The sequence below is a fragment of the Agromyces sp. 3263 genome, assembly GCF_031456545.1.
Taxonomy (GTDB): Bacteria; Actinomycetota; Actinomycetes; order Actinomycetales; family Microbacteriaceae; genus Agromyces.
Genome location: NZ_JAVDUV010000002.1, coordinates 682,039 through 795,699, shown reverse-complemented (window position 1 = coordinate 795,699; position 113,661 = coordinate 682,039). Strand labels below are relative to the sequence as shown.

Sequence of the window (113,661 nt, the reverse complement as noted above, 5' to 3'; positions counted from 1 at the left end):
GCGCCGGCGTGCGCTTCGGGCCCGCTCCGCCGACGATGACCGGCACCGGCGATTGCACCGGCTTCGGCAGCGCGGGCGCCCCTTCGAGCCGGTAGTGCTCGCCGGCGAACTCGAAGGTCTCGCCGACCGGCGTGGACCAGAGCCCGGTGACGATCTCGAGCTGCTCCTCGAACAGGCCGAAGCGCTTCGCCGGGAACGGGATGCCGTACGCCTCGTGCTCCTCGGCGAACCATCCGGTGCCGAGTCCGAGCTCGACGCGGCCGCCTGACATGGCGTCGACCTGGGCGACCTGGATCGCGAGCAGCGACGGGTGCCGGAACGTCGCCGAGGAGACGAGCGTGCCCAGCCGGATGTGGCGGGTGTCGCGTGCGAGGCCCGCAAGGGTGGTCCAGGCATCCGTCGGACCCGGCAGCGGATCGCCGGCGCCCATGCGGAGGAAGTGGTCGGAGCGGAACCAGCCGTCGAAGCCCAGTCGCTCGGCCGCGCTCGCCTGCGCCAGCTGGTCGTCGTAGCTCGCGCCCTGCTGGGGCTCGGTGAAGATGCAGATCTCCATCGTCAGGCCCCCGCTCCGTCGGCGGGCGAAGCGGGCCAGGCCAGGGCAGCGAGCACGGCCTCGTGCAACCGCCCGTTCGTCGCAAGGGAGCTGCCGTGCCATGGGCCTGGTTCGCCGTCGATCGAGGTGAAGCGGCCGCCGGCCTCCTCGATGATCGGCACCAGCGCGGCGAGGTCGTAGGGCTTCACGTCGAACTCCCCGGTGATGTCGATGAGCCCCTCCGCGAGGAGCATGTACGACCACAGGTCGCCGTACGCGCGGTCACGCCACACCCGCTCCGACAGCGCGAGCAGCCGGTCGAGGTATCCGGCGTCGCGCCACTGGGCGAGGCTCTGGAAGCTGAGCGAGGCATCCGACAGATGCTCGACGCCCGAGACGCGCAGGCGCCGAGCACCGGGCACGCGAGCGGATGACGCATCCGCCGCCCCATCGCTCACGCCGAGTTCAGCGGCCGACCCGCTCGTCCACGCGCCGAGCCCGCGCGCCGCCCACCAGCGCCGGCCCATGGCGGGGGAGGACGCCACCCCGACCACGGGCACGCCGTCGACGGCGAGCGCGATGAGCGTGCCCCACACGGGCACGCCGCGCAGGAAGTTCGCGGTGCCGTCGATGGGGTCGATGATCCACTGCCTCGTCGAATCGCCCTCGGTGCCGAACTCCTCGCCGAGGATGCCGTCGCCCGGCCGCGCATCGGCGAGCCGGTCGCGGATCGCGCGCTCGACCGCCAGGTCAGCCTCGGTGACCGGCGTGCGATCGGGCTTCGTCTGCACGTCGAGGTCGACGGCACGGAAGCGCGCGAGCGACACGGCGTCGGCGAGATCGGCGAGTGCGAGGGCGAGATCGAGGTCTTCGGCGAGGTCTGCGGTCACCCGATCAAGGCTATCGGGCCGCTCAGATGAGTCGTACGAGGATCGTCACCGCGATCGCGACCGCGACACAGGTGAGTTGCGGCATCCGCAGCCACCACGCGATGCCCGCGGCGGCGAGCCCCGGAACCATCGTGGCGTCGGCCGACGACCATCGCTCGCCGAGGAGGTTCACCGCGATCAGCCCGGCCAGCAGCGCTGCGGGCAGCGCGTCGACGACCGACTGGATGCGCGGCGGGAAGGTGCGGTCGCCGAGCACCGCCGGACCGATCCCCTTGTAGACCACGTTGATCACCGCCAGGGCGATCACGGCGAGCACGAGGGCCGTCACGGGTCGACGGCCTTCGTGGTGCGAGCTGCGGCCAGGAGCGCCGCGAGCGCGCACGCGAGCAGCGCGACCCCCGCGGGCACCACCAGCGCGGCCACCGCGCCGATGACGCCCGCGACCAGGGCGATGGGGATCATGCGGGGCCGGTCTCGCAGGGCGTCGAGCAGCAGGACGAGGAAGAAGGCGGGGAAGATGACGTCGAGGCCGAGATCGTGCATGAACTCGGTCGACGGCGCGAAGAGGGCGCCGATCGCGGTGCCGGCGATCCACGCCGGCCACTGCACCAGCGTCGCCCCGAACAGCGTGCCGCGGTCGAGGGTGCCGTCGCCGTTCTGCGCCGCGACCCACGACCCGTCGACGACCGCCTGCCCTTCGAGCGCGCGCTGGACGGGACCGCCGTGCAACGAGCGTGCCGACGCAGCACCCATGGGGATGAACCGCGCGTTGATGAGCGCCGCAGCACCCACACCCGCCGCGAGGCCCCCGCCGGAGGCGGCGGTGACCAGCGCGAACTGCGCGGAACCAGAGAACGTGACGGCCGACATCACGATGGCCAGCCAAGCCGGCCAGCCGTTCGTGACGGCGAAGGCGCCGAAGCTCACGGCGAGCGCGAAGGCCCCGATCGCCAGCCCGATGCCGATGCGCACACCGGCGCGCCAGCCGGTCGGGGGCGTCCTCTCGGCAGTCATGCAGTCGACCCTAGAACCTGCCTCCGACGCGCGGATCGCTCGATTGGCGAAACGGGTCGTTCTCCTGATAACGTGGTCCCTCGGTTCGGGTTGTACGAAATTCCCGGATCACGCACCTCTAGCTCAATCGGCAGAGCAACTGACTCTTAATCAGTGGGTTCAGGGTTCAAGTCCCTGGGGGTGCACGGATCGCCCCGAACCTCTCGCCAGGTTCGGGGCTTTCTTCATGCTCCGGATGCCGCGTCCGCCTGGTCGAACACGTGGAACGCGTTGCCGCCCGGCCCCTCGAGCTCGATGACGTGGCCGTCGGGAATCTCGAACGGCACGCCGCGGCGCGGTACCGACGGGTGGGCCGCGAGGTAGGCCTCGAGATCATCGACCTCGTACATCGGGCCGGCCGAGCCCGGATCGGTGGACACCATGACCTGCACGGGCGAGTCGGGCACGGCGAAGGCAACCGTGTCGTCGCCCTCGCGCCAGGCCTCGGACCACCCGAGTTCGTCGCGGTAGAAGTCGATCGCCGAGGGCAGGTCGACGACGGGCACGTAGAGGAAGCGCAACTGCATCGGACACTCCAGACCGTAATCACGTTATGTCGAAACCGAGGCCGACTATACTCGCGTCGTGCGCAGTTGGGTACCCGTTCCGGGGTCGACGAAGGCGCTCCTCGTGCAGGAGGCCCTCACGGCGTTCGGCGCGCGCGGATACGACGCGGTCGGCGTGACCGAGCTCGCGGCATCCGCCGGCGTCACGATCGGATCGCTCTACCACCACTTCGGCAGCAAAGCCGGGCTCTACGACGTCGTGCGCACCGACGTCGAGCGACGCGTCGTCGATCGTATGGAGGGCGCGGCCGCCGTGCGGGGCACGGCCGGGCCCGCCGGGATCGCAACCGTGCTGCTGGTGGGCTATGACTACCTCGTGGCGTCAGGGTTCGCTCGCCTCCTCGCGGAGGCGAGGCCTCCCGAGGCGGGCGACAGCGACCCGATCGCCGACTTCTTCGCCGACACCGCCGACCTCCGCCCCGTGCCACTCGGGTCGCTGGTGCTGGCGGCATGGCGGAAGGCGCTCGACGAGGCATCCGCTCGCATCGCCGGTGGGGAAGACGCGGCGCCGGTGCGCGCCGCCCTCATCGCCCTGCTGGGCGGCGCGACACCCGCTTGAGCCGCGTCGGGCTGACCCCCGTCAGCCCGACGCGCGCCCGATCGTGAGGAGTTCGTCGATCGACGCGATGGTCACGAGCCGCTCAGCCTGGCGGGCGAGCACCTCGTCGAGCGTGATGAGCGCATCGCCCTGCAGGATCGTCAGCGCGACGTACTCCGCGTCGTAGGTCGAGGCCCAGCCGAGCTCATCGGCGACCTTCCAGGCACGACGCCGCAGCACCGCGTCGCCCAGCAGCCTGATCGGGATCTCGGCGATGCGCGCGAGCCGGGCGTTCGCCTCGGCTTCCTGCAGCTCGCCTCGATGCACCGCCTCGTGCAGGGCGTTCAGCACCTGCGAACGCAGCAGCGTGGGCGCCAGGAGCTCGTGGTCGCCGGGTCCCTCGAACTCGTCGGCGACGAGATGGAGCACCGCACTCGCATCGACGATGAACCGCGCCATGACTGCCTCCTCGTGTCGGAGGTGCCCCAAGCTACTCCGTGCCGAGCGCCTGGAGAACCCGTTGCACCGAGCCGCCCAGGTTCCACTCCTCGCCGAGACGTCGCACTTCGGCAGCCTCGATGGCGTCGAGCGGATGCAGCCGCGCGTCGAACGCCTCGAACTCGAGGTTGCGCACGACCTCGACCACGGTGGGCGCGACGTCGAGGTAGTCGGCGGCACCCGTGATGCGTGTGCGCATCGTCGCCGACAACGGCACGGCTGGGTCGCCCGCGGCGGCCACGATCGAGTCGAGGTCGCCGAACTGCTGCAGCAGGCTCGCCGCGGTCTTCTCGCCGATGCCCGCGACACCCGGGAGGCCATCGGACGCGTCGCCGCGCAGCACCGCGAAGTCGGCGTACTGGCTCGGGAGCACCCCGTACTTGCCGACGACGGTCACGTCGGTCAGGACCTCGAGCTTGCTCATGCCCCGCGCCGTGTAGATCACTCGAACGTCGCGGGCATCGTCGACGAGCTGGAACAGGTCGCGATCGCCGGTGACCACGTCGACGGGCATGTCGGCCTGCGTCGCGAGGCTGCCGATGACGTCGTCGGCCTCGTGCCGCGGGGCGCCGATGACGGTGAGGTCGAGGGCGGCGAGGATCTCGCGGATCATCGGGATCTGCGCCTCGAGGGGGTCGGGCGTCTCTTCCACGTCGGGACCCGCGGGCACGATCTCGGCGACCCGGTGGGCCTTGTAGCTCGGGATGAGCTCCACGCGCCAGTGCGGGCGCCAGTCGTCGTCCCAGCAGGCGACGAGGTGCGTCGGCTCGAACTCGGTCACGAGCCTCGCGATGATGTCGAGCAGGCCGCGCACCGCGTTGACGGGCGTGCCATCGGCGCGCTTCAGCGAGTCGGGAACGCCGTAGAACGCGCGGAAGTACAGCGAAGCGGTGTCGAGGAGCATCAGTCGGTCGGCCACAGGGCGATCCTGTCACGGACCGCCGACGGCGAGCGACTTCTGCGACACCACGAGCACGCATGGCGTGGCGAGCAGGGGCTCGAGCTCGGGATAGAGCTCGCGGAGGGGCCCGCGTCGCACCTCGCGGTACCCGATGCGCGCGTACCAGTCCGCCAGGAACCGCTTCGAGGGATGCTGCCACGACGTCGGCACCAGGAGTTCGAGCTGCAGCACGCCGAATCCCCGTGCCTCCGCCCAGCGCTCGGCGAACGAGACCAGGGCGCGACCGATGCCGATGCCCCGATGCGCAGGGTCGGCGGCCAGCATCCCGAACTCGGCCGTGCCGGCGTCGAGGGCGTGCACCCGCACGACGCCGACCACCTCGCCGGCGATGCGGGCGGTGGCGAGTTCCTGCTGCCCGATGAGCTCCGCGATCTCGCGGGCGTCGGTGCGTCGCGCGCCGTCGACCCAGAGCCCGGCCTCGGCGATGACGTACACGCCGTTGATGAGGTCGGCCAACGCCGTGACGAGGGCGGCGTCGTCGGCGGATGCCGCGGGCTCGACATCGATCTCGATGGCGGCATTCGATGCGGAGGTCATCGCATCATTGTGCCGCTGAGGAACCGATCACTCGCTCAGGAACCGACCGCGACATCGACGCCGACCAGCCGCAGTCCCTCATAGGCGAAGCCGGCGACGCAGTAGAGCGCGAGCACCGTGCCCAGCATGGCCTCGCGCAGGGATCCGGTGTCGCCGAGGAGCGGCAGCGCGACGCGGCCGCTCGGCAGCCACATGCGGTTCAGCACCGGCACGGGCCGGAGCCGCTCGGGCGGCCGCGGCACCCATGGCCAGAGCAGGCCGGGGATGCCGCCGGTGGTGAGGAAGTCGCCGGCGAGGTGCGCGGCGAACCCGATCGTGACCGCGAGGGGGAACCACGCGACCTGCTCGGGGGCGACCACGACGATGAACATGCCGAGCAGGGCGCCGAGCAGCCACGCCGCCGCCCAGCTGCGCACGTAGTCCCTGGCCTTGATGCCGAAGCAGGTGAGCACCGCGGTCCCGATGCCGGCGCCGATCGCGATGGAGTCACGGTCGTCGGTGGCGAAGGTGAGGAGGGTGAGCGCCCAGGCCGCGGCGGCCACGACGAGCACGGCGATGGCGGAATGGGCGCCACGGCGGTGCCCGCCCGAGAGCGTCTCGACCGTGCCGGTCACGAGGCGACCGAGGATCGGCACCGAGTGCGAGATGGTGGCGCTGTGGTGGTCGGCGTCGGGGAGGAGCGCCGCGCCGGCGGCCACGGCGGCGCCGGCGAGCACGCCCACGGGGTCGAGGGGATAGACCCCGAGCCCGATCAGCGGCATCGTTCCGGTGATCGCGACCCATGCCGCGGCGCCGCTCGTGGCGTGCGTGATGCCCATCATGACGTGCTGCGTGCTCCTGGTCGGCCCTTCGATGGCCGATCGGCCGTCGACCATTCTGCACGCTGCCGGCGACATCCAGCGGAGGCGCGTGGTGCCCGAATTGGGGCGCGCGCCCAGCGGAGTCGCGGGTCTAGGCTGGCGCCGTCGCGCTGCATCGGCGCTGGGGCGGAGGATCGAATGCGACGCAGGGGAACGATGGCGTTCGGGGCGCTCGTCGCGACGGCGGCGGTGCTGCTCAGCGGGTGCACCATGGGTGCCGCCGCCCCATCGGCGACGCCGCTCTCGACCGATCGGCCGGGCTACGGAAACCCGCCGGCCGACGCGCTCGCCGAGGTGACCGACGAACGGGTGAAGGCCGCGATCGACGCGATCCCCGGCCGCATCGACGAGCTGTTGGAGACGTCGGGCGTTCCGGGGCTCGCGATCGCGGTCGTGTACGACGGCGAGACGGCCTACGCCGACGGATTCGGCGTGCGCAACCTCGACACGGAGGAGCCCGTCGACACCGACACCGTGTTCCAGATCGCCTCCATGTCGAAGTCGGTGGGTGCCACGGTGGTCGCGCACGAGGTGGCGGAGGGGGTCGTCTCGTGGGACACGCCGGTCGTCGAGCACCTGCCCGAGTTCGCGCTCGCCGATCCATGGGTCACCGAGCACGTCACGATCGGCGACCTCTACGCCCACCGTTCCGGGCTCTACAAGCACGCGGGCGACGAGCTCGAGGACCTCGGGTACGACCGGGCCGAGGTGCTCCAGCGCCTGCGCTACACCCCGTTGTCGCCGTTCCGTTCGACCTACGCCTACGGGAACTACGACATCACCGCCGCGGCCCAGTCCGTCGCGAACGCGGCGGGCGCCGACTGGGCCGACCTCTCCGAGCAGGTGCTCTACGAGCCGCTCGGCATGTCGGCGACGAGCTCGCGGTTCGACGACTTCATGGCGAGCAAGGATCGCGCGGACGGCCACATCCTCGACGGCGACGAGTGGATCGTGACCCCGAGCCAGCGCCAGCCCGACGCGCAGTCGCCCGCGGGCGGCGTGAGCTCGAGCATCTCGGACATGGCGACGTGGCTGTCGATGGTGCTCGCCGCATCGGGTCCGGATGCCGCGGCGAACGAGGTGCTGACGCCCGAGGCGCTCCTGCCGGCCATCACGGCGCAGTCGGTCGCGGGACCGGCGCAACTCGGCTACCAGCGCTCGGGCTTCTACGGGCACGGCTTCAACGTCGGCACGACCGCGGGAGGCCTCGCCTCGGTGAGCCACTCGGGTGCCTTCGCGCTCGGCACGGGCACCACGTTCAGCAGCCTCCCCGAGGCCGGCCTCGGGGTGGTGGTGCTCACGAACGGCTCGGCGAACGGCCTGGCGGAGTCGGTCGCGGCCGACTTCATGGATCTGGCCCAGTTCGGCGAGATCCGCCAGGACTGGTGGCAGCTCTACTCGGGGCAGCTCGGGCCGCTCGGCGACCCGGTGGGCGAGCTCGTCGGCCAGTCGCCGCCGGCGGATGCCGCGCCGGCCCGCCCGCTCGCCGACTACGCCGGCGACTACGCCAACGAGTACTTCGGCACCGCCCGCGTCTCCGTCGTCGGCGACTCGCTCGAGCTGACGGTCGGCCCCGGCACCGTGGTGTGGCCGCTCGAGCACTGGGACGGGGATGTCTTCGTGTTCGAGCCGTTCAGCGAGAACGCGCCGCTCGGCAGCGTGTCGCAGGCGACGTTCGACGGCGGGAACCTCGTGATCGAGCTGCTCGACGAGCACCAGCTGGGCACGTTCACACGCGCCGGGTGAGCACGCGCGCCAGTGGGATGTCGCCGGCGTCAGTCGTCGAAGCCCCGCGCCACGAGCGCCTCGCCGAGGTGCTCGGCGGTGCGCAGCGAGCGCACGATGACGGGCACGGCGAGCGCCAGCACGGAGCCCTCCGCACCGCGCGCCTTGCGGGCGTCGAGCACTTCCCGCACGAGCTCGGCGAGCAGCGGCACGCAGCGGATGGCGAGGGCGAGTGCCAGCCCGACGCGGTCGGCGTCGATCCAGCGCCGGAACGGTCGCAGCAGGGCCTGCATGGCGTCGAGCGTCGCCGTCACGGGTGTCGTGAGCGTGTAGAGAGCAGCGAGCGCCACAGCGAGCACGAGGCGGGTGCCCATCACCGCGGCGGCCTCCCAGCCGTTGAAGACGACCTGCAGCGGCACCGTGAACGCGAGCACCCAGAGGATGGGCACCACCTGTCGCCAGGCGAGCGCGAACGGCACCCGGGCTGCGGCGAAGAGCACCACGACGAGCACGGATGCCGCGCCCAGCCACCACGGCGACGCCGTCAGCGCGATCGCGGTGACCAGCACGGCGAGCACTCCGAGCTTCACGAGGGCGGGGCACCGGTGCACGAACGAGGTGCCCGGATGGAAGACGCCGATCATCGCGTTCCCGTCATCCGATGAGGGCCCGGTAGGCGTCGAGCGCCGCGCGCGGCACATCGTCGGCGACGACCCGCCCGGCCTCCATGACCACGACGCGGTCGAACGACTCGAGCAGCTCGAGCTGGTGGCTCACCACGATGAGCTGCTGGTCGAGCGTCTCGAAGTGCTCGGCGATGCGCCGGGCGTTGCGGGCGTCCAGAAGCGTCGTCGGCTCGTCCGCCACGACGACGGCGGGCTCGGCGACGAGGACCGACGCGATGGCGAGCAGCTGCTTCTGCCCGCCCGAGAGCCGGTGCGCCGGGCGGTCGGCGAGGTCGGTGAGCCCGGCGCGCTCGAGGGCCGCATCGACGCGCGCCGCGGCATCCGCCGGCTCGAGCCGGTGGCGGCGCAGCGTGAACGCGACGTCCTCGCGCACGGTGGGCATCACGATCTGGTTGTCGGCGTTCGTGAACACGAAGCCGACCCGGCGCCGCACCTCGCGGCCCTGCCGGCGCACGTCGAGCCCGTCGACGACGACCCGGCCTTTCGACGGCGTCACGAGCCCGTTGATCATGCGCGCCAGCGTCGACTTGCCCGAGCCGTTGGCCCCGACGATGCCGATCCGGCGCTCGCGCAGCACGAGCGACACGTCGTCGACGACGCGCTCGGCGCCGAAGTCGTGGCTCACCCGCTCGAAGAGGATCTCGCTCATGCGACCCGCTCCACGATCATCGCGATGCCCTGCCCGCCGCCGATCGAGCAGGCGGCGAGGCCGGGACGCGCGTCGTCGGCGGCGGCCATCCGCGCGGCGAGCCGCACGAGCAGTACGGCACCGGATGCCCCCCACGGATGGCCCATGGCGATCGCACCGCCGTCGGCCGAGACGAGCTCCTCGTCGAGGCCGAGGTCGTCACTCACGGCGAGCACCTGGGCGGCGAACGCCTCGGTGATCTCCACGAACCCGAGGTCGCCGATGGTCACGCCCGCGCGCTCGAGGGCGGCCCGTGCTGCGGGCGCCGCGCCGAGCCCGGGAAGAGCGGGGTCGCCTGCGGCGACGGCGGCAGCACGCACGCGGAGCGCGGGGAGGCCGAGCTCGCGTGCGACGCGCTCGGTGGTGACCGCCATGGCGGCCGCGCCGTCGGAGAAGCCGCACGAGTTGCCGGCCGTGACCGTGCCCCGAGCGGATGCGTCGTGGCGCGGCGTCGCGGACGTGGCATCCGTCGCCTCGTGGCCGGCGAACGCCGGCGCGAACCGGGCGAGACGTGCCAGGTCCATCCCCGCGCGCGGACGGTCGTCGCGCGACACCCCGCCGACGGCGACGAGCTCGGCGTCGAACACGCCGGCGAGCTGTGCGGCGGCGGCGCGGGCGTGCGAGCGGGCGGCCCAGGCGTCCTGCCGCGCCCTCGAGATGCCGAGCACGGCGGCGAGCCGGTCGGCGGCCGGCCCCATGTCGGGGTCGGGGAATCCGGCGGGTGCGAAGGGCGCCCGGCTGTAGCGTTCGCCCGTCCCGGGCCATGCCCGGTGCGGGGCGGTGGACGCCGACTCCGCCCCGCCCGCGAGCAGGAGCCGCGCGTCCCCGGCTCGCACCCGGGAGGCCGCCTGCATCACGGCGTCGAGGCCCGACCCGCACTGCCGGTCGACCGTGACGCCGGGCACGCGATCGCCGAGGCCGGCTCGCAGCGCCGCGACCCGGGCGACGTCGCCGCCCGGACCCATGCAGTTGCCGAGCACCACGTCGTCGATCTCGATCCCGGCGGGCGCCAGGGCAGCGGCCACCTCGGCGAGCACTGGAGCGGCGAGCGCATCCACGCTGTGGCCGGCGAACCCGCGGCCGGCCGTGGCGATCGGCGTCCGCCGGGCGGCGACGAGTACCGGCGCCGCGGTCATGAGCTGCTCCCGGTCGATGGCGCGGGGATCGTGGACGAGGCTGCCACGAGCTCGCCCGACGCGAGCTCGTCGCGCAGGGCGCCGCGCGCGACCTTGCCCGAGGCGGTGCGCGGCACGTCGCGCACGACCCACCGGCGTGGCAGCTCCACGGGGGAGAGCGTCCGGCGCGCCCCGGCGACCACGTCGTCGAGGCGGACGCCGACCTCGAGCTCCACGACGGCGACGAGTCGCTGGCCGAGGAGCTCGTGCGGCTCGCCGAGCACGGCCGCCCCGGCCACGCCCGGCAGCGCCTCGAGTCGCGCCTCGACGTCCTCGGCGAGCACCGTGGCGCCCGCGGTCGTGATCGCCGCGTCGCCGCGTCCGAGCACGCGCAGCGCGCCCGAGCCGGCGCGTTCGGCCAGGTCGCCCACCGTCGCGAAACCGCGCTCATCGCGTCGCAGCATCCCGCCGCCGATGACGCCGAGCGCGAGGTACGCCGATCTGGCCCACACCTCGTCGCCCGCCGCGGCCGGCCGCAGCTCCACCTCGACCCCGGGGAACGCGTCGAGGCCCGCAGGGCCGGCGCCAGCGCGGTGCACACGGGCGAGCACGAACGACAGCTCGGCCGCGCCGTAGTACTCGTTGAGCCGGATGCCGCGAGCCGCCGCCCTGGCGCGGAGCGCGTCGCTCATGGCCGCCCCGGCGACGATCGCCGCGGGGGGAACGGCGACGTCGTCGAGCAGCCGGGCGAGCCGGGTCGGGGTCGCGTGCACCACGGTCGCACCGACGAGGTCGTCGGTGGCCGACGCGCCGAGCCAGAGCGCGTGCAGCACGGCGTAGAGGTGCATCGACACGTGGAGGGGACCGGTCACCGCGACGCGATCCCCGGCGCCGAGGCCGGCGAGCTCGGCGAGCGGGCCGGCCGAGGCGAGCCACGACGCGTTCGTGCGGGCGACGACCCGCGGCATCCCGGCCGCGCGCGACGACCCCGAGGTGAGCAGCGAGAGCTCGGTGCCGGCCGGCAGCTCGCCCGTGATCCGATCGGCGTCGCGCTGCGAGCCGCCGACGAGCACCGGCCGGCCCCGGTCGAGGGCGGCGAGCACGGTGCTGACCACGTCGACGGGCGGGGTGCCGACGGGGCATCCGACCGCACCAGGGCCGGGTGGAAGCCGCACCCCGTCGACGAGTGCGGCGAGCTCGCCGTACCGCACGAGGTCACGGCCGAAGGCGAGCGCCACGTCGCCGGGCGCCCCGCGGAGCCAGCCGGTCATGCGCCGGTGGCGACCGCCGCGGTGCGCTGCCACGGCCACGGCTGCGGCGCGATGAGGCCGGGCCAGGCGCGGTGCACGCCCTTCGCGACGAGCACCGTCACGACGACCTTCACCAGGTCGCCGGGGAGGAACACCAGGGAGCCGAGGAACGCGACGTCGATCGGGGTGCCCGTGATCGCCGCGAACACCGGCACGCCCACGAGGTAGACGGCCACGATGCCGCCGAGCGCCGTCGCGGCCAGCGCGGGCAGCACGCGATACCGGGGGAGGAGGCGCGCCGTGCACCAGCCGATGACGACGACGCCCAGGAGCCAACCGATGAGGTAGCCCACCGAGGGGCCGACGAACACGCCGAGTCCGCCGCGGCCGCCCGAGAGCAGGGGCAGGCCCGCCGCGACGAGCGCCAGCAGGAGCAGCACCGACAGGAACCCCTTGCGCGCGCCGAGGATCGCGCCCGCGAGCATGACGCCGAGCGTCTGGAACGTGATGGGCACCGCCGTGCCGCCCACGTACAGCGCGCCCGGCAGCCCGAGGGCGGCGATGAGCGCGGCGAAGACGGCGATCTGAGCCAGGTCGGTCGCGGTGGTGCGACGGCGACGATCGGGGGCGACGGATGCCGCGGGGTCGGCGGCTGCGTCGTGCGAGGTGTGCTGGGCGGCGCTCATCGGGTCTCCCTCTCGTGGCGGATGCGGGCATCGTGCCCGGATCTCACGCTACGAAAACGGGGGAGCGCCCCGTCGCCCTGGGCGTACAAGAATCGCCGTGCGTTTTTGGAACGCCGGCGTCGTCCCGCCCGACGGAGCACGTCGGTGGCGGAGACGCCTCAGGCGGCGCGGGCCTCGATCGTGGCGGCGGCGCCGATGGTCGGGAGCGATACGGCATCCGACTCGGACTCGGCGACGACCACGGGCTCGGCCCAGACGACGAGGGGAGCGGGCTCCCAGCTCAGGGCGAGCGGCTCGTCCTCGGCCGGCACGACGACGGCGACCGACTCGCGCTCGTCGAGCAGGGTGCGAGTGAGTTCGGCGGCGATCTGGTGGGTCAGCATGGCGTGGAAGATGCGGTCGGTGTCGGCGTCGGTGCGACGCACGAGCGACCAGGCCCCGTTGGGACCGATGAACTCCGAAAGCCGGGCGTTCAACAGTTCGAAGAGGTGCTCGCCCCGAAGGTCGGCCGCGGTCGCGCGCGGCTTGGGGGCGGCGGCGTGGGCGGCGGCCTGTGCGGCAAGCCTCGCTCTGCGCCAGCGGCGGAACATCGGTGGCCCCTCTCGGTGGGAACGGTCCGCACGGTTCAGGCCGGGCGGCGGGTCGTGATTTCAGTCTCTGCCCGTGCGCCGCGGATCGCGGTTGACACGCCGCAGTCGCCGGTTTGCGAGACCGGTCGAGAGGGGGATCGGGTGAGCTCCGTCGACGATGCTACTCGGTCAGCTCGGCGCGCTTCGACTCGTCGGCGACGGTGCCGATCGCGATGGCGAGGCTGGCCGCCCAGGAGATCCACATGAGGAGGAGGCGCCAGTCCCGCGGGCCCGACGCGGTGGCCTTCACCACGCCGATCGCGCCGAAGATCGAGCTGATCACTGCTCCGCTGAAGAGGTACTTGCGCATGCCGCAACGCTATCGGATCGGCATCCGCCCGCCGAGGGGTTGCGCGTGACACGTCCACCCCCTTCGCGCGACGGAGCGACTGTTAGCCTGAACGGATCGCGAGGGAGGGACACCCGCCACATGCACGCCCCTGAATCGGAGCGCGACGAGCTCTACGTCGACCACGTCTACGACATGATCGTGGTCTCGAACCGGCTTCCCGTCGACTACCGCGAGGGCCCCGACGGAACCACCCAGTGGAACAGCTCGCCGGGCGGCCTGGTGACCGCCCTCGAGCCGGTGATGCGCGCCGCCGACGGCGCCTGGATCGGCTGGGCGGGCGTCGCCGACCGTGAGTTCCCTCCGTTCGAGCACGACGGCATCTCGATCATCCCGGTGCCGCTCTCGGCCGACGAGCTCGAGGACTACTACGAGGGCTTCTCCAACGACACACTGTGGCCGCTGTACCACGACGTCATCGCGCCGCCGTCCTTCCACCGCGAGTGGTGGGAGGCGTACGTGCGCGTCAACCGGCGCTTCGCCGAGGCCGCCGCCCGTGCGGCATCCGACGGCGCCGTCGTCTGGGTGCAGGACTACCAGCTGCAACTGGTGCCGCGGATGCTGCGCGAGAGCCGCCCCGACCTCGTGATCGGGTTCTTCAACCACATCCCGTTCCCCGCCTACGGGATCTACTCGCAGCTGCCGTGGCGGCGGCAGGTGATCGACGGACTGCTCGGGGCCGACGTGATCGGCTTCCAGCGCGCCGCCGACGCCGGCAACTTCTCGCGTGCGGTGCGCCGCCTGTTCGGCTACTCCACGCACGGCACGATCATCGACGTGCCCGACGACGGGGGCGATCCGCGGCGAGTGGTGGCGCGGCACTTCCCCATCTCGATCGACACCGCGGGGTTCGAGGAGCTTGCCCGTCGCGCCGACGTCCAGGAGCGCGCGCAGGAGATCCGCGAGAGCCTCGGCAACCCCGAGACGATCATGCTCGGCGTCGACCGGCTCGACTACACCAAGGGCATCCGGCACCGCATCAAGGCCTTCGGCGAACTGCTGCGCGATGGACGGCTCAAGGTCGAGGACGTCACGCTCGTGCAGGTGGCGAGCCCGTCGCGAGAGCGCGTCGAGACGTACCGACAGCTCCGCGACGAGATCGAGCTCGCGGTGGGCCGGCTCAACGGCGACTACTCCACCCTCGAGCACCAGGCCATCGCCTACCTCCACCACGGCTACCCGCGCGAGGAGATGGTGGCGCTCTACCTGGCGGCCGACGTCATGCTGGTCACCGCGCTGCGCGACGGCATGAACCTCGTGGCCAAGGAGTACGTGGCCTGCCGGTTCGACGACGACGGGGTCCTGCTGCTCAGCGAGTTCACCGGGGCTTCCGATGAGCTCCGGCAGGCGGTGCTGGTGAACCCGCATGACATCGAGGGCCTGAAGGACGCGATCGTCGAGGCGACCCGGATGCCGAAGCGGGAGCGCTCCCGTCGCATGCGGGCACTGCGCAAGCGGGTGCGCGACAACGACGTGGCCCACTGGTCGGCGAGCTTCCTCGAGACGCTGACCGGCGCGGGCATCATCAAGCCCGGGGTGTCCGATCCGCTGCAGGCGGCCATCAACCGGATGGCGGGCACGGAGCGGCTGCTCGTCGCCCTCGACTTCGACGGCACCCTCGCGCCGCTCGTCGACCGGCCCGAGGACGCGCGAGCGACCGACCGGGCGCGGGCGGCGATCGAACGACTCGGCGCCGCCGACGACACCCGGGTGGCCATCGTCTCCGGACGGGCCCTCGAGAGCCTCGGCCAGGTCGCCAGTCCGCCGGAGGGCACGCTCCTCAGCGGATCGCACGGGGTGGAGCTGCAGCTCGACCCCGCCGGCGTCACGATCGACCTTCGCGAGTCCGAGACGGCGAAGCTCGAACGGCTGTCGTCGATCGTCGAGGAGATCGCGTCGGGCGCCGACGGCGCGTGGATCGAGCACAAGCCGGCCGGGCTCGCCCTGCACACGCGCCGACTCACCGGCAACGCCGGCACCGCACTGCAGCACGCGGCGCGGAACCGGGTCGAGGCCGAACTGCTCGGCATCACCGTGCGCACCGGCAAGTCGGTGCTGGAGTTCGCGGTGCGCTCGAGCGACAAGGGGGAGTCCCTGACCCGCCTGCGGCAGCACGTGGGCGCGACGGCGGTGATGTACGTGGGCGACGACGTCACCGACGAGGACGCGTTCGCGACCCTCGACGCCGAGGACGTCGGCGTGAAGGTGGGTCAGGGCAAGTCGATCGCGACGTACCGGGTGCGCAGTCCCGAGGACGTCGCCGACCTCCTCGAGCGCCTCGCCGATGCCCGTGACGCGGCGCGCGAGGCCCCTTCGCGCTGGCCATAGACTCGAAGGCATGTCGGAGTTCGATCCCAAGCCCCGTAGTCGCACCGTCACCGACGGCATCGAAGCCATGACCAGCCGCGGGATGCTCCGCGCCGTCGGCATGGGCGATGCGGACTGGGACAAGCCGCAGATCGGCATCGCGAGCTCGTGGAACGAGATCACGCCCTGCAACCTCTCCCTGGCGCGGCTCGCGCAGGCGGCGAAGGAGGGCGTGCACGGCGGTGGCGGATACCCGCTGCAGTTCGGCACCGTCTCCGTCTCCGACGGCATCTCGATGGGCCACGAGGGCATGCACTTCTCGCTCGTCTCCCGAGAGGTCATCGCCGACTCCGTCGAGGTCGTCATGCAGGCCGAGCGCCTCGACGGCTCCGTGCTGCTCGCCGGCTGCGACAAGTCGATCCCCGGCATGCTGATGGCCGCCGCGCGACTCGACCTCGCGTCCGTGTTCCTCTACGCCGGCTCGATCGCGCCCGGCTGGGTGCGCCTCTCCGACGGCACCGAGAAGGACATCACGATCATCGACTCGTTCGAGGCGGTCGGCGCCGTGCGTGCCGGCACCATGAGCGAGGCCGACGCGAAGCGCATCGAGTGCGCGTTCGCGCCCGGCGAGGGCGCGTGCGGCGGCATGTACACGGCCAACACCATGGCCTCGGTCGCCGAGGCCCTCGGGTTGTCGCTGCCGGGCTCGGCGTCACCGGCATCCGCCGATCGCCGTCGCGACTACTACGCGCACCGCTCGGGTGAGGCCGTCGTCAACCTGCTGAAGCACGGCATCACGGCCCGCCAGATCCTCACCAAGCAGGCCTTCGAGAACGCCATCGCCGTCGGCATGGCCCTCGGCGGCTCCACCAACATCGTGCTGCACCTGCTCGCCATCGCCCGCGAGGCCGAGGTCGAGCTGACCCTCGACGACTTCAACCGCATCGGCTCGAAGGTGCCGCACATCGGCGACCTCAAGCCGTTCGGCAAGTACGTGATGAACGACGTCGACCGCCGTGGTGGCCTGCCGGTGCTCATGAAGGCGCTCCTCGACGCCGGGCTCATGCACGGCGACGCGCTCACCGTCACCGGCAAGACCCTCGCCGAGAACCTCGCCGAGATGGACATCCCCGACCTCGACGGCGAGGTGCTGCGCACCCTCGACAACCCGATCCACGAGACCGGCGGCCTCACCATCCTGCACGGCTCGCTCGCCCCCGAGGGCGCCGTCGTCAAGACGGCCGGATTCGACGCCGCCACGTTCGAGGGCCCTGCGCGGGTGTTCGAGCGGGAGCGCGCCGCGATGGACGCCCTCACCGCCGGCGAGATCAAGCACGGCGACGTGGTCGTCATCCGCTACGAGGGCCCCAAGGGCGGTCCGGGAATGCGGGAGATGCTCGCGATCACCGCGGCCATCAAGGGCGCTGGGCTCGGAAAAGATGTACTACTCTTGACGGACGGTCGATTCTCAGGCGGCACAACCGGCCTCTGCATCGGCCATCTGGCACCCGAAGCGGTGGACGCAGGTCCTATCGCCTTCGTGCGCGATGGTGATCTGATACGGGTCGATATCGCAGCTCGTTCCATCGACCTACTGGTCGACGATGCCGAGCTGGCTGCCCGCCGTGAAGGCTGGGCTCCGCTTCCTCCGCGCTATACCCGTGGCGTCCTCGCGAAGTACTCCAAGCTCGTGCGTTCCGCCGCAGAAGGCGCCACGACGGGGTGAGTGCTGCGCTCCCCGCACACACCGTCCATCAGAACAGGAACCGAATGACCACGGAATCGACGCCCGTGCCTTCGCCCGCCCCAGTGCCGTCCGGCGCTCCCGTCGAGATGACGGGTGCCGAGGCGGTCGTCCGCTCGCTCGAGATGCTCGGCATCACCGACGTCTTCGGCCTGCCCGGCGGCGCGATCCTCCCCGTCTACGACCCGCTGCTCGACAGCCGCAAGCTGCGGCACATCCTCGTGCGCCACGAGCAGGGTGCCGGCCACGCGGCCGAGGGCTACGCCTCGTCGTCCGGCAAGCTCGGCGTCGCCATCGCGACGTCGGGTCCGGGCGCGACGAACCTCGTCACGGCCATCGCCGACGCCCACATGGACTCGGTGCCGATCCTCGCGATCACCGGCCAGGTGTTCTCGAACCTCATGGGCACGGATGCCTTCCAGGAGGCCGACATCGTCGGCATCACCATGCCCATCACGAAGCACTCCTTCCTCGTGAAGGACCCTGCCGACATCCCGGGCACGATCGCGGCGGCGTACCACATCGCCACGACGGGGCGTCCGGGCCCCGTGCTCGTCGACATCACCAAGGACGCGCAGCAGGCGAAGTTCACCTTCCGCTGGCCGCCGAAGGTCGACCTGCCGGGCTATCGGCCCATCACGAAGGCGCACGGCAAGCAGGTCGCCGCCGCCGCACAGCTGCTCGCCGAGGCGAAGCGCCCGGTGCTCTACGTGGGCGGGGGCATCATCCGCTCGCACGCCTCCGAGGAGCTGCTCGCGCTCGCGGAGGCGACGAACGCACCGGTCGTGACCACGCTCATGGCTCGCGGCGCGTTCCCCGACTCGCACCAGCAGCACCTTGGCATGCCGGGCATGCATGGCACGGTCCCGGCCGTGATCGCGCTGCAGGAGGCCGACCTCCTGCTGGCGCTCGGCTCCCGGTTCGACGACCGCGTGACCGGCAAGGCCGCGCTGTTCGCGCCGAATGCCAAGGTCGTGCACGTCGACATCGACCCCGCCGAGATCTCGAAGATCCGCACGGCCGACGTGCCGATCGTCGGCGACCTGAAGGACGTGCTCGTCGACCTGCTCGCCGCCTACGGTGACGCCACGACGGGCGGCCGGCCCGACATCGACGAGTGGTGGGCCACGCTCGACGGACTCCGCTCCGAGTTCCCGCTCGGCTTCTCGAAGCCCTCCGACGGGTTGCTCGCACCGCAGCACGTCATCCAGCGCATCGGCGAGCTCACGGGGCCCGAGGGCGTCTACGCCGCGGGCGTGGGCCAGCACCAGATGTGGGCCGCGCAGTTCATCAAGTACGAGCGACCCAACTCTTGGCTGAACTCGGGCGGCGCCGGCACCATGGGCTACGCGGTGCCCGCGGCGATGGGCGCCAAGGTCGCACAGCCCGACCGCGTGGTCTGGGCGATCGACGGCGACGGCTGCTTCCAGATGACCAACCAGGAGCTCGCCACCTGCACCCTGAACGACATCCCGATCAAGGTCGCGATCATCAACAACTCCTCGCTCGGCATGGTGCGCCAGTGGCAGACGCTGTTCTACGACGGCCGCTACTCGAACACCGACCTGAACACCGGGCACGACACCGTGCGGGTGCCCGACTTCGTGGCGCTCGCCGAGGCCTACGGAGCGCTCGGCATCCGGGTCACCAAGGAGGAAGAGGTCGACGCCGCCATCAAGCTGGCGCTCGAGACCAATGACCGCCCGGTGGTGATCGACTTCGTCGTCTCGGCCGACGCGATGGTCTGGCCGATGGTGCCGCAGGGCGTGTCGAACAGTTACATCCAGTACGCCCGCGATCACTCGCCGGCCTTCAGCGAGGAGGACTGACCATGTCGACCCACGTGCTCTCCCTCCTCGTCGAGGACAAGCCCGGCCTGCTGACCCGCGTCGCCGGACTCTTCGCGCGACGCGGCTTCAACATCGAGTCGCTCGCGGTGGGCCACTCCGAGATCGAGGGGCTCTCGCGCATCACGGTCGTGGTCGACGTCGAGGAGCTTCCCCTCGAGCAGGTGACGAAGCAGCTCAACAAGCTCATCAACGTCATCAAGATCGTCGAGCTCGACCCCAACCAGTCGGTGCAGCGCGAGCACCTGCTCATCAAGGTGCGCGTCGACAACGCGACCCGCTCGCAGGTGCTCGAGGCGGTCAACCTCTTCCGCGCCCGCGTCGTCGACGTGTCGACCGACGCCCTCGTGATCGAGGTCACCGGCGACTCCGGCAAGACCACCGCGTTCCTCCGGGTGCTCGAGCCCTACGGCATCAAGGAGATCGCCCAGTCGGGCCTCCTCGCGATCGGCCGTGGCGGCAAGTCCATCACCGAGCGCGTCTTCAAGAACTGATCACGGATGCCGCGGCGCGCCGTCGCGGCATCCGTCACCTGAACCGAAACCAAGGAGAAAGACAGCACATGGCTGAGATCTACTACGACAAGGACGCCGACCTCGCGCTCATCCAGGGCAAGAAGGTCGCGGTCATCGGCTACGGCTCGCAGGGACACGCGCATGCGCAGAACCTCCGCGACTCGGGCGTCGAGGTCGTCATCGGCCTCAAGGAGGGCTCCAAGTCGAAGTCCAAGGCCGAGGAGGCGGGCTTCGAGGTCAAGAGCGTCGCCGACGCCGCGGCCGGTGCCGACGTCATCGTCATCCTCGCGCCCGACCAGTACCAGCGCCACATCTACGCCGAGTCCATCAAGGACAACCTCGCCGAGGGCAAGACCCTCGTGTTCGGCCACGGCTTCAACATCCGCTTCGGCTACATCGAGGCGCCCGAGGGCGTCGACGTCGTCATGGTCGCCCCGAAGGGCCCCGGTCACACCGTGCGGCGCGAGTACGAGGCGGGTCGCGGCGTGCCCGTGATCGTCGCCGTCGAGAAGGACGCGTCGGGCAACGCCTGGCCGCTCGTGCTCTCGTACGCGAAGGCGATCGGCGGCCTGCGCGCCGGCGGCATCAAGACGACCTTCACGGAAGAGACCGAGACCGACCTGTTCGGCGAGCAGGCCGTGCTCTGCGGCGGAGTCTCGCAGCTGGTGCAGTACGGCTTCGAGACCCTGACCGAAGCGGGCTACCAGCCGCAGGTCGCCTACTTCGAGGTGCTCCACGAGCTGAAGCTCATCGTCGACCTCATGTGGGAGGGCGGCATCGCCAAGCAGCGCTGGTCGGTCTCCGACACGGCCGAGTACGGCGACTACGTCTCGGGCCCCCGCGTCATCGACCCGCACGTCAAGGAGAACATGCAGGCCGTGCTCGCCGACATCCAGTCGGGCGCGTTCGCCGAGCGCTTCATCGCCGACCAGGATGCCGGTGCCCCCGAGTTCCTCGAGCTCCGCAAGAAGGGCGAGGCGCACCCCATCGAGGCGACCGGCCGTGAGCTGCGCAAGCTCTTCGCCTGGAACGCGTCGAACGACGACGACTATGTGGATGGCGAGGTCGCTCGCTGACGCGAGCTTCGCTCGTCGACGGCGCGTCATCGCGTCGTGAGGCCCGCTCCGGATGCTCCGGGGCGGGCCTTTCCGTCGGTCCCGGAGCCCGGCCAGTCGTCCCGTGCCATGCTCGTATGAGCGAGTTGCCCGGAAGCACTTGTCCAAGCGGTCGCCGGTGTGGTCGCATGCCTTCCATGACCGAACTCCCACACCACCACTCCGACCCGACCCCGCGCTGGTGCTCGTGCGCCGTGCCCGACGACGACGCAGCGCCCACGGGCTCCGGACTCACCCGACGGAACATGCTCGTGGGGATCTCGGCCGCCGGCGCGCTTGCCGCGGTCGGATGGCCGGGCGCCGCCCAGGCCGTCCCGAATGACAAGTCGGTGACCATCACGATCATGGGCACCTCCGACCTGCACGCCAACGTCATCAACTGGGACTACTACAAGGACGCCGCCTACAGCGACGCCCAGGGCAACGTGGTCGGGTTGGCGCGCGTCTCCAGCGTCGTCAACGAGATCCGCGCCCAGCGGGGCCGTGAGCACACGCTGCTCTTCGACGCTGGCGATACGATCCAGGGCACTCCGCTGGGGTTCTACTACGCGACCGTCGAGCCGGTCACCGAGACGGGCGCGATCCATCCCATGGCCGCGCAGATGAACGCGATCGGCTACGACGCCGTCGCGCTCGGCAATCACGAGTTCAACTACGGCCTCGAGTTCCTCGACAACTGGATCTCGCAGATGGACGCCGACGTGCTCGCGGCGAACGCCGTGCACGCCGGCACGAAGGTGCCCGCGTACCTCCCGTACACGATCAAGACGATGAAGGTGAAGGGCCGTCCGCCGATCCGCGTCGGCGTGCTGGGGCTCACGAACCCCGGGGTGGTGATCTGGGACAAGGGCAACGTCAGCGGCAAGCTGGAGGTGCAGGGCCTCGTCGAGGCGGCGGCGCGCTGGGTGCCGGTGATGCGCGCGGCGGGCGCCGACATCGTCGTGGTGAGCGCGCACTCGGGCGACAGCGGCACCTCCTCGTACGCCGGCGACCTGCCGGTCGAGAACGCGGCCGCGCTCGTGGCCGAGCAGGTGCCCGGCATCGACGCGATCCTCTTCGGGCACGCGCACCGCGAGGTGCCGCAGCGGTTCGTCACGAACCTCGAGACGGGTCGCCAGGTCGTGATGAGCGAGCCGAAGAACTGGGGCCAGCGACTCAGCGTCTTCGATCTCACGCTCGAGTTCGCCAAGGGCAAGTGGACGGTCGCCTCGAGCTCGGCGACCACGCTGAACACCAACACCGTGATCGACGACCCCGCGCTCGTGGCCGTGGTGCAGGCGCAGCACGATGCCGTCGTCGACTACGTCAACACGACGGTCGCGACCTCGACCGAGGCGATGTCGGCCGCCGAGGCGTGCTGGAAGGACACGGCGATCCTCGACTACGTGAACGTGGTCCAGGAGGCCACGGTCGCCGCGGCCGTGGCCGGCACGCCCGAGGCATCCCTCCCGATCGTCTCGATCGCCGCGCCGTTCAACCGGGCGGCGAGCTTCCCGGCGGGTCCGGTCTCGATCAAGGACGTCGCCGGGCTCTACATCTACGACAACACCCTCCTCGCCTCGATCCTGACCGGCGCCCAGATCAAGGACTACCTCGAGTACTCGGCGGAGTACTTCAAGCCGGTGGCGCCCGATGCACCGGTCGATCCGGCATCCTGGACGAACGCGAACAACCGGCCCGACTACAACTACGACCAGTTCTCGGGTGTCGACTACGGCGTCGACGTGTCGCAGCCCGTCGGTTCGCGCATCGTCGGGCTGTCGTACCAGGGCGCTCCGGTCGCAGTCGGCCAGCAGTTCCTCGTCGCGGTGAACAACTACCGACAGTCGGGCGGCGGCGGATTCCCGCACATCGCGACGGCTCCGGTGGTCTACAACGCGCAGGTCGCGATCCGCGAGGCGATCGTGTCGTACGCCTCGGAGTCCGGCACGATCGACCCGGCCACGTTCCACGTCGAGAACTGGCGACTCGTGCGCAACGGCGTGCCGGTGTTCTGACCCATCGAACACGATGGCGGCCCGTCCCGATCCGGGGCGGGCCGCCCTCGTGTCCGGTCCGACCACAGCGGTGTGCCGCGTATGGGTAGTGTGACGGGGTGCCACGATTCCTCCCCGTCGAGATCGCCGTCCAGGATGCCGCGGGCGCGCGCATCGCGCTCGAGTCGGGCGCGACCCGGGTGGAGCTCTGCCAGGCCTTGGGCCTCGGCGGGCTGACCCCGTCGGCGGGACTCATCGAGGCGACCGTCGACGTCGCTGCCGCGACATCCGTCACGTCGTTCGTGCACGTGCTCATCCGCCCGCGCGGTGGCGGGTTCGTCTACGACGCCGACGAGCTCGACCTGATCGGGCGCGACATCCGCCTCGCGCGGTCGCTCGGCGCAGACGGCATCGTCGTCGGTGCGCTGACGGATGCCGGTGCGCTCGACCTCGACGCCATCGCGGCGTTCCTCGACGCCGCCGAGGGGCTCGATGTCACCGTGCACCGGGCGGTCGATGCCGCTGCGGATCCGTTGGCCGCGGTCGCTGCGCTGGCCGGCACGGGGGTGCGCCGCGTGCTCACCTCGGGTGGCGCGCCCGACTGCCGTGCCGGGCGCGCGGTGATCGCCCGCATGGTGACCGAAGTCGGGGGCGCGCTCGAGGTCATGGCCGGCGGCGGCGTGCGCGTCGACGACATCGCCGCGCTCGCCGGTGCTGGCGTCGACGCGGTGCACCTCTCCGCGCGTCAGGGCGTCGCACGTGGCGGCGCGAGCGGTCCCGGTGGCGGCGAGGTCGGCTTCGACACGACGGATGCCGCGATCGTGCGCGCCGCGGTCGCAGCCGCGCGTGCACCCGTCGCTCGCTAGTCTGGTCGCATGAGCCCCGATCCCGACGACGACGCACTGCGCTGGGAGGGCGACGACGATCCCACGCTCGCGCCCGGCTGGAAGCGGGTGGGCGAGCCGGCGCGGATCGAGACGACGACGGATGTCCCGGATGCCGTGCCATCCTCCGGGAGCGTCGCGACTGACGAGACGGATGCCCGGCGGCAGGCCGGCTCCGTCGAGCTGGTGGTGCTCGGGCTGCTCGGCGGGGTCTACCTGCTGTACGCGATCGGGTGGCTGATCTGGGCCTCGACGCCGGCGGTGGAGCTCGGCGATCCCGTCGCGCAGTTCATGTACGGACTCGGCCGATGGTTCGCTGTGCTCGCGCCGGTGCTCTGGTTCGCCGCCGTGCTGTGGCTCGCCGCCGAACACCGCCGCGCCCGCCTGCTCTGGCTCGTCGCCGGCGCGGTGCTGCTCGTGCCCGTCCCGTTCCTGCTGCGAGGCTGAGATGACCGACGCATCCCTTCCCACCGATGGGCCCGTTCCACCGGATGCCGCCGCGGAGCTCCGGGAGACCGAGACGGTCCGTCGGTCGACCCCGCGCTGGCTCGCGATGACCATCGCCGTCGTCTTCGGCGTGCTCTACGCCTACGACGTCTGGGAGGCGGTCGGCAATCTCGTCGGACTGAACCTCCAGGCGGGTGCCCTCGGCGTGCCGCTCAGCGCGCTGGGGCTCACGCTCCTCATCGCCGCCCTCATCGTGCCGTTCCTCGTGTTCGGGGTCGCGTTCTGGCTGGGCCGGCGTCGTGCCCCGCTCGCACAGGTGCTGCTCTTCCTGGCCGGGTACGCCCTCGTGCAGGCGCTCGCGTTCGACGCGGCCGTGTTCTTCGGCCTGGGCGGCTTCGACCTGTCCTGACGACGGGGCCGCCACGCGCACCAGGCGAGGGTGTGACGGCGACGACGTCACAGAACGAGTGCGGCATGCCCGCTCCAGTAGAGTGGCCGGGTAGCGCCCCCACGGCGTGTGGCGCATCCCACCGCACATCAGAGCGCCGTGCGCGCGCTTCGCACCCGAAGGAATCGTTCGTGTCAAAGCCGGTCGTGCTGATCGCAGAAGAACTCTCGCCCGCCACCGTCGAGGCCCTCGGGCCCGACTTCGAGATCCGCAACGTCGACGGCACCGACCGTTCCGCGCTGCTGGCCGCGCTGCCCGAGGCGAACGCCATCCTGGTGCGCTCGGCGACGAAGGTCGACGCCGAGGCCATCGCCGCCGCGCCCAGGCTGCAGGTGATCGCACGGGCGGGCGTCGGCCTCGACAACGTCGACATCAAGGCGGCGACCGCGGCCGGCGTGATGGTCGTGAACGCGCCGACGTCGAACATCATCTCGGCGGCCGAGCTCACCGTCGGCCACATCCTGAGCCTCGCCCGGCACATCCCGGCCGCGCACTCGGCGCTTGCACAGGGGGAGTGGAAGCGGTCGCAGTACACGGGCACCGAGCTCTACGAGAAGACGATCGGCATCATCGGCCTCGGCCGCATCGGTGCCCTCATCGCGGCTCGACTGCAGGCGTTCGGCACCGAGGTCATCGCGTACGACCCCTACATCACCGCCGCCCGCGCGCAGCAGCTCGGCGTGCAGACCGTGACGCTCGACGAACTCCTCGAGCGCAGCGACTTCATCACCATCCACATGCCGAAGACGCCCGAGACCACGGGCATGATCTCCACCGAGCAGCTCGCGAAGATGAAGCCGACGGCGTTCGTCGTGAACGTCGCGCGCGGCGGCCTCATCGACGAGGACGCGCTCTACGAGGCGCTGGCCGCCCGGCAGATCGCCGGTGCCGGCCTCGACGTGTTCGTCACCGAGCCGCCGCGCGAGTCGCCGCTGCTGTCGCTGCCGAACGTCATCGTCACGCCGCACCTCGGCGCGTCGACCGACGAGGCGCAGGAGAAGGCGGGCGTCTCGGTCGCCAAGTCGGTGCGGCTCGCGCTCGCGGGCGAGCTGGTGCCCGACGCGGTGAACGTCGCGGGCGGCGTCATCGACCCGTACGTGCGACCCGGCATCCCGCTCGTCGACAAGCTCGGCCAGCTCTTCGCGGGCCTCGCCGACGCCGCGATCACGAGCCTCGACGTCGAGGTGCACGGCGAGCTCGTCGACTACGACGTCAGCGTCCTGAAGCTCGCGGCCCTCAAGGGCGTGTTCACGAACGTCGTCAGCGAGACGGTGTCGTACGTGAACGCGCCGCTGCTCGCCGAGCAGCGCGGCATCGACGTGCGCCTCATCACCGACGCCGACTCGCCCGAGTACCGCAACGTGATCACGCTCGCGGGCGCGCTCGCCGACGGCCGCCAGCTCTCGGTCTCGGGCACGCTGACCGGCACCAAGCAGATCGAGAAGCTCGTGGGCATCAACGGCTACGAGATCGAGGTGCCGATCGCGACGACGCACATCGTGATGGAGTACACCGACCGGCCCGGCATCGTCGCGGTCTACGGCCGCGAGTTCGGCGATGCGGGCATCAACATCGCGGGCATGCAGATCGCACGTCGCGAGGCCGGGGGCCAGGCGCTCAGCGTCCTGACGGTCGACTCGCCGGTGCCCACCGACGTGCTCGACCGCGTGCGCGAGGCGATCGACGCCGACGTGCTCGTCGAGATCGACATCACCGAGGAGTAGGGGCGCCCGCTCAGGTGCGAGGCGGGCCGTCGGCGAGCCGTTCGAGCAGGGCGACCAGGTCGTCCATCTCATGCTCGGGGGGCGCGTCGACGCCCGTCTCCGCGTCGTCGCCGTGCAGCGCGGAGTCGTAGTACAGGCCGTCGCCGATGAGCGTGATGGCGAGTGCGACCGTGGGGTCGGCCACGTGCGTGCGCACCGCGCCGAGCCACCGTTGGCGCACCGAGCGGATCATGCGAACGGCCGACGGATGCCCCGCCTGCGCGAGTCGCGCGGCGGCGACGCCTGCTCGCTCGAAGGCCGTATCGCTCGCGACCGACGTGCGCACGAAGTAGGCGACGGGACCCTCGGGTGCTGAGGCCATGACCTCGAGGTCCGCATCGACGAGCGCGGAGAAGCGCGCCAGGACGGCGTCGATCAGGGCCTCGCGCGTCGGGAAGTGGTAGAGCAGCCCGCCCTTCGAGACCCCCGCCCCGCGCGCGGCGGCATCGAGCGTCGCGGCACGGTCGCCGCCCTCCACGAGGAGGCGCTCGAAGGCGTCGAGCACGGCGTCGCGCGCGGCTGGGGGACGGCTCATGTGCTCGATCGTAGCGAGCGGCATCCGATCGTGACCTGATACTATACCGGCTGGACGGTAAAGTAATGGAAGCCGAGATGACGAACACCACCCAGCCCGAGACCCAGCCGAACGAGCTCGCGTCGCGCAGCACGGCGCCGATCGATCCCGGCCGGGCGTCGGCGGTGCCGGAACGCCGCGGCCCGCGCGCGCCGCGCCGCGCCTGGGTGGCGCTCGCCGTGCTCATGCTGCCCGTGCTCCTCGTCTCCATCGACAACACCGTCCTGAGCTTCGCGCTGCCCGCCATCTCGCGCGACCTCGCACCGACGGCCGCCCAGCAGCTCTGGATCATCGACGCGTACCCGCTCGTGCTCGCCGGCCTCCTCGTGGGCATGGGCAGCGCCGGCGACCGCTTCGGCCGCCGCCGCATGCTCCTGATCGGTTCGACCGGCTTCGCCGTGGTCTCGGTCGTCGCCGCGTTCGCGCCGACGGCGGAGGCGCTCATCGGCGCCCGCGCGGCCCTCGGCTTCTTCGGCGCGATGCTCATGCCGTCGACCCTGTCGCTCCTGCGCGCGGTCTTCACCGATCGCGAGCAGCGACGACTCGCGATCGCCATCTGGGCGTCGGGCTTCGCGGCCGGCAGCGCCCTCGGGCCCCTCGTCGGCGGGCTCCTCCTCGAGCAGTTCGCGTGGGGGTCCGTCTTCCTCCTCGCGGTGCCGGTGCTCGTGCCCCTGCTCGTGCTCGTGCCGCTGCTCATCCCCGAGAGCCGCGACCCCGCGCCCGGGCGCATCGACGTCGTGAGCACGGTGCTGTCGCTGGCGGCGATGGGCCCGATCGTGTACGGCATCAAGTCGCTCGCCACCGAGGGCGTCGACGGCTTCGGCCTGCAGGCGATCGCGTTCGGCGCGTTCTGCGCGGTGTGGTTCGTGCGGCGGCAGTTGCGCAGCGAGTCGCCCATGCTCGACGTGCGCCTGTTCCGGCAGGGCTCGTTCGGCGGTGCGGTGCTCGTCAACCTCTTCAGCGTGATCGCGCTGGTGGGATTCCTCTACTTCGTGTCGCAGCACCTGCAGCTCATCGCGGGGCTCACGCCGGTCGCTGCGGGCCTCGCCCTGCTGCCCGGCCTCGTCGCGATGATCATCGCCGGACTCGTCGTGGTGCCGATCGCCCGTCGCGTGCGCCCTCGCCTGCTCGTGCCGGTGGCGCTCGGCCTCTCCGCCGGGGGATACCTCCTCATCGCGCTCACCACGAGTGCGGAGTCGATCGCCCCCATCGTGCTCGCATTCGTGCTGCTCGGCGTGGGCATCGGCTCGGCCGAGACGGTCTCGAACGAGCTCATCCTCTCGAGCGCGCCGCCAGCGAAGGCCGGTGCGGCGTCGGCCGTGTCCGAGACCGCCTACGAGCTGGGCGCCGTCCTCGGCACTGCGGTGCTCGGCAGCATCCTCGCGGCGCAGTTCCGGTCGGGCATCGTGCTGCCGTCGCTCCTCACCGACGGGCAGGCGGATGCCGCGCGCGAGACGCTGGCCGGGGCCGTCACGGTGTCCGAGCAGCTGCCCGGCCCGATCGGCGCCGAGCTCGCGGCATCCGCAGCTCACGCGTTCGACGGCGGGGTCGTGGTGACCTCGCTCATCGGCGTGGGACTCATGCTGGCGGCCGCCGTGGTCGCGGCGATCGCGCTGCGGAACCCGGCGCCGGCTCCGACCGAATGAGCACGTCGGGCAAGCCGGTCGCCCGGCCCAGCCGGCCCGCATGACGAACGGCCGCCGCCCTCGTCGGGGCAGCGGCCGTTCGGCGCATCGCACTCAGAGGACGGTCGGGTCCTCGGGGGTCGAGTGCTCGTTGCGCACGACCCGGTCGCCGGTGGCGGGGTCGACGCTCGTGTGCGAGGTCGTCACCGAACGGCGACGACGCGCGAGGAGCACGATGCCGATGATGATGATGATCGCTCCGGCGATCATGAGGATGTAGCCGACCAGCTGGAGGTTGATCCAGTCGACGGTGAGGTTCAGCGCGAAGGCGAGAATGGCGCCGATCACGAAGAGCACGATTCCGAGACCGAGACTCATGGGGTCCTGCTTTCTCTCCGGCGGCTCCAGGTGCCGCGGTTCGATGAGGCGGATACCTCGTCCTGAGGCCGAGTGTATCGAGCGGCTCCCTGCCCGGACACTACGCTGGGAGGGCTGGCGCACGAAGGAGAATCCATGGTAGGCACGGTCAGGCTCGCGGTCATCCGGGGCGACGGAATCGGCCCAGAGGTCGTCGATGAGGCGCTCAAGGCGCTCGACGCAGCCGTCGCGGGCACCGAGGCCGCCTTCGAGCAGACACCCTTCTCACTGGGCGCGGGGCGATTCCTCGAGACGGGCGACGTGCTGACCGACGAGGACCTCGCGGCCATCAAGGGCCATGACGCGATCCTGCTGGGAGCGGTCGGGGGCGTGCCCGGCGATCCACGGCTCGCGGGCGCCAACATCGAGCGCGGGCTGCTGCTCAAGCTGCGTTTCGAGCTCGACCACTACGTGAACCTCCGGCCGTCGATCCTGCACGCGGGGGTGACGAGCCCGCTGGCGAACCCCGGCGACGTCGACTTCGTCGTCGTCCGCGAGGGCACCGAGGGGCCCTACGTCGGCAACGGCGGTGCGATCCGTGTCGGCACGCCCGCCGAGGTCGCCAACGAGGTCTCGGTGAACACCGCCTACGGGGTCGAGCGCGTCGTGCGCTATGCCTTCGCCGCGGCATCCGCGCGCCCGCGCAAAAAGCTCACCCTCGTGCACAAGACGAACGTGCTCGTCTTCGCGGGGTCACTCTGGAAGCGCACGGTCGACGCGGTCGCCGCCGAGTTCCCCGACGTCGCGGTCGACTACCTCCACGTCGACGCCGCGACCATCTTCCTCGTCACGGATCCTGCTAGATTCGATGTCATCGTCACGGACAACCTCTTCGGCGACATCCTCACCGACTTGGCCGGCGCGATCAGCGGCGGCATCGGACTCGCGGCCTCGGGCAACATCAACCCCGACGGCCGGTTCCCGAGCATGTTCGAGCCGGTCCACGGATCCGCGCCCGACATCGCCGGGAAGGGCATCGCCGACCCCACCGCCGCCATCCTCTCCGTGGCACTGCTCCTCGACCACCTGGGTCACGAGGAGCAGGCAGCGAAGGTGCGACGGGCGGTCGCCGCCGACATCGCCGAACGCGGCGACGCCGCACGATCGACCTCCGAGGTCGGCGACGCGATCGTCGCCCGCATCGACGCAGACGAGTAACCAGCGCACCCGAAGGACGACAACATGACCATCAACCTCCCGCTCCAGGCCCCGTCCGCTGCAGGACTCACCTGGAACGTCACCCGTAACGACGCGGCGAAGACCGACGCCGAGCGCGAGGCGATCCTCGCCGATCCCGGCTTCGGCAACCACTTCACCGACCACATGGTCGACCTCTGCTGGTCGGAGAAGGGCGGATGGCACCGCCCGCGCGTCTCGCCCTACGGCCCGATCCAGCTCGAGCCGTCGGCCGCGGTGCTGCACTACGCGCAGGAGATCTTCGAGGGCCTGAAGGCCTACCGCCACGCCGACGGCTCCGTCTGGACCTTCCGGCCCTACGAGAACGCGGCCCGCATGCAGCGCTCGGCGGCCCGTCTCGCCCTGCCCGAGCTGCCGAGCGAGTACTTCCTCGACTCGCTGCGCCAGCTCGTCGCGGTCGACGGCGCGTGGGTGCCGACGGCTCCCGAGATGAGCCTCTACCTGCGCCCCTTCATGTTCGCGAAGGAGGCGTTCCTCGGCGTGCGCCCCGCGAAGAAGGTCGCCTACTACCTCATCGCGAGCCCGGCCGGAGCGTACTTCCACGGCGGCGTGCAGCCCGTGTCGATCTGGCTGTCGACGAAGTACGCCCGCGCCGGCAAGGGCGGCACCGGTGCGGCGAAGACCGGCGGCAACTACGCGTCGAGCCTGCTGCCGCAGGCCGAGGCGGCCGAGCACGGGTGCCAGCAGGTGCTGTTCCTCGACGAGGGGAAGTACCTCGAGGAGCTCGGCGGCATGAACGTGGTGCTGGTCTATCGCGACGGCACGCTCGTGACGCCCGAGTCCGACTCGATCCTCGAGGGCATCACGCGCGACTCGGTGCTGCAGCTCGCGAAGGATCGTGGCCACACGGTCGAGAGCCGCAAGGTCACGATCGACGAGTGGCGCGAGGGGGCGGCATCCGGCGACATCGTGGGCGCGTTCGCGTGCGGCACCGCGGCGGTCATCACGCCCATCGGCCGCCTGCTCGCCGAGGACTTCGAGATCGTGCACTCGGGATCGGCGGCCTCGGAGCTGGCGCTCTCGCTCCGCGAGGAGCTCACCGGCATCCAGTACGGCCGCGTCGAGGACCGCCACGGCTGGCTGACCCGCCTCGACGCCTGATGCCCGGCGCGGCCATCCGGCCGTTCCGTCGTGAGGACACCGAGCCGGTGGTGGCGCTCTGGCGCGCTGCCGGCCTGGTGGTCCCGTGGAACGACCCGTACCGCGACATCGAGCGCAAGCTCACGGTGCAGCCCGACCTGTTCCTCGTCGCCGAGGACGACGGGGGAGCGGTGGTGGGCGCGGCGATGGTCGGCTACGACGGCCATCGCGGCTGGGTGAACTACCTCGCGGTCGACGCGTCGCGTCGCGGGGAGGGCCTGGGCGCGGCGATCATGGCCGAGGCAGAGCGGCTCCTCATCGCGCTGGGATGCCCCAAGCTCAACCTGCAGGTGCGCTCGACGAACCAGGGCGTCATCGACTGGTACCGCTCGCTCGGCTACGAGCCCGACCACGCGGTGAGCCTCGGCAAGCGACTCATCGCCGATGCCCCCGACCAATAGGCTGGCAGCATGAAGATCGCGCGTTTCTCCCACGGCGAGACCATCGCCTTCGGCATCCTCGACGAGGAGGATGACGAGCTCGTCGTGCTGAAGGCCGACCCCATGTTCGCGGGGTTCGAGCCCACGGGCGAGCGTGTGCCGCTGAGCGAGGCGAAGCTGCTCGCGCCCGTCATCCCGCGGTCGAAGGTGGTCGCGGTCGGCAAGAACTACCGTGAGCACGCCGAGGAGATGGGCGGCGAGGCGCCGACCGAGCCGCTGCTGTTCCTGAAGCCGAACACGTCGGTCATCGGTCCGGGCGATGCCATCGTGCTGCCGCCGCAGAGCGAGCAGGTCGAGCATGAGGGGGAGGTGGCCGTGGTCATCGGCCGCATCGCGAGGAACGTGGCCGAGGCGGATGCCGCGGGCGTGATCTTCGGGTACACGATCGCGAACGACGTCACGGCCCGCGACCTGCAGCGGCGCGACGGCCAGTGGACGCGCGCGAAGGGCTTCGACACGTTCTGCCCGCTGGGGCCCGTGATCGACACCGACCTCGACCTCGAATCGGGCACCATCGAGGTGAGCGTCGACGGCGAGCGACGGCAGCACGGCCGGCTCGCCGACATGGTGCACTCGATCCCCTCGATCATCGCCTACGCCTCGAGCGTCTTCACGCTGCTTCCCGGCGACGTCATCCTCACGGGCACACCGGCGGGGGTCGGCCCGATCGTCGACGGCAACACGGTGGACGTCACCGTCTCGGGGCTGGGCACGCTCTCGAACCCGGTCCGGGCCGCCGCGCGCTGACCTTCCGCGTCAAGGGTCCAGCGCGTCAACGCCCCAGCGCGGTCGCGGCGAGCTCGACGTCCTCGAGGTCGTTCCACAGGTGGAACGCGACCCGAGCACGGCCCGCCCGGCCCGACGCGGTGATGCCCGCAGCGGTGAGCGCCGCAAGGTCGGCGCCCTCGGCGTCGGGCCAGGCGACGATCGCGCTGTCACCGGCGTCGAGGCCGAGGCGCCCGCGGAACGCGTTCGCGAGCCCGAGGGCGTGGTCGTGCACCTCGGCGGCATCGAGGGACGCGGCGAATCCGAGCGCGGCCTCGGCGCCGGCCCACGCGTGCCAGGCGGGGGAGACGTCGAACCGGGTCGCGTCGCCGGCGAGGTGGAGGTCGGGCCCATAGCAGGAGGACCACGGATCCGCTCCCGAGTACCAGCCTGCCGTGTACGGCGTCAGCTCGTCGGCGAGTCGCCCCGAGACGGCGGCGAACGCGGCGCCGCGGGGCGCGCCCAGCCACTTGTAGGCGTGGCAGACGATGAGGTCTGCGTCAAGGTCGGTGGTCGGCAGCCAGCCGGTGGCCTGGGTCGTGTCGACGAGCACCCGCGCTCCGGCGTTCTGGGCGGCGTCAGCGACGGATGCCGCGTCGGCGATCTCACCCGTCGCCGACTGCACGAGCGAGTACGAGACCATCCACGTGTCGGGGCGCACCCCGTCGGCGAGGTCGGCGAGCGGCACGTGGCGCACGCGCAGGTCGCTCCGGGCGAGGAAGGGGGCCACGACCGAGGAGAAGTCGCCGTCGATGCACAGCACCTCGGCGCCCGCGGGGGCGGATGCCGCGGCGAGCCCGGTGAACACCGAGACTTGCGAACCCGTGGCGACGCGGGCGGCGTCCACGCCGAGGAGGGTCGCGGCGTGGCCGCGAGCGCGTTCGAGGGTCGCGGAGTACTCGACGGCGCTCGCGGTGCCGGACGCCCAGCGTTCGAGGTCAGCCAGCACGGCCTCGCGCGTGACGTCGGCGGGCAGCCCGAGCGTGCAGGCGGCGAGGTAGCCGCGGCCGGCGGCGAATCGATCCCGGAAGGTGGACATGCCTCAAGTCTCGGCACCGCTGATCCATTCGACAACCGCAGGTGAGTGATCATATGCATGCCATGGAGTTATGATTCGAGCATGTCCGACGCATCGATCGAGGGACTCGCCGCCGCGCTCGACCTGCAGACCGTGCGGGTGGTGCGGCAGATCGCCGAGCACGGCTCACTCACCGGGGCGGCTGAGGCGCTCGGCTACAGCCAGCCCGCCGTGAGCCAGCAGCTCCGTCGCTTCGAGGCGCGCACCGGCATCGCGCTCGTCGAGCGGGTCGGCCGCGGCATCCGGCTCACCCAGTCGGGGCGCGTGCTCGCCCGGCACGCCAACGCGGTGGCGACCGCGCTCGAGGCCGCGGCCGGCGAGCTCGCCGACATCCGCGGGCTGCGTGCCGGCCGTGTGCGGCTCGTCGCGTTCCCGTCGGCATCGGCGACGCTCGTGCCCCGCCTCATCGCGGCGCTCGGCGCCGCGCACCCCGGCGTCGGCGTGACCTACGTCGAGGCCGAGCCGCCCGAGGCGGTCGCCGCCGTCCGCGCCGACCGGGCCGATCTCGCGATCACCTTCAGCTATCCGGGCGACCGGGACGACCCGCACCGCGCCAGCGCGCGCGGGCTCGACGTGCGGGCGTTCGACGACGAGCCGATGCGGCTCGTGCTTCCGGCAGGACATCCGGCCGCGGCATCCGACGTCGTCGACCTGGCCGCCCTCGCAGACGATCCCTGGATCGCCGGATGCCCGCGCTGCCGCGGCCACCTGCTCCAGCTCTCGGATGCCGCGGGCTTCGCGCCCCGTATCGCCTTCGAGACCGACAACTTCGTCGCCGTCGAGGGCATGGTGGCGCAGGGGCTCGGCGTGGCGCTGCTGCCGGCGCTGGCCCTGGCGGCGTCGCCGCGGCACCGCGGCGTCGTCACCCGTCCGACCGCGGGAGCCGACGTGCGGTCACTGCACCTCGTCACTGCGCGAGGCGCCGAACGCGTGCCGGCCATCGCCGCCACGATCGCGGCGCTCGAGTCCCTCGCGGCCTGACCGGCGGGTCGGAGCGGCGCGGACGCGCACGCGGCATGGCCCGGGTGCGGCGCTCGATAGCATGGTCGGGTATGTCCGAGACAGCTCACCCCATCACCACCGCCGCCGGCAGCGATGTCCGCGTGCGATTCTGCCCGTCGCCCACCGGCACGCCCCACGTGGGGCTCGTGCGCACGGCCCTCTTCAACTGGGCCTACGCGCGCCACACCGGCGGCACCTTCGTGTTCCGCGTCGAGGACACCGACGCGGCCCGCGACAGCGAGGAGAGCTACGAGCAGCTGCTCGACGCGCTGACCTGGCTCGGGCTCGACTGGGACGAGGGCATCGGCATCGGCGGGCCGCACGCGCCCTACCGCCAGTCGCAGCGCGGTGACATCTACCGCGACCTCATCGACCGGCTCATCGCCTCGGGCCACCTCTACGAGTCGTACTCGACCGCCGAGGAGATCGACGCGCGCAACTCGGCGAACGGTCGCCCCAAGCAGCTCGGGTATGACAACTTCGACCGCGACCTCACCGACGAGCAGCGCGCCGCGTTCCGCGCCGAGGGTCGCCAGCCGGCACTGCGCCTGCGCGTACCCGAGGTCGACCTCGGGTTCGACGACCTCGTGCGCGGCCGCATCGACTTCCCGATCGGCTCGACCATCGACTTCGTCGTGGTGCGCCCCAATGGCGCCCCGCTGTACACCTTCGTGAATCCCGTCGACGACGCGCTCATGGGGATCACCCACGTGCTCCGCGGTGAGGACCTGCTCTCCTCGACGCCACGGCAGATCGCGCTCTACCACGCGCTCATCGACATCGGCGTGACCAGCTTCGTGCCGCGCTTCGGGCACCTGCCGTATGTCATGGGGGAGGGCAACAAGAAGCTGTCGAAGCGCGACCCCGAGTCGAGCCTGTTCCACCACCGCGAGCGCGGCTTCATCCCCGAGGGCCTCGTCAACTACCTGGCGCTCCTCGGCTGGGGCTTCTCCGCCGACCGCGACGTGTTCTCCCGGGACGAGCTCGTGGCGGCGTTCGACGTCGTCAACGTCAACCCGAACCCTGCGCGCTTCGACCTCAAGAAGGCCGAGGCGATCAATGGCGACCACATCCGCCAGCTCGGCGTCGCGGAGTTCGCCGCCCGCACGGTTCCCTACCTCCAGGAGGCGGGCGCCGTCGAGACGCCGATCACCGCCGCCCAGGAGGCGCTCCTCGCCGAGGCCGCACCGCTCGTCCAGGAGCGCATCGGCCTGCTCGGCGAGGCGCCCGGAATGCTCGGCTTCCTCTTCACGGATGCCGCGGGCCTCCGCTACGACGATGATGCCCTCGCCGGCCTTCCGGCCGACGCACCGGCCGTGCTCGCCGCCGCTCGCGAGGCGCTCGACCGGCTCCCGGCCGACGCCTGGGTCCACGACCAGATCGAGGAGGCCCTCCGCGGCGCCCTCGTCGACGGGCTGGGCCTCAAGCCGCGCGTCGCATTCGGCCCGGTGCGCACGGCGATCTCGGGTCGCCGTGTCTCACCGCCACTCTTCGAGTCGATGCAGATCCTGGGCAAGATCGACTCGATCGAGCGCATCGACCGCCTCGCGGCCCGCCTCGGCTAGGCCTCCGCGGCGGGCTGTCGGCCGAGGCCGGCTCAGTTTGGTCGGGCCGTGGTCCGTAGGCTAGAGTTGCATGTCGGCGCGGGCTTCGGTCACGGGCCATTGGGGTATGGTGTAATTGGCAACACGGCGGTTTCTGGTACCGTTGTTCTTGGTTCGAGTCCAGGTACCCCAGCAAGATCAGCAGCCCGGAACCCCGCCTGAAGAGCGGGCATCCGGGCTTCTTGCGTCTCAGGGGTCGGATTCCGCGGGAGTCATCGCTCCCCTCCAGCAGCCGAACGAACACGTTCGGAGCCGACCGGCAGTCCGCAGCTTCGCTCACGCACCTCGTGGGTTCGGGCGAAGATCAAGGCCGTTCCTTCCTCGCCATCGGATCAGCCGTTCGTCCGCGGTTTCCCGCGGCTCGCCGCGCGGCAACGTATGGTCGGGGCCAGGACTCGGTTCCGTTGTGGCGTTTCCCCAGAAGCCTCCTTTCGCCTCCCAGCACCTGCACCATGCAGGGCTCCTTCGATCCAGGCGCGGGAGGCACGGAATGGGCTTCTTCATCTACGACAGCAGCCGCGAGGTCGCGGTCGACGACCGCACGCTCGTCCATCTGCAGGTCGTGATCGTCGACAAGTTCCGCCGGAACGAGCGATTCGCGATGACACTGTTCGATCAGAAACGACTCGTCACCGTGTGGATGACCCCCCAGTCTCCGTTGCAGTTCGTCTACGAAGGCAATCGTCAACCGAAGCTGAACCGGGTCTGGCTCGACCAGCTGTCCGACACCTCGGCGATGACCGGCATGCTCCAACTCATACCTGAACCCGCGGAGCAGTGCCCAGTTGATCCGGGAGCCCTGCCCGGGAGAAGTCGAAGGAATGTCAAGGGGTGGCGGACCGCGACGAGACCGGGCTAGATCGGTGCTGCCACGTGGTGAGTGCACGTCCTCTCACGCGGCAGCGACCCGAACGCGAAACGGAGGCACCCGGATGAGCAAGCCAACGATGGGCATGCGCCCGAGCGTGTCCGAGGTCGCTCGGCGGGCCCACAACGCGTCGGTGGGGTCGTGAGATGTCATCACCGACCGAGCAGCTGGCGCCGGCACTCGACATCGACGCCCGGCTGACCGAGATCGAGCGCCGCGTGAACCTCCTCGTCAACGTCACGCCACTCAACGCGGCGGAGGCGTGGGCGGACTTCGAACGCAGTGACTTCGGCACGGCCCCGACGCTTCGGCTGCGGCCGCTGGACTTCGATCCGGACCTGGCGCACCGCGAGCTGTACGACCTCGAGGTCGAGCACGTGCACGACCCGGCGCTGCACACGCTCTTCCGTGCGAAGCGGGATGAGATCGCCCGGCAGATCACCGCATTGGAGGACCGCGACACGTCACGGTTCCTCTACGGGTCGCTCCAGCTCTACGGAACGGTGGCACCGCCGCTGGCCGCTGCGGCGGCGGAGTTGCTCGAGACCATCCCCCCGCAGGCACCCAGCACCCAGAGCGTCACGGCCGGGGCGTTCGCCGACGCGGCCCGTGCGGAGTTCGAGCGCTACCGCGCCGTGTACCCTGACTTCCCCGTCCGCGTGGAGGTGCGGGACGACATCTCCGAGCTGATGGTGTCGTTCGGCCGACTGCTCATCCCCGAGTCCGCGGTATTCCGCGCCGACCGGGTCGAACCCCTCCTGCACCACGAGGTCGGCACCCACGTGGTCACCTACCAGAACGGTGCGCGGCAGCCCCTGACGCTGTTGACCATCGGCCTGCCCGGCTACGACGAGACCCAGGAGGGCCTCGCCGTGCTCGCCGAGTACCTGACGGGAGGCTTGGACCCGCGGCGGCTGCGCGTGCTCGCGGCGCGAGTGGTCGCGGTCGGGAAGATGCTCGACGGCGCCGGCTTCCTGGACATCTTCGAGTCGCTGCGGGCTGACCACCGCATACCGGCGCGGACCGCGTGGTCCATCGCCATCCGGGTGGTCGTCGGGGGCGGTTCGGTGAAGGACGCGATCTACCTTCGCGGGATCACGCGCATTCTCGACGCCCTCGCCGAGGGCAGCCGGCTCGACGCCCTGCTCGTCGGCAAGCTCGCGTTGGACCACATCCCCCTGGTGCAGGACCTGCTCGACCGCGGGGTGCTCCATGCGCCGTGGGTTCGGCCTCGCTGGCTGGATGTGCCCGGTGCGCAGGAGCGCCTGGACAGGCTGCGCGCCGGCGCGACGGTCACCGATCTCTACGAGGGAGACGTGGCGGCATGAGGCTCGCATTCCTCGTCAACGACGTCGACACCGAGGTGGACGAGTACGCCACCACCCGACTCGCCAGGGCCGCGGCCCGGGGTGGGCATGAGACCTGGTATGTCGGCGTCGGAGACCTCGAGCTCGGCAGCAGCGACGGGCGGTTCGCGGCCACGGCTCGCGCCGCGAGGTGGAAGAGCGACGACACCCTCGCGAGCTTCATGGAGGGGATCAAGGCGCGCGACGCCGAGCGGATCGTCATGGACGACCTCGATGCGGTCTTCCTGCGCAACGAGTCGATCGACGACCTGCAGGAGCGCCCCTGGGCCAGCCCGATGGGCGTCGTGTTCGGAAAGATGCTCGCGGACCGCGGTGTGGCGGTGGTGAACGACCCGCACACCCTTCATCGAGCGACCAGCAAGCTCTACCTGGAGGAGTTCCCCGAGCAGGTCCGGCCGCGGTCGCTGGTGACACGCGATCCCGAGGCGATCGAGCGGTTCGTCGACGACGTCGGCCACTGCGTCGTCAAACCGCTGTACGGGGCCAAGGGCCGCAACGTCTTCATGATCGAGGGTCCGGGAGAGACCAACCTCGCGCAGATGACGGAGGCGGTCCTGCAGGACGGCTACGCCATCGTCCAGGAGTTCATCGAAGGAGCCGAGGAGGGCGATGCCCGGATCTTCCTGCTGGAGGGCCGCATCCTCGAGCGCGACGGCAGGCCGGCCGCCTTCCGACGCGTGCCCACCGGCAACGACCCGCGCGCCAACATCAGCACCGGTGGTCGGTCGGTGCCGCTCGAGGTCGGTGAGGCGGAGCTCAGCATCGTCGAGGCGATCGGCGACAAGCTCGTCGCCGATGGCATGTTCCTCGTGGGCATCGACGTGATCGGCAGCCAGGTGGTGGAGATCAACGCGGAGAGTCCCGGCGGGTTCCAGAGCGTCGAGCGGCTCTACGACATCGACATCGCCGAGACCGTCATCGAGGCCCTGGAACGCCGCGCGAGCCCGGAGTCATAAGGCCTACCACTCCGGCGACGCGTGACTCCGCGGCCTCGCACGGGTTCTCGCGAGCGGCCCACTCGTCTCACGTGATCTCGGCCACTCGAAGCGCTCACGCCGCCGCACCGTATCCACCACGACGACCTGGGGGTGCGCGAGCTCACGGTCGTCTGGTTCAGGTGTTTCAGCCGGCCAGTGCGTCGAACGCGCGTTCGGGCCCCGGCTTCTCGCGCTGCCTGGCCGACGCCTCGCGGAGGCGGGACCGAGCGCCCGACTCCGCCGCCATCGCCCATTCCAAGGCGGCGGCGAGTTCCTCGATCGACGCGGTGTTCGGGTCGAGCGCCACGCCGACGCCGCTCCGCTCCACCGCCGCGCCGCCTGCGAACTGGTCGGTGGAGAACGGCAGCACGACGAGGGGGACTCCGGATCCGACGGCCTCCGTGACGGAGTTGTTCCCGCCGTGCGTGACCGTGGCCGCGGCGGCGGCCAGCAGCCGCACCTGCGGCAGGTAGGGCCGGACCAGCCAGTCGGACGGCAGGGTACCGAGCTCCCCGGCCGGCGTCGATCCGCTCGCAACCGCCAGCCGCACGCCCGCCGACCGAGCCGCGTCGGCGACCCGCCCGAGCACGTCGCCGCGCACCGACAGGAAGCTGCCGAAGCTCACGTAGGCGAACCGGCCCGCCTGCCTGATCCACGCCTCGACCTCGGGATCGACTCGCTCCGACCGGAGCGTCGATCCCAGGAAGCGATGCGGGGGAAGGAGCGATCGTCGCTGCTCGTCGACGAGCTCGCCGGGGTAGTTGTACAGCACCACCGGGCCGTGCTCCGCGAACGCGTCGTGCGACGTGGGGAATCCGGGGTGGAGCTCGCGACCCACCCGGTTCCACTCGGCGGTGAACGAGGTGGTGACCCGCGCGCACCGCCGCCGGAGCTCGTCCAGTTCCCCGGGTTCGAGGTGGAACGCGGACGGCCACGCCGAGGGGCATCCGTAGACCTCGTCGCCGACCGGCAGCGCCGACGGATGCCCCAGCACGACATCCCCGTAGGAGAGGCCGGCGGAGTCGAGCCCGAGGCGCGCGCTGAACGCGAGATGGTCGACGAGGATCTGGTCGGGCGCGACCGCCTCGACGATCCGCAGGGTCGCCCTGGCCGAGGCCGCGGGCTCCCACATGAGGTCCACGAGTCGCTCGGCTGCCTGGTACTCGAGCGTCGCCACGGCGCCGCGGCGGGTCGCCTCGAAGAAGCCGCGCAGCGACGCCGCCTCGTCGCGGGGCTGGTCGTCCGTGGCGATGACGCCGGGGTTCGAACCCCGACCCAGGCGCAGGTCCACTCGTTCGAAGCCGAACCCGGCGACGACCTCGGCCGTCGCCGGCCCGCTGGCGACCACCACCCGTTCGCCCCGCGCCTGCCACGCCGTGGCGAGGGTCGCCAGGGGGAGCAGGTGCGAGGCGTAGTCGGGGCTGATGACGAGCAGCGTCATCGTGTCGCATCCAGCCGCTCGAGCGCGGCCTCGTCGCGGGCCACGCCCCGGTAGACGCGTCCGAGCGCCACGGACATGCCCTGGACGGTGAAGTGGTCGCGCACCATCCCACGGGACCGCTCGGCCCGGGCGGTATCGTCGTGCGTTGCCCCGTCGAGCGACTCGTCGAGCGCCCACGCGAGGCGTTCCGCGTCCCACGTCGCGGTCAGCAGGCCGGTCACACCGGGCTCCACATAGGTGGCGGGCCCGCCACCATCGGGGGCGACGACCGGAAGGCCGGTGGCCATGGCCTCGAGCAGCGCGATGCCGAACTCCTCCTTGAGGCTCGCGCACGCGTAGACGCCGCCGGGTGCGACGAGGCCCGGGATCCCGAGCCGGGCTGCGGCGAGCCAGCGGGCTGCGACGTCGTTCGAGCGGTGGCCGGGCAGCATGAGGCCCGCGGTGGGCCGCTCCGACGCCGGCACCGCTCGCTCGATGAGGTCGAGCTGCTGGCATTCGTCGGGAGAGGGATGCTCGAGGTCGCCCCCGATGACGAGGAGGTTCGCGCGTCGCCGCACCGGGTGGGTGGCCCATGCCGCCACGAGCGTCGCCATCCCCTTCACCCGGTGGAGCCGGCCGAGCGTCACGATCAGGGGCAGGCCCCGGCGTTCGGGGGCGAGTTCCTCGACGAGGGTGCGCAGCTCGGCGATGGCGGGCACCGGCGGGGCGCCGTGCGCGTGCGCCGCGGCATCCGCCACCGCCTCGTCGATCGTCGCGAGGTCGACGCCCTCGGGCACCACCGTGTGGCGCTCCGCGCGGGCGGTGAGGTCGATGCCCACGAGCCGGCGCAGGTCCTCCTCCAGGTGCGGCCGGGGGAACAGGACCGTGTGCGCCGCGTTCGCCGCGAGCCGCTGCACGAGGCGCGTGCGGAACCAGAAGTGCTCGGCGAGGTCGAACCGGCCGAAGTCGTGCCGGCTCATCGCACCCGAGCGGTCGAGCGACTCGATCACCGCGTGCGGGTCGGGCGCCACGGTGAACACCACGGGGATGCCGAGCTCCCGTGCGACCTCCGCGGCCGCCAGGCTGCCGACGTCGGCCATGCGCAGGTGCAGCACGTCGACGCGGCCGGCCGCGAGCAGAAGACGCCGGATGCCGCGGCGGGCGGCGACCCGCAGGGGCCACGCCGCGGCCGACGGCACGGGGTCGCGGAGCAACGGGATACGCCCGTAGACATGCCCCGAGGCGCCGTCGCGGAGTCGGACGAGATCGGCGGCGGCCCCATCGACGGAGCCGCGAGAGAGGGTGAGGACGCGCTCCACCCCGGTCTCACGGTCGCGCACGAGGGCGTCGCCGAGCCGCACCAGGAGCGTGGCGATGCCGCCGTTGTCGCCGGAGCCGGCGGAGCTCAGCAGGGGATCGAGGTCGGCGTGCAGGAAGAGCTGCGCGACCGTCAGGCCCGCTCGGCGATCCTCCGCCCGTGCGTCAGGCGAACGCAGGTGCGGGCGCAGGTCGAGCAGTGCCAGTTCCGCGACCGCGCCGAGGGGACCGCCGCCGGCGGCCACCACGTGCAGGAACTCAGCCAGCCGCGGATCCGCGGACCGCTGCCCGATCGCCGAGACGGCCGCGATGCGCACCCCGTCGGCCTCAGCGGAGTCCCGGGCGATGCGGAGGAGCGGCGCCGTCGCGATCGAATGCCGCACGAGCCCGAGGGTCTCCACCACCCGCGCGCGGGCGACCGGCTCGACGACGCCGAGCAGCGCCGCCTCGGTCCCCACCACGAGCGCCTCGGCCGTCGTGGGAGACCACTGCTCGAGCGTGCGCTGCGCGAGCATGCCCCCGAACCCTCCGCTGACGACCATGCCGAGCAGGGCGCCCATCGCATCCGCGCGTGGGAGGCCACCGCCGAGCGCCCACGCCGCGTGCTCGCGGAGGAAGGCGCGCTCGTCGGTCAGCAGGCCGACGAGCATCCTGCCCGCCTCACGGTCGAACATCCCGGCGAGGGCGTGGGTCGATGCGATGGCGGCGATCTCGTCGTCGTCGCGGAGCGCGCCGCCGAGCACCCGGAGCGTGCGGACGCCCGGATCCCGGCCGGCCTCGAACGCGAGGTCGTCGGCCAGTCGCATCGCGTCCACGATCGCGTCGGCACCGGTCACTGCATCGAGTGCGGTCTGGACTCCCACGACGTCCTCCTCATCGACGCGCGCCGCCGCCGACGGCCATCTGCGCCACCGATCCTGCGGTTCGGGTGTGATCGGCTCATCGAGTCTCGGCGCTCCGCGCCGAGGCGGCATCCATCATTCGGATGACGGCGAAGGACCCCGGCCAGGAGAATGTGGTCGGGGCCCGTCGTTCCCGTGGGTGTCGGGAATCGCACCGGCGGCCGGATGACGCTTGCGGGAGGTCCCACGGCTGACGGTCCCCACATCGTAGGCGCGTCGGCGAGGCATCCGATGCCCCCAGAATGGGGCGCCGGGGACCGTGGTGGTCCGTCACGGCTCACGCCGGACTAGCATGTGGCCAACGGCGTCGCGTCGCACGAGGCATCGCCGACGATGTGCAGGGGGATGACCGCATGTGCCGCTGGCTCGCATACTCGGGGGAACCGCTCCGACCGTCCACGCTGATCCTCGACACGCAGCACTCGCTCGTGAAGCAGTCGCTGAACTCGCCGCTCGGGGCGGAGACGGTGAACGGCGACGGGTTCGGCATCGGCTGGTACCCGACCGGCACCGCCGACGACTCGAAGCCGGCGCTGTTCCACAGCATCGAACCGGCCTGGCATGACGAGAACCTGCGCGAGCTCACCCAGGCGATCGAGAGCCCGCTCTTCTTCGCGCACGTGCGAGCGGCGGGCGGACCGCCCATCCAGCAGACGAACTGCCACCCGTTCCGGTACGAGAACTGGCTGTTCATGCACAACGGCTTCCTCGGTGACTTCGTGAAGATGAAGCGCGACCTCGTCTTCGCCGTGGACCCGTCGCTGTACCCGCACATCCACGGCACGACCGACTCCGAGGTGATCTTCCACCTCGCGCTGTCGCTCGGGCTCCGTGACGACCCCATCGCCGGCATCACCGCCGCCGTGCAGCTGATCGAGAAGGTGGGCCGCGACCACGGCATCGCCTTCCCCATGCAGGGCACCATGGCCGTCTCCGACGGGACGACGATCTGGGCGTTCCGCTACTCGACCCAGCGCCGGTCGCGCACGCTCTTCCACTCCGAGGACATCGACACGCTGCGTGAGCTGTACCCCGATGTCGAGCGGCTGAACCTGTTCGGCCGCAACGCGCGGGTGGTGGTCTCGGAGCCCCTGAACGACATGCCGGGCGCGTTCATCGAGGTGCCCGAATCGACCGTCGCCATCATCGGCGAGGGCGAGTTCGACCACCGGCCGTTCCTCGCCGAGGCCGAGTGATCGACGGGGCGAGCGGACACGGGGCCGGATGTCGCACCGAAGGCTGGACAGGCACGGCATGCTGAGGTTCGATGGTGATCGAACCACCATGGTGCCCGCCCTACCGGGCACGCGTCACCCGCACGATCGCGGGCTCCGGGAGTGATCGCATGGCCGTCCGGAACAAGCGGAATCGGGATTTCGCCGAGACGCGGACTCCCGTGGGTGTTCTGGGTGGGCTCATCGGGCTCGTGGCGGCCAGTGCGGCCGCGGCCACGCTCGTCGTCGTCGGGGTGACGCCGGCGATCGCGACCGTCGGCATCGCGGCATCCGGCACCATCGGCATGTTCGAGAACCTGCCGAGCTACCTCGAGATCGGGGAGCTGTCGGAGAAGAGCAACATCTACGCGACCAGGTCCGACGGATCCACCGTGCTCCTGGCCTCGTTCTACGACCAGAACCGCATCGAGGTCGGCTGGGACGGCATCAGCCAGTACGTCAAGGACGCGACGGTCGCCGGCGAGGACCCGAGGTTCTACGAGCACGGCGGCATCGACCTGCAGGGCACCGTGCGCGCGGCGGTGACCACGGCGACCGGCCGTGAGACGCAGGGCGGGTCGTCGATCGCCCAGCAGTACGTCAAGAACGTGCGCGTGCAGGAGTGCGAGGGCATGGCCGACGTCACGGCCCTCGAGGACCTCACCGAGGAGGAGCGGGAGGCGCTCACCGGTGACGAGCGGCACGCCCTCATCGAGCAGGAGCGCCTCGGCTGCTACGACACCGTGACCGAGACGTCGATCGACCGCAAGCTCAAGGAGATGCGCCTCGCGATCGGCGTCGAGAAGCGGTACACGAAGAACGAGATCCTGCTCGGCTACCTGAACATCGCCGGCTTCGGCGGCACCGTGTACGGCATCGAGGCCGCGGCGAACTACTACTACAACACCAGCGCTGCGAACCTCTCGCTGGCGCAGGCCGCCTCCCTGATGGCGATCGTGAACAACCCCGCGAAGTTCCAGATCGACAAGCCCGAGAGCGAGACGAACGGTGCGGCGAACGGCTACGCCGAGAACACCTCACGGCGCAACTACATCCTCGACCGCATGCTGGAGTACCGGAAGATCACGCAGGCGGAGTACGACACGGCGGTCGCAACGCCCGTGCAGCCCGCCATCACCGAGCCGAGCACCGGATGCCAGACCGCGGGGGGCAGCGCCTACTTCTGCGACTACGTGAAGAACATCCTGCAGAACGACCCGAACTTCGGCGAGGACGCCGACACGAGGATGCGCAACTTCCGGCGCGGCGGATTCCAGGTGTACACGACGCTCGACCTCGACCTGCAGAACGCGGCAGAGACGACGATCGCGCAGAACGTGCCGCAGACCTATCCCGGGTGGGACGTCGGCGCGGTGATCTCCTCGGTGCAGGTCGGCACGGGCCGGGTGCTGGCGATGGCGCAGAACCGCATCTACAGCCAGGATCCCGAGGTGCTCAACTCGGGCCCACAGTTCACGAGCATCAACTACAACACCGACTTCGAGTACGGCGGTTCGCGCGGATTCCAGCCCGGTTCCTCGTACAAGGTGTTCACGCTGGCGGAGTGGCTGAAGACGGGGCACGCGCTCTCGGAGCGGGTCGACTCCCGGCCGAAGGCCAACTGGGGCACGTTCCAGGACAGCTGCCTCGGCCCGCAGAACTACGACGCCGAGCACTGGGCGCCGCGCAACGACGCCAACGAGGCGGGTGCCAACTACAGCGCCCTCGAGTCGACGATCGGCTCGATCAACACGGGCTACATCGGCATGGCCAAGCGGCTCGACCTCTGCGGCATCCGCAAGACCGCCGAGGCGTTCGGCGTGCACCGCGCCGATGGCGAACCGCTCGTGCAGAGCGCCTCCGCGGTGATCGGCATCAACGAGGTGGCGCCGCTCACCATGGCCGTCGCGTTCGCCGGCATCGCGAACAACGGCGTCACCTGCACCCCCGTCGCCATCGATCGCATCGTGGGGCGCGACGGGCAGGAGCTGCCCGCCCCGCAGACGACGTGCACGGAGTCGGTGCCGCCTGCGGTCGCCGCGGCGATGCACTACGCCATGATCCGGGTGATGACGAGCGGCACCGCCACCGTCTCGAACGGGGCGACCTCGCCGCACGTGCCGCTCATCGGCAAGACGGGGACCACCGACGGGGCGAAGGACACCTGGATGGTCGGCGCCAGCTCCAAGGTGGCCACGGCGGCGGCCGTGGTGAGCGTCAACGGCGATGCGAACCAGCGGGCCATCTCGTTCGCGAGCGGGCAGGCCGCGACCGCACGCCACCGGATGTGGCCGGCCGTCATGTCGGTGGCCGCGGCGAAGTACGGCGGCGACCCCTTCACCGAGGCCGGACCGGGCCCGGTCGCTCCGAAGTCGGGCGGCGTCGACGGCGGAACCACCGAGACGCCTGCACCGGCCGATCAGACGGAGGGCGGCGGCAACGGCGGGAACGGCAACGGCAACGGCAACGGGGGCAACGGCAACGGCGGGCCCCCCGGGCAGTGACCGTGCTCGCCGTCATCTCGCGTGGACGACCGCGCATGCGGCGAGCGACGGCCGCCCCCTCCCGCGTGGCTCAGAAGTCGATCGAATCCCCGGGTTCGAGGGGCAGGTACTCGCCGCCGCCCTGCTCGACGGCCCAGCGGAGGCGGGCGTTCGAGAGGTCCTTGCCGGCGCGCGACAGCAGCATCTCATGCGTCGGGAACGCCCGCTTCGGCGCCACCTCGACGACGTAGTCCATGGCCTCGCTGATCTTCATCCAGGGCGCGGCGGCCGGCGCGGCGAGCACGTCGACGGCGATCCCGTCGGGCGCGACGAACGAGTCGCCCGCGTAGTACAGCGCCTCGTTCACGAGCACCCCGAGGTTGTCGATGATCGGGATCGACCGGTGGATCTGCGCGTGCTGCCCGCCGAAGAACCGCAGCCGGAAGGGCCCGACCGCAACCTCGTCGCCCGCCGCGACCGTCTCCACCGGGAATCCGGATGCCGCCGCGGCGACGCCGGCCGGGCCGAAGATGCGCACGCCGGGGTTGGCGCCGACGATGCGGCCGAGCTGCTCGGGCGTCCAGTGGTCGGCGTGCTCATGGGTGATCACCACGGCGGCGGTGCCGGCCGACTCCGTGATGGGAGTGGTGAAGCTGCCCGGGTCGATGTAGAGCTTGTCGCCCGAGTCCTCGATGACGAGCGCGGCATGTTCGAGCTTCGTGAGTCGCATGCGTCGAGCCAACACCGCCCGCCGCACGGCGCGCAAGCCCGTCGCCTGCCAGAATCGCAGCATGATCCGAGCCCCGCGGCGCCTCCTCGTCGCCGTCAACCCTGCCGCCTCCTTCGGGCGCAATCGCGCGGTGGGGCCGGCGGTGGTCGAGCGGCTGGTGGATGCCGGGTACGACGTGTCGATGCTCCGCGAGGCGAACTTCGAGTTGCTCCGGCGCGAGGCCGAGTCGGCGTTCGAGCAGCGCCCCGACGCCCTCGTCGTGGTGGGCGGCGACGGCATGGTCTCGCTCGGCGTGAACCTCGTGGCGCAGACGGGCGTGCCGCTCGGCATCGTGGCGGCCGGCACGGGCAACGACCTCGCCCGCGGGCTGGGGCTGCCGTACGACGATCCGGTCGCGGCCACCGATGCGCTGCTCGCGGCGCTCGACCGCGAGCCCCGGCGGATCGACGCCGGCATCATCCGGCACGGCGACCTGCGCACGTGGTTCGCGTGCGTGGTCTCGACGGGCTTCGACGCCGTCGTCAACGAGCGCGCGAACCGGATGACGCGTCCACGCGGCCCCAGTCGGTACACGCTCGCCCTCGCCCGCGAGCTCGCCACGTTCCGTCCCCGCACGTACGCCATCACGATCGACGGGGTGCGCCGGGAGCAGCGCGCGATGCTCGTGTCGGTCGCGAACAATCCGTCGCTGGGCGGCGGCATGCGCATCGTGCCGCACGCCGACCTCGCCGACGGCCTGCTCGACGTCTTCATCGTCCATCCGCTGTCCCGTTCAGCGCTCGTCCGCGTGTTCCCGAAGGTCTTCGCGGGCACCCACGTCGACCACCCCGCGGTCGAGTTCGTGCGGGCGAGCCGGGTGCGCATCGAGGCCGATGACATCGTCGCGTACGCCGACGGCGAGCGCATCGGCCGGCTCCCGATCGAGGTCGACGTGGTGCCCGGGGCGCTGTCGGTCTTCGCATGATCACGGCGACGGATGCCGCGGCGGCGTCGATTTTGCGGGAGCCGCGAGCCTGTGTCATACTCTTCAAGTTGTCGATTCGGCCCCATCGTTTAGCGGCCTAGGACACCGCCCTCTCACGGCGGCAGCGCGGGTTCAAATCCCGCTGGGGTCACAACAGCGAAAACCCCCGGTCACCCGGGGGTTTTCTGCATTTCCGGGCGGTATTCTCCCGCCCGCGCGGGGTCACCCGCCGACCGCCACCTCCCGCCGCCAGGTCGCATGGCGAGCACGCGGTGCGCTGCGGCATCCGCTCGCCCTCCGCTAGACTCGGCTGAGCGAAGGGGAGTATCCCGCGAGGCGCACGCCTCGGGCCACGATCGTCAGTACGAGCGCCAGAGACGCCGCTCCGGGCGTGGCGGCGCGCCGAGGGCGCGGTCGGGAGAGACTTTCGGGTTCACCTGTACCCACTCACCCCGGAAGGCCTCCTGTGCTCGAACTCCCCGTCTGGTTCGAAGTCGGCTCCCTCGTGGTCCTGACCCTCGTCCTCATCGGCGACCTGCTCCTCGTCATCAAGCGCCCCCACGTGCCCTCGTTCCGGGAGTCCACCCTGTGGGTGGTCTTCTACGTGGCGCTCGCGCTCGTGTTCGCGCTGTTGATGCTCCTGCTCGGCGACGCCGAGCACGCCGGCCAGTTCGTGGTCGGCTGGCTCACGGAGTACAGCCTCTCGATCGACAACCTCTTCGTGTTCGTCATCATCATGGCGAGGTTCTCGGTGCCGAAGAAGATGCAGCAGGAGGTGCTCATGGTGGGCATCATCCTCGCGCTGATCTTCCGCGGGGTCTTCATCCTCCTCGGCGCCCAGCTCATCGAGAACTTCAGCTGGATCTTCTACATCTTCGGCGCCTGGCTCGTCTGGACGGCGATCCAGCAGGCGTTCCTGCATCGCGAGGAGAGCGCGGAGGAGACCGAGAGCGCGCTCGTGCGGATGCTCCGCAAGCGCGTTCGCATCTCCGACGACTACGACGGCATCAAGCTGCGCACCACCGTCGACGGCACGCGCATGTTCACGCCGATCCTCATCGTGTTCATCGCGATCGGCACGACGGACCTGCTCTTCGCGCTGGATTCGATCCCCGCGATCTTCGGCATCACGCAGTCGGCGTTCATCGTCTTCACGGCCAACGTCTTCGCGCTGATGGGCCTCCGCCAGCTCTACTTCCTGCTCGGCGGGCTGCTCGAGCGGCTCGAGTACCTCAAGTACGGCATCGCGTTCATCCTCGCCTTCATCGGCGTGAAGCTCGTGTTCCACGCCCTGCATGTCAACGAGCTTCCGTTCCTCAACGGCGGCGAACCCGTCGAGTGGGCACCCGAGATCTCCACGTGGGCCTCGCTCGGCGTGATCGTGGTGGCGATGGCCGTTGCGACGATCGCGAGCCTGGTCAAGGCTCGAGTCGACTCGAAGCGCCGCGGCGTGAAGCTCATGGACGAGGTGCCGCACTTCACGGAGGACGCCCCCGGCCGCGAGCGCTGACCGGTCCGGCGGTCCCGCCGCTGTGCACAGCGGTCCGCAGGACCCGCCCGGAGTTGCTAGCGTGGGGAGGCGGCGCCTGGGTGGGGCGCCCGGGCCGGGGAGCCCGCAGGCGAGTTGCGACGAGGAGAACCGTGTCCGCTGATGGCGAGGACATCGTCCGACTCCCGCGCGGTTCCGCGGTGATCGCCCACAGCGCGCAGAGCGACGTCGGTCGTGTCCGTAGCGTGAACGAAGACGCGTTCCTCGCGGCGGCACCGGTCTATCTCGTGGCCGACGGCATGGGCGGCCACGCGCGAGGCGATGCAGCGAGCCGAACGGTGGTCGAGACCTTCCGCCGTCACCTCGAGGCAGGCAGGCCGTCATCGCCCGAGCAGGTGCTCGACGCCATCCACAGTTCGAACGACGCCGTACGGGCCCTGAGCGCCGAGGGCGAGGAGGGCACCGCCGTCGCCGGCACCACGCTCACGGGCATCGCGCTCGTCGACGCGGGCGACGGTGCGGGCTTCCACTGGATGGTGTTCAACGTCGGCGACTCGCGGGTCTACTCGTGGGACGGACGCACGCTGCAGCAGTTGAGCGTCGATCATTCGGCAGTGCAGGAACTCGTCGACGCCGGCCTGATCAGCGCCGACGATGCCGAGCGCCATCCCGACCGCAATGTGATCACTCGAGCGATGGGCGCCGACGAGGTGGTCGATCCCGACGTCTGGCTCATCCCCGCCGCCGGCCGCCAGGTGTTCCTGATCTGCTCGGACGGCCTTTCGAAGGAGGTCGACGACGAGCAGCTCGCCCAGGTCCTCGCCGGCGATACCGGGCATGCGGCGGGCCTCGCGGGCGAGTTGGTCGATGCCGCGCTCGAGCACGGCGGTCGTGACAACGTCACGGTCATCGTGGTCGAGTCGCAGCTCGGCGATGACGACGATGACGATGAGACCACCCGCGACCGAACCGGCTCGTTGTCACGTGCCGCCGAGGACACGACGCCCCGCAGCGGGGGAGGGCACCATGGCGACGTATCGGCCTGACCCCTCGGGCGCGTGGCTCGCTGCCGTGCGCGGGCGCGTCGCCCTCCTGGCTCCGATCACTGCAGCCGACGCGGTGGCGGCGGTGTGGGCCGAGCTCGGCGCCCCCGATCCGACGCCGCAGGTGCTCGACCGGCTCACCGCGTCGGGCCTCGCGGCCACGCCGCCGTTCGCCCTCGTCGTGCGCGGCGACGGCCGCAGCTCGGCCAGGGTCGTGGCGCGCGGGCCCGTCCGCGTGGTGATCGGCGACACCACGGTGTCGGGCGAGGGCGTCTCGACCTGGGCCGAGCGGCTCATCGACGGGGTCGAGGGCGAGGTGCGTCTCGAGTCCGTCGATGCGGCGCCGTCCGACGAGCGTCCTCACCTCCCGCTCGTCGAGGGCGTCGTGTACGCGCTCGCCGTCGCGACCGACACGGCCGGGCCGGTCGCCGCCGCGGCCTTCCCGGTCAGCCCTGCTGCCGCCGCGGCACCTGAGCCCGCGACGGCCTCCGCCGTACCGGTCGCGGTGCCCGCTGCCACGCCGACTCCCGCGCCGGTCTCGGTCGCCTCCCCGGCCGAGCAGACCATGGTGCCCGTCGAGGACACCATCGCCACGCCCAAGCGGTCGGCGCCCGTGACCCGGCCGACTCCGGCAGCTCCGGCTGAGCTCGAGGGCGACCACGACGGCCTCACCGTCGCAGGCATCGACCTGCAGCGGCTCCGCGCCCAGCGCTCAGCTCGCCCGGCCACGGCCATGCCCACGCCTCCGTCGGGCATCACGGTGTCGCCCTCGGCGTCGCTGCGCATGCCCGACGGCAGCCTCGAGCCGATCGGCCACGAGGTCGTGCTCGGGCGCGCGCCGAGCGTGAGTCAGGTGTCGGGCGGGCGCATCCCACGGCTCATCACGATCGGAGCCGGCGACCCCGACATCTCACGCAACCACCTGCGCGTCGCGATCGAGGGCGACACCGTCGTGGTGACCGACCTGCACTCCCGCAACGGCACGCATGTCGTGGCGCCGGGCAAGCCCCCGGTGAAGCTGCGGGCAGGCGAGCCCACGCCGGTCCTCACCGGTACCGTGATGGACCTCGGCGGGGGCTGGACGATCCAGGTCGTGACCGAGTGATGCGTCGAGCCCCGTCCACGCCACCCGACCTGCCCGGATACACGGCGCTGCAGCTGCTCGGTTCCGGTGGGTTCGCCGACGTGTTCCTCTACGAGCAGCGACTGCCGCGACGCAAGGTCGCGGTGAAGGTGCTCCTCACCGAGGAGCTCGGTCGCGACACCCGCGCCCAGTTCGTCGCCGAGGCCAACCTGATGGCGCAGCTGTCGACGCATCCGTTCATCGTGACGATCTTCCATGCCGACGTCTCGGCCGACGGCCGCCCCTACTTCGTCATGGAGTACTGCCCGGGGCCGAGCCTCGCCGAGCGCTACAAGCGCGAGCGGTTCGCCGTCGAGGATGCGCTGCGCACCGGCATCCGCCTCGCCGGCGCGGTGGCCACGGCGCACGCCGCCGGCATCCTGCACCGCGACATCAAGCCGGCCAACGTGCTGACGAACGACTACGGGTGGCCCGCCCTCACCGACTTCGGCATCTCATCGAACCTCGAGGGCGAGTTGCCGGTGCACACGATGACGTCGCCCGTCGACGCGTCGTCGACGTCCTCCGGCCAGTCCGCGGTCGGCATGAGCGTGCCCTGGTCGCCGCCCGAGATGTTCGAGGACGACCCCAAGCCCGACCAGCGCAGCGATGTCTTCTCGCTCGCCGCGACGGTGCACTCCCTCCTCGCCGGGCGCACGCCGTTCGAGATCCCGGGGCGACCCAACGGGTCGCTCGACCTGATCGGGCGCATCGAGCGGGGAGCGATCACGCCGATCGGCCGTGACGACGTGCCGCGCAGCCTGACGGGCGTGCTGGCGAAGGGCATGGCGACGCGCCGCGAGGACCGCTATCCCAGCGCGGTGGAGTTCGCCAGGGCACTCCAGCGCGTCGAGCTCGAACTCGGCTACCCGGCGACCACCATCGAGGTCCCCAACCTCGCTTCCGAGCGACAGGCGCCCGTCGAGGACGGCGCCGACGAGACGCGCGCCCGCGCGGTGCGATCGGTCGAGGCGCAGCCGGCTGCACCGTCCCGGCCGACAGCCGTTCCCGGTGAGGACGACGCCACCCGCGCTCGCACGCCACGTCAGGTCGAGGCCCAGCCCGTCGCGGCAACGGCCGCGACGCCCGACGAGGGCACGATCGTTCGCGCGCCGGTCGCGGTGGCGGGCACGACGGCGAACCAGGTCGACCAGACGGTCATCCGCCCGCGGGGGCGCTCCGCGCAGGCCGCGGCGCCCGCCGCCGAGGCTGCTGCTGCCCCGACGGTCGACGCGACGCAGCTGCGCGGCCGCGGTGCGGCGGCATCCGACCTCGCCGATGACATGCGCACCCAGGCGCGCCCCCGTCGATCCCGTGTCGGCGCCCTGGTCGCCATCGTGGCGGCGATCGTCGTGGTCGTCGTGATCGGCATCGCGGTGGCCCTCTCCGGCACGCTCGAGCAGCCGTCGGCCGATCGCACGGCCGCCCCGTCGGGTGAGGACGCGATCCTCGCCGCCACCGTGCCCGCGCCCGTGGTGCAGCCGGGCGTGACCTCGGCCGACGGCGCCAGCGTGTCGTTCGCGGTCTCGCACGACGATGCCGAGGAGGGCGACCGGTACCGCTGGCGACGCGCCGACGGCTCCGGCGCGATCGCGGTCGCCGACGGCCCGACGATCATCGTCGACGGGGTGACGGCAGGCGAGCGTGTCTGCATCGAGGTGCAGGTGCAACGGGGGAGCAAGACCTCCGAACCGGTCACGGAGTGCACGGCATGAGGCCCCTCAAAGTCGAGTACTGCGGCGAGTGGTACACCGTGAACGAGGGCGAGGCCTTCGGGATCGGGCGCGAGTCCGACCTGACCATCGACGACAACCCCTACCTGCATCGCACCTTCCTGACGCTGTCCAGCGAGTACGGCCTCTGGTGGCTCTCGAACGTCGGCCAGCTCCTCTCGGCGACCGTCTCGGACGCGACCGGCAGCGTGCAGGCGTGGGTCGCGCCGGGGGCGAAGCTGCCGCTCGTCTTCCAGACGGTCCACGTGATGTTCAGCGCAGGCTCGACCACCTACGACTTCACCATCCACGCCGAGGAGGACTTCTACAACACCTCCCTCACGGCGAGGCCGGCCGACGGCGGCACCACGATCCTCCCGGTGACGCTCACGACGAGCCAGCGGCTCCTCGTCGTGGCGCTCGCCGAGCATGTGCTGTCGCAGCCGTCCGCCGGCAGGTCCGTGGTGCCCACCTCGGCCGAGGCGGCGGCGCGCCTCGGGTGGAGCATGACCACGTTCAACCGCAAGCTCGACAACGTCTGCGAGAAGCTCGACAAGATCGGCGTCGACGGGCTCCGGGGCGGCCGCGGCAGGCTCGCGACCAACCGGCGTGCGCGGCTCGTGGAGTACGCCGTCGCAACTCGGCTGGTGAGCACCGACGACCTGACGCTCCTCGACGGCGCCGACGATGGCCCCGACGGAGACGCCGAGGGCACCGACCCGGCCGCCTGACCGCGCGAGCCCGCCCTCCCGGCGCGGAACGCCGGGACCTCCCATCGACCCAGCTGGAAGCGCCCGGCACGTCCCCCGGGGGCGGGTGACATGGGGATCTCTCCCCATGTGGCCCGTCGGAAGGTCCGTGTTACCGTGTACCCCGGTGTGGGGAGAGAACCGACGCCATGCTGCGTCGGTGCGAACAGGTCAGGGAGTCACGGGTGGGAGTGTTCACTTCGTGGATCCGTGCGCGGAAGACCACCGCGACCATCACCACGCTGGCGCTGATCGCCGGTGTTCCACTGGCCTTCGCGGTGCTGCACCAGGGCTTCCCGGTCACCGATCCCGACCTTCGCGCCCGCGACGTCTGGGTGACGAACGCGAAGGACCTGCTGGCAGGTCGACTGAACCGTCCGATCGGTGAACTGGATGCCGCGGTCAGCACGGCGACGAATGAGTTCGACGTCTTCCAGGACGGCGACTCGGCCTTCCTCTACGACCGCAGCATCGGATCCATCGAGCGCATCGATCCGTCGTACACCACCCTGACGGAGCGGATCGACGTGCCGCCGGGGTCCACGGTCGCCTACGGCGGGGACGTGCTCGCCGTGCTGTCGCCGAAGGGTGAACTCTGGACGGTCCTCGCCGGTGGATCGCTGTCCTTCGACGCCGTCGGCACCGACCCGCTGCTGAAGCTCGGCGAGGATGCGGAGATCGCGGTGAGCTCCAAGGGCACGGTCTTCGCCACCAAGCCGTCGAAGGGTTCGTTGTACCGTATCCCCGTCGACGGCGGTGATCCGGTCAGTACGCCCATCCCCAAGCTCACCGACCACCAGCTGGCAGCAGTCGGCGAGCGGGCGGTGGTGCTCGACACCGAGAAGGACCACCTGCTCGTCGACGACCGGTCGATCGAGCTCCCCGAGGCGGGACTGCGGCTGCAGCAGTCCGGCGCGGAGCACGACATCGCCTACGTGGCATCCGGCGGCGGACTGATGTCGGTGCCGCTCGACGGGGGAGACGTCGCCGTCACCTCCAACGGCGCGGATGCCCTGGCCGACGGTGCCGACGACGTGGCGGCGCCCGTGTGGCTCGATGGCTGCGCGCACGGCGCCTGGGCGACCTCCGCCCGGTACCTCGTGGAGTGCGACGGCGCGGAGCCCGAGTCCCAGCAGATCGACCAGCCCACCGCCGGTTCGCGCCTCGAGTTCCGCGTGAACCGTGACGTCATCGTGCTGAACAACCTCTCGAACGGCAACTCGTGGCTGGTCGACTCCGACCTGCGCCTCGTCGACAACTGGGAGGAGGTCACGCCCCCCGAGGAGTCGGAGGACGAGGAGGGCGACGAGAAGTCGTCCCAGCAGAACTTCGAGGACACGCTCGCGGAGCGCGGTCCGATCAACCGTCCGCCGCTCGCGCGCGACGACGAGTACGGCGTGCGTCCCGACCGCACCACGATCCTCGAGGTGCTCGAGAACGACACCGATCCCGACGGCGACGTGCTCACCGTGGCCGGGCTGCCGACGGTGAGCGGCGCGTCAGGTCGGCTCGAGCTCATCGACGGCGGTCGCGCGCTGCAGTTCACGCCCGACGAGGGCGCTGCCGGCACGGCCTCGTTCCGCTATTCGGTATCCGATGGGCGGGACGGCGTCGCCGAGGCAAACGTCGACGTCCGCATCACCCCCGACAGCGAGAACGAGGCGCCGGTCTCGCTGCGCAACGGCGCCACCAGTGTCGAGCAGAGTCGCCAGATCTCCTACAACGTCCTCGCGGACTGGAACGACCCAGACGGCGACGACGTGTACCTCGTGAACGCCTCCCCCACCAGCGGCGACTCGGTGCGGTTCAGCCCCGACGGGCTCGTGACCTTCGAGCACCAGTCCGGCGAGCTCGGCGTCAAGGAGGTGCAGTACATCGTCTCCGATGGCCGCACCGAGGCGGCCGGCATCCTCACCGTGGAGGTGAAGCCGACCGGCACGCTGAACCCGGTCGGAACCCCCGACTTCGCCCAGGTGTTCGCGGGCGAGACGTTCGCCATCGAGCCGCTCGCGAACGACCTGTCGCCTTCCGGAGCGCCGCTCTCGTTGATCGGCGTGGAGGAGACACCCGAGAATGCGGTCATCACCCCGAACCTCGAGCGCGGTACCATCACCTTCTTCGCCGATGTGCCCGGCGAGTACGTGTTCCTCTACAACCTCGCCGCGGACACCGCCGTGAGTGTCGGGCTCATCCGCGTCCAGGTGACGGAACCGCCCGCGGAGGCTCCCGAACCGATCGCCGTCAAGGACGTCGCCTACCTGCGCCCCGGCGAGCCGACGACGGTGCCGCTGCTCGCCAACGACGTGTCACCGTCGGGTCGCGTGCTCGCCGTGCAGTCGGTCGACGACACCGCCACCGATGATCTCGTCTCCGTGGAGATCCTCACCAACACCGTCGCCAGGGTCACCGCATCCGAGGCGATCGATCGCCAGCTCCAGTTCGAGTACACGATCTCCGACGGCGTGAACACAGCGACGGCCACCGTCGCCGTGGTCCCCGTGCCACCGCTCGTCAAGCACCAGCCGCCCGTCGCGCTCGATGACAGTGTGAACGTGCGAGCCGGCGATATCGTCACGGTGCCGGTGCTCGCGAACGACTACCACCCTGACGCGGCCGCGATCCACGTCCTCCCCGAACTCGCGGACACGACGGCGGCCGACGGACTCGCCTTCGTGAGCGACGAGTCTGTCAGGTTCCAGGCACCCGAGGCTCCGGGTACTTACACGACCGTCTACACGATCGGCGACGACTTCGAGCAGACGGCCAGAGCGACGGTGCGATTCACGGTCGTGGGGCCAGATCCCGATGGGAACCGTGCGCCCCTGCCAACCCCGCTCACGTCTCGCACGTTCGAGGGCTCCGCAGTGAAGATCGACGTCCCGCTCGACGGCATCGATCCCGACGGGGACTCCGTGGTGCTCACGGGCATCTCGTCGGCGCCGTCGCTCGGACGTGTCGTCGAATCGACAAGCACCTCCATCACCTACGAGGCGCTCACGGGGTCGGCGGGAACCGATACCTTCGAGTACGAGGTGCAGGACACCGGTGGTGCGAAGGCCACAGGCATCATCCGCATCGGCGTCATCCCACGCCCGGCGGTCCAGCTTCCGCCGAATGCCGTCGACGACACGATTGAGATGAAGCCTGGCCGAACCGTCGGTGTCGAGGTGCTGTTGAATGACTCGGATCCGTCGGGCTATCAGTTGCACGTCGCCGACCTCCCCGATGTCGACGAGGGCATCGATGCCGAGATCCGCGATCGTCGACGCGTGGTCGTCACCGCGCCCGAGGTGGAGGGTGCGTACACCCTTCGATATGAGATCTCCAACGGCCATGGCGGTGCCGATGCGGCGTTCCTCCAGATCGCCGTCTCGAAGAACGCGGTGGTCCTGCCGCCTACCGCCGAGGATCAGGTCATCGAGCCCGAGCAGGTCATCGAGGGCGACCCGGTGAACGTCCGGCCGCTCGCCGATGCCACCAACCCGGGTGGTCTGGTCGAGGACCTCGAAGTGACCGTGGACGGCCCCAATGCCGGCCGGGCTGAGATCCTTGCGGACGGCAGCATCGACGTGAAGCCGGGGAACCGGCGTTACGCGGTCGCATTCCGGCTCACGAACAACCTCGACGATCTCGACGCCATGGCCTTCGTCATCGTGCCCCCCATTCCCGGTGGCGACACGGCCACCCAGGAGACCCAGCGCCCGAAGACGCCCGAGGAACTCGCCGCGGAGGAAAAGGCGAAGTTCCCGGCCCCGCACCTCGCCGACATGCCCCCGGTCGTCGTGCCGATGAACGGGAGCATCACCTGGAATGTCAACGACATCGTCGTCGTCCCGTCCGGCCAGCCTGCCCTGATACTGTCAGCGTCGGCGACCAACGCGAGGGAGGCGCCGTTCGTCGACGGGAAGACTCTGCGGTTCGCTCCCGAGCAGGACTATCGGGGTTCCGCATCCGTCACGTTCCAGGTCACGGACGGCACGGGCGCATCCGATCCGATCGGACGCGTTGCGATCCTGACGATTCCGATCACCGTGGGCGACCCGAACTTCAACGACACGCCACCCACCTTCACGCCCCGCACGGAGACCATCGAGGCGGGTGAGACGCCGCTGGCCATCGACCTGCGCTCCTCGAGCTTCCAGCCGAACCCCGACAACATCCAGCGCATCCAGTACACGAACCTGCGCGGAACGACGTCCGACATCCAGGCCCAGATCACCGACGGCACCCTCACGGTGTCGGCCCCGCTCGGCGTGCAGCCCGGCACGGCCGCGCATCTCACCTTCGACCTGAAGTTCGAGTCGTTCACGGTGCCGGGGTACGTCGACGTGAAGGTGGTGTCGTCGACGCGCGCCAAGCCGATCGCCACCGACGACGGTCCGATCGAGATGATCCGCAGCCAGTCGGTTCCGGTCGACGTGCTCGCCAACGACTTCAATCCGTTCAACGCCGAGGGCAAGCCGCTCCGTGTGGTCGCGGCCGCGGTCGACTCGGCGAACGTCGGCTCGAACGCCTCGGTGAGCTTCACCTCCACCGGTATCACCGTTCGCACCGGATCGGCATTCACCGGGGAACTGAGCGTGATCTACCGGATCGGCGACGCGACCATGGATCCAGCGCGAGAGGTCCAAGGTCGGGTCTCCGTGATCGTGCGCGACCGGCCAGACGCGCCCACGATGACGAGCATCGTGGAGGGCAACGGCAACGTTCAGCTCAGCTGGCGGGCGAACGCGACGAACAACTCGCCAATCACGCAGTACATCGTGACCTGGAGTGGTGGCGGCGGCGGCCAGGCCGTGTTCGGCCAGGGAGCGGCCGGAAGTGCACAGACGATCGGCAACCTCGCGAACGGCACGAGCTACACGTTCACCGTTCGCGCCGAGAACGCCAAGGGAGTGTCCGACGCGTCCAACGCCGTCAGCGGCGTGCCGTATGGCAACCCAGGCCCGCCTCGCAGTGTCACGCTCAACGCATCGCAGAACGGCAGCGGTGCCCTCTCACTCGACTGGGCCGCTCCCGCCGACAACGGCGGCCGTGCGATTCAGCGCTATGAATGGGTGTTCCGCGAGGGCGGGAGTGCCTCGGGTACCACCAGTGCCACGGCGGCCAGCGCGAACGGCTCGAACGGTACGACGTACCGATACGAGGTCCGCGCCTGCAATGCCCGCGGATGCGGACCATGGGAGACCTCGAATCGAGCCACGCCGACCGCCCCTCCGCCGACGGTCAGCCTGAGCAAGGGCGCGCGGGTCGGCTACTACAGCGGCCAGTACGGCTACTGCGCCGGCGATTGCTGGCACTACAACGTGACGGTCGACAACTTCCCAGACGGCACCGCGACGGGCAAGGCGTACTGCAACGGCGGCGAGCTGAACACCGTCATCCGGATCAACGTCAGCGGCGGCCGAGGCAGCTACACCGGCAAGTTCCCCGATTCATGGTGCGGCTACGACAACGCGTACGTCATCATCGGCGGCGTCCGCAGCAACACATGGTGAGCAGCGAGAAAGAGACGAACGAATGTCAGTAACGCAAGAACAGGCCCTCTGGTTCCAGGACGCCTTCTCGAAGCTCGTCGACAACGTCGACCAGGCGATCCTCGGCAAGCGCGAGGTCATCGAGCTCGTGGTCACCGCGCTACTCTCCGACGGCCACGTGCTCCTCGAGGACTTCCCGGGCACCGGCAAGACGGTGCTCGCGAAGGCGCTGGCCAACACGCTCGACGGCACGAACTCCCGCATCCAGTTCACGCCCGACCTGCTGCCGTCCGACGTCACCGGCGTCACCATCTACGACCAGGGCAAGGGACGCTTCGAGTTCCACCACGGACCGATCTTCGCCTCGATCGTGCTCGCCGACGAGATCAATCGCGCGAGCCCGAAGACGCAGTCGTCGCTCCTCGAGGTCATGGAGGAGGGCAAGGTCACCGTCGACGGCGTGAGCTACGACGTCGGCAGCCCGTTCATGGTGATCGCCACGCAGAACCCCGTGGAGCAGGCCGGCACCTACTCGCTGCCCGAGGCGCAGCTCGACCGCTTCCTCATCAAGACCTCGCTCGGCTACCCCGATCACGACACGGCCGTGACGCTGCTCCTCGACTCGGCGAACCGCGCACGCGCGTCCAAGGTGTCGCCGATCATCGCCTCGAGCTCGGTGAACACGATGTCGCAGCTCGCCTCCGACGTCTACGTCGACGCAGCCGTGCTCTCCTACCTCAACGAGATCGTGTCGGCGACCCGGGCGCACCAGGACTCGGCGCTGGGCGTCAGCATGCGCGGCGCCCTGGCGCTCGCCCGCACGGTGAAGACGTGGGCGATCGCCCACGGACGCACGTACGTGACACCCGACGACGTTCGGGAGCTGGCCGTCCCCGTGCTGGCGCACCGCATCATCGTCGACCCCGAGTCCGAGTTCGCCGGCGTCACCGCGGAGGACATCGTCAGCCGCGTGCTCGTGGACATCGCGCCCCCGGCCTACCGGGCGGCATGACCGCCGAACCCGGCGCGCAGACGACACCCTCGCAGACGCGCATCGCATTCCGCGCGGTCGGGCGGTCGCTCGCGGCATCCGCCCGGTCGATCGCCGGCCGGCTCGCGCACGTCGCGCGCGCCGTCGCGGAGTTCTGCGCACCGGTGACCGGCGTGGTGTCCACGGTCGGATGGCTCGTGCTGGCGGCCGCGGCGGTGTCGCTCGTGATCGCCTTCACGTTCGGCTGGATCGAGTTCGCCTTCCTCGGGTTCACGCTGCTCGCCGCGGTGCTCGTCTCCGTCGCCTTCGTGTTCGGCCGCATGCACTTCCGGGTCGGCATCCAGCTCCAGCCCGCGCGCGTCGTCGCGGGGGAGCGGGCGTTCGGGCGGCTCCTCGTGACCAACGCGGGGGCCACGCCCTCGGCGCCGTCCCGCATCGAGCTGCCGGTCGGAGCGGGCCTCGCCGAGTTCGTCGTCCCCTCACTCGCTCCCGATGCGGAGCACGAGGAGCTGTTCGCGGTTCCGACGAACCGACGCGCCGTCATCATCGCCGGGCCGGCCGTGTCGGTGCGCGGCGACCAGCTCGGGATCCTGCGCCGCATGGTGCGCTGGACCGACCCCGTGGAGCTGTTCGTGCATCCGGTCACCGCTCGGCTCCGGCCGTCCGCGGCGGGCCTCGTGCGCGACCTCGAGGGCGAGATCACCAAGGTCATCACGAACAACGACATCTCCTTCCACGCCCTGCGGGCCTACGAGCCCGGCGACGCCCTGCGGAACGTGCACTGGCGCACCTCCGCGCGCACCGGGCAGCTCATGGTGCGCCAGTACGAGGAGACGCGCCGCTCGCAGCTCGTGCTCGTGCAGGTGACGGAGCGCGCCCGGTACGCCTCGGATGACGAGTTCGAGCTCGCCGTGTCGCTGCTCGCCTCGATCGGCGTGCAGGTCATCCGCGACGCGACGCGCCTCGCGGTCGTCACGGAGTCGATCGCCCTTCGCACCGCGACCCCGACCGTGCTCCTCGACGATTCGTCGCGCATCGAGCCGGTCGAGCGGCGGTTCCCGACCGTGCGCGACTTCGTGCGGGACGCCACCAAGCGCCTCCCGGCACCGAGCGTCGTGATCGCCGTCGGCGGCTCCCTCCTGCCGGTCGCCGAGTTCCGTTCCATCGAGACCCTCTTCGGCGCCGACACGGTCACGATCGCGTTCCGCGTCGAGCTCGGCGCATCCAGCACCATCACGAAGGTCGCGGGCACCACGGTCGTGACCGTCGGCGACCTGGCCGACCTGCCGCGACTGGTCAGGAGGGTCCGGCCGTGAACCGACTTCCCCGCAACGTGACGAGCGACATCCTCGTCCTCAGCCTGCTGTCCGTGCTCGGCATCATCGGGTACGAGACGTCCTTCGGCGACCTGAACTTCATGCTCGCGGCGGGGGCCGGACTCGTCGTCGGCACCCTCGTCGCCGTCGCGGGCGCCCTGTGGCGGCTCGGCGTCCTGACCACGGTGCTCGTCGGCCTCGCAGCCTACTTCCTGCTCGGCAGTCCGTTCACCATGCCCGGGGAGGCGCTCTTCGGCGTGCTGCCCTCGCTCGCGTCCCTCACGGGGCTCGCATTCGGCGCGGTGTACGGCTGGGCCGACATCGTCACGATCGGCACGCCGGTCGAGGCGCCCTACTACGTCGCCGTGGTGCCGTACTTCGCCGCCTGGCTCGTGTCGCTCGTCGGCACGATGCTCGCCACGCGCTGGCTCCCGAAGCGCCGCACGGCGCTCCGCGCGAGCGTGCTCCTCATCGGCCCGATCGTGCTCTACCTGTCGGGGATCCTGCTCGGCACCGACGAGGCGTTCTTCGCCGGGGTCCGCGGCGTCTCCTTCGCCGTCATCGCCCTCGTCTGGATCGCCTGGCATCGCGGAACGACCGTCGAGGCGAGTGGGGACGGTGCCAGGCGCCTGCGCCGCCAGAAGGTCGTCGGCACGGCCTCGGTCGTCGTGGGGGCCGTGGTCGTGGGCGCGCTGGCCGGGGCAGCGGTCGCGCCGGTGTCGCCCGAGCGCTTCGTGCTCCGCGACGAGATCGTGCCGCCGTTCGACCCGCTCGAGTTCCCGAGTCCGCTCTCGGGTTTCCGGAAGTACACCAAGGACCTCGTCGAGGACACCCTGTTCACGGTGCGGGGACTCGAACCGGGCGACACGGTGCGCCTCGCCACCATGGACGCCTATACGGGCCGCCTCTGGAACGTCGCCGGCCCCGACGACGTGGGTGCGGACGGCGGCGGCTACGGCATCGTCGGCGAGTCCCTTCCCGAGCCCGAGCTGGCCGAGCTGGGCTCCGCACGTGACATCGAAGTCGAGGTCGGCGAGTACCACGACGTGTGGCTCCCCACAGTGGGGTACGGCAGCTCCCTCCGCCTGCTCGACCAGGGCAGCGCCGAACGAGCCGGGGACCTCCGCTACAACCCGGCGGCGGGAACGGCGGTCCTCACGAGCGGCGTCGCCGCGGGCGCGCGCTACGAGTTGCGCGCCAACGTGCAGGTGGAGCCCGACAGCGATGAGCTGATCGACGTGCCGGTGGCCGACATGACCCTTCCGGTCGTCGAGAACTCGCCCGACGTCGTCGCGGCGAAGGCCTCCGAGTTCGCCGGTGATGCGGCGAGCCCGATCGAGCAGCTCCGCGCGATCGAGCGGGCGCTGAAGACCGGCGGATTCCTCAGCCACGGCCTCGCCTCCGACGCCGTGCCCTCCCGTGCAGGCCACGGCGCCGACCGCATCACCGAGCTCTTCACGCGCTCGCAGATGGTCGGCGACGCGGAGCAGTATGCCGCGGCGATGGCGCTCATGGCACGGTCGCTCGGCTATCCGGCCCGCGTGGTGATGGGGTTCGCGCCCGACATCGCGGACGGCCAGGAGGAGGTCGACGTCGTCGGCGACGACGTGACCGCTTGGGTGGAGGTGCCGTTCGAGGGTGTCGGCTGGGTCTCGTTCCGCCCGACGCCCGACAACATCGACGTCCCGCAGGAGCAGACCCCGAAGCCCAAGTCCGAGCCGCAGCCCCAGGTGCGCCAGCCCCCGCGTGCGGAGCACAGCGAGGACGAGCTGCTGACCACCGTCGAGATCGACGAGACGGACGACGACGACAAGGACAAGCCGTTCTCGATCCCGGGCTGGGTCTGGGTCACGATGGCGGCGGTCGGCATCCCGGCGGCGCTCGTGTTCCTCCCGATGCTCGTGGTCGGATTCGTCAAGGGGGCTCGCCGCCGCCGCCGCCGGTCGGGGCCCAACGACCGGCAGAGCGCCGCCGCGTGGGACGAGCTCGTCGACCGCTACGCCGAGCTGGGCTTCGAGCCTCCCGAGCGAGCGACGAGGCTCCAGGCCGCGCGCATCCTCGAGCAGCAGTTCGACGAGCAGGGGCTGGGCGCGATCGCGCGATCGTCGGCAGCGGCGACGGATGCCTCGGCCGCGGCGCCGGTGCCCGTGCGGCTGTCGACGCTGGCGGCGACCATCGACCGCGACGTCTTCGACGGGGCATCCGTCGACGACGAGGCCGTCGAGCGGCGCTGGACGGAGGCGGATGCCGCGACGGCGGTCGTGGCGAGTGCGGCCGGCCGGGTGCGCCGATTCGTGAGCCGGTACCGGATCCGCCTGCGTCGGTAGAGTGGAGCGGTGGCTGAACCGGACTTCATCGTCCCCCCGCCGGGGCTGATCCCGGCTGCGCCCGAGCAGCCCGCGCGGCCCGAGCGCACCGACCCCGACCGCACCGTTCGAGCCGTGCCCGCCCGGGTGCTGCCGACCTTCGCCCCGCCCACGGGGCCGGTCGCGCCGCGCGCGCCGCTGCCGCCACTGCCCCCGGGGCCGCCGAGCGCGGCCGTTCCCGCCGCCCCGCCCGTGCGGGTCGACGCGCCCACGCCGACCCCGCAGCCGGGCGCCTGGCGCCTGCGCACCGCCGACGGGCTCGAGGTGCTCCTCCTCCGTCCCGTCGTGCTCGGCCGTGATCCGGTCGCCGATGCCGGGAGGCCGGGGGCGGCCACGATCCGCCTGGTCGACCCCGCCCGGTCGGTGTCGAAGACGCACGCGCTCGTCGAGGTCGTCGACGAACGCGTCACGGTCACCGACCTGCATTCGACGAACGGCAGCCGCGTACTGACGCCCGCGGGCGACGAGGTGGAACTCGACCCCGGGCTGGCCTTCGGGGTCGTCGGCGGGTCGACGATCCTGCTCGGGGAGTTCGCCGTCACGCTGGATCGGGCTCCGCTCAACTCGGTGTAGCCTGAGAGGGTGCGCGCTTCACGACTTCTTCTTCGGTGCCGCGGCGGGGCCTCGTTCTAGGCCGATCCCGTCGCGGAGTCCGTTGTCGGCTGACCACAGATTCTGAGGAAGCGAACGCATGAACGCAGCATCCACCATCCCCGCGAACACCGACGGGGCACGGCCTCGTACGCTGGCCGAGAAGGTCTGGGACGCCCATCTCGTGAAGAAGGGCGAGGACGGCACTCCCGACCTCATCTACATCGACCTGCACCTCGTGCACGAGGTCACGAGCCCGCAGGCCTTCGACGGCCTCCGCCTGGCCGGCCGCCCGGTGCGTCGTCCCGATCTCACGATCGCGACGGAGGACCACAACACGCCGACGCTCGCGATCGACCGTCCGATCGCCGATCCCACGAGCCGCACGCAGATCGAGACGCTTCGTCGCAACGCGAAGGAGTTCGGCATCCGCCTGCACTCGCTCGGCGACGTCGAGCAGGGCATCGTGCACGTCGTCGGCCCGCAGCTCGGCCTCACGCAGCCGGGCATCACCGTGGTCTGCGGTGACTCGCACACCTCGACGCACGGCGCGTTCGGAGCGATGGCGTTCGGCATCGGCACGAGCGAGGTCGAGCACGTCATGGCCACGCAGACGCTGCCGCTGAAGCCGTTCAAGACCATGGCGATCAACGTCGAGGGCGCGCTCCGTCCAGGCGTCACGGCGAAGGACATCATCCTCGCGGTCATCGCGAAGATCGGAACGGGCGGCGGGCAGGGCTACGTGCTCGAGTACCGCGGCAGCGCCATCCGCGCACTCTCGATGGACGGCCGCATGACGATCTGCAACATGTCCATCGAGGCCGGCGCGAGAGCCGGCATGGTGGCTCCGGATGCCACGACCTACACGTATCTCAAGGGCCGCGCCCATGCGCCGGCCGGCGCCGACTGGGACGACGCGGTCGCCTACTGGGAGACCCTCGCGACCGACGAGGGTGCGGAGTTCGACGCCGAGGTGTTCATCGACGCCGACACGCTCGAGCCGTTCGTGACGTGGGGCACGAACCCCGGCCAGGGCGTCTCGCTCTCCGAGTCGGTGCCCGACCCCTCGTCCATCGACGACCAGCACGAGCGTGCGGCCGCCGAGCGGGCGCTCGAGTACATGGACCTCGCGCCCGGCACTCCGCTGAAGGACGTGCACGTCGACGCGGTCTTCATGGGCTCCTGCACGAACAGCCGGATCGAAGACCTCCGCGCGTTCGCGTCGATCGTCAAGGGCAAGCGCAAGGCCGACGGCGTGCGCGTCATGGTGGTGCCGGGCTCCGCCCGGGTGCGCCTCGAGGCCGAGGCCGAGGGCCTCGACAAGGTGTTCGAGGAGTTCGGCGCCGAATGGCGCTTCGCCGGGTGCTCGATGTGCCTCGGCATGAACCCCGACCAGCTCGCTCCGGGCGAGCGCTGCGCGTCCACGTCGAACCGCAACTTCGAGGGGCGGCAGGGCAAGGGCGGTCGCACGCACCTCGTGTCTCCGCTCGTCGCGGCGGCGACGGCCATCCGCGGCACGCTGTCCAGTCCGTGGGACCTCGAGCAGGAAGGGGCGCGCTGACCATGCAGAAGATCAGCACCGTCACCGGCACCGCCGTTCCGCTTCGCCGCTCGAACGTCGACACCGACCAGATCATCCCCGCGGTGTTCCTGAAGCGGGTCACGAAGACCGGCTTCGACGACGCCCTGTTCTACGCCTGGCGGCAGGATCCCGACTTCATCCTGAACCAGGAGCAGTACCGCGGCGCCCGCATCCTCATCGCCGGTCCCGACTTCGGCACGGGGTCGAGCCGCGAGCACGCGGTCTGGGCGCTGCGCGACTACGGCTTCGACGTGGTGATCAGCTCGCGCTTCGGCGACATCTTCCGGGGCAACTCGGGCAAGCAGGGCCTGCTCGCGGCACAGGTCGCGTACGAGGACGTCGAACGTCTCTGGGAGCAGGTCGAGGCCGACCCGGGAATACCCGTCACGGTCGATCTGGTTGAGCGTACCGTGAGCGTCGGAACGCTCACGGTGCCGTTCGACATCGACGACTACACTCGGTGGAGGCTTCTCGAAGGGCTCGACGACATCGGGCTCACCCTGCGGGACGAGGAGTCGATCGCCGAGTTCGAGTCACATCGAGAAGCTTGGCGGCCGAAGACCCTCCCCATCCGGGAGCCGGCAGAATCAGGGAGTCTGTGAACACGCTCGGGCAGGACGCCAAGAACCATGGAACGGCAGTCGGACTGAATGTCGACCGCATCACGATCAACGGCGGCAAGCCCCTGCGGGGCCGCATCGAGCTGAAGGGCGCCAAGAACCTCGTCACGAAGGCGATGGTCGCGGCGATCCTCGGCGACACGCCGAGCGTGCTGAAGGACGTCCCCAACATCAGCGACGTCCGCATCGTGCGCGGCCTCCTCGAGGTGCACGGCGTGAGCGTGACCCACGGCGTCGACGGGGGCGAGCTCATCCTCGACCCGTCGGCGGTCGAGACGGCGCACATGGCCGACATCGACGCGCACGCGGGCTCCAGCCGCATCCCGATCCTGTTCTGCGGGCCGCTGCTGCACCGCCTCGGCGAGGCGTTCATCCCCGACCTCGGCGGATGCCGCATCGGCGACCGCCCCATCGACTACCACCTCGAGGTGCTGCGCAACTTCGGCGCCATCGTCGAGAAGCTCCCGAGCGGCATCCGGATGTCGGCGCCCAACGGACTCCACGGAGCCAAGGTCGCCCTGCCGTACCCGAGCGTCGGCGCCACCGAGCAGGTGCTGCTCACCGCAGTGCTCGCCGACGGCATCACCGAGCTCTCGGGTGCCGCGATCGAGCCCGAGATCATGGATCTCATCAACATCCTGCAGAAGATGGGCGCGATCATCACGGTCGACACCGACCGCGTCATCCGCATCGAGGGCGTCGAGAAGCTCGACGGCTACACGCACCGCGCGCTCTTCGACCGCAACGAGGCCGCCAGCTGGGCGGCCGCCGCCCTCGCCACCGACGGCGACATCTTCGTCGGCGGCGCGCGCCAGGCCGAGATGCTCACCTTCCTCAACGTCTTCCGCAAGGTCGGCGGCGACTTCGAGATCCAGGAGGACGGCATCCGCTTCTTCCACCCGGGTGGCGACCTCAAGCCGGTGATCATCGAGACCGACGTGCACCCCGGCTTCATGACCGACTGGCAGCAGCCGCTCGTGGTCGCCCTGTCGAAGGCGAACGGCGTCTCGATCGTGCACGAGACCGTCTACGAGCAGCGCTTCGGCTTCGTCGACGCGCTCGTCGAGATGGGCGCATCGATCGAGGTGCACAAGGAGTGCCTCGGCGCCGGGGCGTGCCGGTTCGGCCAGCGCAACTTCCAGCACTCGGCCGTGATCTCCGGCCCCGCGAAGCTGCACGGCGCCGACATCGAGGTGCCCGACCTGCGCGGCGGCTTCAGCCACCTCATCGCGGCGCTGACCGCCGAGGGCCGTTCGACGGTCTCGAACGTGGGCATCATCGCGCGCGGGTACGAGAACTTCATCACGAAGCTCGAGCTCCTCGGGGCGGACTTCGAACTCGAAGGATAATGGGGGAGTGCCCCACCATCCTCCGGCGTCCGACGCTGCACTGAAGCCGCGTTCCGAGAAGCGGCGACCCTCGTTCTTCTGGTTGCTCGCCGTTCTCGTCCTCCCGCTGTTCAACCTCGTCGTGCGCTTCCGCTTCCACCATTCCGAGCGGATGCCGCAGGCCGGCGCCTTCGTGCTCGCGCCGAACCACTACAGCGAGATCGATCCCGTCGTCATGGGCGTCGTCTGCTGGAAGCTCGGTCGCGCGCCGCGGTTCCTCGCCAAGGCGTCGCTCTTCAAGAACCCCGTGCTCGGCTGGTTGCTGCGCACCTCCGGCCAGATCCCCGTGGAGCGGGCGGGCAGCAAGAGCCATGCCGCCCTCCGCGCGGCCGAGGACCTCGTGGCGAAGGGTCGCATGGTCGTCGTCTACCCCGAGGGGTCGCTGACGCGCGAGCCCGACCTCTGGCCGATGCGCGGCAAGACGGGCGCCGTGCGCATCGCGCTCGAGCGCGACATCCCGATCATCCCGGCCGCGCACTGGGGCACGCAGGAGCTGCTGCCGCGCTACGGCAAGAAGCTGAGCCTGTTCCCGCGCAAGACGATCGACGTGATCATCGGCGAGCCGCTCGACCTCAGCGCCTACCGCGGCAAGCCGCTCGACCAGGCGTCGCTGCTGAAGGCGACGGGCGAGCTCATGGATGCGATCGCCGGTCTCCTCGCCGAGGTGCGTGGCGAGCCGGCTCCGCCGGAGCGCTGGGATCCTGCGGCCCACGGCCAGAAGGAGACGGGGCGACTCGATGGCTAGGGCGTCCGCGAAGAAGGCGCCCGGCAAGCGCGTCGCCGTGCTCGGCGCCGGCAGCTGGGGCACGACCTTCGCGAAGATCCTCGCGGATGGCGGCGCCGACGTCGTCATCTGGGCGCGCCGGCCCGAGCTGGCCCGCGAGATCCAGGAGGGCAAGCGCAACAGCGACTACCTCCCCGGCATCAACCTCCCGCTCGGGCTCCGCGCCACGAGCCGCCTCGACCTCGCACTCGCCGGCGCCGAGCAGGTGTACGTGTCGGTGCCGAGCCAGGCGCTCCGCGACAACCTGAAGGTCGCGGCGCCGCACCTCCACGCCGAGGCGACCGTGGTGTCGCTGATGAAGGGCGTCGAGAAGGGGAGCGGCCTGCGCATGAGCGAGGTCATCGCCGAGGTGCTGAGGATCGACGAGTCCCAGATCGCCGTGATCTCGGGGCCCAACCTCGCGCTCGAGATCGCGAAGGAGCAGCCGACGGCGGCGGTCGTCTCGTCGACGAGCCTCGAGACCGCCCAGGCTGTGGCATCCGTCGCCCGCAATCGGTACTTCCACTCGTTCGTGAACACCGACGTCATCGGCACCGAGTTCGGCGGGGTGCTGAAGAACCTCATCGCGGTCGCGATCGGCATCGTCGACGGCGCCGGCTACGGGGAGAACACGAAGGCGTCGATCATCACGCGCGGCCTCGTCGAGATGACGGACTTCGCGGTCGCGTTCGGTGCGCACCCCGAGACGCTCTCGGGTCTCGCGGGTCTCGGCGACCTCATCGCGACGAGCCAGTCGCCGCTCTCGCGGAACAACACCGCCGGGCGGCTGCTCGGCCAGGGCTACCACCTGAATGACGTGGTGAACCAGATGCAGCAGACCACCGAGGGCCTCGCCTCCGTCGCGCCGATCCTCGAGCTGGCGCGCGCCAAGGGCGTCGAGATGCCCATCGTCGAGCAGGTGCGGCAGGTACTGGCCGGCACGCTCGATCCCAAGGACATCGCACCGCACCTCACGACCGACGACGAGCCCCAGGGCGAAAGGACATTGGATGGACAAGCTCAGGGTGGTTCTCCTGTTCGGCGGGCGCTCAAGCGAGCATTCGATCAGCTGCGCAACAGCGGGAGGAGTGCTCCGGGCGATCGACCGTGACCGCTACGAGGTGATCCCCGTCGGGATCACCCGCGACGGCGCGTTCGTGCTCGAGGCCGACGACCCCGATCGGTTCGCCCTCGATCCCGAGCACCTCCCCGAGGTCGTCGACAACGGCACGCGCGTGCGCTGGCCCGAGAGCACCGCTTCGCGGGCGCTGACGGTGACGGATGCCGCGGGCGAGCGCTCGCTCGGCGACGTCGACGTGGTGTTCCCGATCCTGCACGGCCGGTTCGGCGAGGACGGCACGGTGCAGGGCCTCCTGGAGCTCGTCGGCCTGCCGTACGTCGGGAACGGCGTGCTGTCATCGGCGATCGGCATGGACAAGCACGTCACGAAGACCGTGCTCGAGGGCGCGGGCATCCAGGTGGCGCCCTGGGTCACGCTCACGCGTGCGGGGCTGGCATCGGACCCCGAGCTCTGGAAGCGCAGGGTGCACAGCCTGGGCCTGCCGGTGTTCGTGAAGCCGGCTCGGGCGGGATCCTCCGTCGGGGTGAGCAAGGTCGCGGACTGGGCGGAGCTGCACGAGGCCCTCGACACCGCGTTCGCGGAGGACCGCACCGTCCTCGTCGAGTCGGCGGTGGTCGGCCGCGAGATCGAGTGCGGCGTGCTCGAGGGTCGCGAGGCGGGCGAGGTTCGCGTGAGCGTCGCGGGTGAGGTCGTCGTCACGGGCCGAGACTTCTACGACTTCGAGGCGAAGTACCTCGACGCGCCCGGCGTCGACCTGATCTGCCCGGCCGATCTCGGCGACGGCGAGCTGTTCGAGCTGCAGCGGGTCGCGCGGCGGGCGTTCGAGGCCATCGGGGCCGAGGGGCTGGCCCGCGTCGACGTGTTCCTCACCGACGACGGCTACGTCGTCAACGAGGTCAACACGATGCCCGGCTTCACGCCCATCTCGATGTTCCCGACCTGCTGGCTCCAGACGGGCCTGAGCTACCCCGAGCTCATCGACGAGCTGATCCAGGTCGGCCACGCCAGGGGCGCCCGCTAGCCGGCGTCGTCGAGGCCGACGCAGCCGCCCTCGGCGGGGATGACGCCGACGGCGGCCGAGAGGTCGGAGATCGCGGTGGTGCCCGAGACCGCCTCGTTGTCGATGAGCACCTCGACGGTGGGCGTGCGGCCGTAGGTCGTGAAGAGGTAGTTCGGGGCATCCGACTCGTCGATGACCCAGTCGACGCCGTCGACGCTGACGCAGCGGTCGGTGGTCGGGCCGAGCGGCTCGACGCCGCATCGCAGCAGTACGGACGCGGGCTGGCCCCACGCGCCGGTGCCCTGTGCGTCGGTGTCGCGCTTCTCGAGCCCGGCGACGGTGTCGGGCAGGCGCACGACCACGGCGGCGCAGTCGGGGTCGCTCGCCGACGGGGCGGCGTCGAAGGCGACGGCCTGGCTGCATCCGGCGAACGCGACGGTCGCGGCGAGGGCGAGACCGCCGGCGAGGGCGACCCGCCGCAGCCCGCGGCGCGAGGGGGAGGCGTCTGGGTGGGGCATCCGGATCAGGCTACCGTGAGTGGCATGGAACGAGCTGCGCGCCCGGCTGGGGCCACCGTCGGCGAACTGGGCGAATCGGCCGTGCTGGCGCGCATCCTGCCGCGGCTGGCGCCCGGGGACGCGGCCCTGCTCGGCGCCGGCGACGACGCGGCCGTCGTGGCTGCGGCCGACGGGCGCTTCGTGGTCACGACCGACCTGCTCGTGCACGGACCCGACTTCCGCCTCGCTTGGTCGACGCCGTTCGAGCTGGGCTGGAAGGCTGCAGCGACCAACCTGACCGATGTCGCCGCGATGGGCGCTCGGCCCACCGCCCTGGTCGTCGCGATCGCCGCACCACCGACGACGCCCGTGTCGGTGCTCGAGGGCATCGCCGCGGGCATGCGCGAGGGACTTGCCGCACTCGCGCCGGGCGCCGGCGTGGTGGGCGGCGACCTGTCCGCGTCGACGGTGCTCACGATCGCCGTGACCGCCTTCGGCGACCTCGAAGGACGCGCGCCGATCCTCCGTTCGGGCGCGCGCGTGGGTGACATCGTGGCGCACGCCGGTGCACGCGGCGATGCGGCACGCGGTCTCGCGCTCCTGTTCGCCGAGGGGGTGGATGCCGCGGGCGAGCCCGATCCCGATCGCGCCGCCGCGGTGCGCGCCCGGCATCCCGAACTCGTGCGTGCCCAGCTGGCGCCCGAGCCGCCGGTGTTCGCGGGGGTCGTCGCCGCCATCGCGGGAGCCACGTCGATGCTCGACGTCTCCGACGGGCTCGCACGCGACGCGCGCCGGGTCGCGGAGGCGAGCGGGGTGTCGTTCGACTTCGCCGCCGCCGCACTCGGCCCCGACGTGCGGGTCGCCATGGCGGGCGGCGAGGACCACGGCCTGCTCGCCACCTTCCCCGCAGGCGTGGCGCTGCCCGCGCCGTTCGAGGCCGTCGGCCGGGTGGTCGCGGGTGACGGGGAGGTGCTCGTCGACGGCCGCGACGCCGGCTCGGACGGGTGGGACCCCTATTCCGGCTGGGACGGACGAGCCGGCTGACCCGAAGCGGGCTGATCCGGAGCGGGCGTATCGAGAGCCCGAGCGCGCTCGGCCCACCACAGGGTCGTCTCGCCGTAGTCGCGGCGCCGGTCGGGAACGATGCCCTCGGGCCAGGCCGGCTCGGGAGAGCGGGAGCTCCGTTCGACGACCACGATGGCGTGGCGGGAGAGCAGCGGCGCGAGGAGCGCGAGGTCGTGGGCGAGCGCCCCCTCGCCGAGGTCGTAGGGCGGGTCGATGAAGACGAGGTCGAACCCGCCCGATGCGGTCTCGAGGTACGAGGCCACGCCGCGCACGACCACGCGGATGCGGGGGCCGGCCCCGCGCATCGCGCGCCCCACCGCGTCGGCGTTCCGCCGGCACACGTCGGCCGCGGGCTTGGCCTTCTCGACGAGCACGACCTCCGCGGCGCCGCGCGAGGCGGCCTCGAGGCCGAGCGCGCCGGAGCCGGCGTAGAGGTCGAGCACGGCCGACCCGTCGATGGCGTCGCGGGACTCGAGGGCGGAGAAGATCGCCTCGCGCACGCGGTCGCTCGTGGGCCGCGTGCCGGAGCGCGGCACGGCGAGAGTGAGCGAGCCGGCGGATCCGGCGATGATGCGGGTCATGCTCCCGGCAGCATATCGACGCGGACGTGCGGTGTCATGCCCGCGCGAGGGCGCCTCCGCCGCTGCCATGATGGAGGGGTGGATGACTCGACCGACCAGGTGCCCGCCGAACCGTCCCGACACCGCGGGGACGAACAGCAGATGATCGACCGCCTCTGGGACTTCAGCGACCCGGCGGCGAGCGAGGAGCGATTCCGGGAGGCTGCCGACGACGACACCCATCCGGCGCATGTGCGCGCGGTGCTCGCCACCCAGCTGGCGAGAGCGCTCGGCATCCAGGGCCGCACCGCCGAGGCGCTCGCGGTGCTCGACGCCGTGGCGGCCGAGGGCATCCCCGCCGAGGACCCCGAGCGCGACGCCGCCGAGGTCAGGGCCCGCGTCGCGATCGAGCGGGGCCGCATCCTCGCCGCTGCCGACCGGCGTCCCGAGGCGGTGCCCGAGCTCACCCGCGGCGTGCGCGAGGCCGCCGTCGCCGGGTCGCCGTTCCTCGTGCTCGACGCCCTGCACATGCTCGCGCTGAACGATGAGGGCCACGAGGAGGAGTGGGCGGCCGAGGGCCTCGACGTGCTCTCGACCTCACGCGACCCCCGCGTGCTGCGGTGGGGGGTCGCCCTGCACAACAACCTCGGCTGGACGATGCACGACGCCGGCCGCGCTGAGGCCGCCCTCGCGCAATTCGAGCAGGCGGTGGAGTCGGCCGACCGCTACGGCACCGCCGAGCAGCAGCACGTCGCCCGCTGGTCGGTCGCCCGGTGCCTGCGCACGCTCGGTCGCACGGAGGAGGCGCTCGACCTCCAGCGCGAACTCGCCAGGGCACGCCCCGACGACCCGTACGTGCAGGCCGAGCTGGCCGAGCTGGCGGGCGCGGAGTCGGCGGGGGAGCCTACGATCGAGGCATGACGGCCGAAGGAGCGGATGCCGCTGGCGCCGGCCGGTTCACCCTCGACACCCGGCTCTCGGGCGCGCTCGGCGGGCGCACGGCGCAGGCGGTGGAGCGCGCGTTCGGCTACCGCACGGTCGGCGAGATGCTCGGCCACTACCCGCGGCGGTACGCGCTCCGGGGCGAGCTCACGGCACTCGCGAGCCTGCCCCTCGACGAGAACGTCACGATCGTCGCCGAGGTGCTCGAGGTGCGCGTGCGCGAGATGCGCCAGCGCCGCGGCTCGATCCTCGAGGCGAAGATCTCCGACGGCACCGGCATCCTGACGCTCACGTTCTTCAACCAGAAGTGGCGCGAGAACGACCTGCGTCCGGGGCGCCGCGGCATCTTCGCGGGCAAGGTCGGCGACTACCGGGGCAACCGGCAGCTGGCCCACCCCGACTACGAGCTGTTCGACGACGCGACGCCCATCACGGCGGATGCGGCCGCGGCCAAGCGCTGGGCCGAGGCGCCCATCCCCATCTACCCGGCGACGAGCACGCTGGCGAGCTGGCAGCTGGCGAAGTCGATCGAACTGCTGCTCGACGGCCTGGGCGAGGTCGACGATCCGGTCCCCGCCGCCGTGCGCGCGGCGCGGTCGCTCCTCGACCAGCGACGCGCCTTCGAGGCCATCCACCGCCCCGAGGTCGAGGCCGACTGGAAGGCCGCTCGTCGCACGCTGCGCTTCACCGAGGCGTTCGTGCTGCAGACCGCACTGCTCCTGCGCCGAGCCGAGCTTCGTGCGCACTCGACGACCGCGCGACATCCGTCGCCCGGCGGCCTGCTCGAGCGGTTCGACGCGTCGCTGCCGTTCACGCTCACGGGCGACCAGCAGTCGGTGGGGGCGGAGATCGCCGACGACCTCGAGCAGCCCGTGCCGATGAACCGGCTCGTGCAGGGCGAGGTGGGCTCGGGCAAGACGGTGGTCGCCCTGCGCGCCATGCTCGCCGTGGCAGACTCCGGCGGGCAGTCGGCGCTGCTGGCGCCCACCGAGGTGCTCGCGGCCCAGCACCTGCGCTCCATGGTGCGCATGCTCGGCCCCGAGCTGTCTGCCGCGCTGGTGCCGACCCTGTTGACCGGGCAGCTGGCCACCGCCGAACGGCGCAAGGCGCTGCTGCGCGCCGCGGCCGGGCAGTCGCGCATCGTCGTGGGCACGCACGCGCTCATCGGCGACAACGTCTCGTTCGCCGACCTCGGCCTCGTGGTCGTCGACGAGCAGCACCGGTTCGGCGTCGAGCAGCGCGAGGCGCTGCGGCTCAAGGGGCAGCATCCGCCGCACGTGCTGGTGCTCACCGCCACGCCCATTCCGCGCACGGTGGCGATGACGGTGTTCGGCGACCTGGACGTGTCGACGATCCGGGAACTGCCCGCCGGGCGCGCCGGCATCGAGTCGCACGTGGTGCCGCTCGCCGACCGGCCGGGCTGGCGCGCGCGGGTCTGGGAGCGCCTGGCCGAGGAGGTGGAGCTCGGCCGTCAGGGATTCGTCGTGTGCCCCGCGATCGAGGCCAAGGTCGCCGAAGACGACGGCGAGTCGGCCGAGGGAGGCGACGCGTCCGAGAGTGCAGGCCCCGCGGCATCCGTCGCGTCGGTGCTGGCCGAGCTCACCGCGCACCCGCGGTTCACGGGCACGCGGGTCGCGCCACTGCACGGCCGCATGAGCGCCGACGAGAAGGATGCGACGATGCGCGCGTTCGCGGCGGGCGACCTCGACGTGCTCGTCGCCACCACCGTCATCGAGGTGGGGGTCGACGTCCCCAACGCGAGCGCCATGGTCGTCGTCGACGCCGACCGCTTCGGGGTGTCGCAGCTGCACCAGCTCCGGGGCCGCGTGGGCCGGGGGAGCGTGCCCGGGCTGTGCCTGCTCGTCACCGCGGCCGAGCAGGGCTCGCTCGCACGGCAGCGGGTCGAGGCCGTGGCGGCGACACTCGACGGGTTCGAGCTCGCCCGCGTCGACCTCGAGCTCAGGCAGGAGGGCGACGTGCTCGGGGCCGTCCAGTCGGGCGGCAGGTCGTCGCTCAAGCTGCTCCGCGTGGCGCGCGACGGCGACGTCATCGCCGATGCGCGCGAGCTCGCGGCAGAGGTGCTCGCCGCGGATCCGGGCCTCGACGGGCATGCGGCGCTCGCCGCGGAGGTGCGGCGCCGTGTCGACGCCGAGGCCAGCGGATTCCTGAGCAAGGGCTGAGACTCTGGATCGGCCCTTTCGCGCCGAGTTCCGCGCACTACGCTGGTGCGTATGCAGCGGATCGCCGTCGTCCCAGGATCATTCGACCCCGTCACGCTCGGCCACCTCGACGTCATCGGGCGGGCCGCGGGGCTCTACGACGAGCTGCATGTCGTCGTCGTGCACAACCCCGACAAGTCAGCCCTCCTGCCGATCGCGCAGCGCGTCGCGCTCATCGAGCGCTCGATCGCCGACGCCGGCATCCAGGGTCGCATCGTCGTCGCGTCGTGGAGCATGGGGCTCCTGGTCGACTACTGCACGGACGTCGGCGCGACCGTGCTCGTCAAGGGCATCCGCTCGCAGATCGACGTGGCATACGAGACGCCGATGGCGATCGTGAACCGCCACCTGGCCGGCGTCGAGACCGTCTTCCTCCTCCCCGACCCGGCGAACGCCCACGTGTCGAGCTCGCTCGTGCGACAGGTGTCCGCCCTCGGCGGCGACGTCGCGCCCTACGTGCCCGTCGCCGTCTCCGACTACCTCCAGGCGGCGATGACGACATGACCGAGGCGGCTGTGACCCTCAGTGGCGCCGGCGACGCGGCCGACGTGCCCGAGCTCGTGATGGGCATCGACGAGGTGGGGTCGCGCGCGGCCACCATCGTGCAGAACGTCGAGACCGTCATCGCCGGCAAGCGCGACGCCATCACCGCGGCGCTCACCGTGCTGCTGGCCGAGGGCCACCTGCTCATCGAGGACGTGCCCGGCGTGGGCAAGACGATGCTCGCCAAGGCGCTCGCCCGCTCGGTCGACAGCACGGTGAGCCGCATCCAGTTCACGCCCGACCTGCTGCCGAGCGACGTGACGGGCGTGTCGGTGTTCGACCAGGCCAGCCGCCGCTTCGAGTTCAAGCGCGGGCCGGTGTTCGCCAACATCATCATCGGCGACGAGATCAACCGCGCGAGCCCCAAGACGCAGTCCGCCCTCCTCGAGTGCATGGAGGAGCGACAGGTCACGGCCGACGGCACGACGTACGTGCTCGAGCCGCCGTTCACCGTCGTCGCCACGCAGAACCCGGTCGAGATGGAGGGCACCTACCCGCTGCCCGAGGCGCAGCGCGACCGATTCATGGCGCGCGTCTCGATGGGCTACCCGTCGCCCACCGACGAGATCGCCATGCTCTCCCAGCGCGAGACGTCGAGCCCCCTCGACCGACTCGGGCCGGTCGTCACGCTCGCCGAGCTGCGCGACATGATCGCGGCCGTGCAGCACGTCTTCACCTCCCAGCCCGTCAAGGAGTACGCGGTGCAGCTCGCCCGCGCCACTCGCGAGGATCGACAGCTGCGGCTCGGCGCGAGCCCCCGCGCCACCCTGCAGCTGATCCGCGCGGCGAAGGCCCACGCCGCCATGCACGGACGCGACTTCGTGCTGCCCGACGACGTCGACGCGCTCGCCGTGCCCGTGCTCGCCCATCGGCTCGTGCCCACGAGCCGGGCCGTCGGCTCGCACGACCGCGACAGCGGGCCGCTCATCGACGCCATCGTGCGCCGCATCGTGGGGGAGACGCCGGTTCCGGTCGGCAGCGCACGAAGGAACTGACATGTCCCGCCCGCGTCCCCTTCGCGTCTCGGCCTGGCCGCGACTCACGCGTCGTGGGGGCACGCTGGTCGTGGTGGGCGTGGCGCTGCTCGCGGTGTCGCTGTGGTTCGACCTGCGCGACATCCTGCTGCTCGCCTTCGTGGGCATCGCGATGCCCGCCGCGGCCGCGGTGTTCGTGGTCGTCCGCACGCCCCGGCTCGCGGTCACCCGGGCGTTCGCCCCGCCGGTCGTGGCGGCCGGAGGCTCGACGCGCGTGTCGCTCGTCGTGAAGAACCGCGGACGCCGCACCTTCGACGGCGCGCACTGGCGCGACACGGCGCCCGCAGGCGTCACCGCGCCGCCCGAGGCGATCCTGCCCGCGATCGGCCCGTACGAGGGGGTGCTCCCATCGGGGGACGACACGGTGCGGCTCGAGTACCGGCTCCGGATGCCGCGGCGCGGCGTCGTCTCGGTCGGACCGCTGCGCGTCGGCATCACCGATCCCTTCGGGCTGGCAAGGATCGACCGCGAGATCGGCACGGGGCACGAGCTGGTGGTGACGCCGCGGGTCACGCCGCTCGAGGCCGCGCTCGGCAGCGCCGCCTCGATCGACGGGGTCGTGCACGGACTGCAGCGGCGGTCGCATCCGAACTCCGACGAGCTGATCGCCCGCGAGTACCGCTACGGAGACCCGCTCCGCCGGGTGAACTGGGCGGCCACGGCGCGGCGCGGCGAGCTCATGGTCCGCGAGGAGGAGCAGCGCGGCGATCCCGAGGCGCGGATCCTGCTCGACACGACGATGGCCGGTCGTCCGCACGTGTCGTCGTTGCGGCGCGAGCACGACGATCGCCCGCACCACGCCTTCGAGCTCGGCATCGAGGTGGCCGCGTCGATCGGCGTGCACCTGCTCGAGCGGGGCTTCCAGGTGCGCTGCACCCAGGTCGTCGACCCCGAACGCGGCATCGTCCCGGGGAGCGCCCTCGACGGCGGCTACCGGATGCCGGGCGGCGACCGCGTGCTGCTCGAGGACCTCGCCCGGCTCGACGAGCCCGGGCGTGCCGCTCCGCATGAGGGCGCCGCGACCGCCGGCCGGGAGTCCCGTCCGCGGGCGCGCGAGGCGCGGGCGCCGGGATTCGCCGTGCTCGTCGATCCCGACGAGCAGGACGCCGCCAATCTCGTGGCGTTGCGGCCGATGTTCGAGCCCGCGGTCGCGTTCGCTGCGGAGACCACGTCGAAGCGGGTGCTCGATGCGCTCGAGGAGGCGGACTGGCGCATCGTGCGGGTGCGCAGGCCCGGCGACATCGGCGACGCCTGGGCCGGAGTGGCGGTGACGGCCCGCGGCCACGGCTCGGGTGGCACCGCCCTCGACGCCCGCGATGTGCTCGATGACCGCGATAGCACGGTCGACGGGGCGGTGGGCGATGCGACCTGAACCGGCCCCCCTCTCGCGCGCGCAGCGCCTCGCGCTGACGCTGTCCTCGTTCCTCGTGCTCGTGATCGCCACGATGGCCCTGGGTCCCCTCATCGCGGGCAGTGGCTGGTGGTGGCTGTGCGCGTTCGTCGCCGCGGGCACGCTCTTCTCGGGCTTCGGACTCCGGGCGCTGCGCACGCCGCCGTCGCTCGTGCCGGTGCTCGAGGCGGGGGTGCTCGTCCTGCTGCTCACGCTCCTCTTCGGCGGCTCGACGAGCTTCGCGCTCCTCATCCCGACGCAGGGCACGTTCGAGACGTTCGGCGAGCTCCTCGGGGGCGCCCAGCGCACGATCGAGCAGCAGGCCGTGCCGGCGATCACCGTGCCCGCCTTGTCGTTCGTCCTCGCACTCGGCGTCGGCGTCCTCGCGATCCTGATGGACGTCCTAGTGCAGACGCTGCGGATGCCGGCGCTCGCCGCGGTGCCGGCGCTGGTGCCCATCCTCATCCCGGGCTTCATCATCGAGGCCGGTGCCGAGCTGCCCACGCTCGTGCTCACCGCCGCGGCCTACCTCCTGCTCCTCCGGGTCGACGTGCGCGTGCGCCGCAGGGCCCGCCTCGACGCCGGCGACGAGGGCAGCGAGGTCGCCACGGTCATCGCGCCCAAGCGCGTGCCCATCGTCTCGACCCTCGGCGCCTCGCTCGGGCTCGCGGCCGTCGGCCTGCTGGCCGCGTCGGTGCTCGCAGCGTCCACGCCGAGCATCTCCACGAGCCTGCTCCTCGGCTCGCCGTCGCAGGGCACCCTGTTCGCCCGGGGCGTCAGCCCGTTCATCGACCTCGGCCGCGACCTCCGCCGCCCGGAGGCGAGTCCCGCGTTCCACTACCTCGCGCGGGACGGCGACCGGCCCTACTTCACGCTGCTCACGCTCGACCGGTTCGAGGGCGAGGTCTGGAGCGCGACCGAGCGCGCCGTGGACGGCGACAACACGGTCGACGCGCTGCCGCGCCCGCGCGGGCTGTCCCGCGCGGTCGAGACGTCGGAGCATCCGATCGACGTGGTCATCGACGACGTGCGCACGACCTGGCTGCCCGTGCCGTACCCGACCTCGAGCATCGAGGGCCTCGCCGGGTCGTGGTTCTGGGAGGACGACTCGCTCACGGTGCGCAGCGTCGACGCGGACACCGACGGCCAGCGCTACCGCGTCACCCGCCTCGACGTGGCACCGACCCCGAAGCAGCTGCGCGAGGCCGACCCCGACGTGCCCGAGAACCTCGCGCCCTACCTGGCACTCCCCGAGGAGATGCCGGCGATCATCACCGACACCGCGGCATCCGTCACCGCCGGGAGCGCCTCGAAGTACGACGCCGCCGTCGCGATCCAGGCGTACCTGCGCGGCGTGGACTTCGACTACTCCACCGACGCCCCCGTCGAGGAGGGCTTCGACGGCGGTGGCTTCGACGTGATCGCGAAGTTCCTCGAGGTGAAGGAGGGCTACTGCGTGCACTTCGCCTCGACGATGGCGGTGCTCGCCCGCGAGGTCGGCATCCCCGCCCGCATCTCCATCGGCTACACGCAGGGCTCGCCGACCGAAGAGCGCGTCGAGGGCGTGCAGCGCGTCGAGGTGGACTCCCACGACCTGCACTCGTGGCCCGAGCTCTACTTCGACGGCATCGGCTGGGTGCCGTTCGAGCCGACGCCAGGTCGGGGCCTCGTGCCCGACTACTCGCGTCCGGGCGCAGGCGAGGAGCGCGACCCGAACGTGCCGAATGCCGCGACCTCCACTCCCGGGGCGGGCGACCGATCGGGACTCGATCCCGATCGTGGGCTCGCCGGTCCGGCCGGCGGTGCCATCGCGACGGCGGGCGAGTGGTGGCTCCGCGGTGGTGCGCTGGCCCTCATCGCGCTCGTCGTGCTGCTCACGCCTGCGGCATTCCGGCTGAGCCAGCGGATGTCGCGGCGCGGCCGGATCCGGCGCGGCGAACGACCCGCGGATGCCGCGTGGGACGAGCTGGTGGCCACGGCGCTCGACCTCGGCGCCGGCGGTGGAGAGGCCGAGACCGCCCGCGCGTTCGCCGCGCGGATCGCCGAACGGGAGGCGTTCGCCGCAGATCCCGACCTGCAGGCGGCACTGCTGCGCCTCCGCGACGCCGTCGAGCGCGAACGGTACGGGCGGACACGCGGGGCGGCCGATCGACAGCTCGCCGACGACCTGGGCTCGGTGCGCTCGGCGCTCCTGACCGACGCGACCACCGGCGAACGCGCGAGGGCCCTCTTCGCACCCCGCTCGCTCTTCGATCGCGTGCGGAGGGCGCTCGGCGATCGGACGGCGGCCGGGGCGTAGAATCGTCGATCGTGGCCATTCAGCATTCGCCGTTCCGAGTGAACGTGCGCGACCTCGTGAACCGTCCGGGCGAGATGCGCGAGCAGCGCCTCGCGATCCCCGTGGGCGACCCGATGGGCGAGGGACTCGTCGCCGTCAGGGCAGGCTCCGAGCTCGACCTCGGCGTGCGCCTGGAGTCCGTGCACGAGGGCGTGCTCGTGACCGGCGAGGTCGACGCGGTGGCCGAGGGGGAGTGCGGCCGATGCCTCATCGACATCGCCCTGCCCGTTGAAGTCGAGTTCCAGGAGCTTTTCGCGTATCATTCTGGAGAAGCTTTCGAGTATGAGGTTCAAGACGACCACGTGGATCTTGAATCGCTCATCCGAGATGCGGTAGTGCTGGCACTGCCGTTCCAGCCGGTGTGCCGGCCGGACTGCCCGGGTCTCGACCCAGAGACCGGGGTCCGACTGGCTGATCATCCGGAACTCGTCACCCCTGAGCAGCGCGACCCGCGATGGGCCGCGCTCGCGGGGTTCGAAGCTTCCGAAGACCAAGGCTCGGATGCCGCATCCGACGCCCCCCAGCAGAGAGATTGAGAGAGAGTCATGGCTGTTCCCAAGAGGAAGAAGTCACGAGCCAACACGCACGCGCGTCGTTCGCAGTGGAAGGCCGAGGTCCCCACGCTCGTCAAGACCGTCGAGAACGGCAAGGTCACCTACAGCCTTCCGCACCGCGCCAAGGTCGTCGAGGACTCCGCGGGCACCCCGCTGTTCCTCGAGTACAAGGGCCGCAAGGTCGCCGACGTCTAGTCGGCCCCGACTCGCCTACCGACCGGTCGTGACGCGCACGGAGCACACGGGGACGGAGTCCACGGCTCCTTCGGAGCATTCACTCGACGAATTGCAGCGGTCGCTGCAGATCGAGGTGGACCCGGCCCTGCTCCAGCTCGCGCTCACGCACCGGTCGTTCGCGTACGAGAACGGCGGCATCCCCACCAACGAGCGCCTCGAGTTCCTCGGCGACTCCATCCTGGGGCAGGCCGTCACGGTCAAGCTGTTCCGAGACCACCCCGACCTCGACGAGGGCGAGCTCGCCAAGCGGCGGGCGAGCCTCGTCTCGAGTGCCGCGCTCGCCGAGGTGGGGCGCAGCATCGGCGTCGGACCCTACGTGCTGCTCGGGCGGGGCGAGACGATGACCGGCGGCGCCGACAAGCCGTCGATCCTCGCCGACACCGTCGAGGCGATCATCGGCGCCGTCTACCTCGACTCGGGCGGCGACGCCGCCACGGCCTTCGTGCTGCGCCTCGTCGGGCCGCTCCTCGACGACCCCGAGCGGTTCGGCGCGGCCATGGACCCGAAGACCAGCCTGCAGGAGATCGCGGCGCGACGCAGCGCCCCGCCGCCCGTCTACACGGTCACGGAGTCGGGACCAGACCACAACAAGCACTTCATCGCCACCGTCTCGGTCGGCGACCTGGTGCAGGCCACGGGCGAGGGCTCGAGCAAGAAGCAGGCCGAGATGGCCGCAGCACTCGAGGCCTGGACCGAGCTGAACGCCGTCTGACGTGCCCGAGCTGCCCGAGGTCGAGGTCGTCCGCGCCGGCCTCGCACCCGCCGTCACCGGCGCGCTGGTGACCGCCGTCGACGTGCTCGACCCGCGGGCGCTGACCCGCCACGTCGCGGCATCCGGCGACTTCGAATCGCTCGTCACGGGTGCCCGCATCGCGGCGGCGGTGCGTCGCGGCAAGTTCCTCTGGCTGCCCATCGGCCCCGACCGGGCGATCGTCGGCCACCTCGGCATGAGCGGCCAGCTCCTGCTGCGCACGCCCGATCACCCCGGCGACGACCGGCACGCGCGCGTGCGCCTGCATCTCGAGCATCCCGAGCACGGGGAGTTCCGCATCGACTTCGTCGACCAGCGCACCTTCGGCTCGCTCGCGGTGGATCGGCTCGTTCCGACCGCCGACGGCGAGGTGGCCGGCTTCTCCGCCGGCGTGACCGGGCCGTGGGATCGGAGCATCCCGGCGCAGGTCGCGCACATCGCGCGCGATCCGCTCGACCCGGCCTTCGACGACGTCGCCTTCCTCGATGCCCTCGCGCGGCGCGCCTCGGGCGTCAAGCGGGTGCTCCTCGATCAGAACCTCGTGAGCGGCGTCGGCAACATCTACGCCGACGAGTCGCTCTGGGCGGTGCGCCTGCACGGAGAGCAGCCCGCGGCATCCCTGTCGCGGCGCCGGGCGCGCGACCTGCTCGCGGCGGTGCGCGACGTGCTCGGCAAGGCCCTCGCCGAGGGCGGCACCAGCTTCGACGCGCAGTACGTCAACGTGAACGGCGCGTCGGGCTACTTCGCCCACTCGCTGAACGCCTACGGCCGTGCCGGCCTGCCGTGCCCGCGTTGCGGCACCCCCATCGTGCGCGAGGCGTTCATGAACCGGTCGTCGCACCGGTGCCCGCGATGCCAGCGGCTCCGGATGCCGCTGCGGACGCCGGTCGCTGCCAGCTCGCGTCCAGCCCCCTGAGCTCGAATCCGAGCGCCAGGTTGATGGCGAGCATGTGGTCGTTCTCGTCGGCGTTCCACGTGAAGACCTCGCCTCGCTCGGGCTCGACGTCGCCCAGCCGCACGAGGTTCGCGAGCTTGAGGAGCATCCCGAGGGCATGGCCGCGGTGCGCGCCGACGACCAGCGTGTCGGACTGGTAGGCGATGGGTCGGCCGTCGGGCAGTTCGAGCTCCGTGTAGCCGGCGACCTCGCCTGCGTCGGTGACCGCTGCGGCGACGAGCACGCCCGTGGCGCTGTCGCGGCGTTCGTCCTCGTAGGCGCGCACGCGGTCGGCGGTCCACACCTCGTCGTCGTACTGCAGCCCGCCGGCTGGCACGTCGTGCACCATGCGTGCCCGAGCCGCTGCGTAGGCGTCGGCGAGCTCGTCGGGCGCGCGATCCTCCCAGGTGCGCAATCGGTAGCCGGCATCGGATGCCGCGGGCTCGCGTTCCCCGAGCGCGGCGACGAACTCCTCCAGGCGCCCGTCGACGCGGAGCCCGCTCACGCGTTCGACCTGCTGCAACGCATAGCCGTGCGCCACGGCGAATCGCGCCGCGGGGTCGGAGGCCGGCAGTTCGGCGTCGCCGTCGGGGGCGCGCAGCACCTCGCCCGTCGTGCGGAGACTCGCGCCCCCGTGCTCCGACCACCCGACGAGCGCCGGACGCCCGACCGCTGCCGCATGGGCCTCCATCGCGGCGAGCAGGGCACTGCCGACGCCGCGGCCGCGACGGTCGGGCCGCACGCCGAGCGATATCTCGGCCATCCTCGCCTGCGGGTCGCTCTCCCACACCATGGCGGCCGCGCCGACCAGGTCGTCACCCTCGTAGGCGCCGACCTCCACGCGGCGGCGGAAGCGCTGGTCGCGATGTCGCACGAGGAGCTCGGCGGCGGTGAACTCGAAGTGGTCGTGGCCCCAGGTCTCGAGGGCGACGAGGCGGGTGAGGTCGACGTACGCCTCCAGCGGCCGCGCCTCGGCCGTGTCGAGGCGGGCGGGCACGGGCACGGGTCGGATGTCGATGGCCACGGGATCGTCCTCCTCGCCGTCGGTCGGACAGCCGCCCAGACTATCGGCGGGCGCGGTGCGCCGGCAACGATCGATCCTCAGCTTCGCGGCGAGGGTGCGCGGGAACCGGGCGCCCGCTCGGGTACGCTCGTGCGAGGCATCCGCACGACCCAGCCGCACCCGGGGGACCATGTACCTGAAGAGCCTGACGCTGAAGGGATTCAAGTCCTTCGCGCAGCCGACCACGTTCGCGTTCGAGCCGGGCGTCACCTGCATCGTCGGTCCCAACGGCTCGGGCAAGTCGAACGTGGTCGACGCGCTCGCCTGGGTGATGGGCGAGCAGGGCGCGAAGACCCTCCGCGGCGGCAAGATGGAGGACGTCATCTTCGCCGGCACGGCGACGCGCGGCCCCCTCGGGCGAGCCGAGGTGAGCCTCACGATCGACAACGCCGACGGCGCGCTGCCGATCGAGTACAGCGAGGTCACGATCTCGCGCACGCTGTTCCGCAACGGGGCGAGCGAGTACGCCATCAACGGCGAGACCTGCCGGCTGCTCGACGTGCAGGAACTGCTCAGCGACTCGGGGCTCGGCCGCGAGATGCACGTCATCGTCGGCCAGGGGCAGCTCGACGCGGTGCTGCACGCGAGCGCCGAGGACCGGCGCGGCTTCATCGAGGAGGCCGCGGGCATCCTCAAGCACCGCCGCCGCAAGGAGAAGACGCTCCGCAAGCTCGACGCGATGCAGGCGAACCTCACCCGGCTCTCCGACCTCGCCGGCGAGATCCGGAGGCAGCTCAAGCCGCTCGGCCGCCAGGCCGAGGTGGCCCGCGAGGCCGCCACGATCGCCGCCGTGGTGCGCGACGCGCGGGCACGGCTCCTCGCCGACGAGGTCGTGGGCCTCCGCCGCGCGCTCGACGAGCACGGGCGCAGCGAGTCCGAGCGGCACAGCGAGCGGCAGGTGCTGCAGCAGGAGCTCGAGCAGCACCAGGCCAGGGTCGAGCGACTCGAGGCGACCTACCTCGGCGACGACGTCGACGCGGCACGCTCGACCTCGCACGCGCTCGAGTCCGCGCAGGAGCGACTGCGCGCGCTCGACGCCCTCGCCCGGCAGCGCATCGCCCTGCTGAGCGCCCAGGTCGAGCCGACGGATGCCGCGCCGAGCGTCACCCGCGCCATGATCGACGAGGCGACCACCGGACTCGACGGCTTCGGTGCGGCCGTGGGCGAAGCGGCCGCGGCCCTCGAGGATGCGGTCGCCGGCACCAGGGCCGCCCGGGTCGAGCTCGACCGCGTCGACGAGGGCATCGCCCGGGACGGCGCCCGCGTCGCCGCCTACGACCTCGAGCTGTCCAAGCTCGCCGGGCAGGCCGACACCGCCGCGTCCAGGCTCGCCGCCGTGCGCGGAGAGGTGCTCCGGCACGCGAACGCGCTCGAGGCCGCCGCCGGGCGTCGGCACGCCGCCGCCGCCGAACTCGCTCGGGTCGAGGCCGAGGCGGAGGCCGGCGAAGGCGCCGAGACCGACCTCGACGAGGCGTACGAGCTCGCGCAGGCGGCCGTGTTCGAGGCGGAGGGGGAGATCGAGCGGATCCGCGAGGAGCTCCACGGGCGCGAACGCGAGCAGGGCGCCCTGGCGGCTCGCACCGCGGCGCTCTCGCTCGCCCTCGACCAGAAGGACGGCTCGGCCGCCCTCGTCAGCGCCCACGTCGACGGCGTACGGGGGCTCCTCGCCGAGTCGTTGCACGTCGAGCCCGGGTACGAGCCCGCCGTGGCGGCCGCACTCGGGTCGCTCGCCGACGCCGTGCTCGTCGACGACCGCGCGGCCGCCTTCCGGGCCCTGGAGCACGCCGAGCGCGGCGAGCTCGGACGCGTCGCCCTCGCCATGGCCGACCCCGGCGTGGCCGCCCGCGGCAGTCACGCGGTCGACGGCCTGACCGCGGCATCCGATGTCGTGACCGCCCCCGCCGGCGTGGTGGCCCTGCTCGCCGAGGTGCTCATCGCCGACGACCTCGCCGCGGCCCGCGCCGCCGAGCCGGGGCTCGCCCGGCTCGACGGACCGGTGACGGTCATCACGAAGGACGGCACGGTCGTCGGGCGCTATGTGATCCGCGGCGGCACCGGACGCGAGCAGAGCCGCATCGAGCTCATCGCCGAACGCGACCGCGCGGGCGCTCGGCTCGAGGAGGTGCGGGCCGAGCTCGAGCGCTCACGGTTCGAGCTCGCGGAGCAGCGCGGCATCCTCGAGCAGTCGAAGGACCAGTCCAAGCGCGCCCTCGCCGCGCTCCGCGAGTTCGACGCGCAGCTGGCGCAGCGCACCGAGCGGCTGAACCGCGCACGCGTGCAGGCGGAGGCCGTCGAAGCCGAGACCGCCCGCCTCGAGCAGGCCGCGGCGAACGCCCATGAGCGCGTGGCCGACGCCGAACGCGCCGCCGACGAGGCGAAGGCCGCGCTCGACGAGGCGCGTGCCGTGCCCCGACCGGTGCTCGACGCGACGGCCCGCGACGGCGCCGTGGCCGCGCTCGAACGGGCGCGTGAGCTCGAGGTGGAGGGCCGCCTGCGGCTCGAGACCGCCCGCGAGCGCGTGCGCGCCGAGGAGGCTCGGGTGCGCGCGATGGAGCGGCAGTTCGAGGCCGAGCAGCAGGCCGCAGCGGATGCCGCGCGCCGGGCGGTCGTGCGCCGCGCGCAGCTCGCCGCGGCCACCCGCGTCGCGGACTCGCTGCCGGCCGCACTCGCCTCGGTCGACGCGTCGGTGGCCGAGGCCCGCGTCGCCCTCGGACGCGCGGAGGCGCAGCGCGCGAGCCGCAACGAGGAGCTCCAGCAGGTGCGCCGCCAGGAGGCCGCCGTGCGCGAGCGGCTGCACGCCGTCACCGAGGACGTGCACGGCCTCGAACTGCGCATCTACGAGAAGAAGCTGCACGTCGCCGGCCTCGTGGAGCGCGCGGAGTCGGAGCTGGGCCTGGGCGAGGACGTCCTGGTCGACGAGTACGGCCCCAACGTCGAGATCCCCGGCGAGGACGAGGAGTCGGCGCCCCGCCCGTTCGTGCGCGAGGAGCAGCAGCGCCGCCTGGCGGCCGCCGAGCGCAAGCTGGCCCAGCTCGGCCGGGTCAACCCGCTCGCGCTCGAGGAGTTCGCCGCGCTCGAGCAGCGGCATCAGTTCCTCTCGGAGCAGCTCACCGACCTCGCCAACACCCGCAAGGACCTGCTCACGATCATCGAGGAGATCGACGGGAAGATGGAGGCGATCTTCCGCGGCGCCTTCGACGACACCCAGGCGGCGTTCGCCGAGGTCTTCCCGGTGCTCTTCCCGGGCGGCACGGGCAGCATCACGCTGACCGACCCCGACAACATGCTCACGACCGGCATCGAGGTCTCGGTGAAGCCGGCCGGCAAGAAGATCGAGCGCCTCTCGCTGCTCTCGGGCGGCGAGCGGTCGCTGGCCGCCGTCGCGCTGCTCATCGCCATCTTCAAGGCGCGTCCCAGCCCGTTCTACATCATGGACGAGGTGGAGGCGGCGCTCGACGACGCCAATCTCGGCCGCCTCCTCACCACCATGGAGGACCTGCGCGAGTCCAGCCAGCTCATCGTCATCACGCACCAGAAGCGCACGATGGAGATCGCCGACGCGCTCTACGGCGTCTCGATGCGCCAGGACGGCGTCTCCGCCGTCGTCGGCCAGCGGGTGCGCGAGGAGCGCGAGGCCAAGGCCAGCTGAGCCGAGCGAGCGGATGCCGCAGGCGCGCGCCCGCGGCATCCGCTCGCGGTGCGACTCAGGTGAGCCGGCGATCGCCCGGATCGACGACGCGGAACCAGCGGTACCCGTAGGCGTCGAGGTGCACGTCGATGCGCCCGCGCTCGTCGAGGTCGAACGCGTCGACGGCGAACAGGTCGGAGAACCGGGCCCCGGTGGGCACCTCCCCGAGCTCGAGGGTGACGGTGGCCGGCCGCGGCGCGAAGTTGTGCACCGCGACGAACCGGCCGACGTCGGCGGTGAGCTGGTGGGCGAGCACCGCGTCGTTGCCCGTGTCGAGCAGGTCGAGCCGGCCCCAGCCGATCTCGGGCGAACTGCGGTACCTCACTGCGAACTTGCGGATGGTCGCGAGCAGCGAGTCGGGGTCGTGCATCTGCGCCTCGACGTTCACGTGCTCGGGCGCGTAGCCGTCGGCGGGCGGGGCGGCCACGAGCCGATTGGGCCGAGCGCGCGAGAAGCCCCCGTTCACCTCGTCGGTCCACTGCATCGGCGTCCGCACGGTCATCCGGCCGCCCTCCTCGCGGTTCTCGCCCATGCCGATCTCCTCGCCGTAGAAGAGCACGGGCGTGCCGGGCAACGAGAAGAGCAGGCTGTAGACCATCCTGATGCGCCGTGGATCGCCGTCGAGCATCGGCGGGAGGCGCCGCGCGATGCCACGCCCGTACACCCGCATCCACTCCTCGGGCGCGAAGGCGTCGAACACCTCCTGGCGTTCCGCGTCGGAGAGCTTGTCGAGGGTGAGCTCGTCGTGGTTGCGCACGAAGTTCGCCCACTGCGACTCGGGCTCGAGGTGGGGCCGCCCGGCGAGCGACGCGGCCAGCGGCCTGGCGTCCTCGCGGGCGAGTGAGAGGTACAGCGCCTGCATGCCGAGGAAGTCGAACTGCATCGTGAGCTCGGCCGGGTGGCCCGGGCGACCGAAGAACTCGAGCTGCTGGTCGAACGGCAGGTTCACCTCGCCCAACAGCACCGCCTCGCTCGACCGGCGCTGCAGGAACCTCCGGATGTCGCGGAGGAACTCGTGCGGGTCGCCGATGTCGACCCCGTCGGGCGGCTCGATGAGGAACGGCACGGCGTCGACCCGGAAGCCCGAGACGCCCATCTCCAGCCAGAAGCCGATCGTCTTCGCGATCTCGTGGCGCACGGCCGGGTTGGCGATGTTGAGGTCGGGCTGGTGCCGGTAGAAGCTGTGCAGGTAGTACTGCTCGGTGCGCTCGTCGTACTCCCAGACGCCGTCCTCCTCGCCGGGGAACACGCTCTTCGCCGGATGCGCGGGCGGCTCGTCCCGCCAGACGTAGTAGTCGCGGAACGGCGAGGTGCGGCTGCGCCTGGCCGACCGGAACCAGGGGTGCCGATCGGAGGTGTGGTTCATCACGAAGTCGATGATCACCCGCATGCCGCGGTCCCGGGCGGTGCGCAGGAACTCCGCGACGTCGCCGAGCGAGCCGAGCCGGGGGTCGACGCCCGTGAAGTCGGTGATGTCGTACCCGTCGTCGCGGTCGGGCGTCGGCTGGAACGGCATCAGCCAGAGGCAGGTCACCCCGAGCTCGGCGAGGTGGTCGAGCCGGTGCCCGAGGCCCTCGAAGTCGCCCGAGCCGTCGTCGTTCCAGTCCATGTACGTCTCGACGTCGAGGCAGTAGACGACCGCCGTCTTCCACCAGAGGTCGCTGCGGTCGGTGATCTTCATCGGCCCACCCCCCTCAGTGCGGGGAGGACGTGCTCGCCGAAGGCGTCGATGAACGCGTCCTGCTCGGCGCCGACGTGGTGGAGGTAGATGCGGTCGACGTCGAGCTCCGCGATGCCGGCGAGGTGGTCGAGGTGCCGTGCGGTGTCGGACGAGGCGAGCAGCGTGGCGGCCACGTCGTCGAGCGTGGCATCGGCCGTGCGGGCGTCGAAGTCCTCGGGGCGGTCGAGCTCCCACGAGAGGTGCGCCGGCACGAGGCTCTGCCGCCACTGGTCGTGCGCGATGGCGAGCGCTTCGTCATCGGACGGCGCCCAGCTCAGGTGCACCTGCACGGCGACCGGGCCTCGGCCGCCGGCCTCGCGGTAGGCGTCGATGAACTCGCGCAGCCCGTCCGGCCCCTGATCGACGGTGATGACGCCGTCGGCCCATGCCGCGACGCTGCGCGCGGTCTCGGTGCTGATGGCGGCGGCGAACAGGGGCGGCGGCTCGTCGGGGCGGCTCCAGATCCTCGCGCGGTCGACCCGGATGCGGCCGTCGGCGGTCACCTCGTCGCCGGCGAGCAGGGCGCGGATGACGTCGACCGATTCGGCGAGCCGCGCGTCGCGCTCCTCCTTCGCCGGCCACGGGTCGCCGGTGACGTGCTCGTTGATCGCCTCGCCGCTGCCGAGGGCCGCCCAGAACCGCTGCGGGTACATCTCCGCGAGGGTGGCGAGCTTCTGCGCGGCGATCGCCGGGTGATAGCGCTGCCCGGGCGCCGTCACGACGCCGAGCGAGAACGAGGTGGCCTCGAGCGCAGCGCCGAGCCAGCTCCACGCGTACCCCGAGTGCCCCTGGCGCACGCTCCACGGTTCGAGGTGGTCGCTGCACATGGCGGCGTCGAAGCCGGCCTGTTCGGCGCGCCGCACCGCGTGGAGCAGTCGGCTGGGCGGCAGTTGTTCGTGCGAGGCGTGGAATCCCACGATCGTCATTCGCACTCCTTCCGTCGTCCCCGAGGGTTCCGTGGCCCCGGGGGAGCGGCAACCCCTTGCAGGGGCACCGGCCGCGGTGTACCGGCGCTCTAGGCTGGAGGCATGGCAGAACGCGCATCCTGGTCGCTCGGTGCGGCCCTCCGCGGGGTCTTCGGAGCGAAGACGATCGACGAGGACACCTGGGACGATCTCGAGTCCGCGCTCATCCGCGCCGATTTCGGCCCCGCCGTCACCGAGGAGATCGTGGCCGCCATCAGGGCCCAGGTCGAGCGGTACCGCACGACCGATCCTCGCGACGTGCAGCGGATGCTGCGCGAGCTCATCGAGGAGCGACTCGCGAAGTACGACCCGACGCTGAAGCTCACGGAGCGTCCCGCCGTCGTGCTCGTCGTCGGGGTGAACGGCGTCGGCAAGACCACGACGATCGGCAAGTTCGCGCGGTTCCTGCGCACCTACGACCGGAGCGTCGTCGTGGGCGCGGCCGACACGTTCCGTGCCGCCGCGGTCGACCAGCTCGCCACCTGGGCGGAGCGGGCCGGCGTGGGCATCGTGCGACCCGAGCGCGAGGGCCAGGACCCGGCATCCGTCGCCTTCCAGACGGTCGAGAAGGCCAAGCGCGACGGCATCGAGATCGTCATCATCGACACCGCGGGTCGCCTGCACACGAAGGGCGGGCTCATGGACGAGCTCGGCAAGATCCGCCGCGTCGTCGAGAAGCAGGCGCCCATCAGCGAAGTGCTGCTCGTGCTCGACGCGACGACCGGGCAGAACGGCCTGGCGCAGGCCGAGGCGTTCATCGAGCACGGCGGCGTCACCGGACTCGTGCTCACGAAGCTCGACGGCAGCGCGAAGGGCGGCTTCGTGCTCGCGGTGCAGGAGAAGACCGGTCTGCCGATCAAGCTGATCGGCCAGGGCGAGGGCATCGGCGACCTCACCGGGTTCACGCCGCACGTCTTCGCGCAGAAGCTCGTGGGCTAGGAGGAGCACATGGCGATCGAACACGACTACTTCGGGGTCATCGGCGAGTACTGGGCCGAGATGATCGAGTTCGGCGACCAGCGCGTCGAAGTCGTCCTCGAGGCGGAGGACGGCATGGTGACGTCCGCGTCGCTGGATGCCGCGGCCGTGCTCGTCGGCGAGCTCGAACTCGTCGATGAGGACGTGCGCTCCGCGTTCGTGGGCCAGCTGGACTCGGGAAGCAGCCCGGTCATGCGGTTCCTCGACGTGCTCCTCGACGCCGACCTCGAGCAGGCCGACGAGATCGACGGGGCCATCGGGCGGGATTCGGGCGATCGGCAGGTCGACGCCCTGCGCTCGCTGTCGCTCCTGCGCGTCGACCTCCGGCCCGAGGCCGACGGCGACGGAGAGCCCTTCGCCGAGTTCGAGTACGCGCTCGCGCCCGACGACACCGACGAACGGCTCATCGCGGCGATCGACGTCGGCCGCGCGGTCGTCGACGTGCGCTTCGAGGGGTAGCCGGGGCGTCCGGCCACCCGTCGGCCGCCGACCGGGCACCGATCGGCCGCACCCTCGCGCTCGCTTAGACTTGGTGCACCATGGCTACCTTCGGAAACCTGTCTGACCGCCTCGCCGAGACCTTCAAGAACCTCCGCACCAAGGGCAAGCTGTCGGCGGCCGACGTCGACGGCACCGTGCGCGAGATCCGTCGCGCGCTGCTCGACGCCGACGTCTCGCTCGACGTAGTCAAGCAGTTCACGGCGCACGTGCGCGAGCGCGCCCTCGGCGACGAGGTCAACAAGGCGCTGAACCCGGCCCAGCAGGTCGTGCAGATCGTCAACGAGGAGCTCGTGGCGATCCTCGGCGGGGAGCAGCGCCGGCTGCAGTTCGCGAAGAACCCGCCGACCGTGATCATGCTCGCGGGCCTGCAGGGCGCCGGCAAGACCACGTTGGCCGGAAAGCTCGCGAAGTGGCTCGTGAAGGACGGGCACACGCCCATGCTGGTCGCGGCCGACCTCCAGCGCCCGAATGCCGTGAACCAGCTGCAGGTCGTCGGCGCGCAGGCCGGAGTCCCCGTGTTCGCCCCCGAGCCCGGCAACGGCGTCGGCGACCCGGTGCGCGTCGCGAAGGACGCCGTCAAGCAGGCCGAGCGCGCCCAGCACGACGTGGTCATCATCGACACCGCTGGCCGCCTCGGCGTCGACGCCGAGATGATGAAGCAGGCCGCGAACATCCGCAAGGCCACCAACCCCGACGAGGTGCTCTTCGTCATCGACGCGATGATCGGCCAGGACGCCGTCGTCACGGCCAAGGCGTTCCAGGAAGGCGTCGACTTCACCGGAGTCGTGCTCTCCAAGCTCGACGGCGACGCCCGCGGTGGCGCCGCGCTCTCGGTCGCGTCGGTCACCGGCCGGCCGATCATCTTCGCGTCCACCGGCGAGGGCCTCGACGACTTCGAGCCGTTCCACCCCGACCGCATGGCGAGCCGCATCCTCGACCTCGGCGACATCCTGACCCTCATCGAGCAGGCCCAGCAGGCCTTCGACGAGGAAGAGGCGATGAAGGTCGCCGAGAAGCTCGCGACCGAGCAGTTCACGCTCGAGGACTTCCTCGCCCAGATGCAGCAGCTCCGCGGCGCGGGCTCGATCAAGAAGATGCTCGGAATGCTCCCCGGTGCGGGCGGCATGAAGCAGCAGCTCGAGAACTTCGACGAGCGCGAGATCGTGCGCACCGAGGCGATCATCCAGTCGATGACACTTGCCGAGCGCCGCAACCCCAAGCTCCTCAACGGCTCCCGGCGCCTGCGCATCGCACGCGGCTCCGGCATGACCGTCACCGACGTGAACCAGCTCGTGCAGCGCTTCGAGCAGGCCGCCAAGATGATGAAGACGGTGGCCCGCGGCGGCATGCCCCAGATCCCCGGCATGGGGCCAATCCCGGGTGGCGGCGGCTACGGCGGCGGCAAGCGCCAGGCGGCCAAGGGCAAGAAGAAGTCGTCGGGCTCGCGGTCGGGCAACCCCGCGAAGCGCGCCGCCGAGAACGCGGCGATCGCGTCGGGGGTCACCCCGGCCGGCCAGGGTCCGACGCCCGCGGGTTCGGGCTTCGGCCTGGGCGGCGGTACGGGCGCGAAGGCGGCGCCCAGCGAAGAGGAACTCGCGGCCCTGCAGAAGTTCCTCGGGCGCTGACCCGGCCGCTCAGTCGAGCGGATCGGCGTCGCGGCGAACGGGCGCGGCGTCGATGAACTCCGCGAGCGACGAGTCGCGCAGCATGACGACGGGTCGTGGCCCCGCGTCGGCGAGCCGGAGGACCTGCTCACCGGGCAGCGGCGCCGCGGATGCCACGAGCACGACGTTGCCGAGGCTCGCCCCGTCGACCACCTCGGCGGCCGTGACCGCGAACACGTCGTCGAACACGGATCCCAGGGTCGCGGCGACCTCGCGGGCCGTGCGGAGGCCCGGCGCCGCCAGGGTGTTGACGACGACGAGGCCGTCCGCCGCCGTCAGGCGCTCGAGTGCGGCGAAGAACTCCGCGGTGGACAGGTGACGGGGCGCCCGGCTGCCCGAGAACACGTCGACGAGCACGAGGTCGTATCCCGCTCCCACCTTCGCGGCGCGCTCCACGGCCGCGCGGGCGTCGCCGAACTCCGCGGTGAGCTCCACGTCGTCGCGAAGCGGGAGCGCGGCGAGCACGAACTCGAGGAGCTCCCGATGGAGTTCCACCACGTGCTGCGCCGACCCGGGCCGCGTCGCCGCGAGGTAGCGGGCCACGGTGAGGGCGCCGGCGCCGAGGTGCAGCACCCGCAGCGGGTGGCCGGGCTCGCGGCATCCGTCGACCAGTGCGGCGATGAGCCGCGTGTACTCGAGCTGCAGGTCGAGCGGGTCGTCGAGGTTGACGTGGGACTGGGTGGTGCCGTCCACGACGAGCGACACGCCGCCGTTCGTGCCGCGCCCGGCGAGCAGTTCGGCGACGAGGCGTGCGCCGCCGGCGTCGGGGTCGAGTTCGAGGCGAGGGTCGGCCATGCCTCCACATTAGGTCTGCGTCGTTCGCTGACAGCCGTGTAAGAAGCGGTTCCGGGCGACGCGATACAGTGAAGCCGAGGCGGTAGCGGATGCCGCGACGAGACGACTGGAGCACGCCCATGACCACCGGCTCAGCCGACTACCGCGACGCGGGACTGGCCTTCCCCGACGACTTCCTCTTCGGATCCGCCACGGCGTCGTACCAGATCGAGGGCGCGGTGAACGAGGACGGACGCGGCCCCTCCATCTGGGACACGTTCAGCCACACGCCCGGCAAGGTGTGGAACGGCGACACCGGCGACGTGGCCGACGACCACTACCACCGGCTCGACGCCGACCTCGACCTCATGGCCGAGCTGGGGCTCGAGGCGTACCGGTTCTCGATCGCGTGGCCGCGGATCCAGCCCACCGGGCGCGGACCGGCCAACGAGGCGGGGCTCGCCTTCTACGAGCGGCTCGTCGACGGGCTCATCGCCCGCGGCATCCGGCCCATCGCGACGCTGTACCACTGGGACCTGCCGCAGGCGCTCGAGGACGAGGGCGGCTGGGCGAACCGGGCCACCGCAGCGGCGTTCGCGGACTACGCCCGCATCGTGGGGGAGCGGCTCGGGGATCGCATCGCCGTGTGGACGACGCTCAACGAGCCCTGGTGCAGCGCCTACCTCGGCTACGGCTCGGGCGCGCACGCCCCCGGACTCATGGACGGCGCGAAGGCGCTCGCCGCCGTGCACCACCTGAATCTCGCGCACGGACTCGCGATCGCCGCCCTGCGGGAGGTCGTCACGAACGACCCCGGCTACTCGATCACGCTGAACCTGCACGTCATCCGCCCGTCGGGCCCCACGGGCGACGAGGCGGCCCGTCGCATCGACGGCCTCGCCAACCGGGTCTTCCTCGGCCCGCTGCTCGACGGCGAGTACCCCGCCGACGTCATCGCCGACACGGCCGAGGTGACCGACTGGTCGTTCGTGAAGCCGGGCGACACCGAGCTCATCCGCCAGCCGATCTCGCTGCTCGGCGTCAACTACTACTCCACCGTGACCGTGGCGATGTGGGACGGCGTGTCGCCGCGTGCCAACGCCGACGGCCACAAGGACATGGGCGGCACGCCGTGGCCGGGCTCCCAGCACGTCGAGTTCCTCGTGCAGCCGGGCCCGTACACGGCCATGGGCTGGAATATCGACCCGTCGGGGCTCGAAGATCTCCTCGTCGCGCTGCACGAGGCCTACCCCGGTCTGCCGCTCATGGTCACCGAGAACGGCGCCGCGTTCGACGACGTCGTGACGGAGGAGCCCGACGGCCCGGCCGTGCACGACGCCGAGCGCGTCGACTACCTGCGCCGCCACTTCACCGCCGCGCACCGGGCCATGGCTCGCGGGGTCGACCTGCGCGGCTACCAGGTGTGGTCGCTCATGGACAACTTCGAGTGGGGCTACGGCTACTCCAAGCGCTTCGGCATCGTGCGCGTCGACTACGACACGCTCGAGCGACTGCCGAAAGACAGCGCGAAGTGGTACGCCGAGCTCATCCGCACGCGGGCGATCCCGGCCTAGAGGGCCGGCGCCGCGGGATCCGTCGTCGGGGAGGAGACCCCGTCGCGGAGCTCGCGGGCGAGGTGCGCGACGACGGCGGTGAGGTCGCCCCCGGCGGCCTCGGCGACCCGCAGCTGTCGCTGGTAGCTCGCCCCGCCGTCGAGGGTGCCGCGCACGAGCTGCAGCTCGGCCTGGCATCCGAGCCGCTCGGCCACGGGCACGAGCGTCGTGAGGAGGTCGCGCAGGTCGTCGCCGACGAGCCGCTCGGTGCCCGCGACATCCGTGATGATCTCGGCGTCCATGCCGTAGCGCGCGGCGCGCCACTTGTTCTCGCGCACGTACCACGGCTGCAGCACCGTCAGCGTCTCGCCGTCGTCGAGGCGTTCGCTCATCCACTCGACGAGGCACTGCACGAGTGCCGCGATGGCGGCGATCTCGGCCGCGGTCGAGACCCCGTCGCAGACGCGTACCTCGACGGTGCCCCACTTCGGCGACGGGCGGATGTCCCAGCGCACCTCGCTGTGGTCCTCGATGACGCCCGTACGCACCAGGTCGTCGACATATCGCTCATAGGCCGGCCAGTCGGGCAGCGGGTACGGCAGCCCGGCTGTGGGCAGCTGCTGGAACATGAGGGCGCGATTCGAGGCGTACCCCGTGTCGACCCCCGCCCAGAACGGGCTCGACGCCGAAAGCGCCTGCAGGTGCGGGAGGTAGGCGAGCAGGCCGTCGAGGATCGGCAGCGCCTTGTCGCGCTCCTCGATGCCGACGTGCACGTGGATGCCCCAGATCATCATGTTGCGACCCCACCATCGGGTGCGCTCGATGAGCTTGTGGTACCGCGGCTTGTCGGTGAGGCGCTGGTCGTACCACTGGCTGAAGGGGTGCGAGCCGCTGCAGATGAGCTCGTAGTCGCCGAGCTCGTCGATCACCGCGCGCACCTCGGCGAGCTGGCCCTCGAGGTCAGCGACGGCCTCTGCGACGCGCTCGTGCACGCCGCTCACGAGCTCGACGGTGTTCGTGAGCAACTCCGAGGTGATGGTGGGATGCGTCCCGCCCTCGCTCCGCTCGTCGAGCAGCTCGAGCACGCGGTCGCCGATCGAGGCGAGCTCTCCGGTGGCGCGATCCACGATCGCGACCTCCCACTCGAGGCCGATGGTGGACCGGGCCGAACGGGCGAAGTCGATCTGCACGGCGCGAACCCCCTCCACGGCGTCGGATGCGCCGATGTCGGCTCATCATGGCATGCGACCCGGGCGATTATCCTTACGACGCGAAATCTGCAAGAATGGTCAGTCGAGTTCCGTACCGCCCGACCCTCTATCCGGCGCACAGAACCTCATTGAGCTTCCGCCGAGTGTGCACCCCACGCTCACGGCTGTCAGTTCGCCCACCTCACAACATTTTCAGGAGAATTGTGGCTGTCAAGATCCGTCTCAAGCGCCTCGGCAAGATCCGTGCGCCGTACTACCGCATCGTCGTCGCCGACTCGCGCACCAAGCGCGACGGTCGCGTCATCGAGGAGATCGGCAAGTACCACCCCACCGAGAACCCCTCGTTCATCGAGGTCGACTCCGACCGCGCCCAGTACTGGCTCTCCGTCGGCGCCCAGCCGACCGAGCAGGTCGCCGCGATCCTCAAGCTCACGGGCGACTGGGGCAAGTTCAAGGGCGACGCCGACGCGAAGTCCACCGTCAAGGTCGCCGAGCCCAAGGCCGGGTTCGTCGCCGACGACAAAAAGAAGCCGGTGCTGAAGCCCAAGTCGGAGAAGCCCGCCAAGGCTGCCGAGGCCGAGGCGCCCGCCGCCGACGAGACCGCGACGGACGAGGCCTAGGCCTTGCTCCAGTCCGCGCTCGAACACCTCGTCAAGGGGATCGTCGATCACCCTGACGACGTGAAGGTCGTCTCCGCGTCGAGCGCACGCGGCGAGGTCCTCGAGGTTCATGTGAACCCCGAGGACCTCGGTCGCGTGATCGGCCGTGCCGGCCGCACCGCGAAGGCGCTCCGCACCCTCGTGACCGCACTCGCCGACGGCCGCCGCGTTCGCGTCGACGTCGTCGACACCGACGACTGACGTGGCCGACGCACCCCGAACGCAGCTCAGGGTCGGCCGCCTCACGAAGGCGCACGGCCTGAAGGGCGCCATCAAGCTCGAGCTCTACACCGACGACCCCGAGCGCCGCTTCGTGCCGGGCGCCGAGTTCTCGCTGCAGGTGCCCGAGTCCTCGCCCTGGCACGGCAAGCACCTCACGCTCCGCGAGGTGCGCTGGTACAACGGCCACCCGGTCGGGTTCTTCGAGGGGGTCGACGACCGCACCGCGGCCGAGGGCCTCGCGAAGGCCATCCTCTGGGTCGAGCACGTCGACCAGGAGTCGCCCGAGGACGATGCGTGGTACGACCACCAGCTCGTCGGGCTCGCGGTCATCCGGGACGGCGAGCGCATCGGCCACGTCACCCACGTCGACCACCTGCCGGCGCAGGACCTCCTGATCGTGAAGTCCGGCGGGCGGGAGATCATGGTCCCGTTCGTCGCGGCGATCGTGCCCGAGGTCGACATCGAGGCCGGCACGCTCACGGTGACGCCGCCGCCCGGACTCTTCGAGGAGCTCGTCGAGGAACCGGAAACGGTCGAGCGCGACGCGCCCGCGGGGGCGGAGCCCGAGGCATCCGCCGACGGCGAGCCCGACGCATCCGGCGGCGACGACCAGCCTGACGAGTAGGGTCGGGCCATGCGGATCGACATCGTCACGATCTTCCCCGACTTCTTCTCGGTGCTCGACCTGTCGCTGCTCGGCAAGGCCCGCCAGACGGGGCTGATCGACGTCCGCACGCACGACCTCCGCGAGCACACGCACGACCGGCACCGCACCGTCGACGACACGCCGTACGGCGGCGGTGCGGGCATGGTCATGAAGCCCGAGCCGTGGGGCGAGGCGATCGACGCGATCGTCGGCGATGCGACATCCGACGCCCTGCTCGTCGTGCCGTCGCCCGCCGGCGAGCCGTTCACCCAGGCCACGGCCCGCGAGCTCGCGCAGGAGCCGCACCTCGTCTTCGCCTGCGGGCGGTACGAGGGCATCGACCAGCGCGTCGTCGACCACTTCGCGACGCGCATGCGCGTGCGGCTCATCAGCCTTGGCGACTACGTGCTCAACGGCGGCGAGGTCGCCGTGATGGCGATGATCGAGGCCGCCGGGCGTCTGGTGCCCGGAGTCGTCGGCAACCCCGAGAGCCTCGTCGAGGAGTCCCACGAGGACGGGCTGCTCGAGTATCCCAGCTACACCAAGCCCGCCACCTGGCGCGGCCTCGACGTGCCGCCGGTGCTGCTGTCGGGCAACCATGGCGCGATCGCCGCCTGGCGGCACGACCAGCAAGTCGAGCGCACCCGTCGCGTGCGGCCCGAGCTGCTCGCCGAGTAGCGAGCGGCTGCATCGTCGCACGACGTCACGCCAGCCCGACGCGTGCCCACGGGGCGCCCACGGATGCCGCGCCACGGCGTGAGGCAGTCTTCACCTCCCGGAAACACTCGGGAGCCGTCCGCGAAACACGCCGTGCATAGCGTCGAAACCGGCGGCCGACAGCGGACTCCGCCGGAGAGCGCGGGGTTCGGAGATGGTCGGGTCGAGTGGTGCGGGCCTCCCCGATGATCGGCTGGGCCCCCATCCGCTCCGTCTCGTCGCCGTCACCCACGGGGCGCCGTCGGCCGCGAATCGCGAGGCCGTGATCCGACTCGTCGACGCGGTCGCCTCGGAGCGGCCCGACGTCGGCGTGTCCATCAGCTTCGTCGATGCCAGCAACGCGGATGTCGCGGCCGCTCTCGCGGCCGACGCCGAACCCGACGCGGTCATCGTGCCGCTGGTGCTCTCGGCGGGCTTCCACGTGCGCACCGGCCTGTCGCTCGGCCTCGACCGCATCGGCGGGGGCGCGCAGCTCGCCCCAGAGCTCGGACCCGATGAGCGCATCGTCTCGGTGCTCGCCGATCGGCTCGCGGCCCTCGGCCTCGCCGAGGGCGACGCCGTGCTCCTCGCCGCCGCGGGTTCGAACGACCCCCGAGCGGTGCGCGAGTGCTTCGAGACCGCGCGCCGGCTCGGCCAGCGACTCGGCCGGCCCGTGACGGTGGGGTTCATCGCCGCCGCGATCCCGCGACTGCCCGACGCCATCGAGATGATCCGCGAGGTGCATCCCGGCTCGCGCATCGTCGTGGGCCCGTATCTCCTGGCGCCCGGGACGTTCTACGACGCGGCGACCGCGGCCGGCGGCGACGTCATCGCCGATCCGCTGCTGCTGCCCGACCGCCCTGCGCCGCGCGAGCTCGTCGAGTTGGTCCTCGAGCGGTACGCGCAGGTCGATGCCGACCGCCGCGAGCGCGCCTGAGGCGTACGGATGGCGGCGGTGACGCCGACCCTTCGGAGAGCGCGCGACGAGGGGGCCGCCCATCGGCGACCTCAGGCGGTGAGACTCGGCGTGCCGTCCGCCTCGGCGGCCCGGGCGAGCACGTCGGCGATGCGGCCCTTGCAGCCCCCGCACCCGGTGCCGGCACGCGTGTCCCGGCCCACGCACTCGACGGTGGTGTTGCCGCACGCTGCCGACTCCTCGATGCGCCCGACGGTGACGCCGTTGCACCAGCAGACCGTGCTCGTGGGCGCGAACGCGTCGGTGTCGGCCGCGGGGTCGTAGTCGGGACCGTCGAACCGCAGCAGCAGGGAGCGGTCGGCGGGCAGCTCGCCACGCCGCTCGAACAGGAGCGTGAGCTCGGCGGCGGTGCGCGGCATCCCGACGCTCACGAAGCCCGTCAGCACGCCGTCCTCGGTCACCATCTTCACGTAGCGGAGGTGCTCGGGATCGGCCCACTGCGAGACGCGGCCGCGCGGATGCAGCGCGTCGTCGTCCCACGGGTCGGCCGCGATCTCGCCGACGGCGACCACGTCGATGTGCTCGGCCTTGAGCATGACGATCGGGTCTCGCTCGGCCGGCACCGCGGCATCCGCCCCGCGGCCGGCGGCTTCGTCGGTGAACGCGGCGGCGAGCCACGACGCCTGGCGCCAGCCGGGTCCGATGAGCCCCGACGGCGCGCCGGGCAGCACGCGCTGGCCCGCGAGCTCCTCGGTGCGCGGCGTGACCTGGGCGCAGTCGCCGATCGCGTACACGTCGGGGTCGCTCCACGACTGCAGCCGCTCGTTCACGACGACGCCGACGGCGGTGCGCAGGCCCGCCAGGGTGGCGAGCTCGTTGCGGGGGCTCACGCCGCAGGAGAGGACGAGCAGGTCGCCGCGCAGCTGCTTGCCGTCGGCGGTGACGAGCATGTCGAACCGGCGCCGGCCATTCTCGTCCGTGCGGAACGCGACCGCCTCCGCACGGCTGTGCGCGATGACGGTGATGCCCGTGCGCCGCAGCGCTGCGCGCAGCACCTGCCCGCCGCCGCGGTCGAGGTTGCGCGGCATGGGGTGCGGGCCGTGGTGCACGACGCAGACCTGCGCGCCGGCGTGGGCCGCGGCGAGGGCGAGCTCGAGGCCGAGCACGCCGGCGCCCAGGACGATGATGCGGCGACGAGCGCGCACGGTCTCGAGCACCCGCCCGGCGTCGGCGAGGTCGCGGAGCGCCGTGATGCCCTCGGGCAGTTCGTCGTCGCGCGCCACGAGCTGCCGCGCGTACTTCTCGAGCGAGGACAGGTCGCGGCGGTGCCGCTCCACACCGTCGAGGGTCGGCACGTTCGCACGCGATCCGGTGGCCAGCACGAGACGGTCGTAGGGCAGCTCCTCGCCGGTGCCGAGCCGCACCGTTCGCGACGCCCGATCGATCGAGGTCGCCGCGACGCCCAGGAGCATGCGGGCACCCGCCGCCTCGACGGCGGCGGCATCGCCGACGAGCATCGCGTCGAGGTCGGTGTTGCCGACGGCGTACTCGGCGACGAGCACGCGGTTGTAGGCCTCCGTCTGCTCGCCGCCGACGACCGTGAGTGCGACGTCGCCGCGCTCGACCGACGGCAGCAGCTCCTCGACGAAGCGGGCGCCGACGGGGCCGTATCCGACGAGGACGATCCTCAGAGCGCTCATGCGGGGACCCCGGCTTCCGTGCGGCTCGCGACGCGGGTGACGCGCACGACGTTGGTCTTGAACTCGGGCATCGACGAGATCGGGTCGACCGCGTCGCTCGTCAGCAGGTTGGCCGCCTGCGCGTCGCCATAGTGGAACGGGAGGAACACGTCGTCGGGTCGGATGTCGGTCGTGAGCCTCGCCCGGCAGCGCATCGTGCCGCGCGGGTTGGTGAGCTCGAGCGGATCGCCGTCGTCGATGCCGAGGCGCAGTGCGGTCGCCGGATGCAGCGAGGCGAACGCCTCGGGCTGGGCGCCGAGCAGCTCGGGCACCCGCCGGGTCTGGGCGCCGCTCTGGTAGTGCTCGAGGAGCCGTCCCGTGACGAGGGTGAGTTCGCCGTCCGCCGGACGCGGCCGCGCGGACTCGCGCACCGACACGGCCACGAGACGGGCGAGGCCGTCGGGGTGCGCGAATCGGTCGGCGAAGAGGCGCGGCGTGCCCACGGTGCCCCGCGGCATCGGCCAGTACGCCGCCTCGCCGCGGTCGAGCATCGCGTAGTCGATGCCGGAGTAGTCGGCGATGCCGCCCTCCGACGCGGCGCGGAGCTCATCGAACACCCGCTCGGGATCGGTGTCGAATGCGGCGTCGCACTCCAGCCTGCGGGCGAGCTCCGAGAGGATCCACAGCTCGTCGCGTACCCCCGCCGGCGGGGTGATGGCACGGCGGCGACGGATGACCCGGCCCTCGAGGTTCGTCATGGTCCCCTCCTCCTCGGCCCACTGCGTGACGGGGAGCACGACATCGGCGAGCGCCGCCGTCTCGGAGAGGAAGAAGTCGCACACCACGAGGAGGTCGAGCCGCGCGATGCCCTGGCGCACGCGTTCCACGTTCGGCGACGAGACGACGAGGTTGGAGCCGTGCACGAGCAGCGCGCGCACACCGCCCGGACGCCCGAGCGATTGCAGCAGCTCCACCGCCGGCACCCCTGGTCCGGGGATGTCCTCGGGCGCGACGCCCCACACGCGCGCCACGTGGGCACGCGCGTCGGGATCGGTGATCTTCCGGTAGCCCGGGAGCTGGTCGCACTTCTGCCCGTGCTCGCGGCCGCCCTGCCCGTTGCCCTGGCCGGTGAGGGTGCCGTAGCCGCTGCCCGCCCGGCCCGGGAGGCCCAGAAGCAGTGCAAGGTTGATCGCGGCCGTCGCGGTGTCGGTGCCGTCGACGTGCTGCTCCACGCCGCGGCCGGTGAGGATGTACGTGCCGTCGCCCGACGCGAGGCGCCGCGCGAGCCGCTTCATGGTGAGCGCCGCGACGCCGGTCACCGACTGCACGCGTGCCGGCCACCACGACGCGACGCTGCGGCGCAGCGACTCGAACCCGGTCGTGCGGGCAGCCACGTAGTCGGCGTCGATGAGGCGCTCGGCGATGACGATGTGGATGAGGCCGAGCAGCAGGGCGAGGTCGGTGCCCGGCGCCGGCTGCACGTGCAGGCCCTTCCCGTCGTCGGTGAGGCGTGCGGTCGCCGTGCGCCGGGGGTCGACGACGACGAGCCCGCCCGCGGCCTGCGCGCCCGCGAGGTGCCCGATGAACGGCGGCATCGTCTCGGCCACGTTCGTGCCGAGCAGGAGCACGGTACGCGCCCCGTCGAGGTCCTCGAGCGGGAACGGCAGGCCGCGATCGACGCCGAACGCGCGATTCCCGGCCGCCGCCGCCGACGACATGCAGTACCGGCCGTTGTAGTCGATGCGGCTCGTGCCGAGCGCGAGCCGTGCGAACTTGCCGAGCAGGTACGCCTTCTCGTTCGTGAGCCCGCCGCCGCCGAAGACACCCACGGCGTCCGCGCCGTGCGCCGAGCGGATGCCGCGCAGCCGCGCCGCGACGAAGTCGAGCGCCTCCTCCCACGTCGCCTCGTGCAGCGCGCCGTCGGCGCCCCGCAGGAGCGGGACGCCGAGGCGGGAGGGCGCCCGGAGCAGCTCCGCCGACGTCCACCCCTTCTTGCACAGGCCACCGCGGTTCGTGGGGAAGTCGCGGCCGGTGACGGTCACGGGCGTCGCAGCGGTCGCGTCGTCCGCGGCATCCGTCGGCGTGAGGGTCATCGCGCACTGCAGCGCGCAGTACGGGCAGTGCGAGGGGGCGGCGGGACGGGGCATCCGGACTCGATTCAGATCTTGTGGTCGCGGAGGCGGCTCGACCGCACGTAGACGACGTAGGTGAGCACGAGGAGCACGACGTAGGCGGCGACGAAGCCGAGGAACGCGGCGGCGTAGCCGCCGGTGGACTGGAAGGAGAGGTTGAGCGCTTGCGGGATGAGGAAGCCGCCGTACGCGCCGATCGCGGAGATGAGGCCGAGGGCGGCCGCGGCCTTGCGCTGGGTGGACACGTCGCCGGCGCCGCCGCCGCGCACCGCGAAGACCACGGGGACCATGCGGTAGGTGGAGCCGTTGCCGATGCCTGCCGCGGCGAACAGCAGCAGGAAGAGGCCGAGGAACAGCCAGAAGCTCGCCACCGGGAGCGTCAGCAGCACGGCCAGGGTCACGGTGCCCATGACCGCGAACGCGGCCATCGTGATCCGGGCACCGCCGAATCGGTCGGAGAGCCTGCCGCCGTAGGGGCGGGCGAGGGACCCGACGAGGGCGCCGAGGAAGGCGAGTGAGACGGACGCCCCGCCCACGCTGATCGCGGAGAACTCGGGGAACTGGTCGGCGATGAGCTTCGGGAAGACGCTCGCGAAGCCGATGAACGACCCGAATGTGCCGATGTACAGGAGCGACAGCATCCAGAGGTGCGGCTCGCGGAGCGCTGCGGCGGAGCCGGCGAAGTCCGCCTTCGCGCTCGAGAGGTTGTCCATGTACCGGTACGCGCCGAACATGGCCACGAGGATCAGGGGCACCCAGATGATGCCGGCGAGGGGCACGTTGAGGGTCGCGCCCGCGCCGATCGTGATGACGATCGGCACGATGAACTGGGCCACGGATGCCCCGAGGTTGCCGCCTGCGGCGTTCAGGCCGAGCGCCCAGCCCTTCTCGCGCTGCGGGTAGAAGAACGTGATGTTCGACATGGAGCTCGCGAAGTTGCCGCCGCCGAAGCCGGCCAGCGCCGCCACCAGGAGCAGCACCCCGAACGGCGTCTCGGGGTTGGACACGCACACCGCGAGGGCGATCGTGGGCAGGAGGAGCAGGCCGGCCGAGACGATGGTCCAGTTGCGACCGCCGAAGCGGGGCACGAGGAACGAGTACGGGATGCGCAGCGTCGCGCCCACGAGGCTCGGGATCGAGATGAGCCAGAACACCTGGCCGGTGTCGAGGTCGAAGCCGGCCTTGGGCAGCGCGACGGCGACGATCGACCAGAGCTGCCAGACCACGAACCCGAGGAACTCGGCGAAGATCGACCAGCGGAGGTTGCGACGGGCGATGCCCCGGCCGACCGACTCCCACTGCGCAGTGTCCTCGGGGTTCCAGTGGTCGATCCAGCGGCCGGGCCGGGTCGCCAGCGGCGGAGCGGCGGTGGTCGGGGTCGTGCTGGTGGTCGAGGTGGTGCTCGGATCAGCGGCCAGGGGGGCGGCGGCCTGCGGGGGAGCGCTGCTCACGGTCTGCGTCATCGGTGCCTCCGGGGGTGTCGGTCACGGGGTCGAACTCGTGCTGCCGACGCTATGGGGGTGGTGTTTCCGCGGATCGGTCCGGTCGTAAACCCTGCGTCTCCACCTGCTCACCCTGGCCGCGCCGTCGTGTGAGGTCGTGGTCACACGTCGATCCGGTAGCCGCGCTTGACCACGGTGGCGATCAGCCCCGGCACCCCGATCGTCTGGCGCAGGCGGCTGAGCGCCACCTCGAGGGCGTGCTCGTCGTTCGTGCCCGGCAGCCCCGCGGCCAGCCGCTCCCGCCCGACCACCGAGCCCCGCGCCTGCACGAGCGCGCGCAGGATCATGAGCGCGACCGGAGCGAGCGAGACGCGGCGATCGGCGACGTCGACGACCGAACCGCGCAGCGCGAGCGCCCCGTGCCGGGTTTCCAGGCGGATGACGCGCGTCGACTCGAGGTGCTCGCAGACGAGGCGGATGAGGGCGCCCATGCGATAGCGCTCCGGCTGGATGGGCACGATGCCCGCCGCCACGAGCGGCGCAGCGGTCACGGGGCCGACCGCGGCCGCCACGACGGGGCCGCACATGGCGTCGACGAGGTCGTCGTAGCGCCCCCGCGCCTCGGCGGCGCTGAACAGCGCGTGCACGGCGGGGGCGCTCGTGAACGTGATGCAGTCCAGGCCTCCGGAGCAGGTCGCGTCGATGAGCCGGTCGACCCGGTCGTCGTCCTCGTCCGTTTCGATCCACCGGTACGGCTCGACCGTGAGCACGGTGTCGTGGGCGTCGCGCAGGCGGTCGAGCTGCGACGGGTTCAGGAACCCGTGCAGTTGCACGGCGACGGTCAGGCCCGGCGGGTGGGTCGCGAGCACCTCGTCGATGAGCGACTCCGTCGTCTCCTCGGCGCTCATGCCCTCGTCGTTGAGTCCGGCGGCCCGGATGCCTCCGCGCGCCTTCGGCCCGCGCACGAGGATCGCCGTGTCGGACAGTGCGTCGACGAGGTCCTCACCGAGGCCCGCGGCATCCGCCACCTCGAACCATCGCCGCACGCCGTAGGCCGTCGTGGCCAGGAGCACGTCGGGTCGGGCCGCGATGATCGCGCGCGTGTCGGCGATGACCGGATCGTCGGAGACGGCGTTGGCCATGCGCAGCGTCGGCGCGTGCAGCACCTGGGCGCCCCGCCTCGCCAGCGCGTCGATGAGGTCGGCGGAGCGTCGGTCGCTTGTCACGCCGATGCGGAAGCCCTCGAGCTGATCGGGCCGGAAGCCCGGCGCGCAGTCGATGACGTCGGTCATGAGGCGACCGCCGCGAATCCGGCGGCGCGTTCCATGAGCTCGGCGGCGCTCGCGTCGCCGTCGTGCGCGAGGCGCACGACCTCGCCGACGACCACGACGGCCGGCGAGGTGACGCCGGCGCGGCCGGCGGCCACGACGATGTCGGTCAGCGAGCCGATGGTCGTGCGCTGGTCGGGACGGAAGCCGCGTTCGACGATGGCCACGGGCATGTCGGCCTGCATGCCGTACCGTGCGAGTCCGGCCGTGAGCGACGGAAGGGAGTTGACGCCCATGAGCACGACGATGGTGCCGCCGAGCCCGGCGAGGTGCTCGAGTTCCGTCGCCGTGAGCGGCGCGTGACCCGACACGACCGTGAAGAGATGGCTGAGGCCACGGTGGGTGAGGGGGATGCCCGCGGCCCCGGGCACCGAGACGGCGCTCGTGACGCCGGGGATGACCTCGACGGACACCCCGGCACGATGGCAGGCGAGCACCTCCTCGCTGCCGCGGCCGAGCACGTAGGGGTCGCCGCCCTTCAGGCGCACGGCGTGCCGCCCGGCGAGCGCGTGCTCGACGAGGAGCGCCTCGATCTCGTGCTGCGGGATGGCGTGGTGGCCGGGCCGCTTGCCGACGTCCACCAGCTCGGCGGTGGGCGCGTACTCCGCGAGCGCCTCGTACGGCGCGAGGCGGTCGTAGAGCACCACGTCGGCCGCGCCGAGCGCGCGCACGGCGGCCACGGTGAGGAGGTCGGCACGCCCCGGGCCGCCGCCGACGAGGGTCACCCGGCCGGTCATGCGTCGGCTCCCCGCACGGGGATGGTCGTCCCGGCCACGAGCACGGCCTCGCCGCGCTCCCGTTCCTCGGCGGTGGCGGGCCGGAACTGGTCGCGCTCCGGCACCCGCGCGATGGAGGGGTCGGGCGTGTTCGGGGCGTTCACGAACGACCGGAAGCGACGGAGCCGGTCGGGGTCGGCGAGGGTCGCCGCCCACTCGTCCTCGTAGGTGTCGACGTGCCGGGCCATGGCCTGCTCGAGTTCCTCGGCAAGGCCCAGCGAGTCGTTCACGACGACGTCGCGCACGTGGTCGAGCCCGCCGTCCACATCCTCGATCCAGCGTGCGGTGCGCTGCAGGCGGTCGGCCGTGCGGATGTAGTACATGAGGTAGCGGTCGATGTAGCGCAGCAGCGTCTCGTCGTCGAGGTCCCCGGCGAGCAGCTGCGCGTGCGCCGGCTGGAACCCGCCGTTGCCGCCCACGTACATGTTCCAGCCCTGGTCGGTCGCGATGACGCCGACGTCCTTGGCGCGGGCCTCGGCGCATTCGCGAGCGCATCCCGAGACGCCGAATTTCAGCTTGTGCGGTGAACGGAGGCCGCGGTAGCGGAGCTCCAGCTGCACGGCCATGGCGACGGAGTCCTGCACGCCGTAGCGGCACCACGTCGAGCCCACGCAGCTCTTCACGTTGCGGAGCGCCTTGCCATACGCCTGGCCCGACTCGAAGCCGGCGTCGACGAGCACCTTCCAGATGTCGGGGAGCTGATCGAGCCGCGCCCCGAACAGGTCGATGCGCTGGCCGCCGGTGATCTTCGTATAGAGGCCGAAGTCGGTGGCGACCTGGGCGATCACCGCGAGCTTCTGCGGGGTGATCTCGCCGGCGGGGATGCGCGGCACGACCGAGTAGGTGCCGTCCTTCTGCATGTTGGCCATGGCGCGGTCGTTCGTGTCCTGGAGGCTGCCACGGCCGCCGTCGAGGATGTACGACCCGTGCTGGGTGGCGAGGATCGACCCGACGACGGGCTTGCAGACGTCGCACCCGCGCCCACTGCCGAGGCGCGCGACGATCTCGTCGAACGAGGTGAGCTCGAGCACCCGGATCGACTCGAACAGCTCCTGGCGTGAGAGCTCGAAGTGCTCGCAGAGCGCCCGCGAGGGCGTGATGCCGGCCTTCGTGAGCTCCGACTCGAGGAGCTTCTTCACGAGCGGCACGCACGAACCGCACTGCGTCCCGGCGCGGGTGCAGGCCTTCAGCTCGCCGAGGTCGGTGCAGGCCTCGACGTGGTCGGCGTGGCCACCGGCGACGGCGTCGCGGATGGTTCCCGCGCTCACGTTGTTGCACGCGCACACGAGGGCGCCCGCGGGCAGCTCATCGCCGGCTGGCGCCTCCATGCCCGACGCCGAGAGGTAGGCGGCCGGCTCACTCGACAGCTGGGTGCCGAGCAGCGGCCGCAGCGACGCGTACGGCGACGCGTCGCCGACGAAGATGCCGCCGAGGAGCGTCTTCGCGTCGTCAGTCATCACGAGCTTCTGGTAGAGCCCGCGGGCCGGATCGGCGTAGACGATCTCGAGCGCCTGCTCCGTTCGCGCGAGCGCGTCGCCGAAGCTCGCGACGTCCACGCCCGACAGCTTCAGCTTCGTCGCGTCGTCGACGCTCGTGAACTCGGCCGCACCGCCGAGCAGCCGGTCGGCGACCACCTCGGCCATCGCGTTGGCCGGCGCGACGAGCCCCGTGCATCTGCCCTCGAAGCTCGCCACCTCGCCGATCGCCCAGATATGCGGTGCGGATGCCGCGCACGCCGTGTCGATGGCGACGCCGCCGCGCGGCCCGAGCTCGAGCCCGAGGTCGCGGGCGAGTTCGTCGCGAGGGCTGATGCCGATGGCGAAGACGATGAGGTCGCAGTCGATGCGCCGGCCGTTGGTGAGCTCCACGGCGGTGACCGCGTCGTCCTCGACGACCACGGCCGACGGGCGAGCGCCGAGGTGCAGGCCGATGCCCTGCGCGGCGATGATCCGTCCGAGTGCACGACCGGCGCCCTCGTCCAGCTGCGCCGACATGAGCCAGCCGCCCGAGTGCACGACGGCGGTGTGCGCGCCGAGCTTGGCGAGCCCGCCGGCCGCCTCGAGGCCGAGCAGGCCGCCGCCCGCGACGACGACCTGCGCGGGTCGGCCGTGACGAGCCGCGAGGTCGCGGGTCTCGGCGACGAGCGCGTCGACGTCGTCGACAGTGCGGTACACGCGAGCGTGGGAGGAGCCGGGGAGGTCGGGGACGGGCGCACTCGACCCGGTGGCGAGGACGAGCTCGTCCCAGCGCAGCAGCGTGCCGGCCGAGGTGGTCGCGGTGCCGGCGGAGGCGTCGATGGCCGTCACGCGCTCGCCGGTGACGAGCCGGGTGTGCCCCTCGTCCCACATGCGGGTCGGCTCGAGCGTGAGGTCGGTCGCGGCATCCGCGAGTCTGGTGCTCAACGCGACGCGGTCGTAGGGCCGGTGCGCCTCCTCGCCGACGACGGTCACTCGAAGGGTGCGCTCCCCGTCGCGGGCGTGCAGGCTGTCGGCGAGTCGGTGCGCGGCCGGTCCGCCGCCGACGATGAGGACGTCGTGCACGCCCGGAGTGGCGTGGGGGGTCTCGGTCATGGCTGCCTCCGTGGCTCGATTGATGGCGAGCGTACGGCCGGGGGGTTTCGGCCCTGTTACGTCGTGGTAACCGCATCCGCACCCGAACGCACGTTCGCCTCACCGCGATGTGAGGCGGGTTTCACCTCGGTGAAACACCTCGTGGGCGTGGGCGAAACACCCCGAACGTAGCGTCGTCCGCACGACGAGAGGAGCCGGGATGCCGCCGACGATCGAGATGACGACCACCTGGGAGCGCACGTGCGAGGTCGACGACCTCGAACCCGGCTGGGGTGAGGTGGCCCTGCTCGGCGCACGACAGGTCGCCCTGGTCCGGCTCGCCGGCGACGAGGTGTACGCCGTCGACCACTACGACCCGCACACGGGCGCACCCGTCATGGCGCGCGGGATCGTCGGTTCCCGGGGCGACCGACCGACGATCGCCTCGCCGCTGCACAAGGAGGTCTACGACCTCGGCACCGGCGAGTGCTTCACCGACGCGGCGCTGGCGCTCCGCACGTACCGCACGCGCATCGTCGGCGGCATGATCGAGGTCGAGCTCGACGGATGACGCGACCGACGAGGCGGGCGTCGCTCAGCCGCGCTGGGTGAGCACGATCGGGTCCCCGTCCGTGATGGCGATGGTGTGCTCGGAGTGTGCGCCCCGCGACCCGTCGGCGCTCCGCAGGGTCCAGCCGTCGGGGTCGGTGAAGATCCGGTCGGTCGTCTCCAGGAACCAGGGCTCGATCGCGATCACGAGGCCCGGCTTCAGCGGCAGCCCGCGTCCGGGGCGTCCGTTGTTGGGCACGTGCGGGTCGCCGTGCATGGTGCGGCCCACGCCGTGGCCGCCGAAATCGGTGTTGATCGAGTAGCCCTCGGCCTTCGCCACGTCCGCGATCGCCCGCGAGATGTCGCCGATGCGATGGCCCGGCCGCGCCGCCGCGATTCCGGCGTCGAGGGCCCTCCGCGTGGTGTCGATGAGCCGGAGGTCCTCGTCGCGCGGGGTTCCGACCACGATGGAGACGGCCGAGTCCGCGACCCAGCCGTTCACCGAGGCCGCGAAGTCGAGGCTGAGCAGGTCGCCGTCGCGCAGGCGGTAGTCGTGGGGGAGGCCGTGCAGCACCGCGTCGTTGACGGACGTGCAGAGCACCTTGCCGAACGGACTCGCGCCGAACGAGGGGTGGTAGTCGATGTAGCAGCTCTCCGCGCCGGCCGCGCGGATCATCTCGTGCGCCAGCGCGTCCAGCTCCAGCAGGTTCATGCCCACCGCGGCGGCCTTCGACGTCGCCTCCAGGACGCTCGCCACGAAGCGGCCGGCCGGACGCATCTGCTCGATCTCCGCCGGGGTCCTCAGTTCGATCACGCTCATCCTCTCCGAGACCATTCTGCCGGGTCCGCCCTGAGTGAACACCCGGCCCGCGCGCAGGCCCACGGCGTTACGCTGTGGGCAT

At 71.6% G+C, this 113,661-nt stretch carries 100 protein-coding genes and 3 tRNA genes (2 of these 103 cut by a window edge); 67 read left to right on the top strand and 36 right to left on the bottom strand.

What is annotated here, in order from left to right; all coding sequences use genetic code 11:
* The 4 genes in view from J2X63_RS17025 to J2X63_RS17010 are tightly spaced (at most 22 nt apart) and all read right to left on the bottom strand, a layout consistent with a single transcriptional unit that may run on beyond the window.
* Positions 1-553 carry the 5' portion of an LLM class F420-dependent oxidoreductase gene (locus tag J2X63_RS17025; protein WP_309979408.1) on the bottom strand. The gene continues 371 nt to the left of window position 1, outside the view, so only the first 553 of its 924 coding nucleotides appear in the window; the start codon lies at positions 551-553; its stop codon lies beyond the left edge, outside the window.
* Positions 554-555: 2 nt separating this feature from the next.
* Positions 556-1,422, bottom strand: coding sequence for an inositol monophosphatase family protein (locus J2X63_RS17020; protein ID WP_309979406.1), 867 nt, complete (start codon positions 1,420-1,422; stop codon positions 556-558).
* A gap of 22 nt (positions 1,423-1,444) precedes the next feature.
* Positions 1,445-1,750, bottom strand: a complete 306-nt coding sequence (locus J2X63_RS17015; RefSeq protein WP_309979405.1) for an AzlD domain-containing protein — start codon at positions 1,748-1,750, stop codon at positions 1,445-1,447.
* Positions 1,747-2,436 carry an AzlC family ABC transporter permease gene (locus J2X63_RS17010; protein ID WP_309979403.1) on the bottom strand — a complete coding sequence of 230 codons (690 nt, stop codon included), beginning with the start codon at positions 2,434-2,436 and terminating at the stop codon, positions 1,747-1,749. Before J2X63_RS17010 ends, J2X63_RS17015 begins: the two co-directional genes overlap by 4 nt.
* A gap of 112 nt (positions 2,437-2,548) precedes the next feature.
* Here J2X63_RS17010 and J2X63_RS17005 point away from each other — a divergent pair.
* A tRNA-Lys gene (locus J2X63_RS17005) sits at positions 2,549-2,621 on the top strand.
* Between the two features lie 39 nt (positions 2,622-2,660).
* On the opposite strand, the gene J2X63_RS17000 is transcribed toward J2X63_RS17005, so the two are convergent.
* Positions 2,661-3,002, bottom strand: a complete 342-nt coding sequence (locus tag J2X63_RS17000; protein WP_309979401.1) for a VOC family protein — start codon at positions 3,000-3,002, stop codon at positions 2,661-2,663.
* Positions 3,003-3,060: 58 nt separating this feature from the next.
* On the opposite strand from J2X63_RS17000, the gene J2X63_RS16995 reads away from it, so the two are divergent.
* Positions 3,061-3,600, top strand: coding sequence for a helix-turn-helix domain-containing protein (locus J2X63_RS16995; RefSeq protein WP_309979399.1), 540 nt, complete (start codon positions 3,061-3,063; stop codon positions 3,598-3,600).
* 21 nt (positions 3,601-3,621) lie between these two features.
* Here J2X63_RS16995 and J2X63_RS16990 read toward each other — a convergent pair whose 3' ends face one another.
* The 4 genes from J2X63_RS16990 to J2X63_RS16975 are packed head-to-tail and all read right to left on the bottom strand — an operon-like array spanning position 3,622 to position 6,396.
* The gene (locus J2X63_RS16990) at positions 3,622-4,038 is read right to left on the bottom strand and encodes a type II toxin-antitoxin system VapC family toxin (protein ID WP_309979397.1); all 417 of its coding nucleotides are present in this window, start codon (positions 4,036-4,038) and stop codon (positions 3,622-3,624) included.
* Between the two features lie 31 nt (positions 4,039-4,069).
* Entirely contained in the window at positions 4,070-4,996 is a 927-nt protein-coding gene (locus J2X63_RS16985) for a 5'-3' exonuclease (RefSeq protein ID WP_309979396.1), read from the bottom strand.
* 12 nt (positions 4,997-5,008) lie between these two features.
* Positions 5,009-5,575, bottom strand: a complete 567-nt coding sequence (locus tag J2X63_RS16980; protein ID WP_309979394.1) for a GNAT family N-acetyltransferase — start codon at positions 5,573-5,575, stop codon at positions 5,009-5,011.
* A 35-nt stretch (positions 5,576-5,610) separates the two neighbouring features.
* The gene (locus J2X63_RS16975; protein ID WP_309979392.1) at positions 5,611-6,396 is read right to left on the bottom strand and encodes a metal-dependent hydrolase; all 786 of its coding nucleotides are present in this window, start codon (positions 6,394-6,396) and stop codon (positions 5,611-5,613) included.
* Between the two features lie 177 nt (positions 6,397-6,573).
* Between J2X63_RS16975 and J2X63_RS16970 the strand changes: the two genes are divergently transcribed.
* Positions 6,574-8,181 carry a serine hydrolase gene (locus J2X63_RS16970; protein WP_309979391.1) on the top strand — a complete coding sequence of 536 codons (1,608 nt, stop codon included), beginning with the start codon at positions 6,574-6,576 and terminating at the stop codon, positions 8,179-8,181.
* A gap of 29 nt (positions 8,182-8,210) precedes the next feature.
* On the opposite strand, the gene J2X63_RS16965 is transcribed toward J2X63_RS16970, so the two are convergent.
* From J2X63_RS16965 to J2X63_RS16935, 7 genes are all read right to left on the bottom strand, one after another.
* Positions 8,211-8,804, bottom strand: a complete 594-nt coding sequence (locus tag J2X63_RS16965) for an energy-coupling factor transporter transmembrane protein EcfT (RefSeq protein WP_309979390.1) — start codon at positions 8,802-8,804, stop codon at positions 8,211-8,213.
* A 10-nt stretch (positions 8,805-8,814) separates the two neighbouring features.
* Positions 8,815-9,495 (bottom strand): ABC transporter ATP-binding protein, encoded by a 681-nt coding sequence (locus J2X63_RS16960; protein ID WP_309979388.1) that lies wholly within the window; start codon positions 9,493-9,495, stop codon positions 8,815-8,817.
* Positions 9,492-10,670, bottom strand: coding sequence for a thiolase family protein (locus J2X63_RS16955; RefSeq protein WP_309979386.1), 1,179 nt, complete (start codon positions 10,668-10,670; stop codon positions 9,492-9,494). The genes J2X63_RS16960 and J2X63_RS16955 overlap by 4 nt, the downstream gene beginning before the upstream one ends.
* Complete coding sequence (locus tag J2X63_RS16950; RefSeq protein ID WP_309979384.1) at positions 10,667-11,920, bottom strand: AMP-binding enzyme; 1,254 nt, start codon at positions 11,918-11,920, stop codon at positions 10,667-10,669. The genes J2X63_RS16955 and J2X63_RS16950 overlap by 4 nt, the downstream gene beginning before the upstream one ends.
* Positions 11,917-12,585 (bottom strand): biotin transporter BioY, encoded by a 669-nt coding sequence (locus J2X63_RS16945; protein WP_309979382.1) that lies wholly within the window; start codon positions 12,583-12,585, stop codon positions 11,917-11,919. The genes J2X63_RS16950 and J2X63_RS16945 overlap by 4 nt, the downstream gene beginning before the upstream one ends.
* Positions 12,586-12,743: 158 nt before the next feature.
* The gene (locus J2X63_RS16940; RefSeq protein WP_309979380.1) at positions 12,744-13,175 is read right to left on the bottom strand and encodes a hypothetical protein; all 432 of its coding nucleotides are present in this window, start codon (positions 13,173-13,175) and stop codon (positions 12,744-12,746) included.
* A 160-nt stretch (positions 13,176-13,335) separates the two neighbouring features.
* Positions 13,336-13,524: a hypothetical protein gene (locus J2X63_RS16935; protein ID WP_309979378.1), complete on the bottom strand. Its 189-nt coding sequence runs from the start codon at positions 13,522-13,524 to the stop codon at positions 13,336-13,338.
* 120 nt (positions 13,525-13,644) lie between these two features.
* On the opposite strand from J2X63_RS16935, the gene J2X63_RS16930 reads away from it, so the two are divergent.
* The 10 genes from J2X63_RS16930 (at position 13,645) to serA (ending at position 26,570) form a co-directional block, all read left to right on the top strand.
* Positions 13,645-15,891: a bifunctional alpha,alpha-trehalose-phosphate synthase (UDP-forming)/trehalose-phosphatase gene (locus tag J2X63_RS16930; protein ID WP_309979376.1), complete on the top strand. Its 2,247-nt coding sequence runs from the start codon at positions 13,645-13,647 to the stop codon at positions 15,889-15,891.
* A gap of 10 nt (positions 15,892-15,901) precedes the next feature.
* The gene (gene ilvD / locus J2X63_RS16925; protein WP_309979373.1) at positions 15,902-17,596 is read left to right on the top strand and encodes a dihydroxy-acid dehydratase; all 1,695 of its coding nucleotides are present in this window, start codon (positions 15,902-15,904) and stop codon (positions 17,594-17,596) included.
* 44 nt (positions 17,597-17,640) lie between these two features.
* Positions 17,641-19,443, top strand: coding sequence for an acetolactate synthase large subunit (locus J2X63_RS16920; protein WP_309979371.1), 1,803 nt, complete (start codon positions 17,641-17,643; stop codon positions 19,441-19,443).
* Positions 19,444-19,445: 2 nt separating this feature from the next.
* Positions 19,446-19,955: an acetolactate synthase small subunit gene (gene ilvN, locus J2X63_RS16915; RefSeq protein ID WP_159600415.1), complete on the top strand. Its 510-nt coding sequence runs from the start codon at positions 19,446-19,448 to the stop codon at positions 19,953-19,955.
* 38 nt (positions 19,956-19,993) lie between these two features.
* Entirely contained in the window at positions 19,994-21,052 is a 1,059-nt protein-coding gene (ilvC, locus tag J2X63_RS16910) for a ketol-acid reductoisomerase (protein ID WP_396133179.1), read from the top strand.
* A gap of 176 nt (positions 21,053-21,228) precedes the next feature.
* Positions 21,229-23,088 (top strand): 5'-nucleotidase C-terminal domain-containing protein, encoded by a 1,860-nt coding sequence (locus J2X63_RS16905; RefSeq protein ID WP_309979367.1) that lies wholly within the window; start codon positions 21,229-21,231, stop codon positions 23,086-23,088.
* A 98-nt stretch (positions 23,089-23,186) separates the two neighbouring features.
* Complete coding sequence (locus J2X63_RS16900) at positions 23,187-23,933, top strand: copper homeostasis protein CutC (RefSeq protein ID WP_309979364.1); 747 nt, start codon at positions 23,187-23,189, stop codon at positions 23,931-23,933.
* Positions 23,934-23,942: 9 nt separating this feature from the next.
* Positions 23,943-24,398 carry a DNA polymerase III subunit gamma/tau gene (locus J2X63_RS16895; RefSeq protein WP_309979363.1) on the top strand — a complete coding sequence of 152 codons (456 nt, stop codon included), beginning with the start codon at positions 23,943-23,945 and terminating at the stop codon, positions 24,396-24,398.
* Position 24,399: 1 nt separating this feature from the next.
* A complete protein-coding gene (locus tag J2X63_RS16890) occupies positions 24,400-24,807 on the top strand; it encodes a bacitracin resistance protein (RefSeq protein WP_309979361.1) in 408 nt (135 codons plus the stop codon).
* 170 nt (positions 24,808-24,977) lie between these two features.
* Positions 24,978-26,570 (top strand): phosphoglycerate dehydrogenase, encoded by a 1,593-nt coding sequence (gene serA, locus J2X63_RS16885; RefSeq protein ID WP_309979358.1) that lies wholly within the window; start codon positions 24,978-24,980, stop codon positions 26,568-26,570.
* A 10-nt stretch (positions 26,571-26,580) separates the two neighbouring features.
* On the opposite strand, the gene J2X63_RS16880 is transcribed toward serA, so the two are convergent.
* Entirely contained in the window at positions 26,581-27,144 is a 564-nt protein-coding gene (locus J2X63_RS16880; RefSeq protein WP_309979355.1) for a TetR/AcrR family transcriptional regulator, read from the bottom strand.
* Between the two features lie 77 nt (positions 27,145-27,221).
* On the opposite strand from J2X63_RS16880, the gene J2X63_RS16875 reads away from it, so the two are divergent.
* On the top strand, positions 27,222-28,829 hold the full coding sequence (locus J2X63_RS16875; RefSeq protein WP_309979353.1) for an MFS transporter: 1,608 nt from the start codon (positions 27,222-27,224) through the stop codon (positions 28,827-28,829).
* A gap of 93 nt (positions 28,830-28,922) precedes the next feature.
* On the opposite strand, the gene J2X63_RS16870 is transcribed toward J2X63_RS16875, so the two are convergent.
* Complete coding sequence (locus J2X63_RS16870) at positions 28,923-29,186, bottom strand: DUF6458 family protein (protein WP_159600435.1); 264 nt, start codon at positions 29,184-29,186, stop codon at positions 28,923-28,925.
* 135 nt (positions 29,187-29,321) lie between these two features.
* Here J2X63_RS16870 and J2X63_RS16865 point away from each other — a divergent pair, with 135 nt between their 5' ends.
* From J2X63_RS16865 to J2X63_RS16850, 4 genes are read left to right on the top strand one after another with little or no spacing between them, the layout of a single operon-like run.
* Positions 29,322-30,383 carry a 3-isopropylmalate dehydrogenase gene (locus J2X63_RS16865; protein WP_309979351.1) on the top strand — a complete coding sequence of 354 codons (1,062 nt, stop codon included), beginning with the start codon at positions 29,322-29,324 and terminating at the stop codon, positions 30,381-30,383.
* A gap of 24 nt (positions 30,384-30,407) precedes the next feature.
* The gene (locus tag J2X63_RS16860; RefSeq protein WP_309979349.1) at positions 30,408-31,523 is read left to right on the top strand and encodes a branched-chain amino acid aminotransferase; all 1,116 of its coding nucleotides are present in this window, start codon (positions 30,408-30,410) and stop codon (positions 31,521-31,523) included.
* A complete protein-coding gene (locus J2X63_RS16855) occupies positions 31,523-31,963 on the top strand; it encodes a GNAT family acetyltransferase (protein WP_309979347.1) in 441 nt (146 codons plus the stop codon). Before J2X63_RS16860 ends, J2X63_RS16855 begins: the two co-directional genes overlap by 1 nt.
* A gap of 9 nt (positions 31,964-31,972) precedes the next feature.
* A complete protein-coding gene (locus J2X63_RS16850; RefSeq protein ID WP_309979345.1) occupies positions 31,973-32,749 on the top strand; it encodes a fumarylacetoacetate hydrolase family protein in 777 nt (258 codons plus the stop codon).
* A gap of 25 nt (positions 32,750-32,774) precedes the next feature.
* Here the strand turns inward: J2X63_RS16850 and J2X63_RS16845 are convergent, their stop codons facing one another.
* On the bottom strand, positions 32,775-33,806 hold the full coding sequence (locus J2X63_RS16845; protein WP_309979343.1) for an aminotransferase class V-fold PLP-dependent enzyme: 1,032 nt from the start codon (positions 33,804-33,806) through the stop codon (positions 32,775-32,777).
* Positions 33,807-33,887: 81 nt separating this feature from the next.
* Between J2X63_RS16845 and J2X63_RS16840 the strand changes: the two genes are divergently transcribed.
* The 6 genes from J2X63_RS16840 to J2X63_RS16815 all read left to right on the top strand — a co-directional run bounded on the left by J2X63_RS16840 (position 33,888) and on the right by J2X63_RS16815 (position 39,642).
* Positions 33,888-34,826, top strand: coding sequence for a LysR family transcriptional regulator (locus J2X63_RS16840; RefSeq protein WP_309979341.1), 939 nt, complete (start codon positions 33,888-33,890; stop codon positions 34,824-34,826).
* 71 nt (positions 34,827-34,897) lie between these two features.
* Positions 34,898-36,412, top strand: a complete 1,515-nt coding sequence (gene gltX, locus J2X63_RS16835; protein ID WP_309979339.1) for a glutamate--tRNA ligase — start codon at positions 34,898-34,900, stop codon at positions 36,410-36,412.
* A 100-nt stretch (positions 36,413-36,512) separates the two neighbouring features.
* Positions 36,513-36,584: transfer RNA gene (locus tag J2X63_RS16830), tRNA-Gln, on the top strand.
* A 357-nt stretch (positions 36,585-36,941) separates the two neighbouring features.
* Positions 36,942-37,310, top strand: coding sequence for an ATP-dependent DNA ligase (locus J2X63_RS16825; RefSeq protein ID WP_309979337.1), 369 nt, complete (start codon positions 36,942-36,944; stop codon positions 37,308-37,310).
* A gap of 155 nt (positions 37,311-37,465) precedes the next feature.
* Positions 37,466-38,647 carry a tyrosine/phenylalanine carboxypeptidase domain-containing protein gene (locus J2X63_RS16820; RefSeq protein ID WP_309979335.1) on the top strand — a complete coding sequence of 394 codons (1,182 nt, stop codon included), beginning with the start codon at positions 37,466-37,468 and terminating at the stop codon, positions 38,645-38,647.
* Positions 38,644-39,642, top strand: a complete 999-nt coding sequence (locus tag J2X63_RS16815) for a glutathione synthase (RefSeq protein ID WP_309979333.1) — start codon at positions 38,644-38,646, stop codon at positions 39,640-39,642. The genes J2X63_RS16820 and J2X63_RS16815 overlap by 4 nt, the downstream gene beginning before the upstream one ends.
* 166 nt (positions 39,643-39,808) lie before the next feature.
* Here J2X63_RS16815 and J2X63_RS16810 read toward each other — a convergent pair whose 3' ends face one another.
* Both J2X63_RS16810 and J2X63_RS16805 read right to left on the bottom strand, forming a co-directional pair.
* Positions 39,809-41,104: a glycosyltransferase gene (locus J2X63_RS16810; RefSeq protein ID WP_309979332.1), complete on the bottom strand. Its 1,296-nt coding sequence runs from the start codon at positions 41,102-41,104 to the stop codon at positions 39,809-39,811.
* Positions 41,101-43,263: a glycosyltransferase gene (locus J2X63_RS16805; RefSeq protein WP_309979330.1), complete on the bottom strand. Its 2,163-nt coding sequence runs from the start codon at positions 43,261-43,263 to the stop codon at positions 41,101-41,103. Before J2X63_RS16805 ends, J2X63_RS16810 begins: the two co-directional genes overlap by 4 nt.
* A 392-nt stretch (positions 43,264-43,655) precedes the next feature.
* On the opposite strand from J2X63_RS16805, the gene J2X63_RS16800 reads away from it, so the two are divergent.
* Entirely contained in the window at positions 43,656-44,498 is an 843-nt protein-coding gene (locus J2X63_RS16800; protein WP_309979328.1) for a class II glutamine amidotransferase, read from the top strand.
* 200 nt (positions 44,499-44,698) lie between these two features.
* Positions 44,699-47,020, top strand: coding sequence for a transglycosylase domain-containing protein (locus tag J2X63_RS16795; RefSeq protein WP_309979325.1), 2,322 nt, complete (start codon positions 44,699-44,701; stop codon positions 47,018-47,020).
* 70 nt (positions 47,021-47,090) lie between these two features.
* On the opposite strand, the gene J2X63_RS16790 is transcribed toward J2X63_RS16795, so the two are convergent.
* The gene (locus J2X63_RS16790) at positions 47,091-47,729 is read right to left on the bottom strand and encodes an MBL fold metallo-hydrolase (protein ID WP_309979323.1); all 639 of its coding nucleotides are present in this window, start codon (positions 47,727-47,729) and stop codon (positions 47,091-47,093) included.
* Positions 47,730-47,790: 61 nt separating this feature from the next.
* On the opposite strand from J2X63_RS16790, the gene J2X63_RS16785 reads away from it, so the two are divergent.
* The 18 genes from J2X63_RS16785 (at position 47,791) to J2X63_RS16700 (ending at position 72,005) form a co-directional block, all read left to right on the top strand.
* Positions 47,791-48,693 carry a diacylglycerol kinase family protein gene (locus tag J2X63_RS16785; RefSeq protein WP_309979321.1) on the top strand — a complete coding sequence of 301 codons (903 nt, stop codon included), beginning with the start codon at positions 47,791-47,793 and terminating at the stop codon, positions 48,691-48,693.
* Positions 48,694-48,771: 78 nt separating this feature from the next.
* A tRNA-Glu gene (locus tag J2X63_RS16780) sits at positions 48,772-48,844 on the top strand.
* 315 nt (positions 48,845-49,159) lie between these two features.
* Positions 49,160-50,203 (top strand): TerC/Alx family metal homeostasis membrane protein, encoded by a 1,044-nt coding sequence (locus J2X63_RS16775; RefSeq protein ID WP_309979319.1) that lies wholly within the window; start codon positions 49,160-49,162, stop codon positions 50,201-50,203.
* 131 nt (positions 50,204-50,334) lie between these two features.
* Entirely contained in the window at positions 50,335-51,228 is an 894-nt protein-coding gene (locus J2X63_RS16770) for a protein phosphatase 2C domain-containing protein (RefSeq protein WP_309979317.1), read from the top strand.
* Complete coding sequence (locus J2X63_RS16765; protein ID WP_309979316.1) at positions 51,209-52,330, top strand: FHA domain-containing protein; 1,122 nt, start codon at positions 51,209-51,211, stop codon at positions 52,328-52,330. The genes J2X63_RS16770 and J2X63_RS16765 overlap by 20 nt, the downstream gene beginning before the upstream one ends.
* Entirely contained in the window at positions 52,330-54,063 is a 1,734-nt protein-coding gene (locus tag J2X63_RS16760; RefSeq protein WP_309979314.1) for a serine/threonine-protein kinase, read from the top strand. Before J2X63_RS16765 ends, J2X63_RS16760 begins: the two co-directional genes overlap by 1 nt.
* Entirely contained in the window at positions 54,060-54,791 is a 732-nt protein-coding gene (locus tag J2X63_RS16755) for a hypothetical protein (protein ID WP_309979312.1), read from the top strand. Before J2X63_RS16760 ends, J2X63_RS16755 begins: the two co-directional genes overlap by 4 nt.
* 203 nt (positions 54,792-54,994) lie before the next feature.
* Positions 54,995-60,307 carry an Ig-like domain-containing protein gene (locus J2X63_RS16750; protein ID WP_309979310.1) on the top strand — a complete coding sequence of 1,771 codons (5,313 nt, stop codon included), beginning with the start codon at positions 54,995-54,997 and terminating at the stop codon, positions 60,305-60,307.
* Positions 60,308-60,329: 22 nt separating this feature from the next.
* Positions 60,330-61,298 (top strand): MoxR family ATPase, encoded by a 969-nt coding sequence (locus tag J2X63_RS16745; RefSeq protein WP_309979308.1) that lies wholly within the window; start codon positions 60,330-60,332, stop codon positions 61,296-61,298.
* Entirely contained in the window at positions 61,295-62,593 is a 1,299-nt protein-coding gene (locus J2X63_RS16740; protein ID WP_309979306.1) for a DUF58 domain-containing protein, read from the top strand. The genes J2X63_RS16745 and J2X63_RS16740 overlap by 4 nt, the downstream gene beginning before the upstream one ends.
* Complete coding sequence (locus J2X63_RS16735; protein WP_309979304.1) at positions 62,590-64,920, top strand: transglutaminase-like domain-containing protein; 2,331 nt, start codon at positions 62,590-62,592, stop codon at positions 64,918-64,920. The genes J2X63_RS16740 and J2X63_RS16735 overlap by 4 nt, the downstream gene beginning before the upstream one ends.
* A 9-nt stretch (positions 64,921-64,929) precedes the next feature.
* Positions 64,930-65,532 carry an FHA domain-containing protein gene (locus tag J2X63_RS16730; RefSeq protein WP_309979302.1) on the top strand — a complete coding sequence of 201 codons (603 nt, stop codon included), beginning with the start codon at positions 64,930-64,932 and terminating at the stop codon, positions 65,530-65,532.
* A 118-nt stretch (positions 65,533-65,650) separates the two neighbouring features.
* Positions 65,651-67,111, top strand: coding sequence for a 3-isopropylmalate dehydratase large subunit (gene leuC / locus J2X63_RS16725; protein ID WP_309979300.1), 1,461 nt, complete (start codon positions 65,651-65,653; stop codon positions 67,109-67,111).
* Positions 67,112-67,113: 2 nt separating this feature from the next.
* On the top strand, positions 67,114-67,734 hold the full coding sequence (leuD, locus tag J2X63_RS16720) for a 3-isopropylmalate dehydratase small subunit (RefSeq protein WP_309979298.1): 621 nt from the start codon (positions 67,114-67,116) through the stop codon (positions 67,732-67,734).
* A complete protein-coding gene (murA, locus tag J2X63_RS16715; protein WP_309979296.1) occupies positions 67,731-69,101 on the top strand; it encodes a UDP-N-acetylglucosamine 1-carboxyvinyltransferase in 1,371 nt (456 codons plus the stop codon). Before leuD ends, murA begins: the two co-directional genes overlap by 4 nt.
* 7 nt (positions 69,102-69,108) lie before the next feature.
* A complete protein-coding gene (locus J2X63_RS16710; protein WP_309979295.1) occupies positions 69,109-69,885 on the top strand; it encodes a lysophospholipid acyltransferase family protein in 777 nt (258 codons plus the stop codon).
* Positions 69,878-71,014: an NAD(P)H-dependent glycerol-3-phosphate dehydrogenase gene (locus J2X63_RS16705; protein WP_309979293.1), complete on the top strand. Its 1,137-nt coding sequence runs from the start codon at positions 69,878-69,880 to the stop codon at positions 71,012-71,014. The genes J2X63_RS16710 and J2X63_RS16705 overlap by 8 nt, the downstream gene beginning before the upstream one ends.
* A complete protein-coding gene (locus tag J2X63_RS16700; protein ID WP_309979292.1) occupies positions 70,914-72,005 on the top strand; it encodes a D-alanine--D-alanine ligase family protein in 1,092 nt (363 codons plus the stop codon). The genes J2X63_RS16705 and J2X63_RS16700 overlap by 101 nt, the downstream gene beginning before the upstream one ends.
* Here the strand turns inward: J2X63_RS16700 and J2X63_RS16695 are convergent.
* Positions 72,002-72,502 (bottom strand): DUF3515 domain-containing protein, encoded by a 501-nt coding sequence (locus J2X63_RS16695; protein WP_309979290.1) that lies wholly within the window; start codon positions 72,500-72,502, stop codon positions 72,002-72,004. The genes J2X63_RS16700 and J2X63_RS16695 overlap by 4 nt on opposite strands.
* A 24-nt stretch (positions 72,503-72,526) precedes the next feature.
* On the opposite strand from J2X63_RS16695, the gene thiL reads away from it, so the two are divergent.
* A complete protein-coding gene (gene thiL, locus J2X63_RS16690; protein WP_309979288.1) occupies positions 72,527-73,525 on the top strand; it encodes a thiamine-phosphate kinase in 999 nt (332 codons plus the stop codon).
* On the opposite strand, the gene rsmD is transcribed toward thiL, so the two are convergent.
* Positions 73,495-74,127 (bottom strand): 16S rRNA (guanine(966)-N(2))-methyltransferase RsmD, encoded by a 633-nt coding sequence (gene rsmD / locus J2X63_RS16685; RefSeq protein WP_309979286.1) that lies wholly within the window; start codon positions 74,125-74,127, stop codon positions 73,495-73,497. The genes thiL and rsmD overlap by 31 nt on opposite strands.
* A gap of 78 nt (positions 74,128-74,205) precedes the next feature.
* Between rsmD and J2X63_RS16680 the strand changes: the two genes are divergently transcribed.
* The 10 genes from J2X63_RS16680 (at position 74,206) to mutM (ending at position 85,030) form a co-directional block, all read left to right on the top strand.
* Positions 74,206-75,027 carry a tetratricopeptide repeat protein gene (locus J2X63_RS16680; protein ID WP_309979284.1) on the top strand — a complete coding sequence of 274 codons (822 nt, stop codon included), beginning with the start codon at positions 74,206-74,208 and terminating at the stop codon, positions 75,025-75,027.
* Positions 75,024-77,228, top strand: coding sequence for an ATP-dependent DNA helicase RecG (locus tag J2X63_RS16675; RefSeq protein WP_309979282.1), 2,205 nt, complete (start codon positions 75,024-75,026; stop codon positions 77,226-77,228). The genes J2X63_RS16680 and J2X63_RS16675 overlap by 4 nt, the downstream gene beginning before the upstream one ends.
* Before the next feature lie 51 nt (positions 77,229-77,279).
* Positions 77,280-77,771: a pantetheine-phosphate adenylyltransferase gene (gene coaD / locus J2X63_RS16670; protein ID WP_159606486.1), complete on the top strand. Its 492-nt coding sequence runs from the start codon at positions 77,280-77,282 to the stop codon at positions 77,769-77,771.
* Entirely contained in the window at positions 77,768-78,805 is a 1,038-nt protein-coding gene (locus J2X63_RS16665; protein ID WP_396133168.1) for an AAA family ATPase, read from the top strand. The genes coaD and J2X63_RS16665 overlap by 4 nt, the downstream gene beginning before the upstream one ends.
* Before the next feature lies 1 nt (position 78,806).
* Entirely contained in the window at positions 78,807-80,216 is a 1,410-nt protein-coding gene (locus J2X63_RS16660; protein WP_309979280.1) for a DUF58 domain-containing protein, read from the top strand.
* Positions 80,206-82,533, top strand: a complete 2,328-nt coding sequence (locus tag J2X63_RS16655; RefSeq protein ID WP_309979278.1) for a DUF3488 and transglutaminase-like domain-containing protein — start codon at positions 80,206-80,208, stop codon at positions 82,531-82,533. The genes J2X63_RS16660 and J2X63_RS16655 overlap by 11 nt, the downstream gene beginning before the upstream one ends.
* A gap of 11 nt (positions 82,534-82,544) precedes the next feature.
* The gene (locus J2X63_RS16650) at positions 82,545-83,108 is read left to right on the top strand and encodes a DUF177 domain-containing protein (protein ID WP_309979276.1); all 564 of its coding nucleotides are present in this window, start codon (positions 82,545-82,547) and stop codon (positions 83,106-83,108) included.
* Between the two features lie 9 nt (positions 83,109-83,117).
* Positions 83,118-83,321 carry a 50S ribosomal protein L32 gene (gene rpmF, locus J2X63_RS16645; RefSeq protein ID WP_022887809.1) on the top strand — a complete coding sequence of 68 codons (204 nt, stop codon included), beginning with the start codon at positions 83,118-83,120 and terminating at the stop codon, positions 83,319-83,321.
* Between the two features lie 91 nt (positions 83,322-83,412).
* Positions 83,413-84,075: a ribonuclease III gene (gene rnc / locus J2X63_RS16640; protein ID WP_309980177.1), complete on the top strand. Its 663-nt coding sequence runs from the start codon at positions 83,413-83,415 to the stop codon at positions 84,073-84,075.
* Position 84,076: 1 nt separating this feature from the next.
* Entirely contained in the window at positions 84,077-85,030 is a 954-nt protein-coding gene (gene mutM, locus J2X63_RS16635; RefSeq protein ID WP_309979271.1) for a bifunctional DNA-formamidopyrimidine glycosylase/DNA-(apurinic or apyrimidinic site) lyase, read from the top strand.
* Here the strand turns inward: mutM and J2X63_RS16630 are convergent.
* A complete protein-coding gene (locus tag J2X63_RS16630) occupies positions 84,936-86,072 on the bottom strand; it encodes a GNAT family N-acetyltransferase (protein ID WP_309979270.1) in 1,137 nt (378 codons plus the stop codon). The two genes, mutM and J2X63_RS16630, sit on opposite strands and share 95 nt — an antisense overlap.
* Positions 86,073-86,241: 169 nt before the next feature.
* Between J2X63_RS16630 and smc the strand changes: the two genes are divergently transcribed.
* On the top strand, positions 86,242-89,760 hold the full coding sequence (gene smc, locus J2X63_RS16625) for a chromosome segregation protein SMC (RefSeq protein WP_309979268.1): 3,519 nt from the start codon (positions 86,242-86,244) through the stop codon (positions 89,758-89,760).
* A 55-nt stretch (positions 89,761-89,815) separates the two neighbouring features.
* Here the strand turns inward: smc and J2X63_RS16620 are convergent, their stop codons facing one another.
* Complete coding sequence (locus tag J2X63_RS16620; RefSeq protein WP_309979265.1) at positions 89,816-91,480, bottom strand: alpha-amylase family protein; 1,665 nt, start codon at positions 91,478-91,480, stop codon at positions 89,816-89,818.
* A complete protein-coding gene (locus tag J2X63_RS16615; protein WP_309979263.1) occupies positions 91,477-92,445 on the bottom strand; it encodes a TIGR03885 family FMN-dependent LLM class oxidoreductase in 969 nt (322 codons plus the stop codon). Before J2X63_RS16615 ends, J2X63_RS16620 begins: the two co-directional genes overlap by 4 nt.
* 102 nt (positions 92,446-92,547) lie before the next feature.
* On the opposite strand from J2X63_RS16615, the gene ftsY reads away from it, so the two are divergent.
* The 3 genes from ftsY to ffh all read left to right on the top strand — a co-directional run bounded on the left by ftsY (position 92,548) and on the right by ffh (position 95,588).
* Positions 92,548-93,423, top strand: coding sequence for a signal recognition particle-docking protein FtsY (gene ftsY, locus J2X63_RS16610; RefSeq protein ID WP_309979261.1), 876 nt, complete (start codon positions 92,548-92,550; stop codon positions 93,421-93,423).
* Positions 93,424-93,432: 9 nt separating this feature from the next.
* Positions 93,433-93,921 (top strand): hypothetical protein, encoded by a 489-nt coding sequence (locus J2X63_RS16605; RefSeq protein ID WP_309979259.1) that lies wholly within the window; start codon positions 93,433-93,435, stop codon positions 93,919-93,921.
* Between the two features lie 80 nt (positions 93,922-94,001).
* Entirely contained in the window at positions 94,002-95,588 is a 1,587-nt protein-coding gene (ffh, locus tag J2X63_RS16600; protein WP_309979257.1) for a signal recognition particle protein, read from the top strand.
* Positions 95,589-95,597: 9 nt separating this feature from the next.
* On the opposite strand, the gene J2X63_RS16595 is transcribed toward ffh, so the two are convergent.
* Positions 95,598-96,422, bottom strand: coding sequence for a fused MFS/spermidine synthase (locus tag J2X63_RS16595; RefSeq protein WP_309979256.1), 825 nt, complete (start codon positions 96,420-96,422; stop codon positions 95,598-95,600).
* A 119-nt stretch (positions 96,423-96,541) separates the two neighbouring features.
* Here J2X63_RS16595 and J2X63_RS16590 point away from each other — a divergent pair, with 119 nt between their 5' ends.
* Positions 96,542-97,975, top strand: coding sequence for a GH1 family beta-glucosidase (locus J2X63_RS16590; protein WP_309979253.1), 1,434 nt, complete (start codon positions 96,542-96,544; stop codon positions 97,973-97,975).
* Here J2X63_RS16590 and J2X63_RS16585 read toward each other — a convergent pair.
* Positions 97,972-99,144: a glutamate--cysteine ligase gene (locus J2X63_RS16585; protein WP_309979251.1), complete on the bottom strand. Its 1,173-nt coding sequence runs from the start codon at positions 99,142-99,144 to the stop codon at positions 97,972-97,974. The two genes, J2X63_RS16590 and J2X63_RS16585, sit on opposite strands and share 4 nt — an antisense overlap.
* 224 nt (positions 99,145-99,368) lie before the next feature.
* Here J2X63_RS16585 and rpsP point away from each other — a divergent pair, with 224 nt between their 5' ends.
* The 5 genes from rpsP to J2X63_RS16560 all read left to right on the top strand — a co-directional run bounded on the left by rpsP (position 99,369) and on the right by J2X63_RS16560 (position 102,325).
* Complete coding sequence (rpsP, locus tag J2X63_RS16580) at positions 99,369-99,785, top strand: 30S ribosomal protein S16 (RefSeq protein WP_309979249.1); 417 nt, start codon at positions 99,369-99,371, stop codon at positions 99,783-99,785.
* A 3-nt stretch (positions 99,786-99,788) separates the two neighbouring features.
* The gene (locus J2X63_RS16575) at positions 99,789-100,025 is read left to right on the top strand and encodes an RNA-binding protein (protein WP_056651189.1); all 237 of its coding nucleotides are present in this window, start codon (positions 99,789-99,791) and stop codon (positions 100,023-100,025) included.
* 1 nt (position 100,026) lies between these two features.
* Positions 100,027-100,671, top strand: coding sequence for a ribosome maturation factor RimM (gene rimM / locus J2X63_RS16570; RefSeq protein WP_309979244.1), 645 nt, complete (start codon positions 100,027-100,029; stop codon positions 100,669-100,671).
* Positions 100,672-100,680: 9 nt separating this feature from the next.
* Positions 100,681-101,370 carry a tRNA (guanosine(37)-N1)-methyltransferase TrmD gene (gene trmD / locus J2X63_RS16565; RefSeq protein WP_309979242.1) on the top strand — a complete coding sequence of 230 codons (690 nt, stop codon included), beginning with the start codon at positions 100,681-100,683 and terminating at the stop codon, positions 101,368-101,370.
* 193 nt (positions 101,371-101,563) lie between these two features.
* Positions 101,564-102,325 carry a CbiX/SirB N-terminal domain-containing protein gene (locus tag J2X63_RS16560; RefSeq protein WP_309979240.1) on the top strand — a complete coding sequence of 254 codons (762 nt, stop codon included), beginning with the start codon at positions 101,564-101,566 and terminating at the stop codon, positions 102,323-102,325.
* A gap of 71 nt (positions 102,326-102,396) precedes the next feature.
* Here J2X63_RS16560 and J2X63_RS16555 read toward each other — a convergent pair whose 3' ends face one another.
* The 6 genes from J2X63_RS16555 to nirB form a co-directional block, all read right to left on the bottom strand.
* Entirely contained in the window at positions 102,397-104,004 is a 1,608-nt protein-coding gene (locus tag J2X63_RS16555) for an FAD-dependent oxidoreductase (protein WP_309979237.1), read from the bottom strand.
* Complete coding sequence (locus tag J2X63_RS16550) at positions 104,001-106,130, bottom strand: molybdopterin oxidoreductase family protein (RefSeq protein ID WP_309979235.1); 2,130 nt, start codon at positions 106,128-106,130, stop codon at positions 104,001-104,003. The genes J2X63_RS16555 and J2X63_RS16550 overlap by 4 nt, the downstream gene beginning before the upstream one ends.
* 11 nt (positions 106,131-106,141) lie before the next feature.
* Positions 106,142-107,578 carry an MFS transporter gene (locus J2X63_RS16545; RefSeq protein WP_309979233.1) on the bottom strand — a complete coding sequence of 479 codons (1,437 nt, stop codon included), beginning with the start codon at positions 107,576-107,578 and terminating at the stop codon, positions 106,142-106,144.
* Between the two features lie 140 nt (positions 107,579-107,718).
* Complete coding sequence (locus J2X63_RS16540) at positions 107,719-108,849, bottom strand: uroporphyrinogen-III synthase (protein ID WP_309979231.1); 1,131 nt, start codon at positions 108,847-108,849, stop codon at positions 107,719-107,721.
* Complete coding sequence (gene cobA / locus J2X63_RS16535; protein WP_309979229.1) at positions 108,846-109,622, bottom strand: uroporphyrinogen-III C-methyltransferase; 777 nt, start codon at positions 109,620-109,622, stop codon at positions 108,846-108,848. The genes J2X63_RS16540 and cobA overlap by 4 nt, the downstream gene beginning before the upstream one ends.
* The gene (nirB, locus tag J2X63_RS16530; RefSeq protein WP_309979227.1) at positions 109,619-112,231 is read right to left on the bottom strand and encodes a nitrite reductase large subunit NirB; all 2,613 of its coding nucleotides are present in this window, start codon (positions 112,229-112,231) and stop codon (positions 109,619-109,621) included. Before nirB ends, cobA begins: the two co-directional genes overlap by 4 nt.
* A gap of 199 nt (positions 112,232-112,430) precedes the next feature.
* On the opposite strand from nirB, the gene nirD reads away from it, so the two are divergent.
* Positions 112,431-112,781 (top strand): nitrite reductase small subunit NirD, encoded by a 351-nt coding sequence (nirD, locus tag J2X63_RS16525; protein ID WP_309979225.1) that lies wholly within the window; start codon positions 112,431-112,433, stop codon positions 112,779-112,781.
* A gap of 24 nt (positions 112,782-112,805) precedes the next feature.
* Here the strand turns inward: nirD and map are convergent, their stop codons facing one another.
* Positions 112,806-113,573, bottom strand: a complete 768-nt coding sequence (map, locus tag J2X63_RS16520) for a type I methionyl aminopeptidase (RefSeq protein WP_309979223.1) — start codon at positions 113,571-113,573, stop codon at positions 112,806-112,808.
* Positions 113,574-113,659: 86 nt separating this feature from the next.
* Here map and J2X63_RS16515 point away from each other — a divergent pair, with 86 nt between their 5' ends.
* Positions 113,660-113,661 carry a 2-nt sliver of a hypothetical protein gene (locus tag J2X63_RS16515; RefSeq protein ID WP_309979221.1) on the top strand. It continues 514 nt past the right edge of the window, so a 2-nt sliver of its 516-nt coding sequence is all that appears in the window; only part of the start codon is in view: it crosses the right edge, with 2 bases visible at positions 113,660-113,661; its stop codon lies beyond the right edge, outside the window.

What these genes read in the sequence shown, in the direction of transcription:
- J2X63_RS17010 (WP_309979403.1), bottom strand. Translation starts at nt 2,436, where the DNA reads ATGACTGCCGAGAGGACGCCCCCGACCGGCTGGCGCGCCGGTGTGCGC.
- J2X63_RS17000 (WP_309979401.1), bottom strand. Translation starts at nt 3,002, where the DNA reads ATGCAGTTGCGCTTCCTCTACGTGCCCGTCGTCGACCTGCCCTCGGCG.
- J2X63_RS16990 (WP_309979397.1), bottom strand. Translation starts at nt 4,038, where the DNA reads ATGGCGCGGTTCATCGTCGATGCGAGTGCGGTGCTCCATCTCGTCGCC.
- J2X63_RS16980 (WP_309979394.1), bottom strand. Translation starts at nt 5,575, where the DNA reads ATGACCTCCGCATCGAATGCCGCCATCGAGATCGATGTCGAGCCCGCG.
- J2X63_RS16975 (WP_309979392.1), bottom strand. Translation starts at nt 6,396, where the DNA reads ATGATGGGCATCACGCACGCCACGAGCGGCGCCGCGGCATGGGTCGCG.
- J2X63_RS16970 (WP_309979391.1), top strand. Translation starts at nt 6,574, where the DNA reads ATGCGACGCAGGGGAACGATGGCGTTCGGGGCGCTCGTCGCGACGGCG.
- J2X63_RS16965 (WP_309979390.1), bottom strand. Translation starts at nt 8,804, where the DNA reads ATGATCGGCGTCTTCCATCCGGGCACCTCGTTCGTGCACCGGTGCCCC.
- J2X63_RS16960 (WP_309979388.1), bottom strand. Translation starts at nt 9,495, where the DNA reads ATGAGCGAGATCCTCTTCGAGCGGGTGAGCCACGACTTCGGCGCCGAG.
- J2X63_RS16955 (WP_309979386.1), bottom strand. Translation starts at nt 10,670, where the DNA reads ATGACCGCGGCGCCGGTACTCGTCGCCGCCCGGCGGACGCCGATCGCC.
- J2X63_RS16950 (WP_309979384.1), bottom strand. Translation starts at nt 11,920, where the DNA reads ATGACCGGCTGGCTCCGCGGGGCGCCCGGCGACGTGGCGCTCGCCTTC.
- J2X63_RS16945 (WP_309979382.1), bottom strand. Translation starts at nt 12,585, where the DNA reads ATGAGCGCCGCCCAGCACACCTCGCACGACGCAGCCGCCGACCCCGCG.
- J2X63_RS16940 (WP_309979380.1), bottom strand. Translation starts at nt 13,175, where the DNA reads ATGTTCCGCCGCTGGCGCAGAGCGAGGCTTGCCGCACAGGCCGCCGCC.
- J2X63_RS16935 (WP_309979378.1), bottom strand. Translation starts at nt 13,524, where the DNA reads ATGCGCAAGTACCTCTTCAGCGGAGCAGTGATCAGCTCGATCTTCGGC.
- J2X63_RS16930 (WP_309979376.1), top strand. Translation starts at nt 13,645, where the DNA reads ATGCACGCCCCTGAATCGGAGCGCGACGAGCTCTACGTCGACCACGTC.
- ilvD (WP_309979373.1), top strand. Translation starts at nt 15,902, where the DNA reads ATGTCGGAGTTCGATCCCAAGCCCCGTAGTCGCACCGTCACCGACGGC.
- J2X63_RS16920 (WP_309979371.1), top strand. Translation starts at nt 17,641, where the DNA reads ATGACCACGGAATCGACGCCCGTGCCTTCGCCCGCCCCAGTGCCGTCC.
- ilvN (WP_159600415.1), top strand. Translation starts at nt 19,446, where the DNA reads ATGTCGACCCACGTGCTCTCCCTCCTCGTCGAGGACAAGCCCGGCCTG.
- J2X63_RS16905 (WP_309979367.1), top strand. Translation starts at nt 21,229, where the DNA reads ATGACCGAACTCCCACACCACCACTCCGACCCGACCCCGCGCTGGTGC.
- J2X63_RS16895 (WP_309979363.1), top strand. Translation starts at nt 23,943, where the DNA reads ATGAGCCCCGATCCCGACGACGACGCACTGCGCTGGGAGGGCGACGAC.
- J2X63_RS16890 (WP_309979361.1), top strand. Translation starts at nt 24,400, where the DNA reads ATGACCGACGCATCCCTTCCCACCGATGGGCCCGTTCCACCGGATGCC.
- J2X63_RS16880 (WP_309979355.1), bottom strand. Translation starts at nt 27,144, where the DNA reads ATGAGCCGTCCCCCAGCCGCGCGCGACGCCGTGCTCGACGCCTTCGAG.
- J2X63_RS16875 (WP_309979353.1), top strand. Translation starts at nt 27,222, where the DNA reads ATGACGAACACCACCCAGCCCGAGACCCAGCCGAACGAGCTCGCGTCG.
- J2X63_RS16870 (WP_159600435.1), bottom strand. Translation starts at nt 29,186, where the DNA reads ATGAGTCTCGGTCTCGGAATCGTGCTCTTCGTGATCGGCGCCATTCTC.
- J2X63_RS16865 (WP_309979351.1), top strand. Translation starts at nt 29,322, where the DNA reads ATGGTAGGCACGGTCAGGCTCGCGGTCATCCGGGGCGACGGAATCGGC.
- J2X63_RS16860 (WP_309979349.1), top strand. Translation starts at nt 30,408, where the DNA reads ATGACCATCAACCTCCCGCTCCAGGCCCCGTCCGCTGCAGGACTCACC.
- J2X63_RS16855 (WP_309979347.1), top strand. Translation starts at nt 31,523, where the DNA reads ATGCCCGGCGCGGCCATCCGGCCGTTCCGTCGTGAGGACACCGAGCCG.
- J2X63_RS16850 (WP_309979345.1), top strand. Translation starts at nt 31,973, where the DNA reads ATGAAGATCGCGCGTTTCTCCCACGGCGAGACCATCGCCTTCGGCATC.
- J2X63_RS16845 (WP_309979343.1), bottom strand. Translation starts at nt 33,806, where the DNA reads ATGTCCACCTTCCGGGATCGATTCGCCGCCGGCCGCGGCTACCTCGCC.
- J2X63_RS16840 (WP_309979341.1), top strand. Translation starts at nt 33,888, where the DNA reads ATGTCCGACGCATCGATCGAGGGACTCGCCGCCGCGCTCGACCTGCAG.
- gltX (WP_309979339.1), top strand. Translation starts at nt 34,898, where the DNA reads ATGTCCGAGACAGCTCACCCCATCACCACCGCCGCCGGCAGCGATGTC.
- J2X63_RS16825 (WP_309979337.1), top strand. Translation starts at nt 36,942, where the DNA reads ATGGGCTTCTTCATCTACGACAGCAGCCGCGAGGTCGCGGTCGACGAC.
- J2X63_RS16820 (WP_309979335.1), top strand. Translation starts at nt 37,466, where the DNA reads ATGTCATCACCGACCGAGCAGCTGGCGCCGGCACTCGACATCGACGCC.
- J2X63_RS16815 (WP_309979333.1), top strand. Translation starts at nt 38,644, where the DNA reads ATGAGGCTCGCATTCCTCGTCAACGACGTCGACACCGAGGTGGACGAG.
- J2X63_RS16810 (WP_309979332.1), bottom strand. Translation starts at nt 41,104, where the DNA reads ATGACGCTGCTCGTCATCAGCCCCGACTACGCCTCGCACCTGCTCCCC.
- J2X63_RS16800 (WP_309979328.1), top strand. Translation starts at nt 43,656, where the DNA reads ATGTGCCGCTGGCTCGCATACTCGGGGGAACCGCTCCGACCGTCCACG.
- J2X63_RS16790 (WP_309979323.1), bottom strand. Translation starts at nt 47,729, where the DNA reads ATGCGACTCACGAAGCTCGAACATGCCGCGCTCGTCATCGAGGACTCG.
- J2X63_RS16785 (WP_309979321.1), top strand. Translation starts at nt 47,791, where the DNA reads ATGATCCGAGCCCCGCGGCGCCTCCTCGTCGCCGTCAACCCTGCCGCC.
- J2X63_RS16765 (WP_309979316.1), top strand. Translation starts at nt 51,209, where the DNA reads ATGGCGACGTATCGGCCTGACCCCTCGGGCGCGTGGCTCGCTGCCGTG.
- J2X63_RS16760 (WP_309979314.1), top strand. Translation starts at nt 52,330, where the DNA reads ATGCGTCGAGCCCCGTCCACGCCACCCGACCTGCCCGGATACACGGCG.
- J2X63_RS16755 (WP_309979312.1), top strand. Translation starts at nt 54,060, where the DNA reads ATGAGGCCCCTCAAAGTCGAGTACTGCGGCGAGTGGTACACCGTGAAC.
- J2X63_RS16745 (WP_309979308.1), top strand. Translation starts at nt 60,330, where the DNA reads ATGTCAGTAACGCAAGAACAGGCCCTCTGGTTCCAGGACGCCTTCTCG.
- J2X63_RS16740 (WP_309979306.1), top strand. Translation starts at nt 61,295, where the DNA reads ATGACCGCCGAACCCGGCGCGCAGACGACACCCTCGCAGACGCGCATC.
- leuC (WP_309979300.1), top strand. Translation starts at nt 65,651, where the DNA reads ATGAACGCAGCATCCACCATCCCCGCGAACACCGACGGGGCACGGCCT.
- leuD (WP_309979298.1), top strand. Translation starts at nt 67,114, where the DNA reads ATGCAGAAGATCAGCACCGTCACCGGCACCGCCGTTCCGCTTCGCCGC.
- J2X63_RS16705 (WP_309979293.1), top strand. Translation starts at nt 69,878, where the DNA reads ATGGCTAGGGCGTCCGCGAAGAAGGCGCCCGGCAAGCGCGTCGCCGTG.
- J2X63_RS16700 (WP_309979292.1), top strand. Translation starts at nt 70,914, where the DNA reads ATGGACAAGCTCAGGGTGGTTCTCCTGTTCGGCGGGCGCTCAAGCGAG.
- J2X63_RS16695 (WP_309979290.1), bottom strand. Translation starts at nt 72,502, where the DNA reads ATGCCCCACCCAGACGCCTCCCCCTCGCGCCGCGGGCTGCGGCGGGTC.
- thiL (WP_309979288.1), top strand. Translation starts at nt 72,527, where the DNA reads ATGGAACGAGCTGCGCGCCCGGCTGGGGCCACCGTCGGCGAACTGGGC.
- rsmD (WP_309979286.1), bottom strand. Translation starts at nt 74,127, where the DNA reads ATGACCCGCATCATCGCCGGATCCGCCGGCTCGCTCACTCTCGCCGTG.
- J2X63_RS16675 (WP_309979282.1), top strand. Translation starts at nt 75,024, where the DNA reads ATGACGGCCGAAGGAGCGGATGCCGCTGGCGCCGGCCGGTTCACCCTC.
- coaD (WP_159606486.1), top strand. Translation starts at nt 77,280, where the DNA reads ATGCAGCGGATCGCCGTCGTCCCAGGATCATTCGACCCCGTCACGCTC.
- J2X63_RS16665 (WP_396133168.1), top strand. Translation starts at nt 77,768, where the DNA reads ATGACCGAGGCGGCTGTGACCCTCAGTGGCGCCGGCGACGCGGCCGAC.
- J2X63_RS16660 (WP_309979280.1), top strand. Translation starts at nt 78,807, where the DNA reads ATGTCCCGCCCGCGTCCCCTTCGCGTCTCGGCCTGGCCGCGACTCACG.
- J2X63_RS16655 (WP_309979278.1), top strand. Translation starts at nt 80,206, where the DNA reads ATGCGACCTGAACCGGCCCCCCTCTCGCGCGCGCAGCGCCTCGCGCTG.
- rpmF (WP_022887809.1), top strand. Translation starts at nt 83,118, where the DNA reads ATGGCTGTTCCCAAGAGGAAGAAGTCACGAGCCAACACGCACGCGCGT.
- smc (WP_309979268.1), top strand. Translation starts at nt 86,242, where the DNA reads ATGTACCTGAAGAGCCTGACGCTGAAGGGATTCAAGTCCTTCGCGCAG.
- J2X63_RS16620 (WP_309979265.1), bottom strand. Translation starts at nt 91,480, where the DNA reads ATGAAGATCACCGACCGCAGCGACCTCTGGTGGAAGACGGCGGTCGTC.
- J2X63_RS16615 (WP_309979263.1), bottom strand. Translation starts at nt 92,445, where the DNA reads ATGACGATCGTGGGATTCCACGCCTCGCACGAACAACTGCCGCCCAGC.
- ftsY (WP_309979261.1), top strand. Translation starts at nt 92,548, where the DNA reads ATGGCAGAACGCGCATCCTGGTCGCTCGGTGCGGCCCTCCGCGGGGTC.
- J2X63_RS16605 (WP_309979259.1), top strand. Translation starts at nt 93,433, where the DNA reads ATGGCGATCGAACACGACTACTTCGGGGTCATCGGCGAGTACTGGGCC.
- ffh (WP_309979257.1), top strand. Translation starts at nt 94,002, where the DNA reads ATGGCTACCTTCGGAAACCTGTCTGACCGCCTCGCCGAGACCTTCAAG.
- J2X63_RS16595 (WP_309979256.1), bottom strand. Translation starts at nt 96,422, where the DNA reads ATGGCCGACCCTCGCCTCGAACTCGACCCCGACGCCGGCGGCGCACGC.
- J2X63_RS16590 (WP_309979253.1), top strand. Translation starts at nt 96,542, where the DNA reads ATGACCACCGGCTCAGCCGACTACCGCGACGCGGGACTGGCCTTCCCC.
- trmD (WP_309979242.1), top strand. Translation starts at nt 100,681, where the DNA reads ATGCGGATCGACATCGTCACGATCTTCCCCGACTTCTTCTCGGTGCTC.
- J2X63_RS16560 (WP_309979240.1), top strand. Translation starts at nt 101,564, where the DNA reads ATGGTCGGGTCGAGTGGTGCGGGCCTCCCCGATGATCGGCTGGGCCCC.
- J2X63_RS16555 (WP_309979237.1), bottom strand. Translation starts at nt 104,004, where the DNA reads ATGAGCGCTCTGAGGATCGTCCTCGTCGGATACGGCCCCGTCGGCGCC.
- J2X63_RS16550 (WP_309979235.1), bottom strand. Translation starts at nt 106,130, where the DNA reads ATGCCCCGTCCCGCCGCCCCCTCGCACTGCCCGTACTGCGCGCTGCAG.
- J2X63_RS16545 (WP_309979233.1), bottom strand. Translation starts at nt 107,578, where the DNA reads ATGACGCAGACCGTGAGCAGCGCTCCCCCGCAGGCCGCCGCCCCCCTG.
- J2X63_RS16540 (WP_309979231.1), bottom strand. Translation starts at nt 108,849, where the DNA reads ATGACCGACGTCATCGACTGCGCGCCGGGCTTCCGGCCCGATCAGCTC.
- cobA (WP_309979229.1), bottom strand. Translation starts at nt 109,622, where the DNA reads ATGACCGGCCGGGTGACCCTCGTCGGCGGCGGCCCGGGGCGTGCCGAC.
- nirB (WP_309979227.1), bottom strand. Translation starts at nt 112,231, where the DNA reads ATGACCGAGACCCCCCACGCCACTCCGGGCGTGCACGACGTCCTCATC.
- nirD (WP_309979225.1), top strand. Translation starts at nt 112,431, where the DNA reads ATGCCGCCGACGATCGAGATGACGACCACCTGGGAGCGCACGTGCGAG.